The organism is Nocardia harenae NBRC 108248, assembly GCF_001612885.1.
GTDB classification, from domain to species: domain Bacteria; phylum Actinomycetota; class Actinomycetes; order Mycobacteriales; family Mycobacteriaceae; genus Nocardia; species Nocardia harenae.
The window spans coordinates 112,943-228,285 of record NZ_BDBH01000009.1; the positions used below are offsets into that span (position 1 = coordinate 112,943).

The window sequence follows — 115,343 nt, forward strand, 5'->3', positions numbered from 1 at the left end:
GGGCGCTCGCCGACGTCCCGCTCACCACCTTCCTGGACGAGCCGGTGGTGCCCGCCGAGACCGACGAGGTCACCCGGCTCATCCTGGAGCGGCACGACCGCGCCGCCTTCGCCCCGATCGCCGCGCAGACCGTCGGCGCTCTCCGCGACCACCTGCTCACCGTGGCCGCCACCGACGACGCCGCCGCCACGCTGAGCGCCCTCGCCCCCGGCCTCACCCCGGAGATTGTCGCCGCGGTCTCGAAACTCATGCGCAACCAGGACCTGATCGCCGTGGCCGCCGCCGCCCGGGTGACCAGCGCCTTCCGCACCACCATCGGCACGCCGGGCACGCTCGCCACCCGGTTGCAGCCCAACCACCCCACCGACGACCCGCGCGGCATCGCCGCCGCGGTGCTGGACGGGCTGCTGCTCGGCTGCGGTGACGCGGTGATCGGCATCAATCCGGCCACCGACTCCCCGCACGCCGCCGGCGAGCTGCTCCGGCTGCTCGACGACGTGCGCACCCGCTTCGACATCCCCGTGCAGTCCTGCGTGCTCGCGCACGTCACCACCACCCTCCGGCTCATCGAGGCCGGCGCGCCGGTGGACCTGGTGTTCCAGTCGGTGGCCGGAACCGAGGGCGCCAACCGGAGCTTCGGGGTGGACCTGGCGCTGCTGCGCGAGGGGGCGGAGGCGGCGCGCTCGCTGCACCGGGGCACCGCGGGGGCGAACGTCATGTACCTGGAGACCGGGCAGGGCTCGGCGCTCTCCGCGGGCGCGCACCTCGGCACCGGCGACCGCCCGGTCGACCAGCAGACGCTGGAGGCACGGGCCTACGCCGTCGCGCGCGAGCTGGAGCCGCTGCTGGTGAACACCGTGGTCGGGTTCATCGGCCCGGAGTACCTGTACGACGGCAAGCAGATCGTCCGGGCCGGGCTGGAGGACCACTTCTGCGGCAAGCTGCTCGGGCTGCCCATGGGCGTCGACGTCTGCTACACCAACCACGCCGAGGCCGACCAGGACGACATGGACACGCTGCTCACCCTGCTCGGCGCGGCGGGCACCGCCTTCGTGATCGCGGTGCCGGGCGCCGACGACGTCATGCTCGGCTACCAGAGCCTGAGCTTCCACGACGTGCTGTACGCCAGACGGGTGCTCGGGCTGCGCCCCGCGCCGGAGTTCGAGCGGTGGCTGCGCGAGCTCGGCATGATCGACGCGGGCGGCCGCATCCTGCCGGTGGACGCGGCCGCCTCGCCGCTGCGCGCGCTGGCGGCGCCGCGATGAGCGATTTCTGGGACCCGCTGCGCCGCAGCACGCAGGCGCGGATCGGGCTCGGCCGGGCCGGGGACGCGCTGCCCACCGAGCGGGTGCTCGAGTTCCGCGCCGCGCACTCCGCCGCCCGCGATGCCGTGCACGCCGCCCTCGACACCGAGGCGCTGGCCGCCGATCTCGCCGCCCGCGGGCTCGGCGACGCCGCCGTGGTCACCAGCCGGGCGCGCGACCGCGACGAGTACCTGCGCCGCCCCGACCTCGGCCGCCTCCCCGGCTCGGAACTGCCCGGGAAGGTCTCCGCGGACGTCGGCTTCGTGCTCGCCGACGGTCTCTCGGCCCTCGCCGTCGCCGAACACGGCCCGGCCACCCTCGCCGCCCTCATCGAGGCGCTCCCGCCCGCGCTCGGCACCGCCCCGCCGGTGCTCGCCACCCAGGCCAGGGTCGCGCTCGGCGACCACATCGGCGCCGCGCTCGGCGTCACCACCCTGGTCCTGCTGATCGGCGAGCGCCCCGGGCTCTCGGTCGCCGACAGCCTCGGCATCTACCTCACCCACCACCCGCGTCCCGGCCGCACCGACGCCGAGCGCAACTGCCTCTCCAATATCCACCCGCCCGACGGCCTGGCCTACGACCGCGCCGCCCGGATCGTCGCCGCCCTGATCGAGGGCGCCCGCGCGCTCGGCCGCTCCGGCGTCGACCTCAAGGACGATTCGCTGCCGCTCGGCGCGGCGGACCGGGCCGAGCTGGGCTGAGACCGCGGAAGGGCCGCACGGCGTGCACCGTGCGGCCCTTCCGGATGACCTGCCTAGTCCAGGTAGTCCCTGAGCACCTGCGACCGGCTCGGGTGCCGCAGCTTGCTCATGGTCTTGGACTCGATCTGCCGGATCCGCTCCCGGGTGACGCCGTAGACCTGGCCGATCTCGTCCAGGGTGCGTGGCTGCCCGTCGGTGAGGCCGAAGCGCAGCCGGACCACGCCCGCCTCGCGCTCGGAGAGCGTCTCCAGCACCGACTGCAGCTGGTCCTGCAGCAGCGTGAAGCTGACCGCGTCGACGGCGACGACCGCCTCGGAATCCTCGATGAAGTCACCGAGCTGGCTGTCGCCCTCGTCGCCGATGGTCTGGTCGAGCGAGATGGGCTCCCTGGCGTACTGCTGGATCTCCAGCACCTTCTCCGGGGTGATGTCCATCTCCTTGGCCAGCTCCTCCGGGGTGGGCTCGCGGCCCAGGTCCTGGAGCAGCTCGCGCTGGATGCGGCCGAGCTTGTTGATGACCTCGACCATGTGCACCGGGATGCGGATGGTGCGGGCCTGGTCGGCCATGGCGCGGGTGATGGCCTGCCGGATCCACCAGGTGGCGTACGTGGAGAACTTGTAGCCCTTGGTGTAGTCGAACTTCTCCACCGCGCGGATGAGGCCGAGGTTGCCCTCCTGGATCAGGTCCAGGAATGCCATGCCGCGGCCGGTGTAGCGCTTGGCGAGTGAGACGACGAGCCGCAGGTTGGCCTCGAGCAGGTGGTTCTTGGCCCGGTTGCCGTCGCGGATGATCCAGTTGAAATCGCGGCGGGTGGCGACCGGCAGCTTCTCGCCGGAATCGGCGAACTCGCGCATCTTCTCCGCCGCGTAGAGCCCGGCCTCGATCCGCTTGGCGAGCTCGACCTCCTCCTCCGCGTTCAGCAGCGCGACCTTGCCGATCTGCTTGAGGTAGGCGCGCACCGAGTCGGCGGAGGCGGTGAGCTCGGCGTCCTTGCGCGCCTGGCGCAGCGCCTCGGACTCCTCCTCGTCCCAGACGAAATCGCCGGAGGCCTTCTCGGTGGGGGTCGGCTCGGCGGCCGCGCCCTCCTCGGCCTCGGCGGTCTCGCCCGCGGCCTCGACCAACTCCTCGGAGTCCTCGCCGTCCTCGGCGAGATCGTCCTCGGAGACCTCGAGATCCTCGAGCTGCTCGAGTTCGATGCCTTCTTCGTCGGCGCCCTCGTCGCCGCCCGGCTCGCCGTCCGGCCCCGCCTTCTTGGTGCTCGCCTTCTTCGCGGGCGCCTTCTTGGCGACGCCCTTGGCCGCGGCGACCTTCTTGGCCGGCGCCTTCTTGGCAGCGGCCTTCTTGGCAGGCGCCTTCTTCACCGGTGCCTTGCGGACCGGCCGCGCGGCGGTTGCTTCTGCGGAGTCGGCGTCGGCCGATTCGGCGGTCTGACGGGTATTCGTGGCTACCACGTACGCCCTTTCGTGACGGTCTCGTGCGGCGTCACGCCAGAGTGATCCGGCGGAGCGATCTGTCGGGTGGCGCCGGCGGAGCGCCGGCTGCCGGCTCGCACCGGCGCGGGCCGGTGTGCCGGGTGGGGGTTGGCGGCTTTCCGCCGGACACGTTCCATTGTAACGATCGACCCAGCGTACCCATGTCCACGACGGGCAGATTCGCGGCCCGCGCCCAGGTGGCGCCGTTTCGCCTCAGGGCGTGATGCCGTCGTGTACCGCCATGGCGGCGCCGACGATGCCCGCGGTGTTCCGCAGGTGTGCCGGAATCACCGGAGTCCGGTTGGTCAGCAGCGGAATCCACTGGTCGCTGTCCCTGCTGATGCCGCCGCCCGCCACGATCACCTTCGGCCAGAACAGGTTCTCCAGCGCGATCAGCACCGTGCTCACCTCGGCCGCCCACTGCTCGAAGCTCAGCTCCCTGCGCTCCTTCACCGAGGCGGCGGCGCGGTGCTCGGTCTCCATCCCGCCGACCTCCATGTGCCCGAGCTCGGTGTTCGGCACCAGCGCGCCGTGGTAGATCAGCGCCGAGCCGATCCCGGTGCCGAAGGTGAGCAGCAGGACCGAGCCGGAGTAGTCGCGCGCCGCGCCGTAGCGGTCCTCGGCCAGCCCCGCCGCGTCGGCGTCGTTGAGCACCGTCACCTGCCTGCCGCCGAGCGCGTCGGAGAAGAGCGCGCGGGCGTCGGTGCCGATCCAGCCGTGGTCGATGTTGGCCGCGGTGCGCGCGACGCCGTCCAGCACCACCGCGGGCAGCGTGATGCCGACCGGGCCGTCCCAGTCCGCCTTCGCCACCAGCTCGGCGACGGTCGCCGCGACCGCCTCCGGGGTGGACGGCTGCGGCGTCGCGATCTTGATGCGCTCCTGGGCGAGCTCACCGGTGTCCAGGTCCACCGCGGCGCCCTTGACGCCGCTGCCGCCGATGTCGATCCCGAATGCGTGCCCCCGAGCGGACATCTCTCAACCCCTCGTTCCTGTGCCGGTGTCGTGGTCAACAACGCGCCGCACAGGTCCCGGTGCCGTTGCCGGTCGGGTTGCCCGACGACGGCGCTGTGTCGTGCACGACAAGGGTAGTCGGGCACACCGGATGATGATCGCCGACCGCCCTCGCGCGTCCGGCCCGGATCTGTGATGGCATTGGTGGCGTGTCGCATCCCACGTCAGCACCGCACCCCGCCCCGCTCGACACCGCCACCGACCCCGCCGCGCTCGACGCCACCACCACCGACCCCGCCGACCTGCGCCGGATCGCGGTCGACCTGGCCGAGAGCGCGGCCGCGCACGTGCGCGCCCGCCGCCCCGAGGTCTTCGGGCCTGCCGGGGTGGTCGCCGACGGCGCGGTGCAGGCCAAGAGCACCCCGACCGACCCGGTGACGGTGGTCGACACCGAGGCCGAGGAGCTGGTGCGGGCCCTGCTGGCCGAGCAGCGCCCGCACGACCTGGTGGTCGGCGAGGAGGGCGGCGGTGACCTCGCCGCGGCGGGCGACCGGATCTCCTGGGTGATCGACCCGATCGACGGCACCGTGAACTTCCTCTACGGCCTGCCCGGCTACGCCGTCTCGGTGGCCGCGGTGCGCGACGGCCGCTCGGTGGCCGGCGCCGTGGTCGACGTGGCCCGCGCCGCGACCTACAGCGCGGCGCGCGGGCTCGGCGCGCTGCGCGTCGACGCCGACGGCACCGTCGAGCACCTGCGCTGCACCCCGGTGCGGGAGGCGTCGATGGCGCTGGTCGCCACCGGCTTCGCCTACGGCACCGCGCGCCGCACCGAGCAGGCCGCGCTGGTGGCGCGGCTGCTGCCCGAGCTGCGCGACATCCGCAGGCTCGGCGCCGCGGCGCTGGATCTGTGTCTGGTCGGCGCGGGGCGGCTGGACGCCTTCTACGAGCACGGGCTGAACACCTGGGACTGGGCGGCGGGCGCCCTGGTCGCCGAGGAGGCGGGGGCGCGGCTGGTGCTCCCCCCCGCCACCGCCCGCGGCGAGGCGGGGGACCTGGTGCTGGCCGCCGCGCCCGGGATCGCGGACGAGCTGCTCGCGCTCTTCGAGCGCACCGGCGGGGCCGCGCCGATCCCGCAGCCCTAGCTGCCGCCCGGCGGCGCGGCCCCTACCGCGGACAGAGCACGGCGGCTACCGCGCGGCGCCGGGCTGGGGGCTACCGCGCGGGGATCCGGGGGGACCTCAGCACTGGGCCTTGCGGGCGGCGTCCAGCAGCCCGACGTCGAGCGCGGCGCCGCCGGGGGCCGGGTTCTTGAGCGAGCGCAGCACCTCCTCGGCGTCGGTGCTCGGCCGGATGTCCCGGAAGAGCGAGCCGAGCACCAGGTCGACGGTGTCGTCGCCGCGCTGGTCCTCGATCAGCTCGGCGCACGGCACCACCAGCTGCACCGAGGCGGCGGCCGGGCGGCCGTTCACCCCGAACCGGATCTGGCCGGTGCACTCCAGATCGCCGTTGACGTAGACGGCGTCGTTGCCGACCGGCTGCCCCGGCGCGCCGGCGAAGCCGAGGTCGCCGAGCTGCGCGGCCACGTGCGAGGCCTGGCCGCGCTGGTTGTTGGCGTTCAGCACGCGCACCTTGGTGCTCTGCAGCGGCGCGGGCTCCACCTCGTCGAGCCGGCCCGCGCCGACCCGCTGGCCGAGCGCCACCGGTGGCGCGGTGGCGCCCTGGTCGGTGGCCGGGCTGGGGGAGTTGCAGCTCATCGCGGCCGTGTCGGTGTCCTCCATCGTGAGAGCTTTGATCCAGATCACCGTCGACACCAACGCCAGGACGCCGACGAGGATGAGCCACGGTTCGATGCGCCGGCGGATGAAGGGCCGACCGTTGCGGTCGGATGCGCTTCCTTCGGTGATCAGTGAAACCACGGGAACACTCTACGAAATGTCACGGCGGGGCAGCGCCACCCGTAACGGAGCGACCGTCCGGCGTGCGCCGAACGGTCGTCCGATGTCGGTGAAAGGTCGTTTCCGCGTCGACTGTGTTTCGGTTGCGACTTTTCCCCCGTGGTCCGCTATTGTCTGGCGGCCCAGATCGAATCACCCAGGTGGAATGGCGTGGTCGGTCGCGGGAACAAGCAGGGCATGTTCCGCGTTCACCAAGCGCCGTCGGGCGTGGATCTCCGGATCCGCCCCTGGTGGAGAGCCGGTGGGCATGTGACGTGTGCCACCGGCGGGGCGGTGTGGATCAGGTCGATTCCCGGCGGGGGTCGGTGTGACCACGCCGATCCGGGATATACGGAGTAAGGACGAGGGGAAGACGACATGGCAACCGACTATGACGCACCGAGGCGTACCGAATCCGACGACGTGTCGGAGGATTCGCTGGAGGAGCTGAAGGCTCGTCGCAACGAGGCGCAGTCCGCCGTCGTGGATATCGACGAATCCGATACCGCGGAGTCGTTCGAGCTTCCCGGCGCGGATCTGTCCGAGGAAGTGCTGAGCGTCCGGGTCATTCCCAAGCAGGCCGACGAGTTCACCTGCTCCAGCTGTTTCCTCGTGCACCACCGGAGCAGGCTCGCCAGCGAGAAGGGCAACCAGATGATCTGCATGGACTGCGCCGCCTGAGCGACCGCAGGCAACCGGCGCCCGGCTACCCGGGCGCTGTTATCCGTTCGCGCTCGGCAGCCCGAGCGCGGCGAGGACCCGTTCCGGCCTGCGCGTGCTGATCAGCCAGTACGGCGTCGGGTCGTCCGGGTCGTCCAGAACGAGCAGCAGCATCGGCCGGACCCACGGGCGGTGCTGCACATACGCGGCCGGGTCGAGCTGCCTGCCGAGCGCCGCGCTCTTCGCCGCGGGGGGAACGATCGCCGCACGGGCGACGAATTCGACCGGGAGGTGCGCCCGGTCGACCCGCAACTCCGGGTTGCCCCGCTTGTCGGCGGCGACCTCGACGCGGTGCCTGCCGAACCAGAGCAGCACCCACACCGGCACCGGCGCCAGCGCCGCGTAGGGCAGCCACGCCCGCACACCCTGCGCGCCCATGTGGATCTCCGCGGCCAGCAGCGCCGCCACCCCGAAGGCGATCGGCCACCACCACAGCGGCACCCACAGCCGCTCCCGGTAGGCGGGCGCGGGGCGCGCCGTTGCCGGGGCGGGCGCCGCGGCGGAAGCGCGCCGGTCGGCCCCCGGGTTCGCGGGGTTGCTCACGGGATCGGGCAGGTCGGACACGACTCAACACTAGGCGACGGAGCCGCCTCGCCTGCGCGTAGGCTCGTCCACCGTGAGTGCACTGTCACCGATACCCCTGCTGCGGACAGATCCCGGCATCCCCCTTCCCGCCCGCGCCCATGCCGGTGACGCGGGTGTCGATCTGTGCACCACCGAGGACGTGGTGCTGGAGCCGGGAGAGCGGGTGCTGGTCGGCACCGGGATCGCGGTCGCGCTGCCGCAGGGGACCGTCGGGCTGGTGCATCCGCGCTCCGGGCTGGCGGCGAAGACCGGGCTCTCGGTGGTGAACACGCCGGGCACCATCGATGCGGGGTACCGCGGCGAGATCAAGGTCTGCCTGATCAACCACGACCCGCGCACCGCCATCGAGCTGCGTCGCGGCGACCGCATCGCGCAGTTGCTGGTGCAGCGGGTGGAGCTGGTGGATTTCGTCGAGGTGGAGACGCTGGACGAGACCGCGCGGGGCGCGGGGGGCTACGGATCGAGCGGCGGGCACGCGAGCCTCGCCGAGGAGGCGTGATGGGAATCTTCGGACGGGGGAAGAAGGGCAGCGGCCGGGCGAGCGAGCACGGCGACTACGACGACGACTTCGGTGACGAGTACGACACCGACGAGCACCCCATCCCGGTGCTGTACCCGGGCGATCCGGGGTTCCAGCCGTTCGAGGACGACTACGACACCGACGATCTCCCCGTGCAGGTCGCTGTGCCGGAGCCGCGCCGCGAGGGCAGGCGCAGGCGCGCCGGGGGGCCGGGGCGAGCCGGGGACGAGGCCCTGGACGCGGCGCCGCGGCGCGCCGAGCACAGCGTGGCCGACGACGAGGCCGAAGCCGAGGTGCCCGCGGCCCGCGCCGCCGGGGAGCCGCGGCGCGGGCCGTACGACTACGCCGACGTCACCGCGGAGCTGGAGGCCATCGCCGGCCAGCGGCTCGATCTCGGCTCGGTGATCATCCCGGTACCGCCGGGCGGGCAGCTGCAGGTGGAGATGGCCGGGGACGGCACGCCGCAGGCGGTGCACCTGGCCACCGAGCACGGGCGGCTCACCGTGGCCGCCTACGCGGCGCCCAAGACCTCGGGGCAGTGGCGCACCGTCGCCGCCGACCTGGCCGAGTCGCTGCGCAAGGACGGGGCGCAGGTCTCCACCGAGAGCGGGCCGTGGGGGCGGGAGCTGGTCGCCGTCACCGAGGGGGCCGATCTACGGTTCATCGGCGTGGACGGGTACCGGTGGATGGTGCGGCTCGTCGCGGCCGGGCCGACCGGGTCGGTGGCCGAGGACGGGCCGCTGGTGCGGGCGGCCAGGGCGATCATGAGCGAGACCGTGGTGCGCCGGGGGACCGAGCCGTTGCCGGTCCGGGATCCGCTGCCCGTCGTACTGCCCAAGGATCTGGCGGAGCAGTTGGCGGCGGCGCATCAGCAGCAGGTCGAGGCGGCACAGGCGCAGGCGGCGGCGCAGGCGGCTGCTGCCGCCGCGGCGCAGCCGCGGCCCGTCGTCCCGCAGCCGGTGCCCGATCAGCCCCGGCGCGGCGCCGAGGGCTCGGCCATGCAGCAGCTCAACCGCAACTGACGCCCGCGCGCGCCGCGTACGTCGCCCGCTCCGCGCTCGACCGGTCTGCCGAGCGCGGAGCGGGCGAGCTACTCGGTGGAGGTCAGCGGGTACCGAGGCCGAGGTGGCCGAGCAGGGCCGGGTCGGCTCCGAATTCGGCGAGCGTCGTCGTGTGCAGGACCGCGCCGGGGATGAGTTCGGCCCACTGCTCGGCGACGGGGAAGGGGTGGACGGGGTCGTCGACGGCCCCGATCACGACGGCCGGGACGGTGAGCGACCGCAGCCGCGCTTCGGCGGGCCAGGAGTAGCCCGCCGCCTCCAGCAACACGTCGGGCAGCGCGGACCCGTATCCGCGCCACGACCGGGTCAGCGTCTCCGCGAGCCACGAAGGGCTGCTCGCCCGCATCCGCGCGATGGTCGCCTCCAACCCCTCGGCCCGCACCAGCTCCGCGGTGACCCGGGCGCTCAGCGCCGCCGGGCACTCCCCGTCCCGCCCGCCGGTCCACGCGGGCAACGCCGCGACGACACCGGCCGCGAGCCCGGGATTCGCACACCCCCACTCGACCGCGATCGCCGCCCCGAGCGAGATCCCCGCCGCGACCACCCGCCCATACCGCCGAGCCGCGGAATCCAACGCCTCCACGCAGCTCGCGACAATCGCCCCCCGATCCGGCTGCACCGGAAGAATCCGCAGGTCACGAGCGGCACACGCGGCGCCGAAGGCGAGCCGCGCGAACTCCGAATCGGAGCCGGTCCCCGGCAGGGCAACCACCACGGCCGGTTCGGGGGAGAGCAACATCGGGCCGAGCGTAGCGGGGCACCTCCCCGCCCTCTACAGTGGCGGTGTACGGCCACAACCGGCCGGCGCGAGGACCATCACGACGGCGTGCGACCCACGCCGCGAATGCCAGGAGAGCGTGCCATGTCATCCGCTGCCTCGGGATATTTCCGACGCCTCGGCCGTAGGCTGACCGCGGATATCGACCACCTGGACGCCGAGGAGCTGGCCGAGTCGGCCGAGGCCTCGGGCGCCTGTCGCGCCTCCGAGTGCCGCCGCGGCGAAGAGGTCTCGATGCTCGGACGGTTGCGCAGCGTCGAGGCCTGCTCCAAGGCCGCGGGCGCGGCCATCGAGGCCGAGCTGTTCGACGGCACCGACGCCATCACCCTGGTGTGGATCGGGCGCAAGCGGATCCCCGGCATCGAGCCGGGCCGCAAGATCCTGGTCCGCGGCCGGGTCGGCGAGCGCGATGGTCGCAAGGTGATCTTCAACCCCGACTACGAACTGCGTGGGAACAGCTGACGTATGCCGACCAGTGACGACACCGGGACCAGGGACGAACCCGCCGCCGAGCCCGATGCGCCGGCGGAGCGCGCCGAACAGACCGTCCTGGAACAACTCGGCGGCATCAGCGGCCTGATCTACTCCACCCTCCCGGTCGTGGTCTTCGTGCCGGTGAACACGCTGTGGGGGCTCACCGCCGCGGTCTGGGCGGCGCTCGGCGTCGCCGCCGCGATCCTGGTCTGGCGGCTGGTGCGGCGCAGCCCGATCCAGCCCGCGATCTCCGGCTTCATCGGCGTCGGCATCTGCGCCTTCATCGCCTACCGGGTGGGCGAGGCCAAGGGCTACTTCCTGTTCGGCATCTACACCAGCCTGGTGTACGCAGGCATCTTCCTGGTCTCGATCCTGGTGCGCAGGCCGCTGGTCGGGGTGATCTGGGGCGTGCTCAACGGGCACGGCTCGGCCTGGCGCGAGCACCCTGCCGTTGTCCGGCTCTACGACCTCGCCACCCTGGCCTGGGTGCTGGTCTTCGGCGCCCGCTACCTGGTGCAGTCCGAGCTGTACGACACCGACCGCACCGGCTGGCTCGCGGTCGCCCGGATCGGGATGGGCTGGCCGCTCACCGCGGTCGCGCTGGTGGTCACCGTGTGGGCGGTGCGCCGGGCCGGGCACGCGCCGGTCAAGTCCGCCGCGGCCACCGGGCGGCACGCCGCCCGCTAGGGGGTGCCCCGGCCACCGGGAGGTGGGGGTGTTCCCCACCCTGGGGTACCTGTTTCCGAGGTCCGTTCCGACGGACGATTTTCTCGTCACCGAATACGAAACGGCGAGAAAGGACCTCGGAGCAATGGCCACCGAGCACACCACCGCGATTCACTCCACCCGGACCTCTTCGAGCCGTCCCGCCAAGGCCGCCACCGCGGTCAACTCCGAGAGCCGCCGGATCGCGGCCGAGCTGGACGCCCTGATCGGCCCCGCCGCCGCGGGCGACCAGCGCGCCGTCGCCGACATCCTGCGCATCGTGCAGCCGCTGGTCCGCCGCTACTGCCTGGCCCGGCTCGGCAACAGCGCGCACCTGCAGGTGACCGCCGACGACGTGGTGCAGGAGATCCTGATCGCCACCGTGAACGCCATCCCGCGCTACCGCGACCAGGGCAAGTCCTTCCTCGCCTTCGTCTACGGCATCGCCGCCAACAAGGTCGCCGACGCCTTCCGCCGCGGCCAGCTGACCGCCTACCCGACCGCCGATATGCCGGACGCCGCCTGCACGGCCGCGGGCCCCGAGGAGTGGGCGCTGGCCTCGGAGCGCAGGTCCGAGACCCGCGAGCTGATGAAGGTGCTCGCCCCCGCACACCGCCAGGTGCTGGTCATGCGGATCGTGCTCGGCTGGAGCGCGGCGGAGACCGCCGAGGCGATCGGCACCAGCCCCGGCGTGGTCCGGGTCATGCAGCACCGCGCGCTGAACAAGCTGCGCAAGGAGCTGCAGACCGCCGCCTGAGCGAGTCGGGCCCGGAGCAGGGGGGCTCGCCGTCCGTACAGCCCTGAGCGGGCGGCGGGACGAGCGCTCGGGGGCCTCGCGCGACATCGCTCAGGGGCGGATGCCGTGGTCCGCGAGGGCCACCCGCAGATCTTCCTCGGCCTCCACGGAGGCCACGAACAGCAATTCGTCGTCGCCCTCGAAGGGGTCGTCGGCCTGCGGCACGATGACCCGGCCCCCGCGCAGGATCGTCACCAGCGCGGTGTCGCGGGGCAGCCGCAGCGAGCGCACCGGCTTGCCCGCCAGCGCGGTATCGCTCGGCAGCGTGATCTCCACCAGGTTCGCCTGCCCCTGCCGCAGCGTCATCAGCCGCACCAGGTCACCCACCGAGACCGCCTCCTCGACCAGCGAGGCCAGCAGCCGCGGGGTGGAGACGGCGACATCGACGCCCCAGGACGAATCGAAGAGCCACTCGTTGCGCGGGTCGTTCACCCGCGCCACCACCCGGCTCACCCCGAACTCGGTCTTGGCCAGCAGGCTGTGCACCAGGTTCACCTTGTCGTCGCCGGTCGCGGCGATGACCACCTCGTAGGTCTGCATCCCCGCCTCCTCCAGCAGGGAGAGCTCGCAGGCGTCGGCGTGTACCCAGATGGCGTCCGGGATAGCCTCGGGGTCGAGGTGCGAGAGCTCGCGCTCCAGCAGCATCACCCGGTGCCCGCCGCGCAGCAGTTCGCGCGCGATGGAGCGGCCGACGGCGCCGGCTCCGGCAATGGCGACCTTCATCCTCAGTCCTCGCTCGCGGGGGGCTTGGCGGCCATGGCGACGGCCTCGCCGACGCTGCCGGAGGGCGCCGCCACGTAGACGACGTCGTCGGCCTGCACGATGGTCTTGGCGTCCGGCAGCAGCCCGCGGCCGAAGCGCAGCACGAACGCCACCCGCACGCCGACGGCGCGCTCCAGGTCGCGCACGGTGCGGCCGAACCACTCCTCGTGCAGCGCCAGCTGGGTGACGGCCACCGTCCCGGTGGGGTCGCGCCAGGTGGTGGTGCTGGTGTCGGCGATCAGGGTGCGCAGGAAGCGGTCGGTGGTCCACGGGACGGTGGCGATGGTCGGGATGCCGAGCCGCTCGTAGACGGCGGCCCGCTTGGCGTCGTAGATCCGGGCGACGACCCGCTCCACGCCGAACATCTCGCGCGCCACCCGCGCCGAGATGATGTTGGAGTTGTCGCCGGAGGAGACGGCGGCGAAGGCGTCGGCGCGCTCGATCCCGGCTCTGGTCAGCACATCCCGGTCGAAGCCGACGCCGACCACCTGCTCGCCGGGGAAGCCGGCGCCGAGGCGGAGGAACGAGCTGGGATCGCGGTCGATCACCGTCACCTCGTGCCCCACCCGGATCAGCGCGCGCGCCAGCGAGGAGCCGACCCGCCCGCACCCCATGATCACTACGTACACCACACCCTCGTTCCTGAACCGTGGCGTCCGGCCCGCGGCCGATCCGGCATCCGAACCGTACCGCCCGCACTGTCCTCCCGGCACGTTTCCCCGCGCGGCCCCCCGGCAAACACCGGCGTGGCGCGCGCCGCCGGTCCTTTCCAGCCGCATCACCACCATCTGGAAACGCCCCGGTCGGGCGGGCGGTAGACCGGGCGGCACTCTATGCTCCCTCCGGTGTCCAAGTTGACGACGGCCGCCAAGCGCGTGCTGCTGGGCAGGCCGTTCCGCAGTGATTCGCTCGGTCACACCCTGCTCCCCAAGCGGATCGCGCTGCCGGTATTCGCCTCCGACGCCATGTCATCGGTGGCCTACGCGCCGGAGGAGATCTTCCTCGTCCTCTCCGCCGCCGGGATCTCCGCCTACCTGTACGCGCCGTGGGTCGGGCTCGCCGTCGCCGGGGTGATGACGGTCGTGGTCGCCAGCTACCGGCAGAACGTGCACGCCTACCCCTCCGGCGGCGGCGACTACGAGGTGGCCACCACCAATCTCGGCCCGAACGCCGGGCTCACCGTCGGCAGCGCGCTGCTGGTGGACTACGTGCTCACCGTCGCGGTCTCGATCTCGTCGGCCGCCTCCAATATCGGCTCCGCCATCCCGTTCGTGGCCACGCACAAGGTGCTCTTCGCGGTGGTGGCCATCGCGCTGCTCACCGCGGTGAACCTGCGCGGGGTCCGGGAGTCGGGGACCGCCTTCGCGGTGCCGACCTACGCCTTCATCGTCGGCATGTTCGTCATGCTCGGCTGGGGGATGTTCCAGGTCTACGTGCTCGGCGACGACCTGCGCGCCGAATCGGCCGGGTTCGGGCTGGACGCCGAGGAGGAGCACCTCTACGGCATCGCCTTCGCCTTCCTGATCGCGCGCGCCTTCTCCTCCGGCTGCGCCGCGCTCACCGGCGTCGAGGCGATCAGCAACGGCGTCCCCGCCTTCCGGAAGCCCAAGTCGCGCAATGCCGCGACCACGCTGCTGCTGCTCGGCAGCATCGCGGTGGTGCTGCTCATGGGCATCATCCTGCTGGCCGAGCGGATCGGGGTGGTCTACGCGCACGACCCCGGGCACCTGATCGGCGCCCCGGCCGACTACCACCAGAAGACGCTGATCGCCCAGCTCGCCGAGACGGTCTTCGCCGGGTTCCCGGTCGGCTTCTTCTTCATCACCATCGTCACCGCGCTGATCCTGGTGCTCGCCGCGAACACCGCCTTCAACGGCTTCCCGGTGCTCGGCTCGATCCTGGCCCAGGATCGCTACCTGCCCCGGCAGCTGCACACCCGCGGCGACCGGCTGGCCTTCAGCAACGGCATCCTCTTCCTCTCCGGCGCCGCCATCGCCTTCGTGGTGCTCTTCGGGGCCGAGGTCACCAAGCTCATCCAGCTCTACATCGTCGGTGTCTTCGTCTCGTTCGTGCTCAGCCAGACCGGCATGTTGCGGCACTGGACCCGGCTGCTGCGCACCGAGACCGACCCCGAGCACCGCAGGCGGATGAAGCGCTCCCGGGTGATCAACGCCATCGGCCTCTCCGCCACCGGCGCGGTGCTGGTGATCGTGCTGATCACCAAGTTCTTCGCGGGCGCCTACATCGCCATCGGCCTGATGATCGCCATCTTCGTGGTGATGAAGCTGATCAGGAAGCACTACGACTCGGTCGCCCGCGAGCTGGCCGAGACCGAGTGGGACGGGGTGCTGCCCAGCCGCGCGCACGCCATCGTGCTGGTCTCCACGCTGCACCTGCCCACCCGCCGCGCGCTGGCCTTCGCCCGCGCCACCCGCCCCGACACGCTGGAAGCGGTGACCGTGAACGTGGACGACGCCGACACCCGCAAGCTGGTGCGCGAGTGGGAGCGCAGCGACATGGCGGTGCCGCTCAAGGTGGTCGAGTCGCCGTACCGGGAGATCACCAAGCCGGTGCTGGACTACGTGAAGCGGGTGCGCAAGGACGCCCCGCGCGACGTCGTGACGGTCTTCATCCCGGAGTACGTGGTCGGCCACTGGTGGGAGCAGGTGCTGCACAACCAGTCCGCGCTGCGGCTCAAGGGCAGGCTGCTCTTCGAGCCCGGCGTCATGGTGACCAGCGTGCCGTGGCAGCTCAGCTCCTCGGCCAAGGCCAGGAAGCAGGGCGTGGTGAACGCGCCGGGCGCGGTGCGGCGCGGCTACGAGGACCGCCCGTGAGCGTCGGGGACGAATTCGAGGTGCGGCTCGGGGCGCCGGGGCACGGCGGGTTCTGCGTCGGCAGGCACGAGGGCCGGGTGGTCTTCGTCCGGCACGGGCTGCCGGGGGAGCTGGTGCTGGCCAGGGTGACCGAGGATCGCGGCGGCTCCTTCGCCAGGGCCGACGCGGTCGAGATCGTGGAGGCCGCCGCGGGGCGGGTGCCCGCCACCTGTCCGGTCTCCGGGCCCGGTGGCGCGGGGTGCTGCGATTACACGCACGCCACGCTCGCGGTGCAGCGGCAGCTCAAGGCGAGCGTGGTCGCCGAGCAGTTGCGGCGGATCGCGCTGATCGAGCGGGAGATCACCGTGGAGCCGCTCGGGCCGCCGGACGAGACCGGGGGGTGGCGGACCAGGGTCCGGCTGGTGGTCGACGACTCCGGGCGGGCCGGGGTGCACGGGTACCGGAGTTCGGCGATCGTGCCCGATCTGCGCTGCCCGCAGCCGGTCGCGGGGGCCGTCGAGTGGCTGGAGCAGGAGCGCTTCACCCCCGGTGCCGATCTGGTGGTCGCCGTGGACTCCACCGGGAGCAGGCACGTGGTCGAGCTCGCGCCGCCCGCGCCCGTGGTGCGGGCGCCCGCGCGCAGGCGGCGGGTGGAGCAGTCGCGGCGCAATGCGGCGGCCCGGCGGACCGCCGCGCAGGCGCCGCGCGCCACCCGATTGCTGCACGGTGACGGGACTGCCGTGCAGGTGGTGGGGGAGCGGCGCTGGGAGCTGCCCGCGACCGCCTTCTGGCAGGCGCACCGCAATGCCCCGGGTTTCTACTCCGACCGGGTCGCCGAGTGGTCCGGGTTGGAGCGGGGGCAGCGGGCGTGGGATCTTTACAGCGGGGCGGGGGTCTTCGCGGCCCGGCTGGCCGAGCGGGTGGGGTCCGGCGGGGCGGTGCACGCGGTCGAGTCCGCCTCCGGTGCCGTCGCCGCAGGTCAGGCTGCGCTGGCCGACCTGCCCTGGGTCGACCTGGAGGTGCTTCGGGTCGAGCAGTGGTTCGCCGCCCGGCCGCCGCGCCCCGATGTCGTGGTGCTCGATCCGCCGCGGGCGGGCGCGGGCCGCGACGTGATCGCGCCGCTCACCGCCGCGGGGCCCGCCCGGATCGTGCACATCGGCTGCGACCCCGCCGCCTTCGCCCGCGATCTCGGGCTGTACCGCGAGGGCGGGTACGAACTGACCGAGCTGCGCGCGGTCGACGCCTTCCCCGGCACGCACCACGTCGAGTGCCTGGCGCTGCTGGAGCGCTGAACGAGTCCGCGGGCGCGGTGCCCCGAGCCGGGGCGCGGTCTGCACCGGGCAGCCTCCGCGAGATCCGCCCGCGGCGGATCCCCGGCTGCCTGCCCGTGCGGCGCGGCCCGCCCTGTGCGGCGCGGCCCGCCCGTGCGGCGCGCGGCGCGCCTAGTCGTCGCGCTCGGGCGCCACGAGCTCCCAGGTCACCTGGAGGTGCGCACTGATCTCGCTCTCGCCCAGCTCCACCGGCACCGAACCGGACTCCGCCCCGCCGACCGCCGCCGAGACCATCCGCAGCTGCGGCACCGGCGCGCCCCCGCCCGAGCCCTCCGCGATGTCCCGCACGGGACCCAGTGCGCGCCCGGCCTTCTCGGCGTACCGCCGCGCCTTGGCCAGCGCGTTCTCCCAGGCCGCGTCGCGGGCGGTGACCAGCGCCGCCTCCGGGTCCGAGAGCCCGAAGGTGAGCCCGCCCAGCCGGACGTCGTCGCCACCCGCCTCGACCGCGGCCGCGATGATCGCCGCCGGGCCGGGCTCGGCGTCGTCGCCGAGTTCGCGCAGCGACACCGCCAGCGCCGCGTCCGCCAGGTAGCCGACGATCTGCGAGCCGCGCTCCTGCTGCCAGGTGGTCTCGGTGCGCACCGAGAGCCTGCTGGTGCCGATGTCGGCGGCGCGCACCCCGTGCGCCCGCAGCGCGGCGGTGACCGCCGCGATCCGCTCGCCCGCCCTGCCGTAGGCCACCGTCACGGTGTCGGCGCGGGTCTCCACCGCGATCTCCACCCGCATGACATCGGGAACGCTGCGCGCGGTGCCGTGCCCGGTCACCGTGATCGTCCCCGCGCCGCCGTGCTTCTTCCCGCTCACTGCCGCTCCCCTCGCCGTGGTCGCCGTCGCTGTGATTCTCACGGCACGGCGGCGGGGGCCGGTGAGCGGGTACCGTGAACCGAAACGCACCGCGCGGCGCCCAGCCCCGTTCGCGCCCCGCGGTCGCCCGGTTCGCCCCGTACGGCGGCGTCCGTAGACTGTTCCGAATGGTTGTCCGGAGGGAGCGAAGTCAGGTGGGAGTGCTTTCCCAGGTCGAGAGCCCCGATGACCTGCGCGGGCTGACGGTGCCGCAGCTGCGTGAGCTGGCGGCCGAGATCCGCGAGTTCCTGGTCGCGAAGGTGGCGGCGACCGGGGGCCACCTCGGGCCGAACCTCGGCGTCGTCGAGCTCACCATCGCGCTGCACCGGATCTTCGATTCGCCGTCCGACCCGCTGATCTTCGACACCGGGCACCAGGCCTACGTGCACAAGATCCTGACCGGCCGCAAGGCGGGCTTCGAGACGCTGCGCAAGCAGGGCGGGCTCTCCGGGTACCCGAGCCGCGCCGAGAGCCCGCACGACTGGGTGGAGTCCTCGCACGCCTCCGCCGCGCTCTCCTACGCCGACGGCCTGGCCAAGGCGTTCGCGCTGAGCGGCCAGGAGCGGCACGTGGTCGCGGTGGTCGGCGACGGCGCGCTCACCGGCGGCATGTGCTGGGAGGCGCTGAACAATATCGCAGGCGCGCAGGACCGGCCGGTGGTGATCGTGGTGAACGACAACGGCCGCTCCTACGCCCCGACCATCGGCGGCCTGGCCGAGCGGCTCACCGCGCTGCGCACCCAGCCCGCCTACGAGCACGCGCTGGACGCGGGTAAGCGGCTCATCAAGAGCATTCCGCGGGTGGGGGATTCGGCCTACTCGATGGTGCACGCGGTGAAGGCGGGCATCAAGGACGCGGTGAGCCCGCAGGAGCTCTTCGGCGACCTCGGCCTCAAGTACGTCGGCCCGGTGGACGGGCACGACGTGGTGGCGATGGAGGCGGCGCTGCGGCGGGCCAAGGACTTCGGCGGTCCGGTGGTGGTGCACGCGGTCACCCAGAAGGGCCGCGGGTACGCCCCGGCGGAGAACCACCTCGCCGACCAGATGCACGCCTGCGACCCGATCGACCCGCTCACCGGCGAGGCGCTCGGCGGCCCGAAGGCACGCGGGTGGACCTCGGTCTTCTCCGAGGAGCTGATCGCGCACGCCGAGCGGCGGAGCGACGTGGTCGCGATCACCGCGGCCATGCCGGGGCCGACCGGGCTCGCCGCCTTCGGCGAGCGCTTCCCGGATCGCATGTTCGACGTCGGGATCGCCGAGCAGCACGCCATGGCCTCGGCGGCCGGGCTGGCGCTCGGCGGCATGCACCCGGTGGTGGCGATCTACTCGACCTTCCTGAACCGGGCCTTCGACCAGCTGCTCATGGATGTCGCGCTGCTGAAGCAGCCGGTGACGCTGGTGCTGGACCGGGCCGGGATCACCGGCACCGACGGCGCCAGCCACAACGGCATGTGGGATCTCTCCGTGCTCGGCATCATCCCCGGCATCCGGGTGGCGGCGCCGCGCGACGCAGCGACGCTGCGCGAGGAGCTCGCCGAGGCGCTCGCCGTCGCCGACGGGCCGACCGCGCTGCGCTTCCCCAAGGGCAGCGTGGGTGCCGATATCCCGGCCGTGGAGCGGGTGGAGGGGCTGGATGTGCTCCGGCTCGCCGACCCGGAGGCCGGGTCCGCCCGCACCGCGCGCGGTGACGTGCTGCTGCTCGCCGTCGGCGCCTTCGCGGGCACCGCGCTCGAGGCCGCCGAGATCCTGCACGCCGAGGGGTGGTCGGTCACCGTCGTCGACCCGCGCTGGGTGCTCCCGGTCTCCGACACCATCGTGAAGCTGGCGGAGAACTACCGCTTGGTCGTCACGCTGGAGGACGGTGGCCTGCACGGCGGAATCGGCTCCAGCGTCTCCGCCCGGCTCCGCACCGCCGCCCTCGACGTCCCCACCCGCGATATCGGCGTTCCCCAGGAGTTCCTCGATCACGCCTCTCGCGGCCAAGTGCACGCCGAGCTCGGCCTCACCGCCCCCGATATCGCGCGCCGCATCACCGGCTGGCTCTCCGCCACCTGACTCGGTCAGGGGTCGCCGCGAGCAGCCGGGCGCCCACTGCTGCGTACATTGGTCGAGCCGCCGCGTGCGGCGATGCGATAGAGGCGTTAGTCCGCGGCAGGGACAGGAAGCGCGGCCACCAAGCGGGGGACGGCCAGTTCGCGCTGCCAGGCGCGGGCCGAACCGGTGGCGAGGAACGCGTCGACCGCGTCGTGCAGGGCCGGGGACTCGTCGTAGGAGGAGATCCCGTCCCAGCACAGCCGCCGGACCAGCTCCGGCGACAGCAGATTCTCGACGGGGATCGAGTACTCCTCGGACAGCTCCGCCATGGCCGCCCTGGCCCGGGTCAACCGCGCCGCCGCGACCGGATCCCGCCGCTCCCACCGATTGACCGGCGGCGGCCCATCGTAGGGCTGCGCCGTCGGCGGCAGCTCCGCGTCGGCGAGCGCCCGAGCCCGATCCACCGCCCCCAGCCACTCCCGCGAGTACCGCCGCTGCCGCGGCCCCCCGAACACCGGCAGCGTGCGCAGCTGCGCGATCGTCCTGGGATCGGCGGCGGCGGCCGCGACGATCGCCGAGTCCGGCAGGATCCGCGACGGCGCCACATCCCGCCCCCGGGCCAGCTCGTCCCTGGTCACCCACAGCTCCCGGACGATCGCCAGTTGCCTGGCCCGCCGCAGCGTGTGGATCCCCGAGGTGCGCCGCCACCGATCCGGCCGCAGCGGCGCCGGCTTGCTCAGCCGCACGTGCTCGAACTCCTGCGCGGCGAACTCGGCCTTCCCCTGCGCCTCCAGCTCCACCGCGACCGCGTCCCGCAGCTCGAGCAGCAGCTCCACATCGAGCGCGGCGTAGTTCAGCCACTCCTCGGGCAGCGGCCGGGTGGACCAGTCGGCCGCCCCGTGCCCCTTGCGCAGCACCCGCCCGAGCAGGTTCTCCACCATGGCCGCCAAGCCGACCCGCTCGAAACCGGCCAGCCGCCCGCCCAATTCGGTGTCGAAGAGCCGATTCGGGTGCAGCCCGAGGTCGGCGAGGCCGGGCAGATCCTGGTCCGCCGAGTGCAGCACCCACTCCAGCCCGTTGATGGCATCGGCCAGGGGGCCGAGCGCGCCGGTCACCGGGATCGGGTCGATCAGCACGGTGCCCGCCCCGGCCCGGCGCAACTGGATCAGGTAGGCCCGCGCCGAATACCGGAAACCGGAGGCGCGCTCGGCGTCGACGGCAAGCGGGCCGCTGCCCGCGGCGATCCGGGCGGCCGCCGCCGCGACCTCGGCGGGGGTACCGAGCACGGGCGGCAGTCCGTCGGCGGGGGCGAGCAGAGGCTCCGCGGGGCTGTCGTCGGCTACCGGCATAGCCCAGAACAATACGTGGCGGTCAGGTCCGATCGTGATCGATGTGCGGCTGCGGTGGCAAACTCGTGATCCCCGCCGGTGGCAGCCCGGCGGAGTAGGCCAGTACCTCGCAGAAGGCCTCCACGTGGCCGCGCATCTCGGCGGTGACCGCGGTCCAGGAGGCGCGCAGCTCCAGCTGGTGCGCCCGCGGCGGCCCGGCGATATCGCCGTACCGCACCGAGCTGGTGCTGGTCACGGTGCCGCCGAGCGCGGTGAAGGGGTCGGGCCTGGATTCCAGCGCGTCCACCAGCCAGCTCCAGGCCACCTCGGGGAGCAGCGGGTCGGTGGCGAGCGAGGCGTCGATATCGGCCTGGATGTAGGCGACGAGCCGGAACGTGCCGTGCCAGGTCTCGTCGCCCTCCGGGTCGTGCAGCAGGATCAGCCTGCCGAAGGCGTCGCCCTCGGAGTCGGTGGGGACGGTGGCGGCATCGGGATGCGTCACCTCGGCGCCGAGGGCGTAGGAGTACGGCGCCAGCCGCTGCGGCGGGCGAATGGGCGCCAGCTCGATCCGAGGATGCACGGTTGCGGACCCCATCGCCTCGACCGCGGCGCGAAAGGAAGCGGGTTCGCCGTGTGGCTCGTCGGCCGGTGCGGCGCCCTCGCGGAAGTCGAGCGGTGTCACACCGACCGACGGTAGACGGTGACGTTTCACCGCGGGCGGAGGCGCGCCGCCTACGATGGCGGTGATGAGTACGCATACCCGCCGCCGGTTGTCCGATGCCCCCTTCCTGGCCGCCGCGACCGGCGCCGAGCCGAGCCGCAGACCCGTCTGGTTCATGCGCCAGGCCGGCCGGTCGCTGCCGGAGTACCGGGAGCTGCGCAAGGGCATCGGCATGCTGGAGTCCTGCTTCGACCCGGAACTGGTCTGCGAGATCACCATGCAGCCGGTGCGCAGGCACGGCGTCGACGCCGCGATCCTCTTCTCCGACATCGTGGTTCCGCTCAAGGCGGCCGGTGTGGACCTGGACATCGTGCCCGGCGTCGGCCCGGTCGTGGCGCAGCCGGTGCGCACCGTCGCCGACGTGCGGGCGCTGCCGCGGCTGCGGCCGGAGGAGGTGGGCGCGGTGAGCGAGGGCGTCCGGCTGCTCACCGCCGCGCTCGGCGACACCCCGCTGATCGGCTTCGCCGGCGCGCCCTTCACACTCGCCTCCTACCTGGTGGAGGGCGGGCCCTCCAAGCACCACGAGCGCACCAAGGCCATGATGTACGCCGACCCGGAGACCTGGCACGCGCTGCTCGGGCTGCTCACCGACGTCACCATCGCCTTCCTGCGCGCGCAGATCGACGCCGGGGTCGACGCGCTGCAGCTCTTCGACTCCTGGGCCGGCGCGCTCTCGGCCGCCGACTACCGGCGCTACGTGCTGCCGCACTCCGAGCGGGTCTTCGCCGAGCTGGCCGAGAGCGGGCTGCCGCGCATCCACTTCGGCGTCGGCACCGGCGAGCTGCTCGGCGCCATGGGCGAGGCAGGCGCCGACGTGGTCGGGGTGGACTGGCGGGTGCCGCTGGACGAGGCGGCGCGCCGGGTCGGGCCGGGCAAGGCGCTGCAGGGCAACCTGGACCCGGCCGTGCTCTTCGCCGGGTACGACGCCGCCGCCGCGCAGACCAGGCGCATCCTGGACGAGGCCGACGCCGCCAGGGCGCTGGGCGCCACCGGGCACGTCTTCAACCTGGGCCACGGCGTGCTGCCGGACACCGATCCGGGCGTGCTCACCGCGCTGGTGCAGCTGGTGCACGAACTCTGACCCGCGCGGGGGCTACCGTCGAGGCCATGAGAATCGCGGTGGCCGGTGGTGGGATCAGCGGACTGGTGGCGGCCTTCCGGCTGCGCGGGCTGATCGGGGCGCAGGCGCGGATCACCGTGCTGGAGGCGAGCCCGCGCACCGGCGGGGTGCTGTACACCGGGGAACTGGCTGGCGGGCCGGTCGATCTCGGGGCGGAGGCGTTCGTCGGGCGGCGGCCCGAGGTGCCCGCGCTGCTCGACGAGCTCGGGCTGGCGGAGCAGCTGGTGACGCCGTCCGGGCTGCGGCCGCTGGTCTGGGCCGGGGGGCGGTCGCAGCCGCTGCCGGAGCGCACCCTGATGGGGATTCCCTCCGGCCCCGAGTCGCTCGCCGGGCTGGTGGACGCGGACACGCTGGAGTGGGTCCGCACCGAGCCGGAGCGGCCGCTGGAGTGGGCCGCCGGTGCCGATATCGATGTGTTCTCGCTGGTCGCGGCGCGGTTCGGCGAGCAGGTGGCGGAGCGGTCGGTGGATCCGCTGCTCGGCGGGGTGTACGCGGGGAGTTCCCGGTCGATCGGGGTGCGCGCCGCGCTGCCCGCGCTCGCCGCCGCGCTGGATCGGGGCGCCGCGAGCCTCACGGCGGCGGTCACCTCCGTGCTGCCGCCGCCCTCCACCGCGCCGGTCTTCGGCGGGCTGCGCGACGGGTACCGGGTGCTGCTGGACGCCCTGGCGGCGCGGGCCGAGGCCGATATCCGCACCGGGGCCGCGGTCCGTTCGCTGGCCCGCACCGAGCGCGGCTGGGTGCTCGACCCCATCGGCGAGGTGGACGCCGTCGTGCTCGCGACCCCCGCACCGGTCACCGCGCGGCTGCTCGCCGCCGTCGCCCCCGAGGCGAGCGCCGCCGCCCGGGCCGTCGAGCTGTCCTCGTCCGTCGTGGTGGCGCTCGCGCTGCCCGGTGACACCGCGCTGCCGGAGAACTCCGGCGTGCTGATCGCCACCGGCGAAGGGCTGCGCGCCAAGGCCTTCACCCTCTCCAGCCGGAAATGGCCGCACCTCGCCGCGCGCGGCGGCGCACTCGTCCGCGCCTCCTTCGGCCGGTTCGGCGACCCCGGCCCGCTCTCCTGGACCGACCACGAACTCGTCACCGCGGCCGTCGAGGACCTGCGCACCGTGACCGGCGTGGCCATCGCCCCCGACGGGTTCGCCGTGCAGCGCTGGCCCGGCGGGCTCGCCCAGTACGCCCCCGGCCACACCGAGCGGATCGCGGAGCTGGAGTCCGGGGTCGCCCGCCTGCCCGGCCTCGCGGTAGCCGGTGCCTACCTGCACGGCGTCGGCGTCCCGGCCTGCGTCGCCGCGGGCACCGCCGCCGCGGAGCGCGCCGCCGCCGTCCTGGTGTAGCCGGTCACTCGACGCTGCGCACCCGCCGGTACCGCCGGGCCCGGCCGGAATGGCACGATGGAGCCATGGCGCGACTCGATTACCAGGCCCTCAACTCCACCATCAGGTACCTGATGTTCTCCGTGTTCCAGGTGCGCCCCGGCGTGCTGGGAGACGACCGCGAGGCCGCCCTGAAACAGGCCACCGCCTTCTTCGAGGGGCTGGACGACCGCGAGGTGGTGCTCCGCGGCATCTACGACGTCTCCGGCCTGCGCGCCGACGCCGACTTCATGCTCTGGACGCACGCCGAGCGGGTCGAGGACCTGCAGGCCGTCTACGCCGACTTCCGCCGCACCACCGAGCTGGGCAAGGCCAGCACGCCGGTGTGGAGCAATGTCGCGCTGCACCGCCCCGCCGAGTTCAACAAGAGCCACATCCCGGCGTTCCTGGCCGGGGAGGAGCCGGGCGCCTACATCTGCGTCTACCCGTTCGTGCGCTCCTACGAGTGGTACCTGCTCCCGGACGAGGAGCGCCGCAAGATGCTGGCCGACCACGGCAAGCAGGCCCGCGGCTACGCCGACGTGCGCGCCAACACGGTCAGCTCCTTCGCGCTCGGCGACTACGAGTGGATCCTCGCCTTCGAGGCCCCCGAGCTGCACCGCATCGTCGACCTCATGCGCGATCTGCGCGCCACCGAGGCCAGGCTGCACGTGCGCGAGGAGATCCCGTTCTACACCGGCCCCAGGGTCGAGCTGGACGCCCTGGTCGCGTCGCTGCCCTGACCCGGCGTCCCGGTCCCGGTGCCCAGGGTTTCCGGGGCATGCGCACCTCGCGGACCGCCCGGTACCCTGCGGTCGGCGCCGCGTCGATTCAGCGTGCCGGGCCGCTGTCCGAGGGGTGCAGCGTCAGGGCGATGGAATTGATGCAGTAGCGCTTGTCGGTGGGCGTGTTGTACCCCTCGCCCTCGAACACGTGGCCGAGGTGGCTGTGGCAGTTCGCGCACAGCACTTCGACCCGGCGCATGCCGAGCGTGTCGTCGGCGCGCAGGAGCACCGCCTCCGAATCGGCCGGGTCGAAGAACGACGGCCAGCCGCAGTGCGAATCGAACTTCTCGGTGCTGCGGAAGAGTTCGGTGCCGCAGGCGCGGCAGGAGTAGACGCCCTCGGTCTTGGTGTCGGTGTACTCGCCGACGAAGGGGCGCTCGGTGGCGGCCTCGCGGAGCACCGCGAATTCGGCCGGGTTCAGCTTGGCGCGCCACTCCTGCGGGGTGAGCTGGATGCGCGGAGCGGGCAGCGAGGTGTCGGCATCGGTCATGCTTCGAGGTTAATCGCCCGCCGCGCGGCGCGCCTTCGGCGCAGGTAGCGGTCGTTCGGCAGGACGACGGCCGGAGCGGCCCCGGCCCCTACCGCCGAGGCCGGGCGCGGCCGATCAGGGGCGGTGACCCGCGGGTACCTCGGCGGTCGGCGGGGCAGGCTCGATCGTGGCGGCCGTGCCGTTCGCGGCTGCCGGGCCCGGGGCGCCGCCCTTCGCCGTCGGCGTGCCGCCGGTCGCGGCATCCGGGGCATCCACCGGCCCGCGCGGATCCGGCGCGGTGCGCATCCAGTCCTGATCGAGCCCCTTGTCCAGCGTCCCGGCGGCGCGCGCCGCCAGGTACCGATCGCCGAGCACGCAGAACACGACGAGCAGCAGCAGCCCCCAGCCGAAGGTGATGCGCAGGTACTCCAGATTGCGCCCGACGTCCTGCCAGCGATCCGAGAGCCACTTGTCGTAGCTCAGGAACCCGAAGATGGCGAGCCACGCGGGCCAGTTGCGCAGCACCGAGTTGCGCAGCACCACCGTCATGAGGAACGGGAAGAGCATCATCGAGTAGTACATCTGGCCCAGCGAGGACAGCAGGTAGTACGCGGTGAGCAGCACGCCGGCCGAGGTGCAGACGAAGAACAGCTCGTCCTCGCGGTAGTACCGATACAGCAGCCACAGCGTGCCGAGCACGATCAGCCCCATGACGATCCGGATGCCCCAGGTGAGCCACGGCGGCAGCCCGTAGTACTCGGCGTTGCCGACGATCGCGCTGTTGAAGTAGTCGCGGGTCTCCATCAGGTACGGCGTGACATCGGTGAAGAACTTCTCCGGGTCGACCATGAGCGGCCACGCCGCGGCGGTCAGCGCCACCGGAACACCGGCCGCGGTGATGAACACCTTCCACTGCCCGCGCGCCGCGGCTATCAGCAGCAGCGGCGCGAGCGTCGGTTTCACCGCGATCGTCAGCCCGAGCACCGCGCCCGCCCACAGGTCGCGCCGGGCCAGGATCAGGTGCAGGAAGACCAGCTCGCCGAGCAGCAGGCAGCCGTTCACATTGGTGAAGACCAGCGTGTTGATCACGGTCTCGGAGGCGAACATGGCCAGCAGCAGCGCGGGCGCGGCGACCGAGTTCACGGTGTAGCGGAACAGCTTGAGCAGCAGGTACCAGGCGATCAGGATGGCGATCGCGTTCAACAGGATGAACAGCCAGCGCGACTTCTCGTAGTCGATGATCGCCACCGGGGCGATCAGCAGCGTGCCGCTGGGCGGGTACAGGTAATGCGGATCGACGGAGTCGAAATTGGCGGTGTAGACGGGGTTGCCGTTGAGAAACTGGAACGACGCGTTGTACACCGGCCGGTAGTCGTCGGTGACGAATCCGTTGACAGCCTTGATGAAGACCCGGTGCAGCACCGTCATGACCGCCAGCGGCCACAGGGCGAACCGGATCACCTCGGCGGTGGTGCGAGCCGTGCGTGGCTCGAGCTGTCGAAGGAGCACCCGGGCACGGTACACCGGAACCCGGCCGCGGTGGTTGCCGGGATCGGCCCGGCGGCGGCTTACGCCCGGGTCAAGCGGGGCAGGCCGAGCCGTCCTGCGGCAGCTGCGCCTCGTTCAGGTACTCCACCACCGCGCGCTGCCCGCAGCCGGAGTGCGCGCTCACCGGATGCCCCCAGCCCTGCCAGCGCAGCACCGCGGTGCGGGCGCCTGCCCCGGCCAGCGCGCCGGTCACCGCGGCCTGCCCGACGCCGCCCGCCACCGGGTCGGCGGCGCCGTCCAGGACCAGCACCGGGAGCGCGAAGTCGGCGATCGGCGGGGTCGGCGAGCCGACCGGCCAGGCGGAGCAGGTGAGCAGCGCCAGCGCGGCGCTCCGGCCGAAGATCGGATATTTGCCCGCCCAGTCGCCGGCGAGCTCGGCGGCCCGGCTCGGCGCGGGCGGCTGCCTGACGTCGGCGCAGCGGTTCACGAACGCGCCGTCGTTGGCGATGGCCGCCGACTGCCGCTGGATCAGCGCGAGCAGCGGGCCGCGGTTGCCGCGCCCGGCGGCGGCGAGCGGGTCGGCCAGCTCCGGCACCCGATCGGCCTGGTCGGCGCGCGGGCTGCCGAGGAAGCCGGTGAGCGCGGTGGTGACGGCGTTCGCCGAGATATCGCCGAGCCGGCCCGCCGCGGCCCGGTTCACCAGGTCGGTGATCGCGGCCCTCGGGTCGGGGCCGAGCGCGCAGCCGAGCGCGGTGCAGCGCTGCGCGAAGGCGGTGAGCGCGGCCTCCGCGCCCTGGGCGCGCTGCTCGGCCACGGTGGTGGCGTCCGCGCCGAGGCTGGTGGGGGAGTCGAGCACCAGCCGGGCCAGGTGGTCGCCGAACTTGCGGGCGTAGCCGACCGCGATCTCGGCGCCGTTGCCGGTGCCGAGCAGGTCGATGTGGTCGACCTGCCACTCCTTGCGCAGCTGCTCGATGTCGTCGGCCGCGTGCCCGGCGTCGAAGGTGTTCTCGTAGGGCTGCAGGAAGTCCCGGCAGGCGATGGTGCCGTCCTGGCTGAAGCCGACCAGTGCCTCGGCCTGCGCCGCGGCATCGCCGAGCGCGGCGAACTGGGCATTGTCGGCGAAGCCCTGGCGCACCTCGGGCGGCAGGCAGTCCACCGGCTGTGAGGTACCGATGCCGCGCCGGTCCACCGCGACGATCGGGCGGGTGGCCAGGATGCCGTTCGGCGGCCCCGCCGCGAGCGCGGCCAGCGTGGCCGAGGAGGCGCGGTCGGCGCCGGAGGTGAGGACCAGCGGCGGCGCGTCCGCCGGGGTCTGCGGCAGCCGGGCGCGCACCGCGCCGTTGCGGAAGTTGCCGATCACGGTGCCCGCGGTGTCGATCGGGATGGAGTACTCGGCGCACTCCAGGACGACGCCGTTCGGCGGCGCGCCGAGGCCGAGCTGGTCGAAGGTGGTGCGGGTGCAGTCCGACCAGGCCAGGTCGGTGACCGGCAGCTCGGCCCTGGGCGGGGCGGGCGGCGCGGACGACGTTCCGGCCCCGCCGCCGGGCGCCACCGGGTGCTCGACGGCGACGGCGGGCCGATCCGACGGCCCCGCACCGCAACCGGCGAGCACGAACGTCAGGGAGGTGGCAAGCACGGCGGCCCGGGTCCAGCGCATGCGGTACAGCCTGCCGCATCCCGGCGGTTCTTTCACGAACGGGGCGGCGCGGTCGCGCTGACCTCGGACATCAGCGGCGGGCCCAGCGGGTCAGCACGGTTCCGTCGTCGTCGAGCAGCACGTGCCGCCGCACCATGGGGTGCGCGGATTCGCCGGGGGACAGCGCGATTCGCCCGCCCGACCCACCGACCAGCACCGGCGCGGTGGTCAGGCACAGCTCGTCCAGCACGTCCGCGTCGACCAGCTCGCCCACCAGGTGCGGCCCGCCCTCGCAGAGCACCCGGTACAGCCCGAGCTCGGCCAGCGCGTCCAGCAGCCCGCGCGGGGTGATGGCATTGGTCCCCACCTCGACCACCTTCGCCCCGGCCGCGATGAGCGCCGCCACCCGCTCCGACGGGGCGGCGGCGGTGGTCAGCACGATCGGCGGCACGTCGGTGTCGGTCAACAGCCGGGACTCCGGGTCCAGCGAGGCGCTCGCCGTCACCACCGCGATCGGCGGCGGCGCACCGTCGGCCTCCCCGCCGTAGCCGAGCGCGGCCAGCGCCCGCCGCCGCTCCGGGTCGGTGGCGGCGCCGCCGTAATTCTCCGCCCGCACCGTGCCCGCGCCGACCAGCACCACGTCGGCCAGCTCGCGCAGTGTCCCGAAGACCCGGCGGTCGGCCGGGGTGCCGAGCCCGCCGGAGACGCCGCCGCTGGTCGCGGCGCCGTCGATACTGGAGACGAAGTTCGCCCGCACCCACGGCGCGTCCAGCTGGCGGGGGTAGGCGTAGAGCCCCGCCAGCTCGTCGTCGTCGAGCGCTGTGAGCTGGATCGCATTGTGCGTACGCTGCATACGGACAGCTCACACCACATCTCTAGGCTTCGTCCATGCCAGCACGCCTCGTCGACCGCCACCCGGAGGTCCCGGCCGACCAGCTCGTCGCCCAGATGGTGCCGCCGCCCATGTTCGACGAGGTGAGTTTCTCCTCCTACATCCCGGACCCGAACGAGCCGAGCCAGGCCGCCGCGGTGCGCAAGGCCGAGGAGTTCGCGGGCGAGGTCGCGCGGATCACCAGGGCCGCGGGCAAGAAGTCGCTCTTCGGCAGGAAGAAGCAGGTGCAGGGCGCCGGGCTGTACCTGGACGGCGGCTTCGGCGTCGGCAAGACGCACCTGCTGGCCTCGGTCTTCCACAGCGCGCCCGCGCCGAAATCGTTCGGCACCTTCGGCGAGGTGACCAACCTGGTCGGCGCGCTCGGCTTCGCCACCACCGTCGAGCGGCTCTCCGGCAACAGCGTGCTCTGCATCGACGAGTTCGAGCTGGACGATCCCGGCGACACCATGCTGGTCTCCCGGCTGCTCACCGAGCTCTCCGCGGCGGGCGTCTCGATCGCCGCCACCTCCAACACACTGCCCGGCCAGCTCGGCGAGGGCCGCTTCGCCGCTCAGGACTTCCTGCGCGAGATCAAGAAGCTCGGCTCGATCTTCGAGGCGGTCCGGGTGGACGGCCCCGACTATCGGCACCGCGACCTGCCGCCCGCCCCCGAGCCGAGCAGCGCCGACGCGCTGCGCGAGCGCGCCGCCGCCACCCCGGCCGCCACCCTGGACGAGTTCGACGCGCTGCTCGCGCACCTGGCCACCCTGCACCCCTCCAAGTACGGCGCGCTGATCGCCGGGGTCTCCGCGGTCTTCCTGCAGAACGTGGCCCCGGTGACCGACCAGGCCGTCGCGCTGCGCGTGGTGGTCCTCGCCGACCGGCTCTACGACGCGGGCACCCCGGTCACCGTCTCCGGCGCCAAGCTGGACCAGATCTTCGCCGCCGACATGCTGGAGGGCGGCTACCGCAAGAAGTACCTGCGCGCCATTTCCCGCCTGCTCGCGCTCTCCCGCTTCGAGGTGCCGACCAGCTGACCCGCGCCCGCCTACGATCGCGGGCATGACCACCTTCAGCACCTGGGACGGCCTGGAACTCAGCTATCGCGTCTGGGAGGGCGAGGGCATCCCGATCGTGCTGCAGCACGGCGTCGTCGCCGACACCAATGCCAACTGGATGGGCACCGGCGTGGTGAACGCGCTGCGCGCGACCGGCCGCCCCGTGGTCTCGCTGGACGCCCGCGGCCACGGCCGCTCGGCCAAGCCGCACCAGCCCGCCGCCTACTCCTGGCAGGCCATGGCCCGCGACGTCCGCGCGCTCTACGACGAGCTCGGCGGCGAGCGGTTCGACCAGGTCGGCTACTCCATGGGCGCGGTGGTCTCGCTGCTGGTGGCCGGAGACGACCCGCGGGTGCGCCGGCTCGCCATCGGCGGCGTCGGCTCCGGCGTTGTCGACTGCGGCGGCGTGGACCGCCGGGTGGTCGACGCCGACGACCTGCGCGCCGCCATGGACGGCGACGGCAGCACCGCCACCGTCCGGGCCCGGCCGTTCCGCCTGCTCGCCGATGCCGTGCACGCCGACCGGGCCGCCATGGCCGCGGTCATGACCGGGCTGGACGAGCGCCCCATCGGCGACCTCGCCGACCTCACGCTCCCGGTGCTCGTTCTCGCCGGGGACACCGACCCCCTCGCCACCGAGCCGGAGCGGCTGGCCGCGGCGCTCCCGGACGCCCGCCTGGTGACCGTCCCCGGCGATCACCTGATGGCCGTCACCGCGCCGGAGTTCCACCGGGCGCTGGTCGATTTCCTGGCCGCCGAACGGGTCGAGGCGGGGTGAGCGCCGCGGCTGCCGCCGCCGGATCGCGGTGATCTCCCTGCCCGGCGCATCCGCGCCCGGGCAGCCGGGCTGCTGCTAGAAGCGCAGCCGCATGACGTAGTCGTCGTGCAGCTGCGCCCCCACCCGGAAGGTCTTGGTGCCGCAGCGCTCGAAGCCGCTGCGGGCGTAGAAGCGCTGTGCGCGCTCGTTGTGCTGATTCACCCCGAGCCAGAGCCCGGCCCCGCCCGCCGCGGCGGCGTGCTCCAGCGCGGCCCGCATGAGCGCGTCGGCCACGCCGCTGCCGTGCCTGCCCGGCAGCACGTACATCTTGCTGAGCTCCACCGCGGGCTCCAGCTCGACCGCCTTCGCGATGGCCGGGTCCGCCGGCGTTCCGACGTGCAGCATGGCGTAGCCGACCAGCTCGCCGTCCTCGGCGGCGCGCAGCACGATCCGGTCCGGGTCGCCCAGGTACTCGCCGAACCGCTCCGCGGAGAGCATGGCGGCGAGGAAGCTCTCGACGTCCTCCGGGGTGGTCCCCGGCGGGCAGGCCAGCGCAAACGTCGCCGCGGCGAGGGCGCCGAGCGCCTCCGCGTCCCACAGCCCGGCGGGCCCGACGACGAGCGTCGTTTCACTCATTCGTCCAGTGAATCACGGGTGGCTGGATTGTCCGATCTCGCTTTCCTGGCAGCCGCGCCGTGCGGGTCCGGGCGAGCCGGTAGTCTCTGCCGCATGACCAGCAGGAGCCGTGTCGCGATCGTCGGCGCCGGAATAGCGGGTTTGGCCTGCGCGAAAGTGCTCAGACAGGAGGGTTTTCCGGTCGAGGTCTTCGATCGGGCGCCGGATGTCGGTGGCGTGTGGAGCGCTACTCGCCGTTACCCCGGGTTGCGTGCCCAGAGCAGCAGCCGTACGTACCGGTTCTCCGACCACCCGATGCCAGAGGACTTCCCGGACCGCCTCGACGGCGCACAGATGCAGTCCTACCTGGAGGGCTACGTCCGCCGCTTCGACCTCGGCCACGCGCTGCGGCTGAACACCGAGGTGGTCGCGGCCGACCCGGTGGACAGCGGCTGGCTGCTCGAGGTGCGCGACGGCACCGGCGTGCACCGCACCTCCTGCGACCACCTGATCATCGCCAACGGCGTGCACTCCGACCCGCGGGTCCCCGAGTTCACCGGTAGCGTCGACTTCCACCGCGCGGGCGGCCAGCTGGGGCACAGCTCGCTGCTCTCCGACCTCGCGGCGGCGCGCGGCCGCAACGTCGTCGTGGTCGGCTACGGCACCGCCGCCTGCGAGATCGCCGAGGCGATCAGCCACGTCGCCGCCTCCACCACCGTGGTCGCCCGCAGGCTGCGCTGGAAGCTGGCGCGCCGGGCGGGCCGCTTCCTGGACGCCGAGCGGCTGCTGCAGAGCCGCTTCGGCGAGAGCCACTTCGGCTACCAGCGGCAGCGCCGCCCGGAGAAGTTCCTGAACGGCCCCGGCCGCTCGGTGCGCGACAGCAACCTCGACGTCATCCAGGAGCGCACCATCCGCAGCCTGCACCTGCGCGAGCTGGAGCTGGTCCCGGCCGAGCCCTTCGGCACCGTCGCGCACGGCACGGTCGACCTCGCCGTCGACGGCTTCACCGAGCAGGTCTGGGCCGGGCGGCTCACCGTGGTGCGGGATACCGAGATCAGCGCGCTCGGCGCGGAGAAGGTGCCGGTGGCGCACCTCTCGGACGGCCAGACCATCCCCGCCGACCTGGTCATCTGCGCGACCGGGTATCGGCAGCGGGTGCCCTTCCTGACGCCGTTCGTGCAGCGCCAGCTCACCGACGACGCGGGCAACTTCCGGCTCTACCGGCAGATCCTGCCGCCCACCGTGCCCCGGCTGAGCTTCGCCGGGTACGGCGGCTCCGCGCTCAGCGCGCTCGCCGCCGAGGTCGGCGCGCACTGGACCGCCGCGCTGCTCACCCACCGCCTCGACCTGCCCGGCCCCACCGCCATGGGCGAGGCGCTGGACGAGCGGCTGAGCTGGCTCGCGGAGCGCACCGGCGGTGGCACGCACGGCACCGAGGCCGGGCCGTTCGGCGTGCACCACATCGACGAGCTCCTCGCCGACCTGCACGCGGAGTTCCCGGCCCGGCTGCGCTTCGCCCAGTGGTTCCGCCCGGTCACCCCGGACGACCTGAGGGTGATCGGCGCGCCCAAGCTGGAGCGCGACACCCAGCCGCGCCCGGTCGACCAGGTGGCCGCCGTTCAACACTGACGGGTAACGACCGGCGTGGCAACGCGCCGGTAGCGGCCGGGATACGGGGATAATTCGGGAGTGGACCGGCTGGACATGAACCTGCTGGTGGCCCTGGACGCGCTGCTGGAGACCAGCAGCGTCACGCTGGCCGCCGAGCGGATGCAGACCTCGGTGCCCGCCATGAGCCGCACCCTGGCGCGGCTGCGGCAGGTGCTCGGCGATCCGCTGCTCGTCCGCTCCGGCCGGGCGCTCGTCCCCACCCCGCGTGCGCTGGAGCTGCGCCATCAGGTGCACGGGCTGGTCGAGCAGGGGCGCGGGCTGCTGACGCCGCGCCCGCCCTTCGACGCGGGTACGCTGCGCCGCGGCTTCGCGGTGCGCGCGGGCGACGAGGTCCGGCCGGAACTCACCGGCCCGCTGCTGGCCGCGGTCCGCCGCGAGGCGCCCGGCGTCACGCTGAACCTGGTGGCGAGCGCGGAGGACGACCCGCGCGCGCTCCGCGACGGCCGCACCGACCTGCAGGCCGGGGTGATCGAGCGCAGCGACCCGGAGACGGTGCTGCGGCGGCTCTACGGCGACCGGCTGATCGGGGTCGCGGCCGCCGATCACCCGCTGGTCACCGAGCCGGTGACGGTCGCCGCCTACGCCGCCGCCGAGCACCTGAGCGTGAGCAGGCAGGGCCGGGTGCGCGGCGCCATCGACGACCGGCTCGCGCTGCACGGCCGCACCCGCCGGGTGATCGGCACCGTCCCCGACCTCACCACCGCGCTGCTCGCGGTGCGCGGCGGCGCCGCGGTCTGCCCCGCGCCCGCCTCGGCGGTGACCTCGCTGCTCGGCCCGCTCGGGCTGCGCGCCTTCGAGATCCCGCTGCCGCTGCCCGAGGTGCCGATCGGCATGGCCTGGCATCCCAGGCACACCGCCGACGACGGGCACCGCTGGCTGCGCGAACTGGTCGAGCGGCTGCTGCGCGCGCAGCAGGTGCCGGAGGCGCCGCCGCGGCGGCTGCGCGGGGCGGTGGCCAAGGCGATCACCGGCGCCGCGCACGACGCCGCCGAGCGCATCGCCTGACTACCGCTGGTCCGGCTCCCCGGTGGGCGGGCCGAACGGCATGGCGGCGGCGGTGCGCTTGAGCTCGTCCAGCATGGCCTGCACCTTGTCGGCGTGCGCGGTCTCCTCGGCGGTGGCGCCGGTGAAGCCGTTGCCGAAGTCGCCGTAGGCGGAGCGGTCGACGGCGGGCTCGGCGTTGCCGGGGCGCTCGATCGCGCCGGAGGTGAGGCCGGGGCGGCCGACCTGGTCGGTGTGCACGTCCGCGGTCTGCCGGTCGGCGAAGGGGGCGAAGTCGTCGCCGGTCTCGTCCAGCGGGTAGCCGGCGGCCGGCGCCTGCCGGTAGCCGTCCTGCTGGCCGGTGAAGCCGTCGCGCAGGCCCTGGTCGTAGGCGGCGGCGACGGTCTCGCCGAGCCCGACGGAGCTGCCGTTGCGGCGCGCGGCGCTCCACCGGTCCGGTTCGTCCTGGCGGGTGAGCTCGGTGTGCTCCGGTGCGGGCCGGCTCTGGGCCGGGGTGGCGCCCGGCGGGGTCGGGGACGGTGCCGCTCCGCGCTGCGGGAGGCCGCCGGAGGCGCGGCGGGCCTCCACCGCCGCGCGCAGGGTGGGCCCCGCGGGTTCGTCGCCGGGGGCGGGCTCGTCCGGGGTGGCGAGCCCGGCGGTTCCGCCGGGGGTGCTGCCCGGGTCGCCGGAGAGCCGGGGGGAGACGGCCGTCTCGGCCGGGTTCTCCGCGCGCCGCACCGGGGCGGGGCGGACCCCCTGGTCCGCGGCGGGCCGCGCTCCCTGCTCGGCCGCAGCGGTGCTCTCGCCCTGCTCCGCCGAGAGCCTGCCCGCGGATTCCGCGCGGGCCTCCGCGATGCGCTGCCGCGACGAGCCGGCCGCGTAGCGCGGGCGGGGGACCCGCGGGGCGGCCGTCTCCGCCGGTGCCTCGGGGGCCGCGCCGAGCTGGGGGCCCCGTGCACTCGGGCCGTACGCGCTGGCGTGCCGCTCGGCCGCGGCATCGGCGGCGGCGCGGCGGCCGGACCCGGTGTCGTCCGCCGCGCCGGCCGGTTCGTCCTGCGCCGCCGGGCGGCGCGGCGCCTCGGACTCCGGCTGCGGGCTCGCCCCGTTCGACGCGGGCCGGTAGGCGCTCACCGGATCGGGGCCGGCCTCGGCTCTGCCGTTCAGCTCGGCGGAGCGCCGCCCGGTCGCGGGCGCCGCCCCGGCTCCCTCGTGCCGCCCGAGCCCGTGCGTGCTCTCCTCCGCCGCGCGCCTGCCGAGGCGGGCGGGCGGGCCCGGCTGCTCACCCGGCTCCGGGTCGGCGGCCGCTCGCCGCCCCTGACCCGTCGGCGCGCCCTCGCTCGCCCGCTGCCCGGCGGCGCCGGTGCCGAGGTCGTCGGCGCGCCGCCGCGCGGTGGGTGCGGCCGGCCGGGACGAGCCGTCCGTGTCGTCCGCGTGCTGTCCGGCACCCTCGTCCGCGGCCCTGCGACCCGGTCGCGCCGCCTCCGCGAGACGGAAACCGGCGCCGTCCTCGGCCGCCCGCCGCCCGGCGGGCGGCGTCTCCGCCGCGGTGCCCGGCTTCGGCTCGGGCGCGTGCCGGCGCCCGGTGCCCGGCGCGTCGGCGACGCTCTGCAGCAGGTCCAACCGCCGCCCCAGATCGGCGACATCCCGATCGGTGCGGAAGGCCCACGCCTCGATCGTGGCGAGCCGCGTCGCGACGTCACGGTCGTCGGCGGGCACCGGCACGGGCAGCGGCACATCGACGCGGGCGGCGACCAGGTCCAGCTTCCGGCTCACCTCCCGCAGGGACTCGGCGATATCGGACAGCATCGCGCCGATCGACTCGGCGCCGTCTTCGACGTGCTCCATCCACTACCTTCTTCCCCGATCGGTCCGGCTGAGCGCGCGGCCGGGGAGATTCTAACGGTGTGATTACGATGCCGTTCGGCAGGCGAAGCAAAGTCCGCCTTCGCGCTCCGGCGGAACGCCGAAACCCGCTGTAGCAGTGCGTGTCCCGATGATCGCCGGGGGAGCGGAGCGCTGTTCTCGCCCGAAACCCCCGCGTGCCGCGAGGTGCCGGTTCGAATCCGTTGCGGTACAACAGTGATCATCCCACCGCGGTCGCGGCGCACCCGGCCGCGGGTGCGGAGGGGAGTGGCGGGATGCACCCATGAGGGAGCACTCTGGTAGTGAGCGCGGGTGGCCCTGCCCGCGTGGATCGCAGGCATAGGGGTGTGGTCGACGTGGTGCGCAGCGAGCAGCGGGTGGAAGCGCCGTCCTGTGGACGGCGCGCGCTGCTGGCCGAGCTCGGTATCTCCAACGGCCCGCGCCGCGCCCCCGGCGAGCGGGTCGGGTACGGCTGCCGCTGCCCGGAGTGCACCCGGAGCCAGTGGAACCTGGAGCGCTTCAAGTACTGGCTGCGCGGCAGGCTGCTCGCGCTCGGCGCGGACGAGGCCGAGGTCGGGTACCGCGTCGACGGCGTCCCGGTGGATGTGTACTGGCGGATCGGCGAGCGCCGCTTCGCCATCGAGGTGCGCAGCGGCCCGCTGGACTGCACGCTCGCGTTGCAGCACACGCAGCGGCTGCGCGACGCCGGGCTGGCAAGCGTGCTGTGGCTGTGCCCGCCCGGTTTCTGGGTGGCGCACCTGCCCGCGCTCGGCATCCGCGATTTCGCCCCGCCCGCCTGCGACTACGAGATCGAGAGCGGCATGTTCGACACCGCCTGCTCGGCCGTGGTCGCGGCCAAGCAGGGGCCGTACGAGCTGCGCGACTTCCTGGCCGGCTGGGTCGACGGCGACATCGTGTGGGGTTATCGGGACGTCTCGACGGGAGGGTGGGCAACGGTGAGCGACTGGGAGCACCACACCAGGACCCAGGCGGCGATCATCGCCCGCCAGCGCCGGGAACTGGTCGATCAGCGCACCGCGCTGGCCGTCTCCCGGCAGACGGTGCGGGAGAAGCAGAAGCAGATCGTCAAGCTGCACACCCGGCTGGAGCGGGCCGAGCAGACCCAGGAGGAGCGCGCCGACGAGCTGGCGCGCGCCCAGCGCACCATCGCCGACCAACTCCGGCGCGCCGACACCCTGCGCGCCCAGCTGACGACGGTGAGCCGGACGGTGAACCACTGGCAGCTCATCACCTGCTGCGCCATGATGCTCATCGTCACCTTCATCGCCGCCGCGATCGTCGTGCGCTGAAAGTCCGGCGCGCCCAGCGCCCAGCGCCGACGCGCCGCGACCGGCCCGGCCCGGCGGCGGTGTCGCCATTCGCCTCGCCACCCGGCGTCGGCGGCGTCACCACCGGCCCGACCCCGGACCCGCCGTCCCGCCTCGCCCCACCCGCTCCGGACGATCGCCCGTCCCGTCAGCCCGCCCCGGGCAGCCGATCGAACTCCGCACCGAGCCGGAACGGTGCCCGCTCCCAGCGCCATCCTTCGCGCACGACCAGCGCAGCCAGGTCGAGCAGCTCCAGACCACCCGCAACAGCCGCGAACCCGGACCACCCCACCGGACCTGTCCGCAACCGCTCGACCAGCGCATCCGGCGCGGTCACCGCCCGCGCCGCCAGCTCGGCGACCCCGATCTCACTACCGGTCCACACCATCCACCCCCACCCGTTCCGCTGCGCCCACGCCCGCAGTACCCGCGACCGCACCCGGTTCGGATACAGGGCCGCCCGGCTCAACGGCTGCACGTCGATCAGCGCGATCCGCCCGTCGACCCCGCGCACGGCGACCCCCGGATACAGCGAAACCCCCTCGAGTTCGACCGCGACCGGATCCTCCTGGAAGGTCTCCACCGCCGGATCGGCATCGAGCAGCCGCAGCAGCCGGGCCCGCAGCCCGGAATCGAAGGCCACGTCGCGGCCGACGCTGTCCAGGTAGAACCGCCCGCGCCCGTCGTCGTCGGCGTCCGGGCGCGCGGAGCGGCCCGGCAGCGGCGCGGGCGAGCCGCCGTCCGCCCACTCGACCCCGCCCAGCACGCTCCCGTGCACCGGGGCCGGCTCGTGCAGCGCCGCCAGCAGCCGCCGGGTCTTCTTCCGCCAGCCCAGTATCCGCTGCATGACGAAGCCCGCGATCCGGCGCGCGTCCTCCGGTGGATGCCCGGCCAGCCGTAGCCGGAGGTAGGCGAGTTCATTGGCGGCGAGGTCGGCGTCGGTGGCGTAGATCTCGGCGAGCAGGGTGCGCACCAGCCGCTGGTCCGGCGTGCCCGGCGGGTAGCTCCGGGTGAAGACCGCGAAGGCCGAGCCACCCGGCGGATGCCTGCGCAGGATGTGCCCGACCGCCCTGGTGTGCAGCTGTCGCGCCCGATCCCGGGAGATGTCCTGCCGCGCGGCGATCCGGCTGAGCGTCGCCGGCGGCGCCGCCCCGACCCCCAGCCGCAGCGCGACGATCTCCGCCTCCCTGGCGCTGCGCTCCGCGTGCTCGGCGACGAGCGCGGCGACCACCTCCGCCATCTCCTCGTGCTCGAGCCCGACGGCACCGGCGATATCGCTCCCGCCCCACTCCTCCGCGTGTACCGCCACCCGCACCTCACCTCGCCTCGACCGGCCCACAGCCTAGACCCGGGCACCGACAGCCCGCGGCGGGCGCGCGTGGTGGGCGGCGCGCCGGGTAGCCGCCCACCATGCGCACCGCGCTGGTGGAGGTCCGCGACAGCATGGTCGAGCTGCTCGACGGGCCGCTCCAGCTCTCCGCTCCCGGCAAGAGCGACGGGGAGTAAGTTCCGCGGAAACAAGATCGGCCCCGGTCCGAGGACCGGGGCCGATCAGGTGGTGCGCGATACTGGGATTGAACCAGTGACCTCTTCCGTGTCAGGGAAGCGCTCTCCCGCTGAGCTAATCGCGCGAGGTGGAGACGGGAATCGAACCCGTGTGCACGGCTTTGCAGGCCGTTGCCTCACCACTCGGCCACTCCACCGCGCAAGGGGGACGGTAACTGTCGCTACCTGGCCCTACCTCTCGAGCGGATGACGGGATTCGAACCCGCGACCCTCACCTTGGCAAGGTGATGCGCTACCAGCTGCGCTACATCCGCATTGTGCCACCTCGGCGGCGTTTCGGCCTGCCGCGGTGCGAGACAGAACATTAGCCCACCCGCGCTGCAAGGTACAAATCCGCTGGTAGGCGGCTTGTGAAGGCGGTAATACCGGCGCCGCGCTCCCGCGCACGGAATTTCCCCAGCTCGGGCCGCGATTTGGTACCGCGCCGGGGCCTCATGCTAATGTTCCAACTCGTTCAGCCGCTCCGCGGCCGAGCGAATCCCGGTCCCATAGCTCAGCGGGAGAGCGTCCGCCTCACACGCGGAAGGTCGCTGGTTCGAAACCAGCTGGGACCACTCTTTCTGGCCTGACCACCGGGTGATGCCGCCCCAACGGCGCCGCGATCACGCGCCCCGACTCGTTGCGGGCGAGCCGCAGTGGGATCTCCTCCCGCTCAGACAAGCTCACGGCAATGCCACGCGCCGTGCAACGGTCATCCTGGCAGACAATCACCTCGTGACGCACCGACCGCCGGAAAACGTGAATTAACGAAATTCTTTCCGTTAAATACATCCTTGCACTGTCCTCGAGGCAGCGGTGCGCGCCGCACCGGGATATGCCGAACGAATGGGCGATGCCGCGCATGTTCACCCTGGCGTCGCGACCGGTTCGGCCGCGCGATGTCGCGATCGAGGGGGTGATTTTACCGTAATCCCAGCAAACCCGAATGCTTTCGACCAGAACTCGGAGTTCCTCATGTTCACTAAGATTATCTAGATAATCTTAGTGAACCCAGCTACTCTGTAACTTCATCGAGCTCGTCTCGGGCCCTGCGACCGCCCGCCTCATACGGCGAGCCGGTGCGGTGTCGAGACGCGAGTCAGGACGAAATACTCGGTAGCGTAACTCAATTGACTTCAGCGAAGGGGGTCGTTCGATGGCTGCAACGTTGCCGCCGGTCGCCGGCCAGTCACCGTCCCTGCGGCCGCGGCCGCTGGATGTCGCGGCGTCCGAGCCGGAAGAGGCCGTCGCCGGTGGCCGACGCAGACTTGCCTACCTACGGGAAGCGCCGATTCGATCGCTCGCGACGATCGGTCGCTCGGCCGAGTTGACCGCCGAGGTCGTTCGCTATGCCGTCGTCGATACCGTGCGACTGCGACTACCCCTCGCCGAGGTCCTGGACCAGGCGTGGAACCTGCTGAAGGTCACCGCTCTGCCCGCGTTGCTGATGGCGATCCCGATCGGCGGTGAAGTCGCGGTTCAGGTCGGCGGCATCATGAACCAGGTGGGGGCGAACTCGCTGGCCGGTGCGGCCAGCGGACTCGGGGTGGTAGGTCAGGGCGCGCCGATGGCGGCCGGGTTGCTGATGAGCGGCGCCGCCGCGTCGTCGATCGCGTCGGATCTCGGAGCTCGCGCGATCCGGGAGGAGATCGATGCGATGCGAGTGATGGGCGTCGACCCGGTCGAGCGGTTGGTGATGCCGCGATTCCTGGCGATGATCGCCATCGCCCCGGCGTTGTGCGCGGTGATCATCGTGGCGGGCGTGTCGGCCGGCCTCGTGGTCGCGACGACCGTCAATCATGTTGTGCCGGGCGCATTTTGGCAAACGTTCGGTGCCTTCGTGTCGCCGGTCGATGTGCTGTTCGCGGTTATCAAGACGCTGCTGTTCGCCGCTATCGTCGTGCTCGTCGCCAGCTTGCGGGGGCTGGAGGCGAAGGGCGGACCGAAGGGTGTCGCCGACGCGGTGAACGCCTCGGTGGTCCTGAGCGTCTTCTGCATCTTCATGACCAACCTGCTGGTCAGCCAATTCCAGCAGATGTTCTTCCCGGCTCGTCTGGCCTGATCATGAACGGACCGGGAAACGTGACCCCCTTTTCTGCGCGATCGTTGTTCATACGGCCCGTGCGGTCGGCCCTGCGCGCCCTGGCCGGCCTGTTGGACGAGATCGGACAGATCATCGTCTTCACTGTGAAGGTGTTGTATCTTCTGCCGAAGACGCTGCGGCACTATCGTAAAGCGACCCTCGAGACCATGAACAAGATGGCGTGGGGGAACGGCTCGCTGATCGTCGACGGTGGCGTCATCAGCCTCATGTTCTTCCTCGGGGTAGCGGTCGGCGCGGTCGTGGCCATCGAATCGTTCACCTCGCTGGATCTGCTCGGTTTCGGTCCGATGAGCGGAATCATCGGCTCGTTCGGCAACCTTCGCGTCATCGCCCCACTCGTCACCGGTGTCGGATTCGCCGCCCAAGCGGGCTGCCGGATGACGGCCGAAATAGGCGCCATGCGGATTTCGGAGGAAATAGACGCCACCGAGTCGATGGGGTTGCAGGCCATCCCGTTCGTGGTCGGAACCCGTCTCGTGGGCGGAATGCTGGTGGTATTACCCGGTTACCTGATGGCGCTGATGGTCAGCTTCCTCACCGGCAGCGTGGTGGTGAAGGTGTTCCTGTCCCAGCCGGCAGGCACCTACGACCACTATTTCCGAATGTTTCTGAGTCCGGCCGAACTCCTGGCGTCGATCATCAAGGTGATGATCTTCTGTGCGGCCGTCACGATCATTCATTGCTACCACGGCTATTTCGCGTCCGGCGGCCCCGCGGGAGTGGGGGCCGCGTCCGGCCGCGCGATTCGCGCGAGCCTGGTCGTGCTGGTGGTGCTCAACTTCGCGATGACAGTGGCTCTGTGGGGTTTGAGCCCGGTCCTGGTTTTCAAAGGATAGGGATGAGCAGATTCAGGAATCAGGATTTCATTCGCGGTACCGGAGAGCACCAGACGCGCCTGCTGCGGGCTGTCGCCGTGGGAAGTGTGGCGGTAGCGATCCTCGCCTTCCTCGTCTACGGGCGGCTGTCTCCGCGAATCGGTCAACCGGACACCCTGACGTTGAGCCTGCGGGTTCCAGCGGTCGCGCCCGGGATACACAGCGGCTCGAAGGTCATCCTGCGCGGCGTCGAGGTCGGCGACGTGGTGGGGCTGACCCGGTACGACGACCGCACCGTCCGATTGGATCTCGAGCTGGCGCCGGGGGAAGTGCGTGGACTGACCGACACCTTCGAGCTGGATTTCCGTCCGGCGAACTACTTCGGCGTGTCGGCGGTGAACCTCGTCGGCAGGCCGAACGGCCGACCGCTCGCCTCCGGGCAGGTACTGGATCGCACTCCGGTCGGTGACTTCACGATGTCGACGATGATCGAGAAGGGGTCGCTGGTGGTGAACGGCACGCTGACCCGGTCGATGATCGACACCCTCGACGAGGTGATCCGATACACCGATGGCCTGACGCCGATGATCGAGACCGGAATCGTCGTGGCCAACCGCATCTCCCAAACACAGCAAGCCATGCCGAGTGTGCTGCTCGCGGATCTGAACAGGACGCTGGAGGTGCTGCCGAGCTTCGGTCAGCAGGCCGTCGACACGGTCGAGATCCTGTACGACAACGATTCGCGCAGGGTCTCGACCGCGGGTTCGATCGGCGATGAAGCGGCCTGGTGGGCCGATATGAACGAGGGAATCGGCCTGCTGCTCGGCGGTTTGTTCAGCTCCGCGGGGCTGCTTCTCTCCTCGCATCCCGGCGACCTGGGTCCGTTGACGCAGACGGTGACCGCGCTGACCAGCGCGGTTCCGAATCTGCTCGACGATGGCGCCGCCGCCTCGAAACTCGCCGTTCTCGTCGACCGATACGGCAACGCGTTCAGTGGTCCCGACGAGGCCAAGACGCTGAACCTGCGACTGATCCTCGACGACCTGCCCGCGTTCGCGACTCCGCTGGCCGCCCTCGGGGCGCCGTGGCCGACCCTGCCGGAGGGACCCCGATGAAGCACTCGAGCCGCATGGTGCTCAGGATCGTTCAGTTGAGCGCCGCGACGGTCGCGGCGGTGGTGATGTTCACGGTCGTCCTCAACGCCATCACGAATCCGGTGGAGGGTGCGAACAGATCCGTCGCCGCCGACTTCACCGATGTGGCGGGCCTGCACGTCGACGGAGACGTACGGACTCGGGGCGTGCTGATCGGCAAGGTGACCGCCATCGATCTGGTCCGGCGCGACGGGCACAGCGTCGCGGAGGTGCAGTTCACGCTGAAGGAGCCGTATCGGCTGACCGAGAATACGGTCATAGCGGTCAAGTATCAGAATCTGACGGGTGTCCGCTACCTCGATCTGGTGACGCCGGCCGAACCGGGGAAGCCGACCGATCATCTGACGACCGCGTCGACCAAACCCTCTTTCGATATCACCCAGTTGTTCAACGGCCTCCAGCCGGTGCTGAACACGATGAACACCGACGAGATCAACACCTTCACCCAAAATGCGATATCACTGTTGCAGGGTGACGGAGGCGGCTTGGCCCCCATCATGGACAGCGTCCAGAAGCTCGGCGATTACGCAAGCGATCGGCAACAGGTGATCTCGACCCTGACCGCGAACCTGAACCGGCTCGCCGACGCCATGGGCGGAAAGTCCGCCGACCTCATGGATTTCCTCCGATCCATGAGTATTCCCGTGGCCCGCGCCATGACCGTCTTGGACGAGTTCACCAAGGCCGATGCTTTCGGTCCCGCGTTCACCCGGCCCATCAATCAGCTGTTGATCGATCTCGGATTGACCAAGGAACTGGACGTGGACAGGCTGGTGCGCACCGCTTTCGCCTCGGTGCCCGCGGCCGCCGAATCGCTTCGTCTGTTGCCGAGCGCTTTCGCGGGACTGCAACTTCCGCCTCTCGCATCGGGCTCGGACGCGATGTCGTGCAGCAACGGCGTCGCCGAGCTTCCGACCGACGTTCGAATTCTGCTCAACGGCAGCGAGGTGATCGTATGCAACGCACTCTGAGGGCCCGGTTCGACGGGCCGCGTCGACCGACCGCGGTAACCCGGCGGCTCCGCGGAAACAGCGTGGCGCTGGGAAGCCTGGTCGTCTTCCTGGCGGTGGTGTCGGTCGCGGCGGCGGCGGTGGTCTACATCTATCCCCCTGGTCGCCAGACGATCACCTTCGACACGACGGACGCCTCGTCGCTGTCGGTCGGCGCGGACGTGCGGATCGCCGGAATCAGTGTGGGCAAGGTCGCCGATATCTCCATTCGGTCCGCGTCGGTGCGAGTAGAACTCGATATCGAGGACAGCGCCTTCGTGGGAGCCGATTCCACGGTGGACGTCCGCATGCTCACCCCGGTCGGCGGCTACGCGGTGACGGTGATCCCGATCGGCGACGAACCGCTGGGACCCGCCCGCGTCATCCCGGTCGATCGCGTCACCGTTCCGTACTCGATCGCCGAGGTCCTACAGGCCGCGCCGCGTGTGACCGATCGGGTCGAGGGCGGCACCATCGACGCCGACGTAACTCAACTGGCCGACGCCCTGCAGCACAACGCCACCTCCGTCGGATCGATCATCGACGGCCTGAACAGCATCGCCGCGGTCATGGATCGGCAACGCGATCAAGTGCACAAGGTCGTCGAACTGGCTGCCGAGTATTCCGAGACCTTCGATCGCAGTCGCGACTTCATCTTCGGCTTCGTGGCACAGTTGGAAATCGTTGTCTCGCGCTACAACACGACGAAGGCGGGATTCAACGAGTCCTATGCCCGTCTCGGAGACATCATCAGTCGTGTTCAGCCGTTCATGGAGTACTACATCGATCACGCCGACGAGTTGTACGACGGGATCGTGCGCGCCCGGGATGCGATCGGCGAATTCCAGGAGTACCTGGGTCCGGCGCTCGACAATCTGCGGGCGTTGCAGACGCGGCTGCGGGAGTGGCTCGGTCCGGAGGGCATCGCGCAGATCGGCGGCGGCACGCTGCTGGCGTCGGATATCTGTGTCCCCACGCTCGGTCGGACGTGCTGACCGTGCGGAAGAGCAGAATATCCCTCGCGGCGGGCGCGATCATCGCGGTGGTCCTCGTGTCCGGGGTCGCCTGTTCGGCGGCGACACCGCTCGGCTCCGGCGCGGTCGACGGCTACTGCGCCGAGATGCCGGACTCGCTGGGGCTCTACCCCGGCAATCCCGTTACTCAGATGGGGTTCGGAGTCGGCGAGGTCGAGAGCGTCGTTCCGAGGGGTGACCACGTAGAGGTCCGCTTCTCGCTCGATCGCGGCCGGCGTTACCCGGCGGACGTGCAGGCGGTGACCCGGTCGAAATCGTTGCTGGCGGATCGCAGCCTCGAACTCGTCGGGAACTACGCCGCGGGCCCGGAGCTCGAAACGGGCACGTGTATTCCGTTGGACCGCGGCTTCACGCCGAAGAGTATCTCCGAGATCACCGGATCGGCCGCGGATTTCATCGACGCCGTCGCCCCCGCGAATGGGCAGGAGAGTCTCGCGCGGGCGCTGGCCGGGCTGGACACCGCCTTGGACGGGCAGGGGGTGGACGCGGCGGAGCTGATGCAGCACGCGGCGACGGCGATGAGCAATCCGGACCGGATGATCTCCGACGTCGGCACCGCGATCGCCACCATGGCTCCGCTCACCGAAGAAGCGCTTCGGGAATGGGCTTCCATCCGCTCGATCATGGACCAGATGCCGGTGGCCGTCGGCGCGGCCGCCTACGATTTCCTGCCCGGCGTCATCGAACTCGGAGTCGGCGTCTCGTGGGCATGCAAGACGCTGTACGACATTCAGGTCAGATACGGCGGCGATATCTGGCCGTTCGCCCACGGCGGGCTCACCGATGTCATTCGGCTGGCGGCGACGCGCTCGAAGGACATCGCCGCCCTGCTGGGCTCGATCCCCGCCGTGAGCGGGGTGATGGGCCAGGCGTCCGGCGTCGAAACGCCCGCGCTGACCTACCAGCAGCCCACCGTCGTCCTGGGCATCGACCCGTCGTCGACCGCCGTGCCGCTGCTCGACCTGCTGTTGGCGAAGGAACCGCGATGAGCACAGCCAAGCGATCGGTCGTCCGAGCGGGGGCGGCGCTGATCTGTGGATTCTCGGTCTTGGTGAGCTCGTGCGCACTCGGCCCGAAGGATATTCCGACCTTTGGTTCCGACACCGGCGGTGAGCGAATCCGATTGCATTTCGCGGGCGTGATGAATCTTCCCGACGGGGCCACCGTGACGATGGACGGCCTCGAGATCGGGAAGGTGGCGGGGGTCGAGGCCGGGGGAGCCGACGTGACGGTGACGGTGTCGCTCGAACCCGGAGCCCGCGTTCCCGCCGATTCCCGGGCGATCATCCGGCAGGACACCCTGCTCGGCGACACCTACATCGCGCTCGACCACGCTCCGACCGGGCCCGGCACCGAATACCTCGCGCCGGACGGGATCGTCCCGGTGAGCCGGACAACCTCGCCCCCGCAGCTCGAGGACACACTCGCGGTGCTCGCCTACTTCGTCAACGGCGGCAGCATCGAGCGGATCCAGACCACGGTGTCACGGATCAACTCGGTCATGCCCGCGGTCGACGAGATCCGCAGGCTTTCCACCGTGCTGACCGGTGATCTGCGCGACCTCTCGCAGAACACGGGCGAGATCGACCGGACACTCGCCGGTCTCGACCGCACCGCGTCCGCGATCAGCGACAGATCTCCGACCCTGGATCGGGTGATGTTCGACGACGCGGCGTTGCGCTACTGGCGATACGCGGCCGATATCCACTACGGACAGGCGAGTACGGGACTGCCCGCGATCGGCAGTCTGTTCGTCGGCGGAAATTGGCTGGTGCCGATGCTGAATTCGCTCGCCGCGGCCGTGCACGCGGGCAGCGGGACCTGGTCTACCGCACCGGCGGCGGTCGACAGTGTCGCCACCTTCCTGCGGATGGTCGTGCTGCCGTTCGCGCGGAACCCGTCGGTGAACATCCGGTCGGTGCAGGCGGCGAACGGCGACGAGCTCGTCGGGGATATGGAGAATCTGCTGCGCGTGTTGGGAGCGATCAAGTGACGCGTCGTACCCTGGCCTCGATAGCGGGCATGGCCCTCATCGCGGCATGCTCGTTCGGTTACATGTACCGGCTGGGAATCTCGCTGCCGATAGCACAGGACCTGAACACCGTTTCGATGGCGCTGCCCGATTCGAACGGATTGGTCGTCGGATCGCCGGTCCTGCTCCGCGGTATCCGTATCGGCGAGGTATCGACGATGCATACCTCGGCGGGCCAGGTCTCGGTCGAGTGGAGGTTCGACAGCGATTATCGAGTGCCCACCGCCAGCCGCTTTCGAGTGGACAACCTGTCCGCGCTGGGGGAGTCGTTCATCGCCGTCGTACCCCCGAGCGACTCCGGGCCGTACCTGACCGACGACGCGGTCATCGATCCCGGCCGAATCGTCGTTCCGACAACGATCAAGGAGCTTTCGGCCCGCCTCACGCGCCTGCTCGAACAGATCGACCCGGCCCGAGTCGGCGCGATCTTCCGCGAGTTGGATATCGCGCTGCCCGAGGACACGCGGGTCCTCGGCGGGATCTCGAGGGCCGGTGAACTGCTGGCCGACATGATCACCACGCAGTCCGACGCGTTCGCCAGACTGCTGACCGCGGTGCAGCCGATATTGCGGGACAGCTCCTGGCTCGCGCCCGACCTCGTCGCGCTCGGACAGGTGGCGCCCGCGCTCGGCCACAGTTTCACCGGGCTCTGGGATACGTTCGCCTGGACGAAGGACTTCCAGCCGATCGTCCCGGCCAACCGGGACGGAACTCAGCCGTTCATGGCCGAGTTGCAGAAATTCCTCGACACCAATGCGACAGATCTGCGCACCCTGGGAACGGATCTGCTGCCGGCCGCGCAGGCCGCGGCGGCGTCGATGCGCACGGTAGACGTCGGACGCGTGCTCGCCGAGGCGCTGAGCGCCACCGAGGCGGGTGACAGCGTCACCGTCCACGTCCGCACACCGGGGAAATGAGCGGGCGCCACCGGCGACATGGGCAAGACATTTCGGGCTGACAGGCTGAGAGGGAATGAAACAATGACCAGCGATACATCGGTGATCACCGGGGCCGAAGCGGATTCCGAGACGAACGACGACGTCGAACCCCGCGACGGGGCGGTCGAGTCGGAGGACAGGAACCGATCCGCGCGGACCGCCGCGGTCGTGGCCCGCGGTCGCGGACTCGCGCAGTCCTCGGTCTCGACGAAGGCGTTGGCGATCGCGCTGCTCGTCATCGCCCTCGTGGTGACCAGCGGGGTGCTGGCGTGGCGGCTGCACGGTGAGGCGAATGAACTCGACGCGCTGCGCACGCAGGCTTCCGACCGCGCGCACGCCGAGCAGGTCGCGCTCGACTATGCCGCAGGCGCAGCCGAGATGGATTTCCGTGACCTCGCGTCCTGGCGCGGGCGGCTGACCGAGGGCACCTCTCCCGAACTGACCAACCGGCTGACCCAGGCGGCGACGTCGATGGAGCAGATCATCGCGCCGTTGCAGTGGAGCTCGATCGCCGAGCCGATCACCGCCAAGGTGCGGTCGGATTCGAACGGCACCTATTCGGTGGATTGCTTCGTCAACGTGATCACCAAGAACAGTCAAGCCCCGGACGGCATCAACTCCACCGCGACCTATCGGCTGACCGTCGACAGCGTGCACGACTGGGTCATCACCGATATCGCGGGCATCGACTCGGCGCTGGCCGGAAAGTAGCGCGCGCATGCATCTGATACTCATTCGCCACGCGCTCCCGCAGCGAACCGCCCCCGGCGAGGGGATCGACCCACCGTTGAGTCCACAGGGTTCGCGCCAATCCGACGTCCTGGCCGACGCGCTGCGCGACGAGAAACTCGACGCGATCTGGACGAGCACGATGCGGCGGGCGGTCGAGACCGCGCAGCCGATGGCGGAGCGGTACGGGATCGTCCCGAAACGCCATGCGGGTCTGTGCGAAATGGATTGGGGTTTCAATGCCTACGTCCCGGTCGAGGAGACCGACCACCCCTCGGTGATGGCCTTCAACGAGCGGCTGCGACATCAGGCCGACGATCGGGAACTGCTCGAGTTTCGCGCCGGCGTCGCGGTCACGATGGCCGAGGTGTGCGCGGCGCATCCGGCCGATGCCACGGTCGCGGTGGTGGCGCACGGGGGAGTCATCAGCGCGTACGCGTCGACGGTCCTGGGGACGGCCGATACGGTCTTCTTCGTGCCCGGGTATACCGGCATCAGCAGATTCGACGTCGCGGGCGACGGGACGGCGCGGCTGGTTTCGCTGAACGAGACCGGTCACATGAAGGATGCCCGCGCCGATCCGCGGCCGACCGCGCTCGAGCGCGGCCTCCATACCGGCAGTACCGAGTGATCGGCTGGGAACAGATCAACGTCGAGCTGCGCACCCGGCGTACCCGCCGGGTGGCGGCGGAACGGTAACCGAATCGTCAGCTCAGGACCGTGACGGTGCCCTTGGCGCCGTCGACCTGCACGGTCTGGCCGTCGCGCAGCCGGCGACTGGCGTCGCCGGTGTTCACCACGCACGGCACCCCGAACTCGCGGGCCACCACCGCGGCATGGGACATCTCGCCACCGGTATCGACGACGACGGCCGCGGCGAAGGCGAAGAACGGCGTCCAGCCGGTGTCGGTGAACGCCGCGACGAGGATTTCGCCCGGGTTCAGGTCGTCCATGGTGTCCACGGTCAGGACGCGCACCGTCCCGGTGACCGTTCCCTGCGAGACACCGGTGCCCTGCAGCCGCTCGCCCGGCGTGAGGGCATCCTGGTCGCTGCGCACCGGCTCCCACTTCGCGGTGAAGGTCGCGGGCATCCGCAGCGCCGCGAGCCGGTCGCGATCGGACCGGCGGCGAGCTACGATCTCACTGATATCGGCTGGGGGACAGAGCATCTCGTCGAGAATCAGGAAGAAGACGTCGTCCGCCTCGTCCAGTAGCCCGGCCTCCCGCAAACGGCGCCCCTTCTCCCGGATCGCCTGTCGGTACAGGTGGGTGTTCCGAATGGCGGCGTCGCGGGCTCGTTCGCGGGCCTGCTGGTAGTACACGGCCGTACGCGCCAGCAGCGCGGTGGCCGGGTTGAGATTCGGCACCGGGACCGACGGACGTGCGGGGCTGTCGAGGAGTTTGGTCACCACATCCAGCAGCATTTCCGGCGCATCGGCGAAGACCCGGTTGATCAGTTCGGTTTCCCGCGGTCCGCGGTGGCCGTACTCGTCGAGCACCTGCTGCAGGTCGGCGGCGAAGCGCGGATGCGATGCGCGCACCTTCGCGAGGGCGGCCGGGGCCGGATGGCCGCGAAGCACGGCCGCGAGCTCGGAATCGGCGCGGGCCGCCTCGGCGAGCCGGTGCGCTCCCCGCGCCGGTCCCGCACTGGCGAGTTGCTCGGTGCCGCCGCGAATCGTCGTGGCGAAGGCCTTGCCCACACGTTTCTCGATGATGCCGAGCACCGTGGTGACGAAGATGACGCCCTGGGTGGCCAACGACCAACTGTCGGACACCTCGTCCTTCATCAGCGTCAAGCGCGAATCCAGTTGCCGGTCGGGCAGATCGGGGAGATGGGGTGCCGAGAGCTGTGCCGTGCGCGCCGCCGCGTCGCGCTCGAGGGTGGCTCGGTTGAAGCTCAGCGCCTGTGCCAGGATCCACGGCAACCGGCTGAGCATGCTCAGGGTGCTGATCGGTTCGATGTCGACCGTCTCCGGGACATTGCCGAACAGTTTGTCTTCCCAGGTCTCCAGGTCGCCACCGGGCAGCGACCTGGCCATGGCATACACGACCGACAGGTTCGCGTAGACGCCGTGGCCGAACACTCCCACCTGTTCGTCGGTGAGGATCCGCGCCAGCTCGCCGCGGATCCGCAGGACCTCGGCGCACTGCGCACCCGCCGCGCGCAGTGCGTCGATTCCGGATTCGACGGAGGCCGGTGTCATCGGCCCGGGAAAGGCCTCCGAGGTATTGGCGCAGGTGAAGACCGAGTATCGGGGATCGATCAGGGTGTCGAACTCGCCGGGGACAACGCCCGCGGCGCCCGCGGCACGGGGACGGGACAGGGTCTCGGGCGAGAGTTGCGGTGTCACACCGCGCCCCCACCGCCACGGCAGCCGCACCCGGCGTGACCCCAGGTAGATGTGCGCGCGGTTGGCGCGGCGGAAGTCGAGGACCGCGTCCCGGCTGGTCCACGCGCACTGGAAGCCGAACTCGTCGCGCAGCCTCTCGGTGCGCACACAGGGGAAGTCGGTGAACGCCTCGATGGCTCCCGGGTCCAAGGAGGACGCGTGGGCGCGCCACAGCATCCCCGCTGTCCGCCGCAGCGCCGACCTCGGAACCGTGATGTAGGGCTTGCCGAGCAGTTCGGCGATCTCCGGCATCGTCGTGGTGTCGGTGGTCGCGAGATTGACCGGACCGGTCCATTCCGGGTGCTCGACCGCCTCGGCGAAGAAGCGGGCCACGTCCTCGTCGTGCACGAATTGGAACCGGTTCCCGCCGCCGCGGACCCCGACCAGCGCGGGCAGGGCGAACCCTTCCCGGGTGACCCCGGTCGCGTTGCGGCCCATGATGTTGCTGCCGCGGATGTGCAGCGCGTTCAGTCCGGCCGCATCGATCAGGTTCTCCGCTTCGACCTTGTGGATCGCGTACCGGTGTCGGGGACTGGGATCGGGCTTGTCGTCTTCGCTGTAGAGCGCGTCGCCCGGCAGCGGCCGGTAGCCGTACACGGTGACCGACGAGGAGAAGACCAAGCGCGGGCATCCCGCGCGCCGCATGGCTTCGAGCACCGCCTCGGTGCCGCCGATGTCGACGGCCCGGGTGCCGACGGTGTCGTGGCTGGGATGAGTGGTCCACGCGAGGTGGATGACGACATCCGCGCCGTCCATGGCTTCGGTGAGAGCATCGACATCGCGAATGTCGGCCGCCGCGTGGCGATAGCGCCGCGAAGGGTGGCTGAAGGAACCGCGGGAGATACCGACGACGTCGTGTCCCCGCCGGAGTACGGCGGGCAGGACACTGGTACCGAAGTCGCCGGACACCCCGGTGATGACAACCTTCATACAGAACTCTCCACGACTCGACGATGAGTGCCGAAAGGGCTATTTAATCTAGATAAACTATAGCGTGACGTGCGGTTGGTCACAGCAATTCGATGATCGTGGCGTTGGCCTGACCGCCGCCTTCGCACATGGTTTGCAGACCATAGCGAATGTTGTTGCGCCGCATGTGATGAACCATCGTCGCGAGCAGCCGTGTTCCACTGCCGCCGAGGGGGTGGCCGAGCGCGATCGCGCCGCCGTTGGGGTTGAGGGCCCCGGGGTCGGCGCCGAGATCGGCCAGCCAGGCCAGCGGCACGGGCGCGAACGCCTCGTTGACCTCGAAGACCCCGATCTCGTCGATCTTCAGGCCGCTGCGGGTCAGTGCCTTCTCCGTCGCCGGAATGGGCGCGGTGAGCATGATGAACGGGTCGCTGCCCGCGAGCACCGCGGTATGGACCCGGGCCAGCGGGGTGCGGCCCAGCTCCGCGGCCTTCGCCGACGTCGTCATCAGCACACCGGACGCGCCGTCGCTGATCTGGGAACTGTTGCCCGCGGTGATCATGCCGTTCTCGTCGAACGCGGGCCTCAATCGGGCCATGGCCTCCTGGGTGCCGCCGCGGCGGATGCCCTCGTCTCGCCCGACCACGGTGCCGTCGGCCAGCGTGACCGGCGCGATCTCCGCGTCGAAGAGCCCCTGATCCTGCGCGGTGGCCGCCTTGTCGTGCGAGGACAGCGAGAATTCGTCGAGTTGCGCGCGGCTGAGGCCCCAGCGCCGCGCGATCTCCTCGGCACCCCATCCCTGATTGGGCAGGCGACCCTCGTATCGCTCGCGGTACCCCTCGCCGTAGGCCCATTCACCGTTGGGCGTGCTCGCCCCGATCGGCACCCGCGACATGGATTCCACCCCGCCCGCGACAACCACGTCGTACTGGCCCGCGATCAGCCCGGCGGCCGCGAAGTGCACCGCCTGCTGCGACGAGCCGCACTGACGGTCGACGGTGGTGCCGGGGACGCTCTCCGGCCAGCCGGCGCTGAGTACGGCGTTGCGGGCGATGTCGAGTGCCTGTTCCCCGACCTGGCCCACACATCCCCACACCACGTCGTCGACCACCGCCGGATCGATGCCGGTGCGGTCGGCGATGGATGTGAGGATGTGCGCCGACAGATCCGCGGGATGAACTCCGGAGAGCGTCCCACCGCGTTTGCCGACCGGGGTGCGCACGGCCTCGATGATCACTGCATCGTTCATATCGTTGTTCTTCTCCACTCGTGAGATCGGGCCCGGTGTACGGGCACGAGTTGCCGGGCGTCAGTGGTCTTCGGAGCTCAGTGCCTGTTCCGGACAGGAGTCGATGCCCAGCCGTACGGTGTCCTCCAGCCCCGGCGGTACCGGCTTCGCCGTGCCGATGGCGCTGTTGCCGTCATCGTCCAGTGCGAAGAATTGCGGCGCGTAGGCCTCGCACATTCCGTGGCCTCGGCACTTGCTCGAGTCGACGCTGACTTTCATGGCTGGTCCCGGGGAGGTGAGCGACACCGGTTCAGGCGTCGAAGAGGACGGGCAGGTGATTGGGCGAGCGCAGCCCGATGCCGCGCACGACCGGCTCCGGATCGGCGGCGGGGTCCAGACGCAGGTTGGGCAGCCGATCCAGCAGGGTGTCGACGGCGATGCGCATCTCCAGCTTGGCGAGATGGGTGCCGAGGCAGCTGTGCGCTCCCCAGGCGAAGGCGATGTGCGGCTTGCGGATCCGGTGGATGTCGAACTCGTGGGGGTTGTCCCAACGCTGCGGATCGCGGTTGGCCACCCCGAGCGCGCATTCCACGATGGTGCCCGCGGCGATCGGGGTGCCCGCGATCTCGGCGTCGTCGAGCGCGATCCGGTTGATCGAGGTCAGCGGCGGCTCCCAGCGCAGCCCCTCCTCCATCGCGCTGGACAGCAGTTGACGTTCGGCGGTCACCGCGGCGAGTTGTTCGGGATGGCGCAGCAGGCCGAGCAGCAGACTGCCGGTGGAACGGAAGGTGGTCTCCCCGCCCGCCGGCAGGAGCAGCCGCACGAACGAGATGATGTCCACGTTGCTCAGCCGCTTGCCCTCCAGTTCGGCGGTGGCCAGGACGCTGATCATGTCGTTGCCCGGATTGTCCCGGCGGGCGTCGACGATCGGATCGAGATAGTCGTTGAGCGCCTTGGACGCGGCGATGGCCCGGTCGTAGTCGTAGAAGACCGTGATCGTCTCGGCCGCCCACGTGTGGAACTTCTCGATATCGCCGGTCGGCAGGTCGAGCAGCTCGGTGATGATGTAGACCGGGAACATCAGCGTGAACTCGCGCGACAGTTCGACGCTGCCGCGCTCCACGAATCGGTCGATCAGCCCGTCGATGACCGGCCGGATCACCGTGTCTTCCCACTGGCTCAACGATTTTCGCGTGAAAGCCTGCGAGATCAGCCCGCGGTGCACGCGATGCTCCTCGCCGTCCATGCCGATGATGGTGTGACCCCACACCTGCCCGATCGTCCGGTCCCAGATGGTGGAGGACATCGCCGGATGCGACAGCGTCTGCTGCGCCGCCTCGAAACTCAGCGCGCAGGCCCACGGTACGTCCTGGTAGGCGTCGATCCGGCGATAGTCCGCCGACTCCAGCAGGTTCGCCTGGGTCGTCTGGTGGACCGCCGCGCGGGTGCGTGCCTCCACCAGCGGGCCGTACAGATCGACGACCCGGAACCGCGGGCTGTCCGCCAGGGCGAGCCTGGCGAAGCCCTCGTCATCGGTGGTGCGGACGAAGGTCCGCAGGTCATGGTTCACAGTCGTGTTCATGGTGCTCCAGGGGCTGGGTCGGTGGCGTTCAGCCGGCGTGAAATTGGATGGTCTTCGTCTCGCAGTACTCGAACAGGGCCTCGGCGCCGAGCTCCCGTCCCAGCCCGGACCTCTTGTAACCGCCGAACGGCGCGGCGGGATTCATCCCGCCCGTGCCGCCGTTGATGGAGACGTTGCCGGTGCGCAGTTCGCGGGCGATGCGGAAGGCCTCCGCCGGATCGGCACTCCACACCGACCCGGACAACCCGTATCGCGAGTCGTTGGCGATCCGGATGGCGTCGTCGTCGGTGTCGAACGGGATCACCACACCGACCGGCCCGAAGATCTCGTCCTGGGCGACATCCATCTCGTTGCGCACCTCGGTCAGCACCGTCGGCGCGTACCAGAAGCCGCGGTCGAATCCGTCGGGGCGCCGCCCCCCGGCCGCGATCGTCGCGCCCTCGCGCACCGCCTGTGCCACGTAGCGTTCGGCGCGTTCGACCTGGGCGGGCCGGATCAGCGGCCCCACGATCGTCGCCGGATCGCTCGGATCGCCGATCGGAATGCCCGCGATGGCGGCGCAGAGCCGCTCGACGTACTCGTCGTGCAGCGAGCGGTGGATCAGGTGTCGTGTCCACAGCCCGCAGCCCTGACCGGAGAACAGGGTCAGTTCCACCGCGCCGCGGCGGGCGACCGCCTCGAGATCGGCATCCGCGCGGACGATCATCGCCGACTTTCCGCCGAGTTCGAGCAGGACGTGCTTGACGGTACCGGCGGCTTGGGCCATGACGACGGACCCGACGGCGTCGGACCCGGTGAAGGTCACCATGTCCACCCGGGGATCGGTGGTCAGCCGCTCGCCGACGTCACGCCCGCCCGGGACCACGTTGAGGATGCCGGGCGGCAGCTCGGCCGCCTGGGCGGCGGCCGCGAGCACGAGGGCCTCGAGGGGCGTGAACTCCGAGGGTTTCAGCACGACCGTGCACCCCGCCGCGAGGGCCGGAGCGACCTTCATGACATTGAGGAAGAACGGCGCGTTGAACGGGGTGATGGCGCCGACGACGCCGCGCGGCTGCCGCTGCACGACACCCGCGCCCAGGATGCGACCACCGGATCTGTTCGGGAACAGCGTGGTGGGCAGTGGCGTGAGCGGGTCGAAGGCCTCGGCGAGGCCGATGAAGTACTCCAGTTGCTGTAGCGGGACCTCCACCTGGGTCGCCCGCGCGATCGACACCGGCATGCCCACCTCGGCGACGGCCAGGTCACCGATATCGTCGGCCCAGTCGCGCAGGACACTCAGCAATCGCCGAAGGTGCCGTGCGCGCTCGGGGCCCGACATGCGCGGCCACGGGCCACGGTCGAAGGCCTCGCGTGCCACCCCGATCGCGGCGTCGGCGTCGGCGTCGCAGCCGAACGGCGCCTCCGCCACCGACGCCCCGGTGGCGGGGTTGATCACCGTCGTGGTGGTGGAGTTCTTCGGAGCCCGCCATTCGCCTCCGATGAAGAGGCCGGAGTAGACCGACCTGTCCAGCTGTGCCACGCTTGCGCCTCCTTTGTGGCTGCGGTGTCCGGGGTCGACGCGCTGGGTCCCGGCTGTCTCGCGAAACCCCGGACCGAAGAGCGTTCATCCTATTAATCTAAAGGAACTACGACACTTGTACCCCACTTCGGGTATGAATATAGTTAATATAGATAAACACCTGCCGGTTGTCCGATCGGCCGGTGGACCGGAGAGGAATCCATGTCGATCGCGATCACTCGGGAGCAGCGGGCTCCGAGGGGCACCGCCCGCGGCCGCGCGGGGAGGAACGGGCCGCTGCGGACGCGGGTGTCCCAGGGCGGTTCGGCCGCGCGGAACCCGACCGATCGGCGGCCGCCGTCGAGCGCGCCGAGCGGCTGCTGAGCATGGCTCGCGTCCCGCTGAGAGGGCTGTCGTGACAACAGGTTCGAATAATGGAGGTTCCGTGCCGGACCCACTGGTCCTCACCGAGATCGTCGACGGTGTAGGGGTTCTGTCCTTCAATCGTCCGGATCGCCACAACGCGATCTCCGACGAGCTGCACGATCAGTGGGGCCACGCGCTGACGACGTTGCTCGACGACGACAAGGTTCGTTGCGTGCTGCTGCGCGGGGAGGGGCGCTCGTTCTGCTCGGGCCGTGACACCGCCCAGCTCGGTTACCGCGCGAACGACGAGGACGATTACAGCTTCGTCCGTCGCCACCAGCAATTGCGGCTGCGCACCCTCGACGCGCGCCAGCCGATCGTCGCGGCCGTGCGTGGATATGCGCTGGGGGGCGGATTCGAGATCGCGCTCTCCGCCGATATCCGCGTTATCGCCGATGATGCCGTGTTCGCCCTGCCGGAAGTCGGATTGGGCCTGGTGCCCGACACCGGCGGCACTCAGCTGCTGACCAGGCTGGTCGGTCCCGCGCGGGCCAAGTATCTGATTCTGAGCAGTGCTCGCATCGATGCCGCGAAGGCGGTGAGCTGGGGTCTCGCCGAGGACGTGGTATCGAGCGAGGAACTCGACTCCCGCGCGATGGAGCTGTGCAGCCGCATTGCCGCGCAGCCCCGGCTCGCCGTGTCGATGGCCAAACAGTTGGTCGACGACCCCGACGCGGGCCGGATCCGCCGGGGGATCGGACATGAACTGATCGCACAGACCGCGCTGTTCTCGTCCGACGAATACCGCACGCAACAGGCCGAACGCAGTCGGATCGAGTCCAGGAAGGCATAACACGATGGCTCTCCCCATCCCCCCGCCCGTCGGGACCGCGATGCTGCCCCCCGATACCTTCGCCGGCCAGGTCGCGCTGGTGACGGGCGGCGGCACCGGCCTCGGGAAGGCGATGGCGGTCGAATTCGCCCGGCTGGGCGCGCGCGTCGCGATCGCCAGCCGCAAGCCGGATCACCGCGAGGCCGGCTGCGCGGCCATCGCGGCGGCGGGCACACCCGGAGTCGGCGTCGAGGTCGACATCCGCGATCCGGACGCTGTCACGCGACTGTTCACGACGGTGGAAGCCGAACTGGGCCCGGTCGACATCCTGGTGAACAACGCGGCGGGTAATTTCCCCGTCGCCGCGGAGCGTATGTCGTCGCGTGCCTGGACCTCGGTGATCGATATCGTGCTGAACGGTACCTATCTGTGCAGTGCCGAGTTCGCGCGCCGCGCGATCGAGCGCGGCGCGGGCGGTGCGATCCTGAACATCGGCGCGACCTATGCCTGGACCGGTGGCCCGGGGACCTCGCATTCGGCGGCCGCCAAGGCCGCGGTCACCAACCTCACCCAGTCGCACGCGGTCGAATGGGCGCCGCACGGGATCCGCGTGAACTGCCTCGCGCCCGGCAAGTTCCCGCACGGCGATCTGCCCGAGCAACTGCTGGCATTGCAGGATCCGGAAGCCGACGCCCGCCGGATCCCGGCCGGCCGAGTGGGCGAGCCGCACGAACTCGGCTGGGCCGCGACGTACCTGTGCTCGCCTTTCGCGTCGTACCTGACGGGGCACACTCTGGTGCTCGACGGGGCGAACTGGCTGCGCAGGGGCCTCGTCATGCCCGAATTCGTACCGGTCGCCGACCAGTTGCGCGAGATGCGCTGACGCTGCGGCGGGTCGTACGACAGATGATCACTTCCCACGCCGGCTCAGTGCCGCGCCAGCCAGAGGAGTAACCGTGGCAACCGTTTACCATGGGCGACCCATCGAGCCGTATCGGCTCGGCGTGCTCATCGATCTTCCCGAACACCCCGGCCTGAGCGATTGCTGGCCCGACGCGGTGCGGCTGGCGTGTGCGGACGCCAAGGCGCGAGGGCTGCTCGAACGCGACGTCGAGTTGGTGGTTCGCGAGGTCTACGCCCAGCCGTGGGCATCGGCGCACGGCCTGATCAAAACCTACCGTGACCTCGTGGAGAACGAGGGAGTGCTGGGCGTGATCGGGCCCTACACCTCCGACAACTGTCTGGCGCTGCTGCCCGAGATCGAACGACTGCAGGTGCCGACCGCGACGATCTGCGGATCGATCCGCTTTCGCGGCGAGTACGCCTACGCCTTCGCCAACGGCGGTCTGGCCGACGAACCGGGCGTGATCGCGGCGTGGCTGCAAGCGAACGGACATCGTCGGGTGGCCGTCCTGCGCGAGCGCACGCAGATCGGTGAGGAATACGCGGAGTTCTTCCGCTACGAACTGCAAACCCGCGATCTCGTCATCACCGCCGAGCCACCGGTCTATCCGGCGACCAGCGTCGAGGAATTGGTCGCGGCGCTCGGCGTCTGCCGCGCGTCCGAGCCCGACGCGCTGGTGTACCTGGGCCTGGGCGGGGTGAACCAATGGGTGCGCCCCGCGCTGGAACAGATCGGGTGGGACCCGCCGCGCATCCAGACCACCGCCTTCGTCAGCGCTACCTTCAGTGCCGAGCGCGCCCGGCGGCTGGAGGGATGGGTGGGGGTGGACCAGTACGACGAGCGCAACAAGGTCTTCGCGGCGGTACGCGAGCGGTTCGCCAAGCGATTCGGCTACGACTACGCGACCTCCGGGCTTTCCACCGGCTACGACATCGGCCACGCGTTCGCCCTGGCGCTGGGGCGAATGCGCTACGTCACTCCGACCGCGCTACGCGACGCGCTGGATACGCTGCGCCGGGTACCGGCGTGCACCGGCGGGCCCGGCACGATCATCACCCTCGGTCCCTCCGATCACCGGGCCTACAAGGGCGCGGACTTCCTGATACTGCGACGAGCCCACGATGGCACCACCTCGTTCGAAGGCGTCGCCCCCGTCGAGCCGTGGGAGCAGCCGTCATGAGAATCCTCGTCACCGGCGCCAGCGGCGTGTTCGGCCGCGGCATCGCCGCCCAGCTTCGTTCCGCGGGGCACGATGTCGTCGGCCTGGCCCGGCATCGACCACGGAACTGGTTCTCCGACAGTGATTTCGTCGAGTCCGACATCCGCGACGCGGACAGCGTGTCCAAGGCGGTGACGGGCGCGGAGGCTGTCGCGCACTGCGCGTGGGTCGTCAATTCCAACCCCGACGAGAAGCTGACCCGCGAGATCAACATCGGCGGCACCGAGAATGTCCTGGAGGCGATGGACCGGGCCGGAACTCGCCGGATCGTGTTCGCTTCCTCGGTGCTCGCCTACGGCGCTCGGCCTCCCGGGGAGGGGCATCTCACCGAGGCGGACGCCCTCGCACCCGCGCCGGACCACTTCTACGCCTTCCACAAAGCGCACGTCGAAACTCTGCTGGCCGCCTCGGGCAAGGAGTGGGTGGCCATCCGGCCGGGAATCGTGGTCGGCCGCGACGTCGACAACACGATCATGCGTCTCCTGGGTTCGCCCGCGTTTCCCGATGTCGAGGGCTCGGCCGATCGGCCGTTGCAGATCGTGCACACCGACGATGTACACCGGGTGTTCGTCCGAGCGGTGCTCGGCACCGAGACGGGGCCGGTCAACCTGGCCGCCGCGGGCGAACCGACGATACGCGACATCACCGCCAAACTCGGCCGCCCGTTGTTCCCCGCCCGCAAGCGCGTGATCGATGCCGGTCTGGGCGTGCTGTACCGGCACGAACTGGTCGAAGCCTCGCCGGTGGAATTCGAACTGCTGCTGAACTTCCCCATCATGGACACCGGTCGTCTCGTGCACGAGTGGGGGTACACCCCGGCGTGGAACGCCGAGGAGTGCCTCGACGATTTCGCGCTCGCGGTCCGTGGCCGAATCGGGATGGGCAAGAAGGTCTTCACGCTGCCCTGGCGAATGCCCCTGGTCCAGCAGATCCCCGTGGTCGACGAGGCTCCCGCCGACGGCGCCGAGATGCGGGCGGCCGGTCCCGACGGTCTCAACGGCGAATTCGACACGCCGATCGATCCGCGATTCCCGACCTTCGTCGCCACCAATCTGTCCGAGGCGTTGCCGGGGCCGTTCTCGCCCGCGGCCGCGTCGGCCACCGTCCGTGGGTTGCGCGCGGGCGGAGTCTCGATCGCCGAGCGGTTGCGGCTGCCCGGCGTCATCGGGCGGGAGATCGCGGCCCGCTCGATCGGCGTCTTCGGGCACCGGGTCTACGGCGGTGTCACCTCGGTCTACTACATGGCCACGTCGATGCCGGGCACCGACCCCGACAGTCTCACCGATCAGTTCTTCGGCCGCGAGCTGGGGGATACCCCGGTTTTCGGCCCGGAGCGTCCGCCGCAGCAGACCGTCGGACCGGTGCGCCGGATCGGTGACGTTATCGCCGTGGGGCTGACCGGTGCCGGGTTGCTGGCGGGGTCCGCCGCGGAGTCGCGCGCCTACGTCGGCGACATCGACCGGCTGGAGCGGCTGTTGCCCGCCGATCTCGCCGAGCTGGCCGACAATCGGCTGGAGAGCCTGCTGCGGCTCGCTCGGGATCTGGTGGTGCACGGCTGGGTGCTCTCGGCGTGGGCGGCGATGTTGTGCGCGGCTACCGGGAACGCCGCGCAGCGGTTCGGCGGCGAGCTGCCGACACCGGGCCGTGAGGTCGCCAGCGGCCGGGCGCTGGCCGCTCTGCGACGGCTGGCCGCGGTGGCGCGGGCGGACGACGCGGCGGCGAAGGCGCTCGCGGATGCCGATGATCCACTCGGCGCGGTGGCGCGAAGCGCGCCGGAGTTCCATCGCCGGATCATGGCCGAACTGGCCGAGGTGGGGCATCGGGGTCCGGCCGAATGCGAACTGCGCTCGGTCGCCTACGACGACGATCCCGCCCTGTTCGCCCGCATGATCGCGAAGACAATGGCGCATCGGCCGACTGTCGTCGAGACACCGACCGCGCGGAGCAAGGGCTCGGTCGCGGGCAGGGTACTCGCTCGGCTCGCGGCCAGGCAGCTGCGCGATCGCGAGATCCGCCGCGACCGGGTGGTACGCGCGAACTGGATACTGCGCAGGCTCCTGCACGAGCACGGCGCCCGCCTGGTGGCCGGGGGCATCCTCGATCGGATCGATGATGTGTTCTTCTTCCAGGTCGATGAGCTGGAGGCCTTGCCCGGCGACGCGCGGGCGGTGGTCGGGCGCAGGCGCGCGGAATTCGAGCGGTTGACACAGGCCCGCCCTCCGCAGGCGTTCAGCCGGTCGTGGACCTCGACCTCGGCCGCTGCCCCGTTGCGTTCCGGCGAAACCATGCGGGGCCTCGGCGTCGGCGGCGGCCTGGTCACCGGCCGGGTTCGGATCGTGGATCAGCACACCATCGACGCGCTCGAGCCCGGTGAGGTGCTCGTCGCCGAAGTCACCGACGTCGGCTACACCCCGGCTTTCGCCTACGCCGCGGCGGTGGTCACGAATCTGGGCGGGCCGATGTCGCACGCCGCCATCGTCGCCCGTGAATTCGGTGTCACCTGCGTCGTGGACGCCCGCGACGCGACCCGCCGGCTGCCAGCGGGCGCCCTGGTGCAGGTCGACGGCTCGACCGGCGCCATCACTGTGTTGGCCGGGGCAGACGATGAGACGGATACCGCTGTCCCGCACTGATTTCGGGTCTTCGCATCGCGACAAATCGGACGGAAATGAGAGATCTTCATGTCAAGTGACGGATTGAGTACCAGCGGCAAGTTCGGGTTCCAGCCTGTCGCCGCGTTCATCGAGCCGACGGCGAGTGCGCATTGGCGCGATGTTGCCGGGCTGGAAGTGGATATGCAGTACTTCTACGGTTCGGTGCGCTCGGAGGCGGGTGACTACTGGTGGCCGATTCGTGGGTTCTACCCCGACCGGGCCCGCTACCTGCACCTGTCGGAGTCGAAGATCGGCGGTGATTTCCACTACGCCACCGATGAGACGAGCTCCTACGGCGGCCCGGTGAAACATCTCCAGCGGGACGGCGGCCTGCAGGTGGTCACCCCCGAAGGTGCTGTGCTGATGGCCGTGGACGACTCCCGGATGGAGTGGAACGACGGCACCGAGCTGTCGATGACCGGCGAACTGGTAGGGCCGGGAATCCAGTTCCTCGTCCCGGACGAGGACGACGCGTTCCTCTACACCTCCCGGCTGTTCCGGACCACCGGGACGGTCAAGGGCGTCCCGGTCACCGGTCTGGTGTTCCACGACAGCATGCACGCCAAGCCGGGCAAGCAGTTCCTGACCGGTCCGGTGATCACCAAGCTGGAAGCGGCATGGGTGGCGTTCGCGACCGAATTCGAAGACGGCACGGTCCATTCCGGACATCTGGTCTACGGCACGGAGGGCTTCGACCTGATGATCATCCACCGCAGCGACGGGCCGAGCCTGATCGCCCGGGACATCGTCGTGCACGCCGAGCTCGACGGCGATCCGATGGCCGACACCACATTTCCCGCCAAGGTCAGCTACACCGGCGGCGGTGAGACCTGGGTGTGGGAGGCGGTCCCGGGCGGGCGGTGCCCGGTGCGCGAGGACCTGCCTGCCGGACACCGGTGGCGGCAGGGCTGGGCGCACCACGTCGACGAGACGCGCCGCCCCAAGACGACCGAGGCACTGATGGAAACCTACAACGGGCGCCTGCTCGACACCGGCGCCCTGGAAGCGCAGGCACAGAGATGAGCGGCACCTCGGGGAGCGCGGGCTCGACCTGGAAGTGGCCTTCGCGCAGGCGCGGCAACTTCGACTTCCGAAGTCTTGTCAGCACCTGTGAGTTCGCCGCGCGCGACGCGTGGTGTGAGCGCGAGTACTTCGGCCTGCGCCCGATGGCCACCTACTGGTGGAGTTGCCTCACCGATGGGGACGGCAATTTCCTGGCGCCGATGCGGAAGGTGAACACCGAGCTCTCGGGTGGTCTGCAGCTGTCGTCGAATGTCGGCGAGGACAATCTGGAGATCGCGCCCGAGGTCTTCCGGGCCTCCATGCAGGGTGCCGGAGCCCGCTGGACAATGAGCGAGGACGAGAAGTCGTTCCGGGTCGCCGCGTCCGCGACCGCGGCCACCCAGCCGTTCGAGTTCCTGGTATCCGACGACGAGCTGGTCTGGACCGAGGGTGACCTGCTCGAACTCCGCGGTCCCCGGCTCGGGCTCGGCTACCAGTGGTACACGCCCAATATCGACGAGCGCGGCGGGAATCTGTACGCGTCGCAGCCGTTCAGGGTCACCGGGCATGTGCGGGGCCGGGAAGTTCGCGGCTTCGTCTCGATGGACAATTTCTACGGGCCGACCGGCCAGGTGTACAACAACGGACCGATCTTCAACGTGGTCGAGCTGGCCTGGGTGACCTTCTGCAATCTGTACGGCGACGGCACCCACGAGTTCGGCGCCCTGTGTCTGGGCAAGGAGCACTGGGGATTCGCCGTGATCGGCGACCAGGCGGGGCCGATCGTGGAGACGACTCGGCTCACCGCCGATGTGCACCTGGATTCCGACAAGTACATCCAGAGCGCGACCTATGACGCCGGAGACTCGCAATGGCGATTCACCGCGGCCGAGCGGGGGCAGATGCGTTCGCTGGCGGCCGCGCGCGGCGACGCCTATCACGGTCAAGCCGGATCGGTGCGGCGGGTCGGTGACGATCGGGTGCCGGAGGTCTCGCTGGCCTGGATCGAGTCCTTCCCGCTCAACGGCCTCGACCCGAACTACAGCGGCGAGCGTCGATAGCGGGCCGTTCTCCGGTCACGGGGCCACCGACTTCGTCTCGAGGTCGGTGGCCCCGCGGCCGTCAGGCCCAGGGCCGCCAGCCCAGCAGCTCGCAGGCGTTGAGCTCGGCGAGCCGATGGGCTTCCTCGTCGGGCACCTGAGCCAGCATGGTCTCGACCTCCTTGCGGGAGTGCGGCCAATGCGAGTCCGAGTGCGGGTAGTCGCTCTCCCACACCAGGCGCCGCACGCCGATTCGATCCCGGAAGTCGACACCGGCCTGGTCGACGATGAAGCAGCCCCAGATATTGCGCCGGATCAGCTCCGAGGGGCGGACCCCGGTGTCGACACCCGCGTACCAGCGGTGCCGTTCCCACACCTGGTCGATGCGTTCGAGCATGTACGGGAACCAGCCGGTGCCGCCCTCCGCGAGCGCGACCTTGAGTTTCGGGAAGGCGTGGAATGTGCGGGACAGCGCGAGGTCGGCCATGGTGCCCATCGAATTCAGGCCCATCTGCGACACCATGACCGGTGTCGGAGCGTCCGGGCTGACGTAGGGAGTCCGTGTCGACGTGCCGAAATGCATCATCAGCGGAATACCGGCCTCCTCGGCGATCGCGAAGACCGGGTCCCAGTGATCGGTGTGGAAGGACGGCAGGCCGAGCGGGGTGCAGTTCTCCGGGAAGGAGATGCAGCGCGCACCCATATCCATGGCCCTGCGCAGCTCCGCCGTGGTGTGCTCGATATCCCACAGGGGCAGGATGCACACCGGGATATAGCGGTCCGGTGCGGTCGCGCACCACTCCTGCAACATCCAGTCGTTCCACGCCTTGACGCAGTCGAGTGCCAGTTCCCGATCGTCGCCCTCGAGGAACCGGGTGCCCGCGAAACGGGCGAAGCTCGGGAAGCACAGCTGCGCCCAGACTCCGTCCTCGTCCATGTCGCGGAGGCGTTCCACCGGGTCGTAACACCCCGGGCGCATGTCGTCGAAGCGGGCGGGTTCGACGTCCCAGGTGCGCGGGTCCTTGCCTGCGACGGCGTTGAGGCCGATCTGGGGATAGCTCTTGCCGGCGTAGATCCAGGTCTGCACCCGGCCGTGGGCGGTGGCGCCGAGCTGGAGCCGGGCCGAGTCGACCTCGACCTCCTCGATATGGGGAATGGCGTCGCCGTATTTGCCGGGTACCCGGGAAGTCCAGACCTCGGCGTGCTCGATGGCGTGGTCGTCCACGGACACGAGTTTCATGTAGTCCTGCAGTGGCATGGTGCTTTCCCTCTCGGATATCGAATGTCAGTCGTCGTCGGCTTCGTCGACGAGCCGGTGGTAGTCGGCGAGGGGATGGGTGCCCTCGGTCGCGAAGCGTTCGAGCAGTCGCTCGGTCGCTTCGACAGCGGACCATCCGGTGAGCGGCCGGCTCCCGGCCGCGGCGGGCAGCCGGTCGACGTCCGACGTCGCCGCCGCGAGGCCCGCTGTCAGGTCGTCGTCGAGCGCCGTCAGGACGGCGTCGTGGTCGGCGGCGTGCGACCCGACGCCGGGGGATCGGGCGACCCATCCCGCGAGATACACCCCGTTCTGCGGCGCGCCGTCGCGCACCGCCCGGCCCGCGACGCGGGTGAGAACCGCGCCGTCGGCGTCGAGCCCCGACGGATGCCGCGCGGGCCCGAACGGTCGCGCGAGGAGCTGGGCCCGCACGTCGGTGACGAGGGTGCGGCCGTCGGCGGCGCGGCGCAACGTGCGCAGGGCTCGCGCCCGGTTGCGGCCGACGACGGCGATCGGGGTGAGGCCGTGCGCCACCGTCACCGCATCGGGAGTAGCGGCGACGTCGTCGAGATCGGTGCGGTCGCGAGCGTCGACGATCGTCACCCGGCGCAGGCCGCTCGCGGCGAGCCGTCGGGAGACCGCCGCAGGCGTACCGGTGGGGATCGGGTCGACCCGAGCCAGTATCCGAGCGGCGCGCACGGTACGGGCGGACCAGCCGACGAGGATCGCGCTGTCGACCTCGAGATCGAGTTCGTCCGCGTCCACATCGGAACCGCCCGCGAGCCAGCCCTCGATATGCGAGAGCGTCCCGACGCCGACCGCGTCGTCGCCCGGGAGCGATAGCGGCAGGTCTGTCGGCGCGCCGGTGGCGATCACCACCGCGTGGTACGCGCTGGTCAGGGCGGCGAAATCGGCGTTCTCGCCGATCGCTACCCCGCCGAAGTAGCGGCTCCTCGGGTGGGCGAGGACGGCATCCACCTGCGCCGCGGTGCGGAGCAGGCGGTCGGCACCCGCGGCGGGCCCGTGCCGAAGCAGGGCGTCGGGACGGGCGTCCCGGTCGAGGATGTCGATATGGAGGCTGTCGCCCGCTTCCGCGAGCAGCCGCGTCGCGACGCCGAGACCGGCGGGGCCCGCTCCGATGATCGCGACCCGTACTGGGATCACCTGCACTCTCCTTTCTGGGTGGCGGTGCGTGGACGGCTAGCCCCGCGCGCCGCCGCGTTCGTGCGCGCGCAGGTGCGCGACGAGCTCGGTCGGCGCCGACAGGTAACTCCGGGTGGTGACGTGGGTGCGTTCCAGCAGCCGATGCGCCGAATGCTCGAAGGTCGTGCCGATGGCACCGTGGATCTGAATGTTGCCGCGGCAATTGCCGAACGCGGCGCGCTCGGCGACGGACTGCGCTTCCAGGGCCGTCCGGTGCGCTCCGCGGTCGTCCTCCTGCTCGAGCATCGCGGCGAAGTGCGCGCAGGCCCATGCTGATTCGGCCGCGATCGCCATATCCGCGCACCGGTGTTTGATCGCCTGGAACGCGCCGATCGGGTGTCCGAACTGCATCCTGGTCTTGGCATGGTCGGTGGCGGCCTCGAGGGCCGCCTCGGCGATGCCCGCCAGGATCGCGGCCAGCCTCGTCGACAGCGCGGTGCGCAGCGACCGGACGGTTTCGGGGGCGGTGATCGTGACCGCGGTTTCCGGATCGAGGGTGAGCCGGCCGAGCGATACCGACTCGTCCAGGCAACGGTGTTCGGTGACACTGCCCGCGTCCGCCTCGATCAGCGACCATCGATCCGTCTCGGTCACGACGAACCACGGGGCCCGTGGCTCCAGCACCCGCCTGCGCGCGTCGGCCGCGCGCGTCGATTCGCTCGGAGGGTCCGGAAGCGCCCATCCGGCGCGGCGGCGGCCCTCGACGAAGTCGGCGGTGAGGTCGGCGCGGCCTGCCTCGGCCGCGATGCGCGCCGCGAGCATCGTCGGCAGCAGCGGTCCGGGCAGCAGGGCCCGGCCGATCTCGCGACAGATCAGCGACTCGTCCAGCGCGGTCGCGCCGAGCCCACCGGCGCGCTCCGGCAGGGTGAGTCCGAACCATCCCAGTTCGGCGAACTCCCGCCACCGGCTCTCCGGCACGTCGGACGAGGTGGTGCGGTTCTTATCGGCATAGCCGCGGGTGGCCGCGACGAGATCGCGCTGCTGTTCGCTCAGTGTCAGATCCATGCGGGTGTCCTCATCGATGCCGGGGCAGGCCGAGCACTCGTTCGCCGATGATGTCGCGCTGAACTTCGGAGGTGCCGCCGCCGATGGTGGAGAAATAGGAATAGAGATACGAATGCACCAGGTCACCGACGGCTGGGCTCGTCGCGGGTTCGAGGCCGTCGACGGCTACGAGCGACATGGTGGCGCGTCCGATGCGCTGATTCAGTTCGCTGTAGTAGACCTTGATCATCGACCCTTCCGGACCGGGGATCTTCGCGCGCGCGGACCGCGACACCATCGCGTAGGTCATCGCGCGCAGGGCGCAGACGTCGGCGTGCAGCTCGGCGAGGGTGCCCGCGACCGCCTCGTCGTCGAGGGCGACACCGCGACCGTGCGCGGCCGGTGTGGTCGCGGCCAGGTCGATCAACGCGTCGACGCGCCGTGCCAGTTCGGTCTGCAACTGCATGAACGCGGTCCCGCGTTCGAATCCCAGGGTGGACATGGCGACCGACCAGCCGTCGTTCACCGTGCCGACGACATCGGTGAGTGGCACCCGGACCTCGTCGTAGAACACTTCGCACAGGTGCTCGTGGCCGTCCATGGTCTTGATCGGGCGCACCGTGACGCCAGGCGCGCGCATATCGCCGATCACCCAGGTGAGACCTTTGTGCCTGGGCGCGTCGCGGTCGGTGCGGATCAGCAGTTCCTGCACGTCGGCCATGTGAGCGTAGCTGGTCCAGATCTTCTGTCCGCTGATCACCAGATGATCACCGTCGACGACCCCGTAGGTGCTCACTCCGGCCAGGTCCGAGCCCGCGCCGGGTTCGGAGAAGCCCTGACACCAGACCTCGGAGCCGTCCAGGATGCGGGCGAGATGGTCTCGTTTCTGCGCCTCGCTCCCGCGGGCGATCAGGGTCGGCCCGCCGTGGTTGTTGCCGACGAAGCAGCATCCGACGTCCGGCCCGCCCGCCCGGGCGTACTCCTCGTACCAGACGAGTTGATGCGACAGCGGCAGTCCGCGGCCCCCGTACTCGGCAGGCCAGGCGATACCCGCGTAACCGCCCTCGAACTGGGTCCGTTGCCAGTCGGTATCCCAGGCTCGTGCGCCCGCGGGGTCGGCCGGACGCGGCGTGCGCGGCACATGGCGCTCGAGCCACGTTCGGACCTCGGCGCGAAAGTCGTTGTCGGAGAGACCGGGTTGCGCCTCCGCGATCTTTTCGGGATTCACTGTGGATCTGCCCATCCGTTAGGTTTATATAGATAATCGTAATGCTTCACTATAGTGCGGGACAGTCCCGGGCAAGGAGAAACGATCGTGACCGTGGATTCCACCGGCTCTCGGCCCAGCGTCGAACGGGTGCGGCCGCTGAAGATGGCAGACCAGGTGGCGTATCGCATACGCCGGATGATCGCGCACGGTGAGGTGCTCGACGGCGAATGGTTGCCCGCCGAGCCTGAGATGATGGCCCGGTTCGAGGTATCGCGACCGACGCTGCGCGAAGCGCTGCGGCTGCTGGAGGCGGATTCCCTGGTACTGATTCGGCGTGGCCCGCCGGGCGGAGCCCGCATCACGGTGCCGGGGCCGGAGGCGGCAGCGAGCCGGTTCGGGCTGCTGCTCACGCTGTCCGGGACCACCCTCGACGACGTATGGGACGCGCGCGCCGCGATCGAGCCGATCGCCGTCCGACGGCTCGCCGAACTCGGCTCGCCGGCCGACCGAGCCGCGCTGGCCGAGGAACTCGCCGTCGTGTGCACGGCAGCGGAGGATCCGATGTCCTTCGCGAAGTCCGCCGTGTGGTTCCACATCCGGCTGGTGGAACTATCGGGGAACCGTACCCTGGCGACGGTGATCGGACTGCTGGCCGAGATCATCGACAGGCAGTTGTCCCGGGTGCACGAAGACGCCGTGCTCAGCGATTCGGAGGTGCGCGCCAACAACGCCAAGGCCCTGCGCGCGTACAAGAAGCTGGTCCGGTTGATCGAGTCCGGCTCCGGCGCCGAGGCCCAGGCATTCTGGAGCGCCCATCTCATGGCCGCGCGGACTTTTCTCGGCGGTGGGGTTCCGGACACGACGGTGGTCGACCTGTTGTACGGCGATCGTGGGCTATAGGCCGCGCTTGGTGGTGGCGCCCGCGTCGACGGTGAGGTGGTGTCCGGTGATGTAGCGGGATTCATCGGAGGCGAGGAAGAGGACGGCGTTGCTGATGTCGCCGGGATCGACCCAGGGGATGGGCATGGCCTGCATGCTCTGGAAGCCGCTGAGGGCGTCCTCGGCGGTCGGCGCCTCGAGGTCGGGGCGGAACGTGTGATACATCGGGGCGTTGTGCAGCAGCGGGGTGTCGCAATTGGTGGGGTGGACGGCGTTGGCGCGGGTCTTGGTGGGAGCCAGCTGGAGGGCGAGAGTGTTGGTGTAGTCGATGAGGAACCGTTTGGACAGGCTGTACCCCGCACCGCCGGGTCCCTGGGGGCCGTGGCTCGGTCCGTTGCCGGACAGGATGCCCGCGACCGAGCCGGTGATGATGACCGAGCCGCCGGGGGTGAGGTGGGGTAGTGCGGCGTGCACGGTGTTGATGACGCCGAGCAGGTCGACGTCCACCGCGTCGGTGAAGGCGGACACCGGCTTGCCTGCGCCGAGGGGGCAGATGCCCGCGTTGGCGACGACGACGTCGAGGTGCTCGAATCGCGCCATCGCGTCGGTGAGGAGAATACCGATGGCAGCGCGGTCCCTGGCGTCGGCCTTCTCGGCGATGATGCGGCGCCCGGTCTTCTCGACGAGGCGGATGGTCTCGCGAAGGTCGTCGAGGGTGGCGAGTGGGTAGTCGTTGGTGGGAATGTCCTCGCAGATGTCGAAACCGATGATATCGGCGCCCTGTTCTGCCAGGGTGATGGCGTGGCTGCGGCCCTGGCCGCGTGCGATGCCGCTGATGAGGGCGACTTTGCCGGTCATACGACCCATGACTGTGAGACCTCGCTTCGAATTCGTCGGGGTGGATGGATGTCGGTGGCGTCGCTAATCGGCGTGCCCGGCCCCGGCCTCGGCCGCCCGGGTGAGGCCGCAGGCGCCGATGAACTCTTCGTGCAACTCGAACCAGACGGTGTGGTAGGAGTCCATGACCGGCCGGGTGAACCACGCGGTCTCGCCTGCTCGGATCTTCGTCAGGGCGAATTCGAGTTTCTCGCGGTACCGAGCCAGCCGGGGGATCGCTGTGCTCACCCGGTCTATCGTCGGCAGGACCCGGGTGTGCACGTCGCACAGCCGGCCGATGACCGCCTGGTCGTAGGCGCTGTCGTCGTGGGCGTTCGGCTGGCCGTCCCTGAGCTGCCAATCCGTGACGAGCGCCTTGAACTCCGCGTTCAAGACTCTGAAGTCCGCGTAGGCGGAGCTCGTCTCTGCCGGGTCGGCGGCGGCGCGCTCATCGGCCAGCCACCGCGCCAGGGTGTCCCGGCCCGCGGGGCCGAGGCGGACGAGTTTGCCGCTGATCACCAGATCGCGGGCCGCCAGCTCCGCGATCCGGGCAGCCACGTCCGCGCCGCTGCGGCCGGTGGTGTCGGCCAGGACGGCTTCGGTGGCGCGGCCCTTGAGCCGCACCGCCTGCAACAGGTCCAAGTCGTCGTTCATCGGGGTGGAGTCCGTTTCTCGTGCCGTTCGCAGAACGGGGTCAGCGTTTGGTCACCTGGAGGTCCGACTGTTCGATATCCCAGGTCGTCGGGGTGACACCTTGGTCACGCAGCTGGTACTTGAGCACCTTGCCGGTGGCGTTGCGGGGCAACTCGGTGCGGAACTCGATGTAGCGAGGCACCGCGTAGTAGGGCAGTTTGTCCAGTGACCACCGGCACAGCTCCTCCTCCGAGACCGGGACCCCGGAGGCCAGTACCGCGGTCACTTTCACGTCGTCCTCGGTGAGGTCCGACGGCACGGCGTGTACCGCGACATCGGCGACCGCGGGATGACCGCGGAAGGTGCGTTCGAGTTCGAAACTGGAGATGTTCTCCCCGCGGCGGCGTAGATAGTCCTTTTTCCGGTCGACGAACCACAGCCAGCCCTCGGTGTCGAACCTGCCGATGTCGCCGGTGTGGAACCACAGGTTGCGCAGCAGCTCGAACGACTCTCGCGGTCGTCGCCAGTACCCCTCGAACATGACGTGCGGTTTGCGCGGCCGGATGATGATCTCGCCCGGCTGACCGTCGGGCACCTCGTTGTCGTCATCGTCGACGATGCGTACGTCGAAGTCGTCGTTGCGCCGGCCGGACGATCCCAGCGGGGCCGCGAGCCCGGCCGGGTTGCTGGTGACGAAACTGGCTTCGGTGAGTCCGAAAACCGAGTTGCCCGCGGCGCGCACGCCGAACCGGGTCTTCCAGATCTCGATCAACTCGGGTGTCCACGGCGCGCCGCCCGCGTGCTGGATCTGCCCGAAGCACCGCTTCATCTCCGGGGTGTCGTCCATCGCGGCGATCAGTGTGATCATGATGCCGAGGATCGAAACGCGTTGTGCCCCTGTCCGCTCGATCTCCGGCCAGAAACTGGAGAGCGAGAATCGGGTGGCGATGGCCAGTTTCGTGTGGTTGTAGAGGCAGGCCAGCACCGAGGTCGCGGCGGCGTTGAGATGGAACAGCGGCAGCGGCGTCCAGAGCGTGTGCGCGCGATCGCGAGTGCGTGCGGTGTTGCGAGCGACATTGCACACGTAGTTGTGGCTGATCATGCACCCTTTGGAGGGGCCCGTAGTGCCGGAGGTGTAGATCAGCATCGCCAGATCGCGTGGCTCGAGTTCGACAGGCTCGTCGAGGCTGCCGCGGGTGTCGAGGGTGGCCAGGTCCGCTACCGCCGCGTGCTCGACCGAGGCGGTGTTCCCGGCTCGGCGTCGCACGATCGTGCGCAGTGCGGGCAGCTCGTCGGCGATGTCGAGGATGCGGGTGACGTAGTCCGATTCCGCGACGACCACGGCCGCCGCGGCGTCCGAGATCTGGTGGCGCAGGAACTCGGCCTTCAGCGCGGTGTTCAACGGGACCCAGACGGCGCCGAGCGCGTTGGCGGCGAACCAGGTGACCAGCGCGTCCAGGTTGTTGTCCAGCATGCAGACCACGGTGTCGCCGCGGCCGATCCCCAGCTCGCGCAGTCCCGCCGCGCGTCGCAGGGCGGCCGTCCAGAGCGCGCCGAAGGTGGTGATCTCGCCGGAGAAGTCGAGAAAGGGCTCGTCGCCGACGTGGGCCGAGGCTCGTCGGAGCACATCGATGACCGTGTCGGGTTCGTTGCGTCGCCAGGTGGTGTCGGACCGGTGGTCGGCGGGGTGTTCGAGGGTGATGTCGCTTGCCACTGATGCTCCTACCCGTCGTTTTCCAGTTGCACCGCGATGAGCATGGCCGGCAGCGGGTGCGCGCACGTGATGTCGGTATGTCCGGCTCGGAGGGCGGCGCGCACCGTGTCGGCGTCGACCGTCTCCAGGTGCGGCAGCCGAGCCGTCTCCGACGGGTGGTGCGCGCGCAGCGGGGCGTGCCGCAGGCCGATCTCGGTCAGTCGCCGCAGATCCGGACTGTCCGATTCCGACCAAGCGCTCAGGGCCAGCGCGCCCTCGCGGATTTCGCCGTGGTCGCCGTCCACGGTGATGGTTCTGCCGAGTAGCGCGGTGACGGTTCCCGCACCGCAGCCGACGACCGCGGGCGTGCCGGTCTCGCGGCTGACGACGGCCGCGTGCGAGGTGGCGCCGCCGGACTCGGTGACGATGCCCTCCGCGGCGAGCATGCCGTGCACATCGTCGGGGCTGGTGGCGGTCCGCACCAGGATCACCTTCTCCCCGGCGTCGGCGGCCTCGACCGCGTCGTCGGGATCGCCGACGGCGCGTCCGGTGGCCACGCCGGGGCACGCGGCCAGCCCCTTGGCGAGGAGCGGTGCGGCCAGGCGTGTCTCCGGTTGCAGCGAGGGCAGCAGCAGAGTCCGCACGTGCTCGGGGCGCACCCGGCGCAACGCCTCGGAGCCGTCGATCCTGCCCTCGTCGAGGAATCGCAAGGCCAAGCGAACCGCGGCTTGGGCGGACCGCTTGGCCGTGCGGGTCTGCAGCAACCACAGGCGGCCGTTCTCGACGGTGAATTCGATGTCCTGGACATCGGTGCCGAGATCCTCGAGGACGCGCGTGGCCGCCATCAGCTCGGCGTACACCTCGGGCTGCTCCGTTGCCAGTGCGCTGAGCGGTTCGCAGTCGGTGGTGCCCGAGACGACGTCCTCGCCCTGCCCGCCGCGCAGCCACTCGCCGAACGGCTCGTCCGAGCCGGTCAGCGGATTGCGGCTGAACAACACGCCGGTGCCGGAATCCTCCCCCAGGTTGCCGAAGACCATCGCCTGTACCACGACCGCGGTGCCCGCGTGGTCGTCGAGGCCGCGGTGGTGGCGGTAAGCGCGCGCCCGGGGGCTGTTCCACGATGCCAGCACAGCGGCGATCGCGCCGCGCAGTTGCGCCGCGGGATCCGCGGGAACGGTGGCGTCCGCATCGCCGTTCAGGACGATTCGCCGGTACATCTCGGTGAATCGGCGCCGGGTGTCGGCGGCGAATTCCGCGGTCCCGGCCCGGCCGAGGGTCGCCTCCACGGCGTCATCGATGCCCAGGTCGAGCACCGTGTCCATCATGCCAGGCATGCTCAGCGCGGCCCCGCTGCGCACGCTGACCAGGAGCGGCCGCCGCCCGCCGCCGAAGCTGCGACCGGTCTCGGATTCGACCCAGCGCAGCCCGTCGAGAACGGCGGGCCAGATGCTGTCGAGGGTCTGTTGGGGATCCTGCTGCCAGCGGCGGCAGACCTCGGTCGTGATCGCGAACGCGGGCGGTACCGGCAGGTGATGTCGCCGCATGCCGTCGATGCCGAAGCCCTTGTTGCCGAGCACCTTCCGGGACAGTCCGCTCCGGCCGTCCAGCCGGGCGACGAGGGGCGCGCCGCCGATCTCGGTCGCGGTGGATTCGTGCCGTCCTCGATCGCTCGAGATGACCTTCGACATGATCCTCCTTGTGGCCACTGTGTCCGTCGCTTGCGTCTGGGGCGAAGCGCCTACCTCCAAAGATAGGCACAAAGAGTAATAATTATCTAACTTCTTGCGAATCCGGCGGACGTCCGTGCGGGGCGCCCGGCGAGGTGCGCCGACGGCATGGGTGCCGACGTGGCGCTCAGCGAGCGCGATCGGCGGCGGAGCCGATCACGCCCGCGCGCGCCAGTTCGGCGCGGCACGAGGCGGGATTCTCGAACAGGATCGTGTGCATCCCCAGGTCGGCCGCGGGCGCGAGATTCTCCACGAAGTCATCGATGTACACGACCGCGGCGGCCGGTAGGTCCAGGCGCCGCAGCAGCTCCCGATAGATGGCCGGGTCCGGTTTGCGCAGCCCGAGCTCGGCCGAGTTCACCACGATCCGGAAACAGTCCTCGGGCAGTTCGTCGCGGAGCCATTCGCGATTCTCCAGCAGATTGTTCGTCAGCATCGCGACGTCGTAGTGGGCTGCCAGCTCGCGCACCAGCTCGATCATCTCCGGTACCAGCACCCGGGCCGCGGTCATCGCCGCCGCCAGCTCCCTGATATCGACCCGTACGCCGTGCTGCCGCTCGACACGCACGCAGACGTCCCGGAGGAAATCCCTGGCCGTCATCGCGCCCGTCTCGACCTTCGCGAACGCCGCGTCGCCACGCAGGAAGGCCGAGAGCGTGCCGGTCGGCAACCCCAGCTTCTCCCCGTAGATCTCCAGGCCGACCATCGGCGGCGGCGTGAGAACGCCACCCCAATCGAAGGCGATCGCGGAGAACCTGCTCCTCGGCGTCGGAGTCTCCTCGATCTCGGAACTCACGGGACCCTCCTCGCATGGTGGTGAGATGATGTGCCGCGTTCCGCCGATCTGTGCCGGTCGGTCCGTGGCTGTCGAATGTGGCGGCCGGACCGGGTCCGTGCACGGGCAGTCGCCGTTTCGGCGGAGTGTCGGTAGGGGGGCGCCGATCGAATCCGGCGGCACGTCCGTCCGATCACAGTCGCCGGCGGGCGGAAATCAAAGACTCAGCAAGGGTTACTTGGTTAAGTATGTCGGTAGTGTGCTGCGTCTGCCGGGGTTTGGCAAGAGCCGTCCCCGCGTCCGGCGCAGCCGACCGAGCCGACAGCCGATAGCGGGTGACGCGCGGCGTCACCCCCCACCCATGCGAGGTTGCCCTATGTCCAACACCCGCGGGCCAGGCGTGCTCCAGCGACCGCTTCCGCTGGTCACCGCCGAGAATCGCCACCATTGGCAGGCTGGCGCGAACGGTAGCTGGCAGGTACTGCGCTGTCCGCTCTGTGGCCATCGCGCCCTCCCGCCCGCGCCGTGCTGCTCGTCGTGCCGGAAGGGCATCCCCGCGCCGAGCCCCGCGTCCGGCGATGCCTACCTGGTCTCGTGGACGGTCAATCACCAGGCCTGGTTCCCGGGGATGGAGGTACCGTTCGTGCTGGTTCTGATCGAGCTGGCGGAGCAGCGGGATCTGCGCTTGCTGACCAATCTGCTGGGGCCCGACGGCGCGCCCGTCGCCACCGCCGACGGCCTGCGCGCCGATATGCCGGTGCGCCTGCGCTTCGAGCGGGTCGCCGACGACGTGTGGCTTCCGCAGGCCGTGGTGGGGGCCGGATTCGCGGCTGGGGCACACGGGTGAAACGCGCCGAGGATTCCGCTGTGATCAGCGGAGTAGGACAATCGGATATCGGACGCGGGCTCGGTCGCTCGCCGCTGTCGCTCGCCGCGCAGGCCGCGCTGCGCGCGATCGCCGACGCGGGCCTCGACGTCGATGATGTCGACGGAGTATCCACCTGGCCCGGCAGGTACGACCACATCCCCGGCTTCTCCGGGGTCGGTGTGTCCGACCTGCAGGCCGCGCTCGGGCTGCGCCTGAACTGGTTCGCAGGCGGTCCGGACGCGGCGGGCCAGCTGGGGCAGGTGTTCAACGCGGTCGCCGCCGTGCACTCCGGTCTGGCCCGGCACGTGGTGTGCTTCCGCGTGGTCACCGAGGCCACGGTGCGCCGGACCGGCGCCCGACCGAGCCAGTCCGGAACGGGGTCCGAGCGGTTACAGGGGGCCACCTCCTTCGTCGCACCGTACTGGGCGACCTCCGCGGCGCAGTGGACGGCGCTGCTCGCCCGCCATCACATGAACCGCTTCGGGACGACGCGCGAACATCTGGGCGCCATCGCCGTGAACGCCCGCGCGCACGCCGCGCTCAACGAGACCGCGGTGTTCCGCGAGCCGATGACGATGGAGGACTATCTCGGCGCGCGTCCCATCTGCGACCCGCTGGGACTCTACGACTGCGACGTGCCGGTCGACGGCTGCACCGCCGTGGTGATCAGTGCCGCCGATACGGCCGCGGAGCTGCGACGACGCCCGGTCCGCATCCTCGCGATGGGCAGCGCGCTCAAGGATTCGCCGACGTGGTTCGGCCGGGCGGACCTGACCACCTCGGCCGCCCACGATGCCGCCGAGATGATGTGGTCACGCACCGACCTCGCACCCGGCGACGTGGACGTGGCCGAGTTGTACGACGGATTCAGTTTCCTGACCCTGATGTGGATCGAGGCGCTCGGCTTCTGTGGCCCGGGGGAGGGCGGGCCGTGGCTCGATGGCGGTCGCACCATCGCGCGCGACGGCGCCGTCCCACTGAACACTCAGGGCGGGCAACTGTCCGGCGGTCGATTGCACGGGCTGGGGTTTCTGCACGAGGCGGTCGTCCAGTTGCAGGGGCGCGGCGGCGTCAGGCAGCTGGCCAGGCGACCGGAGATCGCGGTGGCGGCGGCAGGCGGCGGGCCCCTCGGCGGCTCGCTGCTGCTGGGGTGCTGAGCCGGGCCGGATCCGTCGGAGGCGCGGCCATGGGGCCTCCTCGCGGGAGCGGTGCGGACCCGGTCGAGAAGTCGGCTCTTGTCAAGAAGCTGGCAGACGCCTACCATTCCGAATAGCGGACGCAAACCGTCGGTAATTACTTTTCCCCGGAACCTGCCAGGTGAAACCGCTTGTCGTGCAGTGGTATCCGGCTGCGACAACCTAGATTCACCCGCCGGGAACCGGCGTGGCAACGAGCGGGACTTCTCGGCGCGGTGGAGGACTCAGATGACGAAGACGGTCGACTATTCGAGTATCGACGCGCGCACGCCGATCGTGGTCGGCGTCGGCCAGGCGGGCGAACGCATCGACGATGCCGACTACCGCGCCCTGTCGCCGATCGATCTGGCCGTTGCCGCGGCCGAGGCGGCGATCGCCGATACCGGCGCGGATCCGCGCTCGGTCATCGCGGCGATCGACACCGTGGCCTGTACCCGGCAATTCGAGAATTCGACGCCCATGGCCCCGGCGCCGCTCGGCAAGTCGACGAAATTCCCCCTGTCGGTGTCGAATCGGTTGGGTGCGGCGCCGCGGCGGGCGGTGCTGGAGGTCGCCGGAGGGCAATCTCCGCAACATCTGCTGAACGAGTTCGTCGACACGATCCACGCCGCGGCCGCCGAGGTCGTGTTGTTGGCCGGTGCCGAGGCGATATCCACCATCCGCCACCTGACCGGGTCCGACGCCGCGCCCGACTTCGGCGACGACCCCGCCGATCCGGACGACCGCTACGAGGACCGCGGATTCGGGCTGGCCGGGCTGACCACCATGGAGCAGGCCGCGCACGGACTGGTGAGCGCGCCCGCCCAGTACGCGCTGCTGGAGAACGCGCGTCGCGCGGCACGCGGGGAGTCGAGGGAGAAGTACACGGCCGCCATGGGCGCGCTGTTCGCGCCGTTCACCGAGGTTGCCGCCACCAACCCGCTCTCCGCCGCTCCCGAGCGCCACAGCGCCGAGGAACTCGTCACGGTGACCGAGCGCAATCGGATGATCGCCGACCCGTATCCGCGTTTCCTCGTCGCCCGGGATCAGGTCAACCAGGGCGCCGCCGTTGTCCTGATGTCGGTCGGAGCCGCGCGTCGGCTCGGTATCGACGAGCGCAAATGGGTATTCCTGCACGGCCGAGCCGATCTGCGTGAGCGAAACCTGCTCGAGCGCGCAGACTTCGGGACGGCGCCTGCCGCGGTCGCTGCCGTACGGCACGCGTTGGCCGTGGCCGGGCTCGACATCGACCGCATCAACTTCTTCGATTTCTACTCCTGCTTCCCGATCGCGGTCTCGAATATCACCGAGCCGCTCGGACTCTCACCGGACGACCCGCGAGGTCTCACGGTGACCGGCGGGCTGCCGTTCTTCGGCGGCGCGGGCAACAACTACTCGATGCACGCGATCGCCGAAGCGGTACCGCGAGTACGCGCCGAACCCGGTTCCTACGCGCTGGTTTCGGCCAACGGCGGCGTGCTGTCCAAGACCTCGGTCGGCATCTACAGCACCACACCGGCCGAGTTGCGCCGCGACGACAGCGCCGCACTACAGCGCGAGATCGACGCACTCGACAGTCCATCGCATGTGGCCCATCCCGACGGCTGGGCCACCATCGAGACCTACACCGTCGTGCACGGCCGGGGTGGCCTCAGGACCGGCATCGTGATCGGCAGGCTCGAGGACGGTGACGGGCGATTCCTGGCACAGGTCGCACCCGAGGACGACGCGCTGCTCGAGCTGCTGGAGACCGCGGAACAGCCCATCGGACAGCGTGTTCACGTCACCGCGCTCGGTTACGGGAACCGGCTGACGGGCACCGCCGAGACCGCGCGCGAGCTGTTCGCCAAGGGCGCGCCCGCACTGCGGGAGAACTACGAGTTCGTCAAGGTTCGTCGCGACGGTCATCTGCTCGAGGTCACCATCAATCGCCCCGAGGCACGCAACTCCCTGCATCCGCCGGCGCACGAGGAACTCGACAGCGTCTTCGACGCCTTCTTCGCCGACCGCGATCTGTGGGTCGCGATCATCACCGGCGAGGGCGCGCAGGCATTCTGCGCGGGCAACGATCTGGTCTACGGCGCGGGCGGCAAGCAGGTCTACATCCCGCTCAACGGCTTCGCGGGATTGACCAGCAGGAAGAATATGACGAAGCCGGTGATCGCGGCGGTCAACGGGTTCGCGATGGGTGGCGGCTTCGAGATCGCTCTGGCCTGCCATCTCGTCGTGGCCGACGAGACCGCGAAGTTCGCCCTGAGCGAGGTCAAGGTCGGCCTCGTCGCCGGTGCGGGCGGAGCGATCCGGCTGCCGCGTTCGGTGCCGCCGAAGGTCGCCACCGAGTTGATTCTCACGGGGCGGCGAATCGGTGCGCAGGAGGCGCGCGAACTCGGTGTCGTGAACCGTGTCGCGCCCCCCGGTGCGGCGATGACCGCGGCGCGTGCGTTGGCCGACGAAATCCTCACGGGCTCACCGACATCGGTGCGGCTGTCGCTGGCTCTCATGGAGCAGACCCAGGGCATCGCCGACACGGTCGAGGCGGTCACCGCGCCCAACGATGTCATCGACGAGTTGATGACCAGCGCGGACGCCATCGAAGGCATGGTGGCCTTCGCCATGAAGCGCACACCGCAATGGAAGAACCGGTGACCGGGTCGGCCTGGGCGGACATATCGAAAGGACGGCAACGATGCCAGAGCGATCGCTACCACTGCACGGAGTCCGCGTAGTCGACTTCACCGATGGCGCCGCCGGATTCGCCGGGCGATTCCTCGCCGATCTCGGCGCCGACGTGGTGCTGGTGGAGCCGCCGCTGGGCGCGGAGTCCCGCCGGGCGCAACCCCGCCACGACGGCCACGGCCTGCGCTTCGCGACCGCGCACGCCAACAAGCGGGGCGTCACCCTCGACGTGACCACCGAGCAGGGCCGCGCGAATCTGCTGCGACTGACCGACACCGCCGACATCTTCCTCGAGTCGCATCCGGTCGACTACCTGGCCGGGCTCGGGCTCGGAGAGCGGGCGCTGCGCGATCGCAATCCTCGCCTCGTCGTGGTCTCGGTGACCGACTTCGGCCGGACCGGGCCCTATCGCGACTACAAGGCGAGCGAGACCGTGTTCACCGCGCTGTCCTCACTGCTGACGCGCTCCGGGGCACCCGGCCGTGAACCGCTGGCGCCGCCCGGAGAATTCGCCACCCAGACCGCGGCGATCGACGTGGCCTACGCCGCGCTGCTGGCCTACATGCGAGCGCGGCGCGGCGCCGGCGGCGACTACCTGGACTGTTCGCTGTTCGACCTCGTGGTGCAGGATCTGGATCCCGGCTTCGGTATGGCCGGTACCGCGACGATGGGCCAGCCGCTGTCGAACCTGCCGCCCGGACGCCCGGATGTGCGCATGATGTACCCGATCGTGCCGTGCGCGGACGGACACGTGCGCATGTTCATCGCCTCCGGCAAGCAGTGGCGGGCATTGTTCACCTGGATGGGGGAGCCGGCGGAACTCGCCGATCCCGATCTCGAGCAGATCTTCATGCGAATGATGAGCTGGCAGGGCAAGATCCGTCCAGCGGTCGAGAAATTCTTCGCCGGTCGGACCCGGGCCGAGATCGTGACGCGCGGCTCCGAGCTGGGTATCGCGGTGGGACCGCTGAACACCCCCGAGGAGATCTTGACCAGCGACCATGTCCGTGAGCGCGGATCGTTCGTCGACGCCGAGATCGCGCCGGGGCTGCGCGCCACGGTGCCGAGCGGCTACCTCGAGTTGGATGGTGATCGTGCCGGATTCCGCCACCGCGCCCCGGAACTCGGCGAGCACACCGACGCGGTTCTCGCCGAGTCGCCGGAGCCGAGCGCGAACTCGGTAGCGGACGCGCCCGAGCTTCCGTTGGCCGGTGTCCGGGTGCTCGATCTCGGTGTCATCGTCGTCGGCGCGGAAACCGGACGCCAACTGGCCGATCAAGGCGCCGACGTGATCAAGGTGGAGAACCGCGCGTTTCTCGACGGGGCCCGTCAGATGGACGCCGTCGGCAAGGTGGGCTACTCCTACGCGATCGGCAATCGCAACAAGCGCAGCATCGGGCTGAACCTGCGCAGCGATGCGGGCAAGGAGTTGTTCCTCCGCCTGGTCGCGGCCTCGGATGTCGTTCTGACAAACTTCAAGCCGGGGACTCTGGAGTCGCTCGGACTCGGGTACGAACAACTCGCGGCGGCCAACCGCCGCGTCATTCTGGTCGAGAGCAGCGCCCTGGGCAGCACCGGACCGTGGTCGAGGCGCATGGGATACGGGCCGCTGGTACGCGCCACGGTCGGACTGACCACCCTGTGGCGGCATCCGGAGGTACCGGACGGATTCGGCGACGATCAGACCGTCTATCCCGACCATGCCGCCGCTCGGGTAGGGGCCGCCGCCGTGGTCGCCGCGCTGATCGAACGTGAGCGTACCGGCGTCGGCCGTCATATCGGCATCGCGCAGATGGAGACGGTCTTCTGCCAGCTGGCCACCGAGTACGTCCGGGAGTCGCTGCAGCCCGGCACACTGACGGCCAAGGGCAATGTCGGCGAATTCGACGCTCCCGCGAACATCTATGCCTGCTCCGGCGACGATGCCTATTGCGCGGTGGTCATCGACGGCGATGGCGACTGGAGAAATCTTGCCGTGGCACTCGGCCGTCCCGAACTCGCGGACGCGCCCGAATACGCCACCGCAGCGGCGAGAGTGGCGCATCGCGCCGAACTGGACGCTCTTGTTCAGGAGTGGATCGCGCCGCTGACACCACGCGAAGCGCAGGAACGCCTGCAATCCAACGGGGTGGCGGCGGGCGCGGCCGTGCACGTGAAGGATCTGCTGACCGATCCACATCTGGCAGCCCGACACCAGTTCGGCGAGCTGCCGCAGCCGGGATACGATGCGCCGCTCGAGGTCGTCACCGGTCCCGCGCTGTTCGAGAATCTCCCGCATCCACCGCTGCGTCCCGCGCCGGAGATGGCGGCCGATACCGAAGACATCTGCCGGGAAGTGCTCAGTATGACCGATGCGCAGATCGCGGAATCGGTGGCCGCCGGCGTACTCGAGGTGCCCGCGTCCGACACCCGGTAGCCGGGCGATACCGACACCTACCGCGCGGCGGCCAGCACCAGATCGACCAGCCCCTCGCAGTAGGTGTCGGCCTCCTGTGCCAGCCGTGGGATCTGGGCGGGCGGGGTGGTGAGGCACTGCATCAGGATGCCGCCGAGCAGGGCGTCGAGCAGGAGCGTGACAGAAGTGTCGCGGGACAGATCGTTGCGGTCGATCGCCCGGCGCGTGATGGCGCGCATGGCCGTCACGTGCGCGGTGATGAACGCTTCCCAGCGCGGTGCCAGCTCGGGAACCATGCGGGCCTCGCCGCACAGTCGCAGCAGCGCGTCACCGATGTCACCGGTGAGCAAGGTGAAGATGCTGCGCGACAGCACGATCAGGTCGCCCCGAACCGACCCGGTGTCGACCTCGAACGGGATGTCGACCCGGGCTTCGAGGGCATCGAGGAGCAGCGCGGTGTTGTCCGGCCAGCGCAGGTAGATCGATGACTTCCCGACTCGTGCTTCGCGGGCGACCGCGTCGATGGTGAAACCCGCCCAGCCGACCCGGCCGTAGAGCCGGCACGCGGTATCCCGGACGCGCTGATCCACCTCGGGGTCGCGCGGCCTGCCCGCCCCCGCGCTCGTTGTCGTTCGACCCATCGCGCTCCGCTCCCCTCTCGCCGCTACGCCGCCCGTGCCGCTTCAGTAGAGCAGGTCGACAACCTGTGCGCTGTCGCCGCCGTTGCGGAGGAGATAACTGCGCGCCGCTCGCATGTGCTTGAGCCAGAACGCCTCGGCGGCCTCTCCGTCGCGAGCCGTGACGAGTTCGCTCAGGCGCTCGTAGGCACGCAGGCCGCGCTGATTGTCGGCGTCGAGTTCTTCCGGCCTGCCGAGCTTCTCGTCGTAGCGCTGTTCGGTCTGGCGTTCCACCAGCTCCGTCAGCATCCCGATCACCGTCGCGAGGGTGTGGTTGCCGGACAGCTCGACCAGCCGACGATGGAATTGCACTGTGCGCCTGCCGAATTCGATCGGAGTCTGCAGCGCCTCCCGGACGTGCTCGACCTCGGCGGCGAGAGCGCGGCGGTTGGCCGCCGGCCCCCGTTCGGCGACCCGGCGCGCACAGGCGGGCTCGATCACCATGCGTGCCTCGTAGACATCCTGCAGGGTTGTCTTCGACAGCGTCAGAAGCAGGCCGAACTGGGCGGCCGCTGCCTCCGGCCCGGGGATCGTCACTCGGGCGCCGCCCGGCGGCCCTCGACGGATACTGACCAAGGAGTCGGCTTCCAGCAGTCGAAACGCCTCGCGCAGGGTCGGTCGCGACACCCCGAAATGTTCCATCAGCTCGGGCTCGGTCGGGAGCCACTCGCCATCGCCGATCTGACCGCGCGCGATCATGCGGCGGATGCGATCGGCGATCACCTCCGGCATCTTCTTCGGCCGGACCTGGTTGTTGCGGGCCGCCGCGCCCTTGGCGCTGGTCACATGTGCCTCCGTACGCATCCGCGATGGTCGAGTCCGTTCCGACCGAGATTATCCCATCGCGGATCCGTGACCGGCCACGGTGACGGATCTGGTTCCACCAGTTCATCTCGATTCGGCCGGGTGTTCGAGGGGTGCCGGCGACCCTGGGGTGCGCTGGACGGCGGTCCGCGGTCGCGCGCGGACACGACCCGTCGGGCGGTGTCGGTTCCGCGCCTGCGAGCGGCAGGCAAGGTGAAGTGAGCCGCGGAACCGACCGGGTCGAGAGATGCTCCGTCTCGGGGGATCTATCAGTGAGAACAGCTGCGGTACAGGTGAATTAAGCCTTTCCAGTTCGGGGTGGGATCCGAGTCAGGGTTTCGCGATCCGACAGAGTGATCGGCCAGGACCCGGGCTTCCAGTTCAGCTGGTTTATTTGTATAATCTGGCTATTTAGCCTTCCGATCGAAGGGCCCGCGCACTTCGGGTCCGTTCGTCGGCGGCGGATCGAACCTCTTCTCCGATTACCAGCATCATGTGCCGGAAATTGGGTTAGAGTGGTTCGGATCACACCGCGACACCCCCGAATATGAGCGGCTTCTCCCCGCCGGACGGCCGCGACTGTCATCTCCGCACCAACTCGCGCAAAGCGACTGTACGACAGGGCAATCGACTATCGTGACCAGCCAAATACATTCCGTCTCGGCTCGTCCGGACGAATCGGTGGACCTACTGGAGCCGACCGAGGAGCAGCTCCGCGCGTTCTTGGACCGGCAGCGCGCGGCGTTTCTGGACCGGGGCGCACCCTCGGTGGCCAGCAGGCGGGACCGTATCGATCGACTGATCCTGATGGTCACCGAGAACGCCGACGCCTTCGCGGCGGCGCTGGCGGCGGATTTCGGCCACCGCCCCGAAACGCTCAGCAAGTTCAGCGACATCCTCGGCGTGCTCGGTGACATCCAGCTCACGCGGGCTCGGCTACGCGCGTGGATGCGTCCGAGCAGGCCGCTGCGGGGCTCGGGGCTGTTCGGCGTCGCGAGCCGGGTCGAGCGAGTCCCGCTCGGCGTGGTCGGCATCATCGGGCCCTGGAACTTCCCGCTCGGTCTGGTGATCGAACCCGCGGCGGCGGCCTTCGCGGGCGGCAACGCCGTCATGGTCAAGTTCTCCGAGGTCACCACCCATACCGCGGAGCTGTTCGTCCGCAAGGTCGCCGAGTACTTCGACCCGTCCGAGTTCATCGCGGTGAGCGGTGGACCCACGGTCGGCTCGGCATTCAGCGCTCTCCCGTTCGACCATCTGTTCTTCACGGGTTCGCCGAAGGTGGGCGCGCTCGTGGCGGCGGCGGCCGGCCGCAATCTCGTCCCCGTCACCCTGGAGCTGGGCGGCAAGAACCCGGTGGTCGTCGACCCGGCCGCCGATATCGGCCGGGCGGCGCGCCGGCTGGCCGAAGCTCGCCTGATGAACGGCGGGCAGTTGTGCCTCTGTCCCGAACTGGTCTTCGTACCCGAGGAACAGAAGACGGCCTTCCTCGAGGGCGTCTTGCGGCGCGCCCGTGCCATCGCCGGTTCCGATGGCGGCCATGTCGCGGTGGTCAACGACGCCAACTTCACGCGGGTGACCGGATTGCTGGAGGATGCGCGCGGCAAGGGCGCCACGGTGCACGAGGCGGTGCCCGGTGAGCGGCCCGACCCCGTCGCCCGGCGGATCCCCCCGGTGGTGGTCACCGACTTCGACGACACCATGACGATCGCCGACGAGGAGATCTTCGGCCCGATTCTCATGGTGCGGTCGTATCGGACGATCGACGAGGTGATCGCGTACCTCGCGCCGCGGCCCGCGCCCCTGGCGGCCTATTGGTTCGGACCGGAGAACGAGGCGTTCCTGGCCTTCACCGGGCGCGTGCGCTTCGGTGGGATGACCGTCGGCGACGTGGCCCTGCACTGCGCGATTCCGGCGCTTCCGTTCGGCGGCGTCGGGCACAGCGGTTCGGGCGCTTACCACGGCAGGCGGGGGTTCGAGACCTTCACCCACGCCAGGGCCATCACCACGAGCCGGCTTCCGATGTCGGTCGGTGCACTCGCCACCCCGCCGGTCGGCCGTCGCACGGCCGCGCTGGTCGATTCCATGATCGCGCGAACCGCGGCGGCCGCGCGGCGCAGGCTGGACCGCGCCTCGGATTCTTCGGCACCCAGGAATACAGGAGAGAAATGAGCAGTCACAACGCGGCGAACGGTGCGGTGGCGCTGGTCACCGGCGGAGCCAGTGGGATCGGGATGGCCGGCGTGCGGCGACTGGCCGAACGGGGGTACCGGATCGCGGTCGTCGATCTGAACGAGACCGCGCTGGACGCCGTCGCCGCCGAATTCGGCGACGCCGTGAGCACTTTCGCCGCCGACGTATCCGATCACGACGCGGTGTTGGCGGTGGTGAGCAAAGTCGAGAGCGAGCTCGGTCCGATCCAGCACGTCTTCGCCTGTGCGGGTGTGGCTCGAGTGGGGTCCACATTGTCGGTGGACCGGGCGCACGTCGATCTGATGATGCGGGTGAACTACGGCGGCGTGGTGAATCTCGTCTACTCGGTCATTCCCCGCATGATCGAGCGAGGAGGCGGTGAGTTCGCGGTCGTCGCGTCGATGACGGGCATCATGGCCCCGCGCAAGATGGCCGCCTACGGGGCGACGAAGGCCGCGGTCATCGGCCTGCTCGACGCGCTGAGTTACGAGCTGGAGGGCACCGGCGTGCAGTTGGCGTGCGTATGTCCGGAGGCGGTGCGGACCCCGATGGCGAACGACTTCTTCGTGAACGCGGACAAGCGCCGACGCGCGCTGAAAACGGCGGTCACCCCGGAGCAGGTGGTCGCGGCGACCGAGCGCGGTCTGCGCCGCCGCAGATTCCTGATCCTGCCCGGCCCGGTCTCCAAGGTCGGGTGGCGACTCCAGCGATTCCTCCCCCGCGTGACCCACGCGATGCAGCGCAGCGGCGCTGCCGATCTGGTCTGAGGGGGACGGCCGCCATGGTCTGCTGCCTGCTGGCCGCGCAATTGGGGGTGCTGCTGCGTGGATTCTTCGCGCCCGTGCGGGGGCAGGGGGAGCGGCGACCGCGCCCCCGCGCGTCGGTGGTCGCCCTGGCCGTGGGGGAGCTGGGAATCCTCGCCGTTCTGGTGCTCGCGATCGCCTCGGCACGACCGGGGGCCTCGTCGTCGACGGCCGAGTCCGCTCACGTCCACGACGTGAGCCACGTCGGCATGAGCCATGGCGCGAATCACGTGGTGTGGATGGCCGCGCTGGCCCTCGCGACCACGGTCATCCCGCTCACCGTGCTGGCCGCGACGGAAACGGCTCTCCCGCGGCTGCGTGAGCTCGCGCTGCGGGTGCCCGCCTGGTTGGACGCGGTGATCTGGATCACGGTACTGGTGGTGTGGCATCTGCCGGTTGTGCACGCCACCGTGTCCGGCTCGGTGTGGCGAACGGCCGTGCTTGCCGTGCTGACGGCTGTCGTCTCGCTGCCGGTATGGGCTCGGGTCAGCGACCTGCTGCGCCGGGCGCCGCAGGTGGCGGCCACGACGTGGGTGCCGCTGCTCGCGGCCTTCGAGATCAGCATGGTGTTCGGCGCGGCGCTGGTGGCGAGTCCGGCCGGGTGGGTGCCGGGAGCCGGCGCGGTGCCGATCGCCGAACAACGCCTGTCCGGACTGCTGATGCTCGTCGTGGACATCGCGGCTCTGGTCCATCTGTTCCGGCGCGAGCGCGGCACGGCCGAAATCGACTCGCTCTTCACCGCTTTCGTACGTACTCCCCGGGAAGGAACCCGGTGACGACCGCGATGGTGAAGGCGCGCGTGCGGGCCGTCGACTGGGGCCCGGGGTCGCCCGGCGCGGGATTCCTGGCTGTCGCCCGCGCGTGGCCGGGACTCTTCCCGGTGGGTCCCCTGCTCGTCGGCGCCGCCTCCGTCCGCCCGCGCTCGCGCGGGGGGCGCTCAGGGCTCGGCCGGATCCCGCGCGGCCACGGTGGCCGAGCCGGACCGGTGCGGCGCGAGCGCCCGCTCGATGATGGCGGGCAGGTGGAGCAGCACCGAGTCTCGGCGGCTCCTGTCCTCGGTGCCGATGTCCTGGTGCAGGAGGGCGAGCATCAGCGTCGGACCGAGCACGTCCTCGACGACCGCGCCGGGGTCGAGGTCGTCTCGTCGTTCGGTGCGCGCGGCGGCGGCGACGCGGTCGCGCAGCATCCGCTGGCCGGGTTCCAGCAGACGATTCCGATAGGCGGCGAACAGTCCGGGCACCGAGTCGGCGTCGAGATGGATCCGCAGGTAGGCGCGACCGGAGCCGCGGGTGAACACGTCGAACACAGCGGTGGCGAGTTCCAGCAGCCATTCCCGCAACTCCTGCCCCACGCGGGTTTCGATCAGCGGAAACCCGGAGGCGGTGAGCGCTGCCATCAGAAGTTCTTCGCGCGTGTCGAACCGCCGCCCCACGGCGTCGCGCGATACTCCGGCCGCCGTGGCGACCGCCTTGACGGTGAATCCGGACCAGCCGTGTCTGGCGTAGACCTCGCGAGCCGCGTCGAGGATGCGTCCGTCCAGGGTGGTATCGCGGGGTCGTCCCGCCGTCCTCACGCCATCGTCGTTGGACACAGCCCTCCCGCACTCGCCCGACCTGCTCCGTTGATATCACACCCGGGCGACGCGGCCGCTACCGCGAGGGAGCGGGAGGCGACGCGGCACGTCTTCGCTCGCCGACGGCGCGGATGTGCCTTCTGTTTCAGTGTGGGCGCAGCACCGATCGTGCTTCGTACCCACTCCGGTGTCACTCGATGTGGAGAACTGCCATGAGTACCGATCTCTTGCGAACCCCGGCCGAATCGGGCGCGGATTCGCACGCGTTGCCGCAGCGGCGGCGGTTGCACGGGCCGGTGAGTACGCGACGCCAGCGCCGAACGGTGCTGGCCTACACCCTGCTCGCGGTGGTCGGCTTCCTGCCGTCCCTCCTGGCGGCGGGGGCCGGATGGCAGGCGTTGGGCCTCGGGCTGGTGGTGCCCGGCGGCGGATTCCTGCTGCACGGCGCCGTGGGTGCGGCCGCGATGCTGCTCACCCTCGTTGCGCTGGCGGTGGCACTGGTGGTGTGGTTCGGTACCGGCAACGTGATCGTGCCGGTGCTCGTGTGGCTGGCGGCGGCCGGTTCGGCCACGTGGTGGTCAGCGGGAGATCCCGAACCCGGACCGGTGCCCGCGGCCGCGACGGCGGTGATCGTCGCGGCCGTCGCGCTGGCCACGGTTCTGGTCAAGCGCCGGGCAGTGGCACGAGCGCACCGGCTTCGCGCCGAACGGGAGGCATACCTGCCCGCCGAGATCGCCGCGTATCGGGCACGCCGAGCGCCGGATGCGACCGGTATCGGCGAACTGGACGACAAGCAACTCGCCCATCTCCGCTGGTTGCTGGAATTGGGCCTGCAGCCGGTCGGAGAGTTCGAGGGTTTCGATATCGTCGAGCAGTTCCAGCCCTCCGCGCTGCGCTATCAGATCAACCACGTGCAGTATGCGCTCGCCCAGGCGCAGCGGCACTACCTCCCGAATTTCGACGGCTATCTCTCGCGCGCGCAGGAGAACCTGATCGAGAAACTGGCCGAGCCGAAGGTCTGGGGCTACTGGCGACTGGAGCGGCTGTGGGGACGGCTGAGCCTGCACTACGACCCGGCGGCGCGGGAGAACATCATGTTCACGGGGTGGTCGGGGATCTGCCTGAACACCTACAGCGCCACCACCGGCAGCGCGCGCTTCGCCGGCTCCGATGCCCTCGAATTCACTCTGGGTAATCCGCGCAAGACCTATCGCCACGGTGCGGAGTCGTTCAATCGATCGCTGGTGGAGAACTTCGGCCGGGCCGAGCACACGCTCTTTCCCTGCGAGCCGAACTGGACCTACTCCACGTGCAATCTCTACGGAATCAACAGCATCGCCTCGTATGACGCGGCATTCGGTACCAACCATCTGGCCGAGGTGCGCGAACCGTTCGTGCGCGGGCTGCGTACCGAGTTCATGGATCCGGCGGGCAACCTGGTGCCGTTCCGCTCCGATCACCTGGGTTTCGGCGTGCCCGCGAGTACCGGAGTCGTCTTCGCCCAGGCTGCGGGCTGGGCACGACCGACCCTGCCGCGTCTGTCGGAGATGCTGTGGGCCATCGCGTGCCGGGAGGTCTTCCAGCTCGACGAGGGAGGGCTCGAGCGCAGCCTGGAGACGCTGATGAAGACCGATCCCGGCAACTATCGAAACACCGGGTTGTTCGCGCGCGCCGTCATCGCGTTCTCGGCGGTCGAAGTCGGCGACTCGGCGGTGGCGAAGGCTGTCTTCGACTGCATGGAACGGTGCAACGATCCCGTCGAGGAGCGCGGCACCCGCCGGTTCGGCAACGGCTCGACCTTCTCCAACGCGATCGCGGCACACGCCGCCCTCAGCCGGCCCGGCGACTGGTCCGCACTGATCACCCAGCCCGCTCCGGCCTCCGCCCGTACCGGGCCGCTGCTCGGCAGCGCCTCCTACGACGAAGTGATGGTCGCGCGCGCCACCAGCGACGGTGATGACCTCGACCTGGTGCTGTGCCCGGCGCCGACGCGCACCGGCCCGGTGGACGCGTCGCTGCGACTTCGCCGCCTGCGGCCGGGGGGCACCTATCGCGCCGTGTCGCCGAGCGGAACGACGGAATTCATCGCCGATCGCCTCGGGGAGGCGGGGATCACGGTCTCGGTCGCCGGACGGTGCGGTGTTCGCGTCGAACCGATCGGATAGCCGCAGTGCGATGGTGGCAACGAAATGTGTTGCCGCAACGCAATTTTCGCCAGTTCGCTGCTGCGAGCGCGAATGCGGGCTATGGTCTCCATGGAATATAACGATCGATACATTCAGGAGGCGTGATGTCGATCCCCACCTACGGCGACTTCGATTTCCAGACCGTCGTGGACACCTACGACCCGAAGCTGGCCGATCTGCAACCCCACCATCACCGGCACGGGCTGACGTTGCAGGTGCAGTACTTCTACGGGACGCTGCGCGACTCCGACGGCGTGACGTGGGCGTTGGAGCGCAAGTTCATCGGCCCCATGACCGGCGGCGTGTGGCTGATGAACGACGCGAGCGGCGACCTGAACCTGCACGTGGGCGCGCTGACGTCCGCGCGGGGCGAATCCATCCGCACGATCGAGCCGTCCAAGCGCGTCTGGCGTAATCACCTCATGCACACGATGTCGGAGAAGTTCGGCGTCGCGAGCGAGCCGATGGAGCTGGCCATCGACGACGAGGGGATCCGGTGGTCGGAAGGCGAGCTGTTCGATCTCGCGGGCCCGCTGCAGGGGCCGGGATTCCAGTTCTACGCCCCCGCCCGCGACGAACCGCTGTTCTACAGCACTCAGGTCTACTGGGTCACCGGCACGATCGGGGGCAAGCCCGCCGAGGGGTTCGTCGGGCTCGACAACGGCTATTGGACCCACGGCGTCGAGTGGAAGGAATACCGCTACTTCCGTGATCTCGAGGTCTCGTGGGAGGTGTTCGGCAACAAGTTCACCGACGGCTCGATCGAGTACGGTGTGATCGTCAAGGGCCGCCGCGGCTGGTCGGGTGCGGCAACATTCGAGTCGGGTAAGCTGATCGCCAAAACCGATCAGGTCGGCGCGGTCTACGATCTCGACGACGAGGGCTTCATCAACAGCATAAACTTCGACATCGGCGGTCAGGGCTACACGTTCACCGGTGGGGAGACGGGGAGAATGCACCATTTCGGCGAGGCCCGCTGGGGTAACTACACCTCGCAGGGAGGTGTCACCCGGCGTGTCGGTGACGCCCGGGAACTGGACTTCGGATACAGCTGGATCGAGTTCTTCCCCACCCGGATCACCGCGGACGGACTCACCTCTGGATGACCGCTGGGCCAACGGGAGCCAGGCGTCGCTCCGGTCGTCCGCCGGCCGGAGCGGATTCCGTGCGGGATGCCCTGCTCCGTGCCGGGGCGACGCATTTCAGTAAATCCGGCTACGCCGGTGCGAGCATCCGCGACATTCTGGCCGACGCGGGCGCGACCGCGCCCGCGCTGTATCACCACTTCGGTAACAAGCCCGGACTGTACATCGCCACGGCGACCGAGGCGCAGAACCACGTATTCGACACGTTCCGGTCGGCGGTGACCGGCAGGCGTTCCCGGGCGGATCGGGTCTCGGCACTGCTCGACGCCGCGGTGGCGCTGCGACGAGAGCACCCGTACGCCGCCGAATACCTGGTCGTCGTGGATCGCGATATCGCCCGCCATCCCGAGCTCGGCGAGCTGGCTGCCTTCGGCGCGCGCTTCGACGAGTTCTGGAGGGGGCTGGTCGGTGCGCAATCCGATCGAGGCACCGCGATCGGATTGCGCGCCCTCGTGCAAGGCGTCTTGGTGATGGGTGGCCCGACCATGCCCATCACGGATGTGGAGGCGGGCGCGCAGGCCCTGCAGCGGCTGTTGCGAGCGGGGATCGACTCGCCGCCTCGAGCGGGCGAGTCCTCGACGGAAGGTGCGGCTTCCGCGGTGGCGAAGCCGCCGCCGTGACCAGGCCCCTGGCACCCTGCGTCGAACTCGGGCCGCTCGGCGAGATCCGTGCGCCGAGCGGCTGTCGAGGCGTCGCTACCGGCGCGCTCGTCCGAGGAGGAAATCGACGAGATCGGCGGCGTAGTTCGTGCCCGGGGTACTGAGCGTCGTCCCGTCGCGCCTGGCCAGTGACTCGTAGAGCGCCGCGCCGGCCAGCAAGCCGGTGAGCATCGTCGCCGACACGTCCGCGTCGAGTTCACCGCGGTCGAGCCCGCGCTGGATGATCGCCTCCGCGGCGTGCAGCGTGTGCTCCGCGGCGACGTCTCCGACGGCGGCGTGCAACGGTGACTGCCGCTGCACCTCGATCATCATCCGAATCACCACCGGCCCGTCGGGGGAGGCGAAGTAGTCCATCAATCCCGCTGTGAAAGCGATCAACTCGGTACGCAGGTCTCCGGTTTCGCGGATCTGCAACGCGAAGTCGGTCCGGCGCAGTGCGTCGATCAGGAGGTCGGGCGCCGAGGCCCACCGTCGGTAGAGAGCGGGCTTGCCCACATCGGCCCGCTTGCTGACGGATTCGAACGTGACCGCCGCCTGGCCGCCTTCGGCATAGAGCATTCGCGCTGCCTGCAGGCATCGGCGACTGATTTCGGGGTCGCGCGGTCTGCCGCCGCGTTCGACTGCCGAATCCGACCGGAGCGTCAAGCCGCGCACCTTCTCGCGCACGTGGTCATTGACGAAGTCTACCGCCCGGATTAGCCTACTAACGTACTGTAATCGTACGTAATTATGCGGAAGCAATTCTTCCCCCACACCTCCGCTGCGGCAGCACTCTGCGCCCGCGAGGGGAACCTCGAGATTCGAGATGTCATGACAACGACCAGAGAACCCGAGATATTGCACACCCGTGCGGGAGCGAGTGGTTCGGTGCTGCGCAGGCACCGGTTCCGAGCGCTCGGCACATGGGCGGTCACGGCCTTCGTGGGGATTCTGCCCATTCTCGCCGACGCGCCCGACGGACTCGCGGCGGCCGGACTCGGACTGTGGTTTCCGGGGGCCGGTTTCCTCTACGGTGGCCTGTGGTGGGCGACCGTGCTGACGCTGCTCGCGTTCGTCGTCGCCATGGCACTGTGGGTTCTCATGGGCGGGTTCGTCTTTCCCGTCGGGGTGTGGGCGGGGACGGTACTGCTGGCCGGGGTGACCGCCGGGCAGGAGTGGGCGCCCGCCCGCGTGGTCGTGCCCGCGACCGCCGCGGTCGTGATCGCGGCGGTCGGGGCGGCGATGTTGTCGCGCAGGCGGACGACGCGGCGACTCGGCGAGCGGGCGGCCGACGAGCTGGCGACGGTGGCGTTCCGGGAGCCGGAATTGCGCAACCCCGTACCCGGCGAGCTCGACGAGAAGGACCTCGCCGAACTCCGGTATCTGCTCGACCGCGCGCTGCAGCCGGTAGACGAGTTCGCAGGCTTCAACACCATCGACCAGTTCCGGGAGAGCGCTTGGCGCTACCAGCTCGTCACCATGAACTACGCACTGGCCGCCCTTCAGGTGAATCATCTCCACGCCTTCACCGGCTATGTGCAACAAGCGCAACGCAACGCGATCGTGAAGATGACGGACCGCCGCGTCTGGCACTACTGGCGCATCGAGAATCTGGTCGGCAACTTCAAGTTCGGCGCCGATCCGATCCGGTACGAGAACATCATGTATTCGGGATGGTGGGCGCTGGCGCTCGGCGCCTACGAGCGAGCCACCGGCGACCTGCAGTTCTCCGAGCCGGGGGCACTCACACTCGTGGACAAACCCGGGCGCGAGTACGTCTACGACTATCCGGCGATCGTCGAGGCGATCGTCGGCCAGTTCGACGACCGTGCGCTGACATTCTTTCCGTGCGAACCGAACTGGGTGTTCACCGTCTGCAATCTGTACGGGATGGGCGGCGCGTTGCTGTTCGATCGCGTACACGGCACGAGGCACGGTTCGGATCGGCTGGACCGGTTCAACGAGATCCTCGAATCGGAATTCACCCGGTGTGACGGTGGCGCTGTCGTCATCGCGTCACGCCGTACCGGGCTGACCCTGTCGACCTCGGAACCGTTCTCCGCGGCCTCCAATACGTGGCTGACCAACATCGTCTCGCCGCGGCAGGCGCAGGTCGCCTGGGAACTGGCACGGCGCTTCAACATCCAGCGCACCCACGGTGATCTGCATGCCATCGTCCCGAAGGGGGCGGGGTTGGTCGACCCCGGCAACTATCGGTTGACCGGAGCCTGGTACTGGGCGTCGTCGATGGTCAGCGCTCGGGAAATGGGCGACCACGAACTGTACGAGGTCGCCGCGCAGAAGTTCGACGCGTTGAAGCCGATGAATCCCGATGCCGAGCATCCGTCCGAATATCACCGGTCGCTGTTCTGTCGAGCGATGGCGTGTGTGGGGCGGTTCGGGGCGCAGGACATGTGGTACCGGTTCGGCCACGGGGATATCACCGAACCCGCGACGGCGGGCGCGCATCTGAGCGAAATTTCGTACCGCGAGGCCCACGTCGCGGCCGCCCACCGCGACGGTGAGCGGTTGCGCCTGGTGCTGCGACCGGCGGCCGGGCCGGTCGGCGCCGCACTGCGGGTGGGCGGCCTGCGGCCCGGACGACGCTACCGGGCAGCGGGGACGGTGGAGCCCGAGGTCACGGCCGACAACAGGGGTTTCGCCACCGCGACGGCGCGGGTCGACGGGCGCACCGAAGTAGTCTTCGGTCCGGCAGAGTAGGGGATGATCGTCAGTGGCTTGCTGTATTCTCGGCGCCTACGCGATGGCCATGCTCGTCGGTGCCTGCCGCAAGGTCGCAGGCGCCTGTCGCCGGATGCGGCGCACGACGGCGGCTCCCGAGCGGAACTCCGACGCGTGGGCCGCGTAGCGGGCGCCGCGTCCCACCCGGTACCGATGCGATGAGTGGTGGCGTCGCCGGCATCCGGCCGCGGGGCTGATCGCGATCTTCGGTGGGTGGATGCCGATAAACCATGGGATCGCCGGTATTTCGCTCCGGTCGTGCCGATCCTGTGGTCGGCGGTACTTGACCGAGCGACCGTGATCTATCTAATATATTGTTTGTTATATTAATTCGGGCGAGGAGCGCGGGTGGCGGACGTAAAGGTTCAGTCGAGCGAGGCGCTCGCACCCCCGCCGCCTCGGCCCGTCCGTCCGGTGGTGGTGTGGTCGGTTGCCGGCGCGGGTGCGCTGGTGTTGCAGTTCTACGTCTTCGCCTCGTGGCTGAGCACCGACGCGGCGCCGGTCATTGCCACCGGTGTTCCCCGCTCGACCTGGGTGTTCGTCATCGTGTTCCAGGTCGCGATGACTTCGGCGGCGGTGTTCGCGCTCTGTTACGTCGGCCGGGGAGTCATCCGGGAGCGGCGGGTCACCATCGAGGCGGCCCTGCTGATCGGCTACGCGTCGTGTTTCTGGCAGGACCCGATCACCCCGAACTATTTGCGCGTCACCTTCTACTACAGCTCGGCCTTCGTGAACCAGGGCTCGTGGGGGCACCACATCCCGGGCTGGATCAGTCCCAACAGCTCCGTGTGGGTCGAGCCCTTCTTTCTCACCGGTTCGTCCTACCTGGCGATGATCCTGACCGCTATCCAGGGGCGCAACGCCATGCGGTGGATCAAGCGGCGCAGGCCACAGACCAACGTCGCCGGGCTGCTGTTCACCGGCTGGCTGGTAGTCGCGTCGACCGACTTCCTGCTGGAGAATCTGTTCGTTCGCACGGGCGTCTACGCGTTTCCCGGAACCATCCATGGCTTGTCGATATCCGGCGGGACCATTCATCAGGTCCCGGTATACGAGTCCATGACGTGGGGACTGGTCTGGGCGACGGGCGCGGCGATCCTGTACTTCGTCGACGACCGTGGGCAGTCATTCGTCGAGAAGGGAATCGACAGTTTCCCGCTCGGGCTGCGACACCGCGGGCTGTTCAAGATTCTGTCGTGCGTCGGCGTCCTCAACCTCGCCTACATTTTCTGCTTCGCGATCCCGTACAACCTGATCTCGCTGCACATCGACCCGTTCCCGGAAGGCTATCCCAGCCACCTGAACAACGGGATATGCGGTGTGGGCACGCCCTATGCCTGTCCCGACCCGGGTCTTCCGATGAATCTGCCGAACGCCCCGGTGCCGCCCCCGCCCTGACCGGAAGCTGATAGTGGTTACTTTTTCGGTAGCGCCCGGACTGGCGCGCACCGTTCCGCTCGTCGAGGTACTGAAGCTGGATCGGATCGACCGCGACCTGTTCCGCTCGGTGCACCTCTTCGAGGTCGATCGGCCCCTCTACGGCGGCCAGGTGATGGCGCAGGCCCTGCTCGCGTGCGGCGCGACCGTCGAACCGGACCGGATACCGCATTCGCTGCACGGGTATTTCCTCCGTCGCGGGGATGGCGCTCGGCCGGTGGTCTTCCGAACGGAAGTCGACCGGGACAGCCGTTCGTATTCGGCGCGGCGCGTGGTGGCTCTCCAGGATGGTGAAGTCATCTTCAGCATGGCGGCGTCGTTCCGGACGATCGTGGCGGGGCAGGAGGGCGCCGGATCGGAGGTGGTCGTGACCGCCGCCGTGGAGCAGTGTCCGGTTTTCGTTCCCTATTCGGAACTGGCGCTCGAGATCCGTGCCCACGACTGGACCGGCCGGCCGGGGAAGTCTCATCCGGCGAAGTTCTGGGCCCGTCCCCACGGTCCGCTGCCCGAGAACGATCCATTGGTCCACGCGGCCGCCATCGCGTACGTGTCGGATTTCTCCGCTGGGCTCCCGTACACCGTGGGAACCGACGTTCTCGGACCGAGCCTCGACCACGCGCTGTGGTTCCACCGGCCGCCGCGGTGGGACGGTTGGCTCTACCTCGACTACGACAGAGGCCTGTCGGCGGCCAAACGCGGCTGGTACACCGGCTCGGTTATCGCCGACGGTGAAGTCGTCGCCAGCCTGGCGCAGGAGATGGCCTACCGGTGAGGGCCGGACGGTTGCCCCGATATTCAATTAGATAGATTATATAACTGAATAAACCAGGTGCTGTGGCCCGAAGAGGTGCGATGGTGGGATCCGAGGAGACTCGCGTGGATGACTGGCGGGTGCGATTGACGGCCCTACTCGAGAACTACGCGACGCGGCCGCGGCCGGGATCGTCGCGTGAACGCGCGGCTGCCGCCCGCGCGTGGCAGGGGGAACTGGTCGATGCGGGCCTGGCCGCACCCGGCTGGCCGAAGGATGTCGGCGGGCTGGAGCTCGACCTGGAGGACCAGCTCGACTACTACCGGATGACCAGCGCGGCCGGTGTGCCCAAACATCCCAATCCGATGGCCTTCATCGTCGCGCCCACCCTGATCGTCTACGGTACCGACGCTCAGAAGAAGCGGTTCCTGGAACCGCTGCTGCGCGCCGAGGAGATGTGGTGTCAGGGGTTCTCCGAACCAGGTGCGGGCAGTGATCTGGCCTCCCTGTCCACCCGGGCGGTACGGGACGGCGACAGCTACCGGGTCACCGGTCAGAAGATCTGGACCACCCAGGCGACCGGGGCGGACTGGATGTTCGCGCTGGTGCGTACGGGTCCGGCCGGGCGTGGTACCGATGGCATCAGCTACCTGCTCATTCCGATGAACTCTCCGGGCATCGATGTCCGGCCGCTGCGCGACGCCTCGGGCGCCTACCATTTCGCCGAAGTCTTCTTCGATGATGTCGTGGTCCCCGCCGAGAACCTGGTCGGTGCGGAGGGGCGGGGGTGGTCGGTGATGCGCACATCGCTCGGCCATGAGCGCGCGACGGCATTCCTCGCCGACGAGTTCCGCTACCGCGGCTTGGTGGACAAGGTGTTCGCGCTCGCGGTCAGCCGGGGCTACGCGAACGACGCGGTGATCCGCCAGGAACTGGCTTTCGTCGAGACCGCTGTTCGCGCGATCGCGGCCAACAGTGCTCGTGCCTTGAACGCCGTTCTGCGACAGGAGGATCCGGGCGGGGTGGCATCGGTGAACCGATTGGTCAAGTCGGAGTTCGAACAGCGACTGCATCGGCTCGCGCTGCGATTGACCGGGTCGGGCGCCACGCTGGGCGGCCGGTCCGCGGGCGCGGTCGACGGCGGCCGCTGGAGTTACGGTTACCTGATGTCGCGGGCGTCGACCATCGGCGCCGGGACCGCCGAGATTCAGCGCAATGCCATTGCCGAGCAAGTGCTCGGTCTCCCGTCGCACCGGGGCGACGGCACCCGGCCCGCCGCCGTCGCACCCGGTCGCCCGCTGACTCCGCCGGACCAGGACGAGGCGGCGCTGCGCCGGGCACTCGGTGAGGTGCTTGCCGCCGCCACCGGTACCGGGCAGGTGGTGCGGCCCTCCGAGCCCGCCGATTACGACAGGGCGCTCTGGCAGCAGCTGGTCGGATTCGGCCTGCCCGGACTCGCGCTCGCGGAGGAGTCGGGTGGCGGCGGTGCGAGTATGCGGATGCTCGCGGTGGCGGTGGAGGAGGTCGGCTACGCGCTGGCGTCGGTGCCGCTGGTGCCGACACTCGGCGCGCTCGAGCTGCTGCGACTGGCCGGGACCACCGAGGTGGTGCACGCGATAGCCGACGGCGCGACGGCGGCCTTCGTCGTCCCGGTCGAGGACGAGGGTTGGGGCGTCGACGGTCCGCTACCGGCCCTGGAGGGCACCCGGCTGTCGGGCTCGGTGCAGCGGGTAGCTGGTGCGCCGGTGGCCGACGTACTGGTCGTGCTGGCCAGAGACGCCGCTACGGCGGAGCTGGTCCTCGCCACGGTCGAGCCGCGCGAGGTCGAGATCGAGCCGCAGGAGCCGATGGATGTGACGGCGACCGCCGGCGTGGTGGTGCTGGACGGCGTGGCGCCGACTGTCGTCGCCCGGGGGGACGAGGTGCTCCGAATCCTCGACGCCGCGCGGCCTGCGGTGCAATTGATGCTCGCGGCGGATTCGGTCGGGGTGGCGAATCGGGCCTTGGCGATGGCCGTCGACTGGGCCGGCCAGCGCGCGCAGTTCGGTCGCCTCATCGGCTCGTATCAGGCGATTTCGCACCGCTGCGCCGACATGCTGGTGCGCGCGGAAGGTGCGCGCGCGCAGGTATTATCCGCCGCGGAACTCGCCCCGAACGACATCGAGGCCGCCGATATCGCCGCCGCCGACGCGCTCGACGCCGCCGTCTGGGTCGCCGAGAATTGTATCCAGATCCATGGTGGTATCGGGTTCACCTGGGAGCATCCCGCGCACCTGCTGTTGCGGCGGGCCATCGCGAACCAGGCGGCACTCGCCCGGCCGGAGCAACTGCGCGATCGCGCCGCCGGTGTGGTGCTGGCTCGGCTGTCCTGATTCGAGCCGCGGGAGGTTGTGATCTGTCACTCAGTGATGGAGGAGGCGCGCGCACGTTCAGGCCGCGGCGAGTTCACGAAGCTCCTGCATTCCCGCCAGCCAACGATCAGTGAGGGGGGACGTGTCCCCGAGTGCCGCTACGGCATCAGCGATCATCGCGGCGTCTTCGGCAGTCAGTCCGTCCATCAGGCTCCGGGCCGCCGCGCTCAGCGCCGAGATCAGCGCTGTTCCGTCGGCGTGGACAGCGATGACGTCCGGTGATCGCGATCGGTGATCGTGCGTCTCGGCGGCCAGCTCGGTCAGCGGCTCCACGATCGACCACCGGACGCGAGCGGCCGATTCCGCGGTACTCGCCGTGCCGAGCTCACCGACCACCTGTTCCACTGCCCCGAAGACCTCGAGCAGGCCCGAGCTCATCGCCCGTCCCTGCCCCTCGAGGTAGAGCCGCGCGGCCACGTCGCCGATAACCTCGGGCGCCGAAGCGTCGATGATGAGGTCGGTGTCCGCCACCGGCGGAATGACGGCGGTGGCCGCGACGACGCCAGTACACGTGACGAGCACCGCCGCACCGGTCGCGAGAACGGTGCGAACGCGGCTCCGCGGCCACGGCAGCAGTGTCAGCGCGGCCACGATCGAGGTGAGGAGCACGAACAGACCGAGGATGTCGGCCAGCATCGAGGTGGTGACGCCGAGCGCCGTCGGGGCACCGGTGCCTGCATTGACGACCCAGAACCCGCAGCAGAACACGACGATGGCGACCGCACCTGCCGGTGCGCCGAGCGCGAGCCCCTTCTCGGTATCGGCCAGCGCGAAGACGGTGACCGCGACCGCACCCGCCGTGGCACCGCACCAGGCCGTGACCTCGAGTAGCGTGTACAGCGAATCGACGTCGAGGTCGCGGGGAGCCCGTTGCCGGAAGAGCGCATACGGCAGGAGTCCGCCGACACCCCCGGCCAGCCCGGCGAGCGCGAGGTCGCGGCCCGGCGGCGCGGTCCGGACCAGGGGTGGCCGCTCCGCGGGAGGCCGGACATACAGCCAAGCGGGAATCGTGATCTCCGCGCGAGTAAGGGCGCACGCCACAGCGGCCAGTGCCGCCACGGTCCCGGCGGCGAGCAACACGGCGACATTGTCGAGCTGCGACCCGAGATACGTGCGGGTGAAAGCCACCGGCGTGTTGTCCAGGCTCAGCTGCACCCGCTGCCACTGATCCAGGACCGTGAAGTAGATCAGGGACGAGGCGAGCGCACCGACCGGCCACGACCATCGGGGTGAACGCAGCCGCGCCGTGGCGTCGAAGCAGACCTGGGCGAGCGACGCGGTGAGCGCGGTGCCGCCCAGCCCCGCCAATGCGAACAGCAGCAGCCAGATCGGGTGGTCGAGCCCGCCCCGCAGCGCGGAGGTGGTGTGCGCCAGGGAAACGACGTGACCGAGCATCAGCCCCACTGCGACGCCGCAAGCCGGAAGCCGCAGGGCGAGTGTGCCGGGCACGACGCGATCGACGGCGACGGCGCGCCATACCCCGACCCCGACGGTGCAGCCGAGCAGGAGCCCGCCCACCGCGGGCGCGATCGACTGCTGGTACTGCTGCAGGGACGTCGCGGTCGACGCCGCCGTGAGGGTGTTCGCGAGTAGCGGCATCGCCGCACCTACGAGAAATGCAGGCAGGGCGCCGTCGAGGAAGGTGATGGCCGCCGCGAGGTGCGGCTTCCGTAGCACCGCGACCCTGCTGTCCGCGCCGGGGTGGTTCGCCCTGAGCTGCCGCCACCACCCGTTCGCCGCCGCGCGCGCACGGCCGGTGAGCGCGATCAACCGCTCCGGGCCGTCCAGGAACAGTGCGGCGCGCAGATCGGCGTCGAACTCCCGCGACCGCAGCAGTGCGGTCGCCGTGAGATCCACGGTGACGATCAGCAGCACCGCGCGCCACACGTAGTCCGGGACGAGCCCGAATTTTCCGGTCCACACCGCGGTGATCAGCGGCAGCAGCAGCACCGGCAGGACGGCGTAGCGCACACCGCGGGTGATCCAGGACAGCGTGACGTCACGATTGCTGATGTGCGCGAGTTCGTGCATGACGAGGGGATCGAAGAGCGATCGGTCGCGCATGCTCAAAGCGGCCTTGCGCGGCAGCGCGATGCGGTAGCGGCCGAGCGAGCCGTAGCTGAAGGCGTCGCGCTGGTCTTTCGAGCCGAGCATGACCTCCGGCGGTCGGCGAAGTCCCGCCGCGTGCGCGAGTTCGCCGACGCGAGCGACCGCATCCGGCAGCAGCGCCGCGGCGGGGGTGAGCCCGCGGCGCCGTTCGATGAACGACGGCGCGACGAGCACGATGCCGACGCCGATGGCGAGCACGAGCGCCGCTCCGACGAGGGCGAAGGCCGCACGGGTGTGCTGGGCGCCGGCGTAACAGCGCATGGCCGCGTCGTGGGTGGCGATCTGGGATCTGAGGCTATCGAAGGATTCGCTGTAACCGGCTCTGTGCAGGCAGTCCTCGACGGTGCGAAGGAACCGCTCGCCGTGGATCTGGGCGTGCAGGGAATCGCCGAGGAACAGCCCCGCCGTGACCGTGGCCGCCACCAGGACGACGAATCGGACGGTGGTGGGGGAGGGGAACGCCGACAGCGAAACGCGCGGAGCAGCGGCGGACGGTGTCAGCCGCTCAGCGGCGGTCATGGCCGTTCACCGGCCGGTTGCCAGTGCGCCGACGGTCGCATCGGCGATCAGGGCCGCCGTTGCCTCGTTCACCCCGGCCGTGATCGCCGTGGCGCGCGCGACCTCGCGGACACGAGCGGCCTGCTCACGGGTCAGTGCGACCGGCTGCTGCGCCGGGCTGCGATTCCCGAGACCGAGAAGCTGCCGCAGGTATCCGGTCATCGAGGTCGCGGCCCGCTCGACCGCGCTCTCCGCGACCGCCGTGGCCAGCGACTGCAGGACCTTCTGAGCGACGAGGATCACGAACGGGGTGAGCATCGCGAGTTCGAGGCCGAATCCGAGCGCCTCGTCCCGGTCCGGCGGCGCGAGGACGGCGCGCGGATCGGCGAAGTACTCCTCGGCGGTGAGCTCGTAGAGCGGCATCTCCTCGGGCGCGACGTCGGCGAGGATCATTCTCGCGAGTTCGTCGGTCAGGGCGCGCTCGGCTCGGGCGTCGATCAGGGCCGGGATTCGATCGGGCATGGCAACCTCGCTGCACGTTGTCGCGATGGGGAGTTCCAGACAACGCACTGCGCACGCGGCCGACAAGAGTAGCGGACTACTCGGGGGATCCGATATTTCTCCGACTTCGGCGAGCACCTCGCCGATTCCGTTGCGGAACCGGCCCCGGTTGTCTAGCGTCGCCCGCTGTGACTTCGCCACCGGCTTCGCCGTCACACCAGCACACTGGTCCAGACGCGCAGGACTCCTCCGCCACTCCGGCCGACGGGGATCCCCCCGCGCCGCTGTACACCGAGGAGTTCATGACAGACCCCCTTCGGGTGTACCGCGAACTCCGCGACAGACACGGGCCGTTGGCCCCGGTCGAATTGGCGCCGGACACCCCCGCGACCCTGGTGCTCGGCTACCGCGAGGCCCTGCGGATCCTGGACGACGACGCGCACTACCCCTCCGACCCCCGGCGCTGGCAGCAACTCGTCGCCCCGACCTGCCCGGTGCTGCCGCTGCTGCAGTGGCGCCCCATCACGATGCGCACCGCGGGCGCGGAGCATGCCCGGCTGCGCGAAGCCTGCACGGACGGCCTGGAACGGGTGAACCTGCACGCCGTGCGGCAGGTCGTGGAGCGCACCGCGGTCGCGATGATCGAGTCGTTCGGCGAAGCCGAGCCGATCGAGCTGCTCGGACAGTACGCTTTTCCACTCACCTTCCAGGTGCTCACCGAGGTGCTCGGCCTCCCGCCGGAGGCGGGGCAGCGCGCACTCGCCGGGGTGTCCGCCGTGCTCGATGCCGCGGACGCCGAATCGGCTCGCCGGGGCAATGCGGTTTTCGAGGAGATCCTCGCCGATGTCGTCCGGCACAAGCGCGACCATCCGGGCAACGATCTGCTCTCCTGGCTCATCGCGCACCCGGCGCGGCTGGACGACACCGAGCTGGTCCAGCAGACCGCCATGCTGTACGGGGCCGGAACCGAGCCCACCTGCGGCTTGATCAGCAACGCCCTGCTGCTGGTGCTGACCGACGATCGCTTCGGCGGCGGAGTACTCGGCGGCGCGATCTCGACCCGCGACGCGATCGAGCAGGTGCTGTTCACCGATCCGCCGTGGGCGAACTTCAGCGTCCGCTATCCGAGGCAGCCGCAGCTGCTGAACGGCGTGTTCCTGCCTGCGCACCAGCCGGTCGTGATCTCCTCGGCCGCGTGCAACGATGATCCCTCGATCGCCGGTGACCGCACGGGGAACCGCTCGCACCTGGCGTGGGGTGCGGGCACGCACGCCTGTCCGGCGCGGTCGATGGCCGAGCTGATCGCCCACGAGGCGATCGACCAGCTGCTCGACGCGCTGCCCGAGATATCGCTGGCGATCCCGGCCGGGGAGCTGACCTGGCGCCCCGGGCCGCTGCATCGGATGCTCGCCGCGCTGCCGGTGTACACATCGGCCGATGCGGTCAGCGCTCCGCGTGGCCGCGAGACGCCGCTGCCGTGAGGCCGGTGCGCCCGACCGGTTCGAGGAGAATCTCGGGAATGTCGGTGTGCACCGCCCGCACGAACTCGCCGAGCCCCTTGGCCTGCGGGTCGGTCCGGGTGCAGGAGGCGACGCCCTCGCCGAGGAAGCCGACGATCACGAAGTTGAGCGCGCGCAGGTTCGCGAACTCGTAGCGGCGGATCTCGTAGCAGGCGGCCTCCGGGACGAGCGCGCGGAAGCGCTCGGTGCTCAGGTGGGTGCGGAGCCATTCCCAGCGCTGGTCGGTGTCGGCCCACAGCCCGACGTTGGCCTTGCCGCCCTTGTCGCCGGAGCGAGCCGCGGCTATCGCGCCGAGCGGCGCGCGGGTGTGCGGGCCGGAGCCGGTCGGCGCAGCGGCCGGTTCGGGTGCCGACGCGATCACCCCGGTCCAGCGGTCGTCGGTGTGCGGGCAGTGCGGGACGGCCTCCCGGGTGCCGTCGGCGTGGACGACGACGTGGGCGACCTCGGTGGCGGGGATGGTCGTCGGCCAGTAGACCCCGAACTCGGTGGCGGAGCTGGGCGGGGTGGTCGTGTGGAAACCGGCGTACCCGGCGACCGCGAGTTCGAGCACGGCGTCGGAGAACGCCCGGTCGACCGGCGCGCGGTCGCGGTGCTTGACGGTGATCCGCAGGTGCGCGGTGGCCTCGGCGAAGCAGGTGGGATCCGGGCGGTCGTAGCGCAGCAGCTGGATGTCGACGGCGTCGAACTGCTCGGCGCCACCGAGGGTGTCGAAGAGCAGATCGGTGGTCCAGCGCGCCTTTTCCTCGATGTCGAGGCCGGTGAGCACCATCGTCATGGTGTTGCGGTAGCCGCCGACGCGGTTCATGGCCACCTTGAGCTGCGCGGGCGGCGGGCTGCCGGTGGTGCCCGCGACCCGCACCCGGCCGGGGCCGTCCTGGGTGACGGTGAGGGCGTCGAAGCGGGCGACGACGTCGGGGTTGGGGTAGATCGGTGAGTCCACCTCGTAGAGCAGCTGCGCGATCACCGTCCCCGGGGACACCAGCCCGCCGGTGCCCGGGTGCTTGGTGATGACGAAGCTGCCGTCCGCGGCGAGCTCGGCGATCGGGGAGCCGGGGAAGCGGCGATCGGTGATCTCGTGCAGGTTCGAGTAGTTTCCCCCGCTGGCCTGGGGGCCGCACTCGATGATGTGCCCGGCGGCGACCGCGCCGGCCAGCGCGTCGAAATCGGTGCGCTCCCAGCCGTGCCACCAGGCGCCCGCCCCGACCACGAGGGCCGCGTCGGTGACCCGGGGCGCGATCACGACATCGGCGCCGTGCGTGAGGGCGGCGGCGATGCCCCAGCCGCCGAGGTAGGCGTTGGCCGACACCGGTTCGCTGCCCGCCTCCGCGAGCGCGTGGCCGGTGTCCAGGTTGCGGAACGGGTACTCCGCGCGCAGCTGGGGCAGCCGGGGCATGAGGTCGTCGCCCTCGATGTGCGCGACCCGCAGGTGCAGGCCCTGTTCGGCGATGATCTCCCGGATGTGCGCCGCCATCCCGGCCGGGTCCAGACCACCGGCGTTCACGACGACCTTGATGCCGCGCTCGGCACACCGCCGGGCCACGCGCGCGAACTGGCGGGGGAAAGTGCGCGCGTAGCCGGCGCCGGTGGGTTTGCGGGCCGCTTTCCAGAGGATGAGCATGGTGAGCTCGGCGAGGTAGTCCCCGGTGACCACATCGATCTCGCCGCCCTCGATCAGGTCCTCGAGGGCGGAGAAGCGGTCGCCGTAGAACGCCGAGGCATTGCCGATGCGCACCGGGCGGCGCGGCGCGGTGGTGGTCATGATCGTCCTTCGGTGGGTGGGCGGCCGGGGCCGGGTGCCCCGGCGAAGGCCTGGGCGATCGTCGCCCAGGAGCGCGCCACCGGGCCGGTGATGGTGAGCGCGGTGTCGAGGGGGTGGCGGCGCTGGGTGACGACGAGCGCGAAATCCTCGGCCGGGCCGGTGATCCGGTCGGTCGCGTCGTCCGGGCCCCAGCTCCAGGTGGCATCGGTGTCCGGTGCGGTGAGCTCGACCCGCACCGGTGCCTGCGGGACCTCGAGTCCGCGCAGCGCGTGGCTGAAACCGAAGGTCGAGACGCCGAGGTGGCAGACGCTGCGCAGCCCGCGCCCGAGCGGCTGCGTGGCGCCGATGGTGTCGTAGATGTCGCGGCCGTGGGCCCAGGTCTCCATGAGCCGGGCGGTGGCCGAGGAGGCGACGCTCATGGGCGGCCCGAACCACGGCAGCCTGCGGCGGGGGTCCTGCTCGGCGAAGGCGGCCAGCAGGTGTCGTCGCGCGGTGCCGAACCAGTCGAAGAGCTCCGCGACCGGCAGCCCGCGGCTGTCGGCGGCGACCAGGTCCGGGAAATTGTCCCCGTGCGCGACCAGCCGGGCCGCGTCGAGCTCGAACCGGGCGGGGTCGGCCAGTGCCAGCGCCGCGCAGTCGTCGAAGTAGGCCAGGTGCGAGACCTGGTCGCGCACCGCCCACCCCGCGGCCGGGGTCGGCTGCTCCCAGTGCGCCTCGGTGAGGGCGGCCAGCGTCTCGGTGAGCCGGTCGGTCTCCCAGGCGAGATCGGCGAGCAGCGCGGGAAAGTCCAGTCCCATCACTGCCCCCGCCAGACCGGGCTGCGCTTCTCCACGAAGGCGCGCATTCCCTCCTGCGCGTCCCCGGAGGTGTAGACGGGGGCCCAGAGCTGCTCGGCCTCGTCGAACGCCGCGCTGAGCGGGAGTTCGGCGGTCAGCCCCGCGGTGCGCTTGCCTGCCAGCACCGAGAGCGGCGCGTTCCCGGCGATCTGGGCGGCGAGCTCGCCCGCGGCCGCCAGCAGCTGGTCCGGTTCGGCGAGCCGGTTCACGAAGCCGATGTCGTACGCGCGTTCGGCGGTCAGCGGCCGCCCGGTGAGCAGCAGCTCCATCGCGATCCGGCGCGGGATCATCTGGGCGAGCGGCGCCGCCCACGGCGCGCCCCTGCCGACTCGGACCTCGGAGATGGCGAAGGTCGCGGTGGTGGCGGCGACGCACAGGTCGCAGCTCTGCGCCAGCAGGAAGCCACCGGCGAAGGCCGCGCCGTTCACCGCGGCGATGGTCGGTTTGTCCACCTGGATATTGCGGCCGAACTGGGGCACGTAGTCCGGCGGCGGGATGGTCAGCCCCTCCGCCGACATCTCGGCGAGGTCGCCGCCCGCGCAGAAGGCCTTCGTGCCGCTGCCGGTGAGGACGAGCACCCGGGCGTCGTCGTCGGCGGCGAAGCGCCGCGCGCCCTCGAACAGCCCCGCGCGGACCTCCCGGTTCAGGCTGTTGCGGGCCTCGGGGCGGTCGATCGTCAGCCAGGCGATGCCGTCGCGCAGCTCGTAGCGGACCGCGGTCACGACGCCGCCCCCTCGGCCTCGACGACGGCGAGAATCTGCCCGGCGTCGACCTGGGCCGCGGTGGTCACCGGGATCTTTACCACGATGCCGTCGGCCGGGGCGCGCACCGTGTGCTCCATCTTCATGGCCTCCAGCACCAGCACCGGGTCGCCGGTGCGGACCCGCGCACCCTCGCCGACCTCGATCCGCACCACCGTGCCCGGCATCGGGGCGAGCAGCGAGCCTGCCTCGTCGGGGTCGGCCGGCTCGGGGAACCGGTCGATCTCGCGCAGCGCGGTGGCGCCGAGCGGACTGTCGACGTACCAGGTCGCACCGGTGCGGATGAGCCGATAGCCCCGGCGCACGCCGTCGATCTCCGCGTCGACCTCCGTCCCGGAGGCCGCGAGAACGGTCACCGGTCCCGGCTGCCACTCGTCCACGGTGGCCTCCACTTGATCCCGGCGCACCCGGTAGGAGACGTTCAGGGTGGTCTCGCCCGCGGCGAAGGAGATCGCCTGCGGTGCGCTGTAGAGGGTGCGCCAGCCGGAGGGCAGCCCGCGGAGGACCGGCGCCTGTTCGCGCCGCTGTGCCTGCCCGGCCACGGCCGCGACCAGGGCATGGACCCGGACCGCGTCCGCGCTCGCCGCCGCGGTGGCGGCCAGCGCGCCCGCGCCGCGGCGTTCCAGCCAGCCGGTATCGATGGCCCCCGCCCGGAACTCGGGATCGCGCAGGATGCCGATCAGCAGGTCGCGATTGGTGGTGACGCCGTGCACGGTGGTCTCGCGCAGCGCCCGCGCCAGCAGGTCGCAGGCCTCGTCGCGGGTGGCGCCGTGCGCGATCACCTTGGCCAGCATCGGGTCGTAGTGGGTGCTCACCGTCTGCCCCGAGGTGAAGCCGGAGTCGACCCGGAGGCCGGGCAGCTCGGGGAACCGCAGGGTGCTGAGCAGGCCGGAGACCGGGACGAAACCGGCCGCGACGTCCTCGGCGTACAGCCGCACCTCCACCGCGTGGCCCCGCGACCCGGCCGCGGCGACCTCGGGCGGCAGCGGCTCGCCCGCGGCGACCAGCAGCTGCGCGCGGACCAGGTCGGTGCCGGTGACGAGCTCGGTCACCGGGTGCTCCACCTGCAGCCGGGTGTTCACCTCCAGGAAGTAGAACGCGCCGTCCGGCGCCATGACGAATTCGACGGTGCCCGCGCCGGTGTAGGAGAGCGCCTTGCCCGCCGCGATCGCGGCCCGGCCCAGCTCGGCGCGCAGCTCCGCGTGCACGACCGCGGAGGGGGATTCCTCGACGATCTTCTGGTAGCGGCGCTGGATCGAGCATTCCCGCTCGCCGAGGTGCACCACCGCGCCCGAGCTGTCGCCGAAGATCTGCACCTCGATGTGGCGCGGCGATTCCACGAACTTCTCCAGGAACACCGTGCCGTCCCCGAACGCCGATGCGGCCTCGCGGGTCGCGCTGCGCACCGCCTCGGCCAGCTCGCCGGGGCCGGTGACGATCCGCATGCCCCGTCCGCCGCCACCGAAGGCGGCCTTGACCAGGATCGGGAAGCCGATGCCTTCGGCGGCGGCGGCGAGCTCGGCGGGGTCGTCGCCGGTGACCGTCGCGCCGGGAAGCACCGGGACTCCGGCGGCGGCCATGATCTCCTTGGCCTCGATCTTGGAGCCCATCGCCGCGATGGCCGCGGGCGACGGCCCGACGAAGACCACCCCGGCCGCCGCGCAGGCACGGGCGAAGTCGGCGTTCTCGGAGAGGAAGCCGTAGCCGGGGTGCACGGCGTCGGCGCCGGTGCGGCGGGCCGCGTCCAGCACCAGATCGGTGCGCAGGTAGGTCTCGGCGGGCGTGGAGCCGGGTAGCCGGACCGCCTCGTCGGCGGCGTGCACGTGCGGGGCGTCGCGATCGGGGTCGGAGTAGAGCGCGACGGTCGCGATATCCATGGTGCGCGCGGTGCGCATGATGCGCGCGGCGATCTCACCGCGGTTGGCGACGAGAAGTTTGCGGAGAACAGGCATCGCCAGACCTCACATTCGGAAGACGCCGAAGCCACGGCGGCCGTTGACGGGGGCGGAATGGACGGCCGAGAGGGTCATGCCGAGCACGGCGCGGGTGTCGCGGGGATCGATGACGCCGTCGTCGTAGAGCCGCGCGGAGACGTAGAAGGAGTGCGATTCGTCGGTGATCTGCCGCTCGATCTCGGCAGTCCGCCTGGCGTCGGCCTCGGTGTCGAATTCGCGACCGGCCGCGTCCGCGGCCGCCCGCCCGACGATCGAGAGCACCCCGGCCAGCTGCTGGGCGCCCATCACCGCGAGCTTGGCGTTGACCCAGCTGAACATGAAGCGGGGGTCGAAGGCGCGCCCGGACATGCCGTAGTTCCCGGCGCCGAAGGAGCCGCCCATGTTGATCGTGATGTGCGGGACGGTGCTGTTGGTGACGGCGTTGATCATCTTGGCGCCGTCCTTGATGATCCCGCCCTGCTCGTAGTCGGTGCCGACCATGAAGCCGGTGACGTTCTGCAGGAAGATCAGCGGGGTGTCGGTCTGGTTGGCCAGCAGGATGAACTCGGTGGCCTTCTTGGACTCCTCGCTGAACAGCACACCCCGGGTATTGGCCAGGATGCCGACCGGGAAGCCGTGGATCGAGGCCCAGCCGGTGGCGATGCTGGTCCCCCACAGCGGCTTGTACTCGGAGAAGCGGGAGCCGTCGGCGATCCGCGCGATCACCTCGCGGGGATCGAAGGGCACCCGGGAATCCGCGGAGGCGATGCCGAGCAGTTCGGCGGGGTCGTAGCGGGGCTCCTCGACGTCGCGGGCGGGGCCGGGGCCGTGCTTGCGCCAGTTCAGGTGCGCGACGATGTCGCGCCCGATGCGGATGGCGTCGTGCTCGTCGACGGCGAAGTGATCGGCCAGCCCGGAGACCCGCGCGTGCATCTCGGCGCCGCCGAGCGCCTCGCCGTCGGCGTCCTCGCCGGTGGCCATCTTGACCAGCGGCGGGCCACCCAGGAAGACCTTCGCGGCCTTGTCCACCAGCACGGCGTGGTCGCACATGCCCGGCACGTAGGCGCCACCGGCGGTGGCATTGCCGAAGACCAGCGCGACGCTCGGGATGCCGAGCCCCGACAGCTCGGTGAGCTCGTGGAAGATGCGCCCGGCGTTGACGAACAGGTCGGCCTGGGTCGGCAGATCGGCGCCGCCGGACTCCACCAGGTACACCACCGGCAGCCGGTTGATCCTGGCGATCTCCAGTGCGCGCAGATTCTTGCGCAGCGTGTAGGGGTTCATCGTGCCGCCGCGCACCGTCGGATCGTGCGCGATCACCATGCACTCGACGCCGGAGATCACCCCGATGCCGGTCACGATCGCGGCGCCGACCTGGAACTCGGTGCCCCAGGCGGCCAGCGCGGACAACTCCAGGAACGGGGAGTCGCGATCGACGAGCAGCTCGATGCGCTCGCGGGCGAGGAGCTTGCCGCGGGCGCGGTGCCGCTCGGCGTAGCGCGCGCCGCCGCCCGCCGCGACCAGCGCGAGTTGCTCGTCGAGCGCGGCCACCGCGGCGGACTGGCCCTGATGGTTGTCGAGGTAGGTGGTCGAGGAGGTGTCGACCCGCGATTCGAGGACGGGCATCAGCCCCGCCTTTCGGGTGTGCTCGGGAACGATGACGGTGGCGTGTGGACGCAGTGCCGTGAGTTAGTGAATGGCCATACACTAACTCACGCGGAGCGCTCCGGGAAACCCCCGGGGACCGGGGAATTGGCGTTCGGCGAGCGGCCGAGCGCTCGATTGCCCCCGATGGGGAAGGGGGTGTCCGTCGAACGGGGGATCCCGATGGCCGTGCGGTACTCCTCGGCCAGTGCGGCGACCACCTCGGCGACCGGGGTGACCTCGGTGACGGCGCCGACGCCGTGGCCCGCGCTCCACGCGGTGCGGTTGCGCAGCAGCCGGTCCTGGGCGAAGCCGGTGGCTGCCGGGTCGTCGGCACCGGCGCGGTCCAGCCACGAGGCGAGCAGGCTCGCGGGAATGCCGCCGACCCGGTCCGACAGCCGCACCTCGTCCATCGAGGATTCGACGACGGCGCTGCGGTAGGCCGGGTCGGCGAGGCTCTCCGGCGTGGCGATGAATCGGGTGCCGAGGTGCACCAGGTCGGCGCCGAGGGTGAGCGCCGCCGCCATGGCCACTCCGTCGGTGATCCCGCCCGCGAGCACGATCGGGCCGTCGAAGCGGGCGCGGACCGCGCGGACGAACGCGAAGGGGTTCGCCCAGCCGGTCTGCCCGCCGGCCCCCGCGGTGAGCAGCACCAGGCCGTCGGCGCCCGCGGCGAGCGCGCGCTCGGCGTGCGCCAGATTCGCCACGTCGGCGAAGACCAGGCAACCGATGTCGTGCAGCGGCCCGACCACCGGCGCGGGTGACCCGACGCTGGTCACGACCAGTTCGACGCGATGCCGGAGGAGGCACGCCAGGTCGGCGGCGAGCCGGGCGTTGCTGCGGTGCACCACCAGGTTCGGGGCGACGGGGGCCGCGTCGAGCTCCGCCAGCGCGGCGGCGATCTCCGTCAGCCAGCCGTCCAGCTCCCGCTCGTCGGCGGCGTTGTGCGTGGGAAACGAGCCGATGACCCCGGCGGCAGCGGCGGCGGTGACGAGGCCGGGGCCGGAGACCGCCGTCATGGGGGCGGCGATGGCCGGGATGGTCAGCCGGTCGGTCAGGGCGGCGGGAAGCGGCACGATGCTCCTCTAGCGAATCTGATAGTGAACCACGAATCACTAAGCGTAGGCACTCTCGCGCACCGGCGGGGCGGGACGGCTTGACACGGTGATGTGGATCACTGCAAGGTGTGGTGAGTGAATCGCGCGGCACAACGGGCGGGCGGCTGTGCCGCTGAGGGGTAGCCCGGAGAAGGGCACTGTGGCAATGACGGCACCGGCCGGCAATCATCCATCGGGCGGCCTCGGGTCCGCGCACGACCGGACCGCTGGGGCACGGTTCGAGTCCGGCCTACTTCGCGGGCACCGGGATCCGGGGCCGCACCGGCTACCCGCGGCGTTCGCGCGGCTGCGAGCACTCGGCGACACCGCCGAGCTGCTGGCCGCGGTACCGGCCGAGCTCTGCGCGGCCGGCGGTTTCGACCGCGCGCTCATCGCCGAGGTGGACGGCTCGGCCTGGCGGCCGCTGCGCTGGCACCGCCCCGGCGCCGACGTCGCCGCCCCGCCGGGCATCGTCGTCGCGCTGGCCTCCCCGCTGCTGGAGGCGGAGGTGGTCCGCCGCAGGCTGCCCGCGCTCGTGACCGAGGCCGCAGGCGAGCCGCGCGCGCACCGTGCGCTGGTCCGGCTGGCCGGGACCAGGGAGTACGTGGTGGCGCCGATCGTCGCCGAGGAGACGGTGATCGCCCTGCTGCACGCCGACACCGCGGCGACCGGCCGCCCGCTCACCGTCGCCGACCGCGAAACGCTGCGCCGCTTCGCCGACACCGTGGGGGTGATCCACGAGCGCCTGGCGCTGGCCGAGCGCATCGACCGGCAGCGGGCGGAGTTCGAGGCGGCCGCCGCGGCGCTGGCGGAGGTGTTCACCGCGCACCCCTCGCGGGCGCTCCCCGGACCCGCGGTGCGGGGAGCCGTGGCGCTACCCGCGGGCCCGCTCGCCGCGCGCCGCGGTGCGGCGCCGGGAGCGCAGGGCGGTGCACCGCTCACCGACCGGGAGCGGGAGGTGATGGGGCTGCTGGTCGCGGGCGCCACCAACGCCCAGATCGCGGCGCGGCTCACCGTCGCCGAGAGCACGGTCAAATCCCATGTGAAGCACATTCTGCACAAGCTGGGCGCGCCCAACCGGGCAGGCGCGATCGCGCGCTACGTGCAGGCCACGAGGTACGAGCGGAGCGCGTGATGGTGGTATCGATCACCGCCGACCCCGCGGCAGGCGCGGCGACGGCCCGCGCCCGGACCGCCAAGCGGCGCGAGGACGAGCTGGCCGCCGTGCTCGCGCAGCTGCGCGCAGCGGTGCTCCGCGAATGCGGTGACGCCGTGCTCCCCGATCCCCGCACCGAGGGCGCCTGGCGCGCCGCGGAGACGGTCTCCGCCCTGATCCACCGCTGCCTGGCGGCGCTGCGCGATATCCCGGCGGGTCAGAAGCAGCGGGCCCAGCGGGTATGCGGCCTTGTTCTCCAGTTGCAGCGGCTGGCGCTCGACCTCTACCTGCACGACACCGCGCAGCGCAGCGGCAGGCTGGCCGACTGCGCCGCCGGGCTGAGCCGGCTTCGCTCGGTCCCCGACCCGGCCGCGCTGCTCGACTCCGCCTGCGGAGAGATCGTGCTGCGCTGCGGTTTCCAGCGGGTGGTGCTCTCCCGGGTGGGGGCGCGAAGCTGGAGCCCGTGGCTGTCGCACTTCGCCGCCGACACCGACGCGGGTTCCTGGATCTCGGAGTGGATCGGCCAGCAGATCCCACTCGAGCCGTACGCCCCGGAGGCGCGGATGCTGACCGACCGGCGGGCGTCGCTGGTCCAGGACACCGCCAGTGCCGGGGTGTACCGGCCGATCATCGTCGACGCCGGGCGTTCCCGCTCCTACGTGGTCGCCCCGGTGCTGCACGGGGACGAGGTGGTGGGGATGGTGCACGCGGACCACCACCCGTCGGCGCGTCGGGCCGACGAGACCGACCGGGACATCCTCTGGGCCTTCACCGACGGCTTCGGGCACCTCTACGAGCGCACCGTCCTGCTGGATCGGCTGCGCAGCCAGCGCGACCACGCGCGGGAACTGGTCGGCGCCGCGGTGCGCCGGATGGACGAGCTCTGCGAAACCGGCGCCGTGCTCGCCCGCGACAACGACCGGGAGGGCGCCGCTGGCACGGCGCCGGGGGCACATCCGGAATCCGGGCTGACCGTCCGGGAAGCCGAGGTGCTGCGGTTGATGGCCGAGGGCCGGACCAACCGCGCCATCG

General features: G+C 70.7%; 96 protein-coding genes, 4 tRNA genes and 1 pseudogene (2 of these 101 running past the window's edge). 55 read left to right on the forward strand and 46 right to left on the reverse strand.

Annotation, left to right across the window (positions count from 1 at the left end):
* Both NH2_RS19920 and eutC read left to right on the forward strand, forming a co-directional pair.
* Positions 1-1,265, forward strand: partial view of an ethanolamine ammonia-lyase subunit EutB gene (locus NH2_RS19920; RefSeq protein WP_067656381.1) — the 3' portion only. The gene continues 148 nt to the left of window position 1, outside the view; 1,265 of the gene's 1,413 nt are visible here — the last part of the coding sequence; its start codon lies beyond the left edge, outside the window; its stop codon occupies positions 1,263-1,265.
* Entirely contained in the window at positions 1,262-2,005 is a 744-nt protein-coding gene (gene eutC, locus NH2_RS19925; RefSeq protein WP_067656383.1) for an ethanolamine ammonia-lyase subunit EutC, read from the forward strand. Before NH2_RS19920 ends, eutC begins: the two co-directional genes overlap by 4 nt.
* A gap of 53 nt (positions 2,006-2,058) precedes the next feature.
* Here the strand turns inward: eutC and NH2_RS19930 are convergent.
* Both NH2_RS19930 and ppgK read right to left on the reverse strand, forming a co-directional pair.
* Positions 2,059-3,489, reverse strand: a pseudogene (locus tag NH2_RS19930) (RNA polymerase sigma factor); the annotation flags it as partial.
* 201 nt (positions 3,490-3,690) lie between these two features.
* Entirely contained in the window at positions 3,691-4,449 is a 759-nt protein-coding gene (gene ppgK / locus NH2_RS19935) for a polyphosphate--glucose phosphotransferase (RefSeq protein WP_067656390.1), read from the reverse strand.
* Positions 4,450-4,637: 188 nt separating this feature from the next.
* On the opposite strand from ppgK, the gene NH2_RS19940 reads away from it, so the two are divergent.
* A complete protein-coding gene (locus tag NH2_RS19940; protein ID WP_067656392.1) occupies positions 4,638-5,570 on the forward strand; it encodes an inositol monophosphatase family protein in 933 nt (310 codons plus the stop codon).
* A gap of 96 nt (positions 5,571-5,666) precedes the next feature.
* Here the strand turns inward: NH2_RS19940 and cei are convergent, their stop codons facing one another.
* The gene (cei, locus tag NH2_RS19945; RefSeq protein ID WP_067656394.1) at positions 5,667-6,344 is read right to left on the reverse strand and encodes an envelope integrity protein Cei; all 678 of its coding nucleotides are present in this window, start codon (positions 6,342-6,344) and stop codon (positions 5,667-5,669) included.
* Positions 6,345-6,740: 396 nt separating this feature from the next.
* Here cei and NH2_RS19950 point away from each other — a divergent pair, with 396 nt between their 5' ends.
* A complete protein-coding gene (locus NH2_RS19950; RefSeq protein WP_067656397.1) occupies positions 6,741-7,043 on the forward strand; it encodes a DUF4193 domain-containing protein in 303 nt (100 codons plus the stop codon).
* Between the two features lie 39 nt (positions 7,044-7,082).
* Here the strand turns inward: NH2_RS19950 and NH2_RS19955 are convergent, their stop codons facing one another.
* Positions 7,083-7,529 (reverse strand): DUF3093 domain-containing protein, encoded by a 447-nt coding sequence (locus NH2_RS19955; RefSeq protein WP_067656793.1) that lies wholly within the window; start codon positions 7,527-7,529, stop codon positions 7,083-7,085.
* 169 nt (positions 7,530-7,698) lie between these two features.
* Here NH2_RS19955 and dut point away from each other — a divergent pair, with 169 nt between their 5' ends.
* Positions 7,699-8,166: a dUTP diphosphatase gene (gene dut / locus NH2_RS19960; protein WP_067656399.1), complete on the forward strand. Its 468-nt coding sequence runs from the start codon at positions 7,699-7,701 to the stop codon at positions 8,164-8,166.
* Positions 8,167-8,171: 5 nt separating this feature from the next.
* Positions 8,172-9,209 carry a DUF3710 domain-containing protein gene (locus NH2_RS19965; protein ID WP_439951770.1) on the forward strand — a complete coding sequence of 346 codons (1,038 nt, stop codon included), beginning with the start codon at positions 8,172-8,174 and terminating at the stop codon, positions 9,207-9,209.
* 82 nt (positions 9,210-9,291) lie between these two features.
* On the opposite strand, the gene NH2_RS19970 is transcribed toward NH2_RS19965, so the two are convergent.
* Positions 9,292-9,987 (reverse strand): alpha/beta fold hydrolase, encoded by a 696-nt coding sequence (locus NH2_RS19970; protein WP_067656407.1) that lies wholly within the window; start codon positions 9,985-9,987, stop codon positions 9,292-9,294.
* Between the two features lie 123 nt (positions 9,988-10,110).
* Here NH2_RS19970 and NH2_RS19975 point away from each other — a divergent pair, with 123 nt between their 5' ends.
* From NH2_RS19975 to shbA, 3 genes are all read left to right on the forward strand, one after another.
* The gene (locus NH2_RS19975; protein ID WP_067656409.1) at positions 10,111-10,488 is read left to right on the forward strand and encodes an OB-fold nucleic acid binding domain-containing protein; all 378 of its coding nucleotides are present in this window, start codon (positions 10,111-10,113) and stop codon (positions 10,486-10,488) included.
* A gap of 3 nt (positions 10,489-10,491) precedes the next feature.
* Positions 10,492-11,187, forward strand: a complete 696-nt coding sequence (locus NH2_RS19980; protein WP_084505709.1) for a DUF3159 domain-containing protein — start codon at positions 10,492-10,494, stop codon at positions 11,185-11,187.
* A 124-nt stretch (positions 11,188-11,311) separates the two neighbouring features.
* On the forward strand, positions 11,312-11,962 hold the full coding sequence (shbA, locus tag NH2_RS19985; protein ID WP_067656412.1) for an RNA polymerase sigma factor ShbA: 651 nt from the start codon (positions 11,312-11,314) through the stop codon (positions 11,960-11,962).
* A 90-nt stretch (positions 11,963-12,052) separates the two neighbouring features.
* Here shbA and NH2_RS19990 read toward each other — a convergent pair whose 3' ends face one another.
* Together NH2_RS19990 and NH2_RS19995 are read right to left on the reverse strand one after the other, a co-directional pair.
* Positions 12,053-12,724 carry a potassium channel family protein gene (locus NH2_RS19990; RefSeq protein ID WP_067656415.1) on the reverse strand — a complete coding sequence of 224 codons (672 nt, stop codon included), beginning with the start codon at positions 12,722-12,724 and terminating at the stop codon, positions 12,053-12,055.
* 2 nt (positions 12,725-12,726) lie between these two features.
* Complete coding sequence (locus NH2_RS19995; RefSeq protein WP_067656799.1) at positions 12,727-13,392, reverse strand: potassium channel family protein; 666 nt, start codon at positions 13,390-13,392, stop codon at positions 12,727-12,729.
* A 216-nt stretch (positions 13,393-13,608) separates the two neighbouring features.
* On the opposite strand from NH2_RS19995, the gene NH2_RS20000 reads away from it, so the two are divergent.
* Complete coding sequence (locus tag NH2_RS20000) at positions 13,609-15,597, forward strand: APC family permease (RefSeq protein WP_067656418.1); 1,989 nt, start codon at positions 13,609-13,611, stop codon at positions 15,595-15,597.
* Positions 15,594-16,868, forward strand: coding sequence for a class I SAM-dependent RNA methyltransferase (locus tag NH2_RS20005; protein WP_067656420.1), 1,275 nt, complete (start codon positions 15,594-15,596; stop codon positions 16,866-16,868). Before NH2_RS20000 ends, NH2_RS20005 begins: the two co-directional genes overlap by 4 nt.
* Positions 16,869-17,018: 150 nt before the next feature.
* Here the strand turns inward: NH2_RS20005 and NH2_RS20010 are convergent, their stop codons facing one another.
* Positions 17,019-17,711 carry an SIMPL domain-containing protein gene (locus NH2_RS20010; RefSeq protein WP_067656423.1) on the reverse strand — a complete coding sequence of 231 codons (693 nt, stop codon included), beginning with the start codon at positions 17,709-17,711 and terminating at the stop codon, positions 17,019-17,021.
* Positions 17,712-17,905: 194 nt separating this feature from the next.
* Between NH2_RS20010 and dxs the strand changes: the two genes are divergently transcribed.
* Positions 17,906-19,804, forward strand: a complete 1,899-nt coding sequence (gene dxs / locus NH2_RS20015) for a 1-deoxy-D-xylulose-5-phosphate synthase (RefSeq protein WP_067656426.1) — start codon at positions 17,906-17,908, stop codon at positions 19,802-19,804.
* An 86-nt stretch (positions 19,805-19,890) separates the two neighbouring features.
* Here the strand turns inward: dxs and NH2_RS20020 are convergent, their stop codons facing one another.
* Both NH2_RS20020 and NH2_RS20025 read right to left on the reverse strand, forming a co-directional pair.
* Positions 19,891-21,132: an HRDC domain-containing protein gene (locus NH2_RS20020; protein WP_067656428.1), complete on the reverse strand. Its 1,242-nt coding sequence runs from the start codon at positions 21,130-21,132 to the stop codon at positions 19,891-19,893.
* Positions 21,133-21,154: 22 nt separating this feature from the next.
* Positions 21,155-21,706, reverse strand: coding sequence for a DUF3000 domain-containing protein (locus NH2_RS20025; RefSeq protein ID WP_067656802.1), 552 nt, complete (start codon positions 21,704-21,706; stop codon positions 21,155-21,157).
* A 142-nt stretch (positions 21,707-21,848) separates the two neighbouring features.
* Between NH2_RS20025 and hemE the strand changes: the two genes are divergently transcribed.
* The 3 genes from hemE (at position 21,849) to hemQ (ending at position 25,047) form a co-directional block, all read left to right on the forward strand.
* Positions 21,849-22,913: a uroporphyrinogen decarboxylase gene (gene hemE / locus NH2_RS20030; protein ID WP_067656430.1), complete on the forward strand. Its 1,065-nt coding sequence runs from the start codon at positions 21,849-21,851 to the stop codon at positions 22,911-22,913.
* A 26-nt stretch (positions 22,914-22,939) separates the two neighbouring features.
* A complete protein-coding gene (locus NH2_RS20035) occupies positions 22,940-24,286 on the forward strand; it encodes a protoporphyrinogen oxidase (RefSeq protein ID WP_067656432.1) in 1,347 nt (448 codons plus the stop codon).
* 65 nt (positions 24,287-24,351) lie between these two features.
* On the forward strand, positions 24,352-25,047 hold the full coding sequence (gene hemQ / locus NH2_RS20040; RefSeq protein WP_067656434.1) for a hydrogen peroxide-dependent heme synthase: 696 nt from the start codon (positions 24,352-24,354) through the stop codon (positions 25,045-25,047).
* 88 nt (positions 25,048-25,135) lie between these two features.
* Here hemQ and msrB read toward each other — a convergent pair whose 3' ends face one another.
* From msrB to NH2_RS20060, 4 genes are all read right to left on the reverse strand, one after another.
* Complete coding sequence (gene msrB / locus NH2_RS20045) at positions 25,136-25,579, reverse strand: peptide-methionine (R)-S-oxide reductase MsrB (RefSeq protein ID WP_067656440.1); 444 nt, start codon at positions 25,577-25,579, stop codon at positions 25,136-25,138.
* 114 nt (positions 25,580-25,693) lie between these two features.
* Entirely contained in the window at positions 25,694-27,067 is a 1,374-nt protein-coding gene (locus NH2_RS20050) for a glycosyltransferase family 87 protein (RefSeq protein WP_218021727.1), read from the reverse strand.
* A gap of 70 nt (positions 27,068-27,137) precedes the next feature.
* Entirely contained in the window at positions 27,138-28,703 is a 1,566-nt protein-coding gene (locus NH2_RS20055; protein WP_067656442.1) for an alpha/beta hydrolase, read from the reverse strand.
* 70 nt (positions 28,704-28,773) lie between these two features.
* Positions 28,774-29,535 carry a pyrimidine reductase family protein gene (locus NH2_RS20060; RefSeq protein WP_067656443.1) on the reverse strand — a complete coding sequence of 254 codons (762 nt, stop codon included), beginning with the start codon at positions 29,533-29,535 and terminating at the stop codon, positions 28,774-28,776.
* A gap of 35 nt (positions 29,536-29,570) precedes the next feature.
* On the opposite strand from NH2_RS20060, the gene zapE reads away from it, so the two are divergent.
* Positions 29,571-30,590 (forward strand): cell division protein ZapE, encoded by a 1,020-nt coding sequence (gene zapE / locus NH2_RS20065; protein ID WP_067656444.1) that lies wholly within the window; start codon positions 29,571-29,573, stop codon positions 30,588-30,590.
* 25 nt (positions 30,591-30,615) lie between these two features.
* Positions 30,616-31,389 carry an alpha/beta fold hydrolase gene (locus NH2_RS20070; protein WP_067656445.1) on the forward strand — a complete coding sequence of 258 codons (774 nt, stop codon included), beginning with the start codon at positions 30,616-30,618 and terminating at the stop codon, positions 31,387-31,389.
* Positions 31,390-31,464: 75 nt separating this feature from the next.
* On the opposite strand, the gene NH2_RS20075 is transcribed toward NH2_RS20070, so the two are convergent.
* Positions 31,465-32,004 (reverse strand): GNAT family N-acetyltransferase, encoded by a 540-nt coding sequence (locus NH2_RS20075; RefSeq protein WP_067656448.1) that lies wholly within the window; start codon positions 32,002-32,004, stop codon positions 31,465-31,467.
* Between the two features lie 18 nt (positions 32,005-32,022).
* Between NH2_RS20075 and NH2_RS20080 the strand changes: the two genes are divergently transcribed.
* Positions 32,023-33,612, forward strand: coding sequence for a flavin-containing monooxygenase (locus NH2_RS20080; protein WP_245650669.1), 1,590 nt, complete (start codon positions 32,023-32,025; stop codon positions 33,610-33,612).
* Positions 33,613-33,672: 60 nt separating this feature from the next.
* Positions 33,673-34,659 carry a LysR family transcriptional regulator gene (locus tag NH2_RS20085; RefSeq protein ID WP_084505713.1) on the forward strand — a complete coding sequence of 329 codons (987 nt, stop codon included), beginning with the start codon at positions 33,673-33,675 and terminating at the stop codon, positions 34,657-34,659.
* Here NH2_RS20085 and NH2_RS20090 read toward each other — a convergent pair whose 3' ends face one another.
* A complete protein-coding gene (locus NH2_RS20090; protein WP_067656454.1) occupies positions 34,660-36,480 on the reverse strand; it encodes a hypothetical protein in 1,821 nt (606 codons plus the stop codon).
* Between the two features lie 344 nt (positions 36,481-36,824).
* Between NH2_RS20090 and NH2_RS20095 the strand changes: the two genes are divergently transcribed.
* A complete protein-coding gene (locus NH2_RS20095) occupies positions 36,825-37,808 on the forward strand; it encodes a hypothetical protein (protein WP_245650670.1) in 984 nt (327 codons plus the stop codon).
* 166 nt (positions 37,809-37,974) lie between these two features.
* Here NH2_RS20095 and NH2_RS20100 read toward each other — a convergent pair whose 3' ends face one another.
* The 4 genes from NH2_RS20100 to NH2_RS20115 all read right to left on the reverse strand — a co-directional run bounded on the left by NH2_RS20100 (position 37,975) and on the right by NH2_RS20115 (position 39,646).
* Complete coding sequence (locus NH2_RS20100) at positions 37,975-39,135, reverse strand: sigma factor-like helix-turn-helix DNA-binding protein (RefSeq protein WP_067656808.1); 1,161 nt, start codon at positions 39,133-39,135, stop codon at positions 37,975-37,977.
* A 247-nt stretch (positions 39,136-39,382) separates the two neighbouring features.
* Positions 39,383-39,457 (reverse strand) — tRNA-Val (locus NH2_RS20105).
* 1 nt (position 39,458) lies between these two features.
* Positions 39,459-39,529: transfer RNA gene (locus tag NH2_RS20110), tRNA-Cys, on the reverse strand.
* A gap of 44 nt (positions 39,530-39,573) precedes the next feature.
* Positions 39,574-39,646, reverse strand: a tRNA-Gly gene (locus tag NH2_RS20115).
* 228 nt (positions 39,647-39,874) lie between these two features.
* On the opposite strand from NH2_RS20115, the gene NH2_RS20120 reads away from it, so the two are divergent.
* The 11 genes from NH2_RS20120 to NH2_RS20170 all read left to right on the forward strand — a co-directional run bounded on the left by NH2_RS20120 (position 39,875) and on the right by NH2_RS20170 (position 49,797).
* Positions 39,875-39,946: transfer RNA gene (locus NH2_RS20120), tRNA-Val, on the forward strand.
* 581 nt (positions 39,947-40,527) lie between these two features.
* The gene (locus tag NH2_RS20125) at positions 40,528-41,433 is read left to right on the forward strand and encodes an MlaE family ABC transporter permease (RefSeq protein ID WP_084505714.1); all 906 of its coding nucleotides are present in this window, start codon (positions 40,528-40,530) and stop codon (positions 41,431-41,433) included.
* 2 nt (positions 41,434-41,435) lie between these two features.
* Complete coding sequence (locus tag NH2_RS20130; RefSeq protein WP_067656457.1) at positions 41,436-42,311, forward strand: MlaE family ABC transporter permease; 876 nt, start codon at positions 41,436-41,438, stop codon at positions 42,309-42,311.
* Between the two features lie 2 nt (positions 42,312-42,313).
* Positions 42,314-43,405: an MlaD family protein gene (locus NH2_RS20135; protein WP_067656460.1), complete on the forward strand. Its 1,092-nt coding sequence runs from the start codon at positions 42,314-42,316 to the stop codon at positions 43,403-43,405.
* The gene (locus NH2_RS20140) at positions 43,402-44,415 is read left to right on the forward strand and encodes an MlaD family protein (RefSeq protein WP_157103878.1); all 1,014 of its coding nucleotides are present in this window, start codon (positions 43,402-43,404) and stop codon (positions 44,413-44,415) included. Before NH2_RS20135 ends, NH2_RS20140 begins: the two co-directional genes overlap by 4 nt.
* Before the next feature lie 62 nt (positions 44,416-44,477).
* Entirely contained in the window at positions 44,478-45,428 is a 951-nt protein-coding gene (locus tag NH2_RS20145; RefSeq protein WP_245650671.1) for an MlaD family protein, read from the forward strand.
* Positions 45,422-46,456, forward strand: coding sequence for an MlaD family protein (locus NH2_RS20150; RefSeq protein ID WP_067656469.1), 1,035 nt, complete (start codon positions 45,422-45,424; stop codon positions 46,454-46,456). The genes NH2_RS20145 and NH2_RS20150 overlap by 7 nt, the downstream gene beginning before the upstream one ends.
* The gene (locus NH2_RS20155; RefSeq protein WP_067656472.1) at positions 46,453-47,460 is read left to right on the forward strand and encodes an MlaD family protein; all 1,008 of its coding nucleotides are present in this window, start codon (positions 46,453-46,455) and stop codon (positions 47,458-47,460) included. Before NH2_RS20150 ends, NH2_RS20155 begins: the two co-directional genes overlap by 4 nt.
* The gene (locus NH2_RS20160) at positions 47,457-48,416 is read left to right on the forward strand and encodes an MlaD family protein (protein ID WP_157103879.1); all 960 of its coding nucleotides are present in this window, start codon (positions 47,457-47,459) and stop codon (positions 48,414-48,416) included. Before NH2_RS20155 ends, NH2_RS20160 begins: the two co-directional genes overlap by 4 nt.
* Before the next feature lie 63 nt (positions 48,417-48,479).
* Complete coding sequence (locus NH2_RS20165; protein WP_245650672.1) at positions 48,480-49,148, forward strand: hypothetical protein; 669 nt, start codon at positions 48,480-48,482, stop codon at positions 49,146-49,148.
* A 7-nt stretch (positions 49,149-49,155) separates the two neighbouring features.
* Positions 49,156-49,797, forward strand: coding sequence for a histidine phosphatase family protein (locus NH2_RS20170; protein WP_067656478.1), 642 nt, complete (start codon positions 49,156-49,158; stop codon positions 49,795-49,797).
* 76 nt (positions 49,798-49,873) lie between these two features.
* On the opposite strand, the gene NH2_RS20175 is transcribed toward NH2_RS20170, so the two are convergent.
* The 5 genes from NH2_RS20175 to NH2_RS20195 form a co-directional block, all read right to left on the reverse strand.
* Entirely contained in the window at positions 49,874-52,486 is a 2,613-nt protein-coding gene (locus NH2_RS20175; RefSeq protein WP_067656483.1) for an NAD-dependent epimerase/dehydratase family protein, read from the reverse strand.
* A 79-nt stretch (positions 52,487-52,565) separates the two neighbouring features.
* Positions 52,566-53,714, reverse strand: a complete 1,149-nt coding sequence (locus NH2_RS20180; RefSeq protein WP_067656821.1) for a thiolase family protein — start codon at positions 53,712-53,714, stop codon at positions 52,566-52,568.
* 60 nt (positions 53,715-53,774) lie between these two features.
* On the reverse strand, positions 53,775-53,972 hold the full coding sequence (locus NH2_RS20185) for a ferredoxin (protein ID WP_067656487.1): 198 nt from the start codon (positions 53,970-53,972) through the stop codon (positions 53,775-53,777).
* Positions 53,973-54,003: 31 nt separating this feature from the next.
* Positions 54,004-55,275: a cytochrome P450 gene (locus NH2_RS20190; RefSeq protein WP_084505715.1), complete on the reverse strand. Its 1,272-nt coding sequence runs from the start codon at positions 55,273-55,275 to the stop codon at positions 54,004-54,006.
* Positions 55,276-55,303: 28 nt separating this feature from the next.
* Complete coding sequence (locus tag NH2_RS20195) at positions 55,304-56,794, reverse strand: aldehyde dehydrogenase family protein (RefSeq protein ID WP_218021728.1); 1,491 nt, start codon at positions 56,792-56,794, stop codon at positions 55,304-55,306.
* A 424-nt stretch (positions 56,795-57,218) separates the two neighbouring features.
* On the opposite strand from NH2_RS20195, the gene NH2_RS20200 reads away from it, so the two are divergent.
* The 6 genes from NH2_RS20200 (at position 57,219) to NH2_RS20225 (ending at position 64,811) form a co-directional block, all read left to right on the forward strand.
* A complete protein-coding gene (locus NH2_RS20200) occupies positions 57,219-57,992 on the forward strand; it encodes an enoyl-CoA hydratase/isomerase family protein (RefSeq protein ID WP_067656495.1) in 774 nt (257 codons plus the stop codon).
* A gap of 4 nt (positions 57,993-57,996) precedes the next feature.
* Positions 57,997-58,854, forward strand: coding sequence for an SDR family oxidoreductase (locus NH2_RS20205; RefSeq protein WP_067656498.1), 858 nt, complete (start codon positions 57,997-57,999; stop codon positions 58,852-58,854).
* A 73-nt stretch (positions 58,855-58,927) separates the two neighbouring features.
* On the forward strand, positions 58,928-60,055 hold the full coding sequence (locus NH2_RS20210) for an ABC transporter substrate-binding protein (protein ID WP_067656501.1): 1,128 nt from the start codon (positions 58,928-58,930) through the stop codon (positions 60,053-60,055).
* A complete protein-coding gene (locus NH2_RS20215; RefSeq protein WP_067656504.1) occupies positions 60,052-62,727 on the forward strand; it encodes an NAD-dependent epimerase/dehydratase family protein in 2,676 nt (891 codons plus the stop codon). The genes NH2_RS20210 and NH2_RS20215 overlap by 4 nt, the downstream gene beginning before the upstream one ends.
* Before the next feature lie 63 nt (positions 62,728-62,790).
* The gene (locus NH2_RS20220; protein WP_245650673.1) at positions 62,791-63,771 is read left to right on the forward strand and encodes a hypothetical protein; all 981 of its coding nucleotides are present in this window, start codon (positions 62,791-62,793) and stop codon (positions 63,769-63,771) included.
* The gene (locus NH2_RS20225; protein ID WP_067656510.1) at positions 63,768-64,811 is read left to right on the forward strand and encodes a hypothetical protein; all 1,044 of its coding nucleotides are present in this window, start codon (positions 63,768-63,770) and stop codon (positions 64,809-64,811) included. Before NH2_RS20220 ends, NH2_RS20225 begins: the two co-directional genes overlap by 4 nt.
* 61 nt (positions 64,812-64,872) lie before the next feature.
* Here NH2_RS20225 and NH2_RS20230 read toward each other — a convergent pair whose 3' ends face one another.
* From NH2_RS20230 to NH2_RS20245, 4 genes are read right to left on the reverse strand one after another with little or no spacing between them, the layout of a single operon-like run.
* Complete coding sequence (locus tag NH2_RS20230) at positions 64,873-66,030, reverse strand: amidohydrolase family protein (protein ID WP_439951768.1); 1,158 nt, start codon at positions 66,028-66,030, stop codon at positions 64,873-64,875.
* Between the two features lie 45 nt (positions 66,031-66,075).
* Positions 66,076-67,209: an FAD-dependent oxidoreductase gene (locus NH2_RS20235; RefSeq protein ID WP_169811512.1), complete on the reverse strand. Its 1,134-nt coding sequence runs from the start codon at positions 67,207-67,209 to the stop codon at positions 66,076-66,078.
* A 36-nt stretch (positions 67,210-67,245) separates the two neighbouring features.
* Entirely contained in the window at positions 67,246-68,253 is a 1,008-nt protein-coding gene (locus NH2_RS20240; RefSeq protein WP_067656519.1) for an acyl-CoA dehydrogenase family protein, read from the reverse strand.
* A gap of 10 nt (positions 68,254-68,263) precedes the next feature.
* Positions 68,264-69,460: an acyl-CoA dehydrogenase family protein gene (locus NH2_RS20245; RefSeq protein ID WP_245650674.1), complete on the reverse strand. Its 1,197-nt coding sequence runs from the start codon at positions 69,458-69,460 to the stop codon at positions 68,264-68,266.
* Between the two features lie 87 nt (positions 69,461-69,547).
* On the opposite strand from NH2_RS20245, the gene NH2_RS20250 reads away from it, so the two are divergent.
* Positions 69,548-70,342: a FadR/GntR family transcriptional regulator gene (locus tag NH2_RS20250; RefSeq protein ID WP_245650675.1), complete on the forward strand. Its 795-nt coding sequence runs from the start codon at positions 69,548-69,550 to the stop codon at positions 70,340-70,342.
* Here the strand turns inward: NH2_RS20250 and NH2_RS20255 are convergent.
* From NH2_RS20255 to NH2_RS20275, 5 genes are all read right to left on the reverse strand, one after another.
* On the reverse strand, positions 70,337-71,188 hold the full coding sequence (locus NH2_RS20255) for a mycofactocin-coupled SDR family oxidoreductase (RefSeq protein ID WP_067656522.1): 852 nt from the start codon (positions 71,186-71,188) through the stop codon (positions 70,337-70,339). The two genes, NH2_RS20250 and NH2_RS20255, sit on opposite strands and share 6 nt — an antisense overlap.
* Before the next feature lie 54 nt (positions 71,189-71,242).
* On the reverse strand, positions 71,243-71,851 hold the full coding sequence (locus NH2_RS20260; protein ID WP_067656525.1) for a hypothetical protein: 609 nt from the start codon (positions 71,849-71,851) through the stop codon (positions 71,243-71,245).
* A gap of 40 nt (positions 71,852-71,891) precedes the next feature.
* A complete protein-coding gene (locus NH2_RS20265) occupies positions 71,892-73,544 on the reverse strand; it encodes an AMP-binding protein (protein WP_245650676.1) in 1,653 nt (550 codons plus the stop codon).
* Positions 73,545-73,552: 8 nt separating this feature from the next.
* On the reverse strand, positions 73,553-75,211 hold the full coding sequence (locus NH2_RS20270; RefSeq protein ID WP_067656528.1) for a pyruvate, phosphate dikinase: 1,659 nt from the start codon (positions 75,209-75,211) through the stop codon (positions 73,553-73,555).
* A gap of 166 nt (positions 75,212-75,377) precedes the next feature.
* Positions 75,378-76,046: an HAD family hydrolase gene (locus tag NH2_RS20275; RefSeq protein WP_245650677.1), complete on the reverse strand. Its 669-nt coding sequence runs from the start codon at positions 76,044-76,046 to the stop codon at positions 75,378-75,380.
* 355 nt (positions 76,047-76,401) lie between these two features.
* Here NH2_RS20275 and NH2_RS29275 point away from each other — a divergent pair, with 355 nt between their 5' ends.
* The 4 genes from NH2_RS29275 to NH2_RS20295 all read left to right on the forward strand — a co-directional run bounded on the left by NH2_RS29275 (position 76,402) and on the right by NH2_RS20295 (position 83,160).
* Positions 76,402-76,872: a Zn-ribbon domain-containing OB-fold protein gene (locus NH2_RS29275; protein WP_169811513.1), complete on the forward strand. Its 471-nt coding sequence runs from the start codon at positions 76,402-76,404 to the stop codon at positions 76,870-76,872.
* A gap of 20 nt (positions 76,873-76,892) precedes the next feature.
* Positions 76,893-78,050: a thiolase family protein gene (locus NH2_RS20285; RefSeq protein ID WP_245650678.1), complete on the forward strand. Its 1,158-nt coding sequence runs from the start codon at positions 76,893-76,895 to the stop codon at positions 78,048-78,050.
* Positions 78,051-78,317: 267 nt separating this feature from the next.
* On the forward strand, positions 78,318-80,714 hold the full coding sequence (locus NH2_RS20290) for an acetyl-CoA acetyltransferase (RefSeq protein WP_067656537.1): 2,397 nt from the start codon (positions 78,318-78,320) through the stop codon (positions 80,712-80,714).
* 40 nt (positions 80,715-80,754) lie between these two features.
* Positions 80,755-83,160: a CaiB/BaiF CoA transferase family protein gene (locus NH2_RS20295; RefSeq protein ID WP_067656540.1), complete on the forward strand. Its 2,406-nt coding sequence runs from the start codon at positions 80,755-80,757 to the stop codon at positions 83,158-83,160.
* 17 nt (positions 83,161-83,177) lie between these two features.
* Here NH2_RS20295 and NH2_RS20300 read toward each other — a convergent pair whose 3' ends face one another.
* Positions 83,178-83,780 carry a TetR-like C-terminal domain-containing protein gene (locus tag NH2_RS20300; protein ID WP_067656542.1) on the reverse strand — a complete coding sequence of 201 codons (603 nt, stop codon included), beginning with the start codon at positions 83,778-83,780 and terminating at the stop codon, positions 83,178-83,180.
* A 42-nt stretch (positions 83,781-83,822) separates the two neighbouring features.
* Positions 83,823-84,602 (reverse strand): FadR/GntR family transcriptional regulator, encoded by a 780-nt coding sequence (locus NH2_RS20305; RefSeq protein WP_245650679.1) that lies wholly within the window; start codon positions 84,600-84,602, stop codon positions 83,823-83,825.
* Between the two features lie 513 nt (positions 84,603-85,115).
* On the opposite strand from NH2_RS20305, the gene NH2_RS20310 reads away from it, so the two are divergent.
* The 3 genes from NH2_RS20310 to NH2_RS20320 are packed head-to-tail and all read left to right on the forward strand — an operon-like array spanning position 85,116 to position 88,389.
* Positions 85,116-86,789, forward strand: a complete 1,674-nt coding sequence (locus NH2_RS20310; protein ID WP_157103880.1) for an aldehyde dehydrogenase family protein — start codon at positions 85,116-85,118, stop codon at positions 86,787-86,789.
* A 26-nt stretch (positions 86,790-86,815) separates the two neighbouring features.
* Positions 86,816-87,577: an SDR family NAD(P)-dependent oxidoreductase gene (locus NH2_RS20315; protein ID WP_169811514.1), complete on the forward strand. Its 762-nt coding sequence runs from the start codon at positions 86,816-86,818 to the stop codon at positions 87,575-87,577.
* Between the two features lie 14 nt (positions 87,578-87,591).
* The gene (locus NH2_RS20320; protein WP_067656550.1) at positions 87,592-88,389 is read left to right on the forward strand and encodes a hypothetical protein; all 798 of its coding nucleotides are present in this window, start codon (positions 87,592-87,594) and stop codon (positions 88,387-88,389) included.
* A gap of 161 nt (positions 88,390-88,550) precedes the next feature.
* On the opposite strand, the gene NH2_RS20325 is transcribed toward NH2_RS20320, so the two are convergent.
* Entirely contained in the window at positions 88,551-89,204 is a 654-nt protein-coding gene (locus NH2_RS20325) for a TetR/AcrR family transcriptional regulator (RefSeq protein WP_067656552.1), read from the reverse strand.
* Between the two features lie 194 nt (positions 89,205-89,398).
* Between NH2_RS20325 and NH2_RS20330 the strand changes: the two genes are divergently transcribed.
* The 3 genes from NH2_RS20330 to NH2_RS20340 all read left to right on the forward strand — a co-directional run bounded on the left by NH2_RS20330 (position 89,399) and on the right by NH2_RS20340 (position 93,137).
* Entirely contained in the window at positions 89,399-91,351 is a 1,953-nt protein-coding gene (locus NH2_RS20330; RefSeq protein ID WP_157103881.1) for a linalool dehydratase/isomerase domain-containing protein, read from the forward strand.
* Positions 91,352-91,476: 125 nt separating this feature from the next.
* Positions 91,477-92,478, forward strand: a complete 1,002-nt coding sequence (locus NH2_RS20335; protein WP_067656556.1) for a hypothetical protein — start codon at positions 91,477-91,479, stop codon at positions 92,476-92,478.
* Positions 92,479-92,537: 59 nt separating this feature from the next.
* A complete protein-coding gene (locus tag NH2_RS20340; RefSeq protein ID WP_067656558.1) occupies positions 92,538-93,137 on the forward strand; it encodes a TetR/AcrR family transcriptional regulator in 600 nt (199 codons plus the stop codon).
* A 75-nt stretch (positions 93,138-93,212) separates the two neighbouring features.
* Here the strand turns inward: NH2_RS20340 and NH2_RS29280 are convergent, their stop codons facing one another.
* Positions 93,213-93,842: a TetR/AcrR family transcriptional regulator gene (locus NH2_RS29280; RefSeq protein ID WP_169811515.1), complete on the reverse strand. Its 630-nt coding sequence runs from the start codon at positions 93,840-93,842 to the stop codon at positions 93,213-93,215.
* Between the two features lie 144 nt (positions 93,843-93,986).
* Here NH2_RS29280 and NH2_RS28350 point away from each other — a divergent pair, with 144 nt between their 5' ends.
* From NH2_RS28350 to NH2_RS20365, 4 genes are all read left to right on the forward strand, one after another.
* Complete coding sequence (locus NH2_RS28350) at positions 93,987-95,876, forward strand: linalool dehydratase/isomerase domain-containing protein (protein WP_169811516.1); 1,890 nt, start codon at positions 93,987-93,989, stop codon at positions 95,874-95,876.
* Between the two features lie 369 nt (positions 95,877-96,245).
* Positions 96,246-97,295 carry a spirocyclase AveC family protein gene (locus NH2_RS20355; RefSeq protein WP_067656564.1) on the forward strand — a complete coding sequence of 350 codons (1,050 nt, stop codon included), beginning with the start codon at positions 96,246-96,248 and terminating at the stop codon, positions 97,293-97,295.
* A 13-nt stretch (positions 97,296-97,308) separates the two neighbouring features.
* Complete coding sequence (locus tag NH2_RS20360) at positions 97,309-98,106, forward strand: acyl-CoA thioesterase (RefSeq protein WP_084505725.1); 798 nt, start codon at positions 97,309-97,311, stop codon at positions 98,104-98,106.
* A gap of 80 nt (positions 98,107-98,186) precedes the next feature.
* Positions 98,187-100,457, forward strand: a complete 2,271-nt coding sequence (locus NH2_RS20365) for an acyl-CoA dehydrogenase family protein (RefSeq protein WP_067656568.1) — start codon at positions 98,187-98,189, stop codon at positions 100,455-100,457.
* Between the two features lie 57 nt (positions 100,458-100,514).
* On the opposite strand, the gene NH2_RS20370 is transcribed toward NH2_RS20365, so the two are convergent.
* Together NH2_RS20370 and NH2_RS20375 are read right to left on the reverse strand one after the other, a co-directional pair.
* A complete protein-coding gene (locus tag NH2_RS20370) occupies positions 100,515-103,124 on the reverse strand; it encodes a M48 family metalloprotease (protein WP_084505726.1) in 2,610 nt (869 codons plus the stop codon).
* Positions 103,125-103,130: 6 nt separating this feature from the next.
* Entirely contained in the window at positions 103,131-103,820 is a 690-nt protein-coding gene (locus NH2_RS20375) for a hypothetical protein (protein ID WP_157103884.1), read from the reverse strand.
* Positions 103,821-103,906: 86 nt separating this feature from the next.
* Between NH2_RS20375 and NH2_RS20380 the strand changes: the two genes are divergently transcribed.
* Positions 103,907-105,085 (forward strand): cytochrome P450 family protein, encoded by a 1,179-nt coding sequence (locus NH2_RS20380; RefSeq protein WP_067656577.1) that lies wholly within the window; start codon positions 103,907-103,909, stop codon positions 105,083-105,085.
* On the opposite strand, the gene NH2_RS20385 is transcribed toward NH2_RS20380, so the two are convergent.
* The 6 genes from NH2_RS20385 to NH2_RS20410 form a co-directional block, all read right to left on the reverse strand.
* A complete protein-coding gene (locus NH2_RS20385) occupies positions 105,048-106,883 on the reverse strand; it encodes an acyclic terpene utilization AtuA family protein (protein WP_067656579.1) in 1,836 nt (611 codons plus the stop codon). The two genes, NH2_RS20380 and NH2_RS20385, sit on opposite strands and share 38 nt — an antisense overlap.
* The gene (locus NH2_RS20390) at positions 106,880-107,680 is read right to left on the reverse strand and encodes a TIGR03084 family metal-binding protein (RefSeq protein ID WP_067656582.1); all 801 of its coding nucleotides are present in this window, start codon (positions 107,678-107,680) and stop codon (positions 106,880-106,882) included. Before NH2_RS20390 ends, NH2_RS20385 begins: the two co-directional genes overlap by 4 nt.
* Positions 107,680-108,441: an enoyl-CoA hydratase/isomerase family protein gene (locus NH2_RS20395; RefSeq protein WP_067656585.1), complete on the reverse strand. Its 762-nt coding sequence runs from the start codon at positions 108,439-108,441 to the stop codon at positions 107,680-107,682. Before NH2_RS20395 ends, NH2_RS20390 begins: the two co-directional genes overlap by 1 nt.
* Positions 108,438-110,432 (reverse strand): acetyl/propionyl/methylcrotonyl-CoA carboxylase subunit alpha, encoded by a 1,995-nt coding sequence (locus NH2_RS20400; protein WP_067656588.1) that lies wholly within the window; start codon positions 110,430-110,432, stop codon positions 108,438-108,440. The genes NH2_RS20395 and NH2_RS20400 overlap by 4 nt, the downstream gene beginning before the upstream one ends.
* Positions 110,433-110,441: 9 nt before the next feature.
* Positions 110,442-112,043, reverse strand: a complete 1,602-nt coding sequence (locus NH2_RS20405; protein ID WP_439951771.1) for an acyl-CoA carboxylase subunit beta — start codon at positions 112,041-112,043, stop codon at positions 110,442-110,444.
* Between the two features lie 83 nt (positions 112,044-112,126).
* Positions 112,127-113,134, reverse strand: coding sequence for an NAD(P)H-dependent flavin oxidoreductase (locus tag NH2_RS20410; RefSeq protein ID WP_245650680.1), 1,008 nt, complete (start codon positions 113,132-113,134; stop codon positions 112,127-112,129).
* Between the two features lie 187 nt (positions 113,135-113,321).
* Here NH2_RS20410 and NH2_RS20415 point away from each other — a divergent pair, with 187 nt between their 5' ends.
* Together NH2_RS20415 and NH2_RS20420 are read left to right on the forward strand one after the other, a co-directional pair.
* Positions 113,322-114,290, forward strand: a complete 969-nt coding sequence (locus NH2_RS20415; protein ID WP_067656594.1) for a LuxR C-terminal-related transcriptional regulator — start codon at positions 113,322-113,324, stop codon at positions 114,288-114,290.
* Positions 114,290-115,343 carry the 5' portion of a helix-turn-helix transcriptional regulator gene (locus tag NH2_RS20420; protein ID WP_067656597.1) on the forward strand. It continues 116 nt past the right edge of the window, so only the first 1,054 of its 1,170 coding nucleotides appear in the window; it begins with the start codon at positions 114,290-114,292; its stop codon lies beyond the right edge, outside the window. The genes NH2_RS20415 and NH2_RS20420 overlap by 1 nt, the downstream gene beginning before the upstream one ends.

Coding starts and splice junctions, on each gene's coding strand:
- NH2_RS20365 (WP_067656568.1), top strand. CDS start 98,187: ATGGTGGGATCCGAGGAGACTCGCGTGGATGACTGGCGGGTGCGATTG.
- NH2_RS20330 (WP_157103881.1), top strand. CDS start 89,399: ATGAGTACCGATCTCTTGCGAACCCCGGCCGAATCGGGCGCGGATTCG.
- NH2_RS20300 (WP_067656542.1), bottom strand. CDS start 83,780: ATGGGTCGAACGACAACGAGCGCGGGGGCGGGCAGGCCGCGCGACCCC.
- NH2_RS20055 (WP_067656442.1), bottom strand. CDS start 28,703: ATGCGCTGGACCCGGGCCGCCGTGCTTGCCACCTCCCTGACGTTCGTG.
- NH2_RS20175 (WP_067656483.1), bottom strand. CDS start 52,486: ATGAAGGTTGTCATCACCGGGGTGTCCGGCGACTTCGGTACCAGTGTC.
- NH2_RS20130 (WP_067656457.1), top strand. CDS start 41,436: ATGAACGGACCGGGAAACGTGACCCCCTTTTCTGCGCGATCGTTGTTC.
- NH2_RS20185 (WP_067656487.1), bottom strand. CDS start 53,972: ATGAAAGTCAGCGTCGACTCGAGCAAGTGCCGAGGCCACGGAATGTGC.
- NH2_RS20270 (WP_067656528.1), bottom strand. CDS start 75,211: ATGTCGAAGGTCATCTCGAGCGATCGAGGACGGCACGAATCCACCGCG.
- NH2_RS20320 (WP_067656550.1), top strand. CDS start 87,592: ATGGTCTGCTGCCTGCTGGCCGCGCAATTGGGGGTGCTGCTGCGTGGA.
- NH2_RS20255 (WP_067656522.1), bottom strand. CDS start 71,188: ATGGGTCGTATGACCGGCAAAGTCGCCCTCATCAGCGGCATCGCACGC.
- NH2_RS20390 (WP_067656582.1), bottom strand. CDS start 107,680: ATGGGACTGGACTTTCCCGCGCTGCTCGCCGATCTCGCCTGGGAGACC.
- NH2_RS20295 (WP_067656540.1), top strand. CDS start 80,755: ATGCCAGAGCGATCGCTACCACTGCACGGAGTCCGCGTAGTCGACTTC.
- NH2_RS28350 (WP_169811516.1), top strand. CDS start 93,987: ATGACAACGACCAGAGAACCCGAGATATTGCACACCCGTGCGGGAGCG.
- hemQ (WP_067656434.1), top strand. CDS start 24,352: ATGGCGCGACTCGATTACCAGGCCCTCAACTCCACCATCAGGTACCTG.
- NH2_RS20230 (WP_439951768.1), bottom strand. CDS start 66,030: ATGAAACTCGTGTCCGTGGACGACCACGCCATCGAGCACGCCGAGGTC.
- NH2_RS20205 (WP_067656498.1), top strand. CDS start 57,997: ATGGCTCTCCCCATCCCCCCGCCCGTCGGGACCGCGATGCTGCCCCCC.
- NH2_RS20140 (WP_157103878.1), top strand. CDS start 43,402: ATGAAGCACTCGAGCCGCATGGTGCTCAGGATCGTTCAGTTGAGCGCC.
- NH2_RS19975 (WP_067656409.1), top strand. CDS start 10,111: ATGTCATCCGCTGCCTCGGGATATTTCCGACGCCTCGGCCGTAGGCTG.
- NH2_RS20180 (WP_067656821.1), bottom strand. CDS start 53,714: ATGAACGATGCAGTGATCATCGAGGCCGTGCGCACCCCGGTCGGCAAA.
- NH2_RS19970 (WP_067656407.1), bottom strand. CDS start 9,987: ATGTTGCTCTCCCCCGAACCGGCCGTGGTGGTTGCCCTGCCGGGGACC.
- NH2_RS20190 (WP_084505715.1), bottom strand. CDS start 55,275: ATGAACACGACTGTGAACCATGACCTGCGGACCTTCGTCCGCACCACC.
- NH2_RS19950 (WP_067656397.1), top strand. CDS start 6,741: ATGGCAACCGACTATGACGCACCGAGGCGTACCGAATCCGACGACGTG.
- NH2_RS20025 (WP_067656802.1), bottom strand. CDS start 21,706: ATGGGGTCCGCAACCGTGCATCCTCGGATCGAGCTGGCGCCCATTCGC.
- ppgK (WP_067656390.1), bottom strand. CDS start 4,449: ATGTCCGCTCGGGGGCACGCATTCGGGATCGACATCGGCGGCAGCGGC.
- NH2_RS20380 (WP_067656577.1), top strand. CDS start 103,907: ATGACAGACCCCCTTCGGGTGTACCGCGAACTCCGCGACAGACACGGG.
- eutC (WP_067656383.1), top strand. CDS start 1,262: ATGAGCGATTTCTGGGACCCGCTGCGCCGCAGCACGCAGGCGCGGATC.
- NH2_RS20370 (WP_084505726.1), bottom strand. CDS start 103,124: ATGACCGCCGCTGAGCGGCTGACACCGTCCGCCGCTGCTCCGCGCGTT.
- NH2_RS20070 (WP_067656445.1), top strand. CDS start 30,616: ATGACCACCTTCAGCACCTGGGACGGCCTGGAACTCAGCTATCGCGTC.
- NH2_RS20260 (WP_067656525.1), bottom strand. CDS start 71,851: ATGAACGACGACTTGGACCTGTTGCAGGCGGTGCGGCTCAAGGGCCGC.
- NH2_RS20400 (WP_067656588.1), bottom strand. CDS start 110,432: ATGCCTGTTCTCCGCAAACTTCTCGTCGCCAACCGCGGTGAGATCGCC.
- shbA (WP_067656412.1), top strand. CDS start 11,312: ATGGCCACCGAGCACACCACCGCGATTCACTCCACCCGGACCTCTTCG.
- NH2_RS20075 (WP_067656448.1), bottom strand. CDS start 32,004: ATGAGTGAAACGACGCTCGTCGTCGGGCCCGCCGGGCTGTGGGACGCG.
- NH2_RS20240 (WP_067656519.1), bottom strand. CDS start 68,253: ATGGATCTGACACTGAGCGAACAGCAGCGCGATCTCGTCGCGGCCACC.
- NH2_RS20125 (WP_084505714.1), top strand. CDS start 40,528: ATGGCTGCAACGTTGCCGCCGGTCGCCGGCCAGTCACCGTCCCTGCGG.
- NH2_RS20215 (WP_067656504.1), top strand. CDS start 60,052: ATGAGAATCCTCGTCACCGGCGCCAGCGGCGTGTTCGGCCGCGGCATC.
- NH2_RS20225 (WP_067656510.1), top strand. CDS start 63,768: ATGAGCGGCACCTCGGGGAGCGCGGGCTCGACCTGGAAGTGGCCTTCG.
- NH2_RS19980 (WP_084505709.1), top strand. CDS start 10,492: ATGCCGACCAGTGACGACACCGGGACCAGGGACGAACCCGCCGCCGAG.
- NH2_RS20415 (WP_067656594.1), top strand. CDS start 113,322: ATGACGGCACCGGCCGGCAATCATCCATCGGGCGGCCTCGGGTCCGCG.
- NH2_RS29275 (WP_169811513.1), top strand. CDS start 76,402: ATGTCCAACACCCGCGGGCCAGGCGTGCTCCAGCGACCGCTTCCGCTG.
- NH2_RS19990 (WP_067656415.1), bottom strand. CDS start 12,724: ATGAAGGTCGCCATTGCCGGAGCCGGCGCCGTCGGCCGCTCCATCGCG.
- NH2_RS20385 (WP_067656579.1), bottom strand. CDS start 106,883: ATGACCACCACCGCGCCGCGCCGCCCGGTGCGCATCGGCAATGCCTCG.
- NH2_RS20155 (WP_067656472.1), top strand. CDS start 46,453: ATGAGCACAGCCAAGCGATCGGTCGTCCGAGCGGGGGCGGCGCTGATC.
- NH2_RS20135 (WP_067656460.1), top strand. CDS start 42,314: ATGAGCAGATTCAGGAATCAGGATTTCATTCGCGGTACCGGAGAGCAC.
- hemE (WP_067656430.1), top strand. CDS start 21,849: ATGGCGGTGATGAGTACGCATACCCGCCGCCGGTTGTCCGATGCCCCC.
- msrB (WP_067656440.1), bottom strand. CDS start 25,579: ATGACCGATGCCGACACCTCGCTGCCCGCTCCGCGCATCCAGCTCACC.
- NH2_RS20335 (WP_067656556.1), top strand. CDS start 91,477: ATGTCGATCCCCACCTACGGCGACTTCGATTTCCAGACCGTCGTGGAC.
- NH2_RS20090 (WP_067656454.1), bottom strand. CDS start 36,480: ATGGAGCACGTCGAAGACGGCGCCGAGTCGATCGGCGCGATGCTGTCC.
- NH2_RS20060 (WP_067656443.1), bottom strand. CDS start 29,535: ATGCAGCGTACGCACAATGCGATCCAGCTCACAGCGCTCGACGACGAC.
- NH2_RS20020 (WP_067656428.1), bottom strand. CDS start 21,132: ATGCCGGTAGCCGACGACAGCCCCGCGGAGCCTCTGCTCGCCCCCGCC.
- NH2_RS20170 (WP_067656478.1), top strand. CDS start 49,156: ATGCATCTGATACTCATTCGCCACGCGCTCCCGCAGCGAACCGCCCCC.
- zapE (WP_067656444.1), top strand. CDS start 29,571: ATGCCAGCACGCCTCGTCGACCGCCACCCGGAGGTCCCGGCCGACCAG.
- NH2_RS20290 (WP_067656537.1), top strand. CDS start 78,318: ATGACGAAGACGGTCGACTATTCGAGTATCGACGCGCGCACGCCGATC.
- NH2_RS20165 (WP_245650672.1), top strand. CDS start 48,480: ATGACCAGCGATACATCGGTGATCACCGGGGCCGAAGCGGATTCCGAG.
- NH2_RS20035 (WP_067656432.1), top strand. CDS start 22,940: ATGAGAATCGCGGTGGCCGGTGGTGGGATCAGCGGACTGGTGGCGGCC.